Below are 111,243 nucleotides of genomic sequence, written 5' to 3' on the forward strand. Positions count from 1 at the left end.
CCGCACCCGCCCCACATGCACCGGGGCGGCTGCACGAACCGCCTGTCGCGAGCACCACGCGCAACGCGGTCGAGAAGAACCATCGAGGATCGAGGAAGAAATCCGTCCTCGCCGGAGCGTGGAATTGCGCAGCGAACGCAAGGTAGGTCTGCGCCTGGGCGCAGGCGGGGGGACATCAGCGGAGCAAGGCCAACGGTCGCCGCGAGCCCTCAGGTCGCCGCTCCATCCGGAAGCACCGCCCGAGGATTCATGACGAAGCCCGTCCTCGCGGCGGTCGGTGGGATTGCGCAGCGAACTCAAGGAGGAGGCCTGCGCCAAGGCGCAGGCCGGGGGACATTCGCGGAGCAATCCCGTCGGTCGCCGCGAGCCCCCAGATCGCCGCTCCATCCGGAAGCACCGCCCCGAGGATTCATGACGAAGCCCGTCCTCGCGGCGGCCGGTGGGATTGCGCAGCGAACTCAAGGAGGAGGCCTGCGCTACGGCGCAGGCCGGGGGACATTCGCGGAGCAATCCCGCCGGTTGCCGCGAACCCCCCGATCGCCACTCCATCCGGCGGCACCGACCCGAGAATTCACCACGAAGCCTGTACTTGCGGCGGCCGGTGGGATTGCGCAGCGAACTCAGGGAGGAGGCCTGCGCCAAGGCGCAGGCCGGGGGACATTCGCGGAGCAATCCCGCCGGTCGCCGCGAGCCTTTCAGGTCGCCACGCCATCCCGGCCCCGCTGGCACACCCGCACCAGTACGTCAGTCAATCGCCAAGCGCGCGCGCCAGCAGCGTATCGAACGGCGTTTCCGGCGGCAGCGTTCCATACGCGCCGCCACGCCCGCCGAGTCGGCTGCGGCAGAATACCGCCGCCACCGGGCTGCCCGCGCGCAACAGCACCGCCGCCTGCAGCAACTGCGCCATCGCCTCCACCAGTCGCCGTGCACCCGCTTCCGCAGGCGCGGCGGCGAGCATCTCCCGCAATCCCGCAAACGCAGCGTCGAAGTCACCGTCGCGACCCGATACCGATTCGAGTTCGGCCAGCAGCGCCGCGCCCGCCTCGGGCTCGCGCGACAGCGCACGCAGCACGTCCAGGCACTGGATGTTGCCGCTGCCTTCCCAGATCGAATTCAGCGGCGCCTGCCGGTACAGCCGCGGCAGCAGCGACTCCTCCACGTAGCCCGCGCCGCCCAGGCATTCCTGCGCCTCGTTGACGAACCCAGGCGCACGCTTGCAGACGTGGAACTTGCCGATCGCGGTCGCGATGCGCGCGAATGCGGCCTCGCGTGGATCCCGCGGCGCCGCGTCCACCGCGCGCGCCACCCGCATCGACACCGCCAGCGCGGCCTCCGCCTCGACCGCGAGATCGGCCAGCACGTTGCGCATCAGCGGCTGGTCGATCAGCGCCTTGCCGAACGCGCGGCGGTGGCGGCAATGATGCAGCGCCTGCGACAGCGCCATGCGCATCAGGCCCGCCGAACCGAGCATGCAGTCCAGCCGGGTGAGCATCACCATCTCCAGGATGGTGGCGATGCCGCGCCCCTCCGCGCCCACGCGCCACGCGTGCGCCTGGTCGAACTCCACTTCGGACGAGGCATTGCTCCAGTCGCCCAGCTTGTCCTTGAGCCGCATCAGGCGGAAGCCGTTGCGATCGCCGTCCGGCAGCCGCCGCGGCAGCAGGAAGCAGGTCAGCCCGCCCGGCGCCTGCGCCAGCACCAGGAAGCCGTCGCTCATGGGCGCGGAGAAGAACCACTTGTGGCCGCGCAGCAGATACCCGTCGCCGCCGGCCAGCGGCGTCGCGATGGTGGCGTTGGCGCGCACGTCGCTGCCGCCCTGCTTCTCGGTCATGCCCATGCCGAGGGTGACGCCATGCTTCTCCGCCATCGGCAGGTCGCGCGCGTCGTAGCGGCAGGCCGCCACCTTCCGCACCCATTCGTGCAACGCCGGCTCGCGCGCGAGCACTGGCACCGCGGCATGAGTCATGGTGAGCGGACAGCTGCTGCCCGGCTCGGCCTGGTAGTGCAGGTAGCTGAGCGCGGCGCGCGCGACATGCGCGCCCGGCACGGGCTCGGCCCAGGACAGGCCCGCGACGCCGTGCGCGATGGCCGCGTCCATGATCCGGTGGTAGTGCGGGTGGAACTCGACCGCGTCCAGGCGCTCGCCCGAGGGATCGTGCGTGCGCAGTCGGGGCCGGTCGCGGTGGGCATCGTGCGACAGCGCCAGCAGTTCGCCGCCGGCCAGGGCGCCGTAGGCAGCGATACGTGCCGCCGCGTGCGACGCGCCCTCGCGCGCCACCGCCTCGCGCAGCACGGCGTCGCCCTGCCACAGGTCGTGCGCGCCGAACGGGGGCGGCTGGTTGTCGACGAGATGGGTGGCGAATCCGGTCATGGCGCGCTCCTGGGTTCGGCACGGCGCCGCAGGCCATCGGCCAGCGCGTCGACGAAGGCGTCCTCGAGCGCGATCCGTCCGAACAGGCCCTGCTGGGTGCCGCTCAGCACCCGCAGCATATGCGTTCTGCCCGGCGGCAGCCGGCCCGCGGGCAGCAGGGCCAGGTCGCGCAGGCGGGCGACGAGGTCGCGCTCGGACTGGAACATCGGCGTCAGCCAGCGGCTCCACTGCTGGTAGATCGCGACGTGGCGGCGCCGCTCGCGCTGGAACCGCTCCAGCGCGGGCGCGATCGCATCGCCTGTGCGCAGCGCCTCGCACAGCGCCCACGCATCCATCAGGGCCATGTTCACGCCTTGTCCGAGCTGCGGACTCATCGCGTGCGCGGCGTCGCCGACGAGCACCGCGTGCCCGCGATGCCAGTGCGTCACCACGCTGTCGCGATAGCGCGCCCGCGCGAGCTGCGCCGGTTCGGTCACGTCCGCAAGCAGCGGCCCGAGCTCCGGCCACAGCGACAGCACCTCGCGTTTCCACGCCGGCAGGCCCGCGTCGTGCCAGGCGTCGAAGCCCGCGGTCGGCAGGCTCCAGAAGAAGCTCAGCCGCGCAGTGTCGTCGCCCGGGCGGGTGCCCACCGGCAACAGCCCGATCATCTTGCGGGCCGACACGTACCGCTGCCTCAGCTCGCCCAGGTGCGGCCACGCGCCCGCGGCCAGCAGGCACCACAGCGCGCCCCACGGGTACGGCTGGTCGAGCCGCACGCGACCGACCTGGCCGCGCAGCAGCGACGCCGCACCGTCCGCCACCACCACCAGGTCGAAGCCGCCGTGGCGCGTTCCCTCCGCGTCGACCAGCGTGCGCCCGTCGTCTTCCAGGCCGACGACGCTGGTGCCGGCACGCACGTCGGCGTGTCCGTCGTAGGCCGAGGCGAGGATGGAGAACAGCGCCCCGCGCTGCAGGCCGATGCCCGACAGGCGCCGGTCCAGCCCCGCGTAGCGCATGTCCATCACCGCGCGGCCGCAGGGCGTGTCGCCGAACAGCCGGCCGACCGGCGCACCGTGCCGCATCACGGCCTCGAGCAGGCCCATGCGCCACAGCACCTGCAGGCCGCTCGGCTGAAGCAGGAAGCCGGCCCCGATCGGGCCCGGCCGCGGTACGCGTTCGAACACCTCCACCGCATGTCCGTCGCGCGCGAGCAGCACCGCCGCGCACTGCCCGGCGCTGCCGTAGCCGACGATGGCGACGCGCCTGCGCCTCATGCCGGCCGGCGCCGCACAGAAAAAAGCCCCGCCAGGGCGGGGCCGGAAAATCTCGCCGTCGTCATCTCAGACGACCGGCTGCACCCCTGCCGCCTGCGCACCCTTGGGACCCTGGGTGACTTCGTACTGGACACGCTGGCCTTCCTGCAGGCTGCGGAAGCCCTTGGCGTCGATGGCCGAGTAATGGACGAACACATCGGCGCTGCCGTCTTCCGGCGCGATGAACCCGAACCCCTTGGCGTCGTTGAACCACTTCACTGTGCCGTATTGCATGACTCGTCGAACCTCGTGATGGCTGGTGGCGCCCGGGTGGCCGTGCAAGGCGCCAGGCCGGACAGGCCGAGTATGCAAAGCCGGCCGGACCGTTGCAATCACCCGTCCAGCAGCGCCGACACCAGCGCCGGGATCCCCGCCGACGCCGCGGCGACGTTGGCCAGCACGTCCTCGAGCGTGATCTGCTCGTCCGGATCGGGTCCGGCGCCGGCGGCCCAGTTGGCGACGATCGCCAGGCAGGCGTACTCCAGCCCGAGCTCGCGCGCGAGCCCGGCCTCCGGCATGCCGGTCATGCCGACCAGGTCGCAGCCGTCGCGGCGCATGCGCGCGATCTCGGCCTTCGTCTCCAGGCGCGGCCCCTGGGTCGCGCCGTAGACGCCGCCGTCGACCAGGTCGATGCCGCGCTTCGCCGCAGCCTCCAGCAGCTGCCTGCGCAGCGCCGGGGTGTACGGATCGCCGAAGTCCACGTGCAGCACCTCGGTGCCCGGTTCCTCGCACAGGGTGGAAATGCGGCCCCAGGTGTAGTCGATCAGCTGGTCCGGGCACGCGAGCACCCGCGGACCGAAGCGGGCGCCGATGCCGCCGACGGTATTGAGCGCCAGCACCCGGGTCGCGCCCAGCGCCTGCAGCGCGGCGAGGTTGGCGCGGTAGTTCACCTTGTGCGGCGGTACCGAGTGGCCCTCGCCATGGCGCGCTAGGAAGGCCACGCGCCGGCCGTCGAGCGTGCCGACGCGCACCGGCCCGGACGGCGCGCCATAGCGCGTGTCCGGCTGGTGGGACTGCACGTCCCGCAGTTCGGCGAGCGCGTACAGGCCGGTGCCGCCGATCACGGCGAGGTCGATGGAATCGGAAGTCATGCGGATCGCGGTCGACGGGACGTGGCCGCCAAGCATAGCGCCGCACGCGCCAGGGCCGCGCGGACGCTACTCGCCCAGCGCGTAGATGCCCGGCAGGTTGCGGCCCTGTTCGTGGAAATCCATGCCGTAGCCGAACACGTAGCGGTCGGGCACCGACACGCCGACATAGTCGGCGCAGATGCCCTCGACGCAGCGGTCGTGGTCCTTGGTCGCCAGCACCGCCACCCGCACGTCGATCGCGCCCTGGTCCTCGCACCAGTACTTCACGGCCTTGAGCGTGTGGCCCTCGTCGAGGATGTCGTCGGCCAGCAGTACCCGGCGGCCGCGCATCGGCGTGGCCGGGCGATGCAGCCACGCCAGGCCGGAGCCGGTGGTGTTGCCGCGGTAGCGGGTGGCGTGCAGGTAGTCGAACTCGAGATCGATGCCCCGCTCGCCCAGGGCGAACGCCAGCTGCGCCGCGAACGGCAGCCCGCCGTGCAGCACGGTGATGAACAGCGGCGGCCGCTCGTCGCCGGCGTAGTCGTCGCGGATCGCGTCGGCCATCTCCTCGATCGCATCCTCCAGCGTGTCGCGATCGTGGATCAGCTCGGCGCTGTCGAGCACGTCGGCCAGGCGGGGGGTGGTCATGCCGTCTGCCCCAGGCGCGCGGCCAGCCGGTCGCGGGTGCCTTCGTAGCGCGCGTCGGCCAGCAGCCCGTCCCAGCCGAGCCCGCCGCGACCGAGCAGCCCGACCAGGGCCATGGTGTTGAGCTTGCGGTGCTCTACCGCGGCCAGCGATTCCTCGACCAGTTCCGGATGGCAGACCAGCACCACGTCGCAGCCGGCGTCCAGGTGGGCGTCGACGCGCGCCTTGATGCCGCCTGCCGAGAACGCGGCGGCCATGCCGATGTCGTCGGAGAACACCACGCCGCGGAAGCCCAGTTCTCCGCGCAGGATGGTATTGATCCAGAACGGCGAATAGCCGGCCGGCTCGGGCGCGACCTGCGGATACACCACGTGCGCCAGCATCACCGCGTCGGCACCGGCTTCGATGCCGGCCACGAACGGCACCAGGTCGTGGGCGCGGATCGCCTCGAGCGGGCGGTCGTCGACCGCATTGTCGACATGCGTGTCCTCGCGCACCGTGCCGTGGCCGGGGAAGTGCTTGAGCGTGGCGGCCATGCCCACCGCGTGCATGCCGCGCACATAGGCGCGAGTGAAGTCGGCCACCACCTGGGGATCGTCCGAGAACGCGCGGTCGCCGATGGCGAGGTTGCCGTGGCCGACATCGACCACGGGCGCGAAACTCAGGTCCACGCCGGTGGCGCGGATCTCGCTGGCCATCAGCCAGGCGTGTGACTGGGCCAGTTCGAGCGCGGCCTCGCGGTCCTGCGCGTACAGCCGGCCGAACCCGTCCAGCGAGGGCAGCTCGGTGAAGCCGTCCTGGAAACGCTGCACCCGGCCGCCCTCCTGGTCCACGCAGATCAGCACCGGTCGCGGCGCGGCGGCACGGATCGCGGCGCACAGGTCCATCACCTGCGCGCGCGAAGCGAAGTTGCGCTTGAACAGGATCACGCCGGCGCAGGCGTCGTTCTGCAGCCACTCGCGCTCCTGCGCGGCAAGTTGTGTTCCGGCGATGCCGATCACCAACATCCGGGGGCTCCTGTACGCGCGGATGCGCGGCGGTCATTGTCGCAGAAGGGGCGGCGCGGGGGGCGCGATGGCCGTTGGGCCGTGTCGCGGGCCGCGCGGCCGTTCACGAATGTCGACCCGTGCGCATCCGGCCCCGGATCGGCTGCGGCCGTCACGGCCCGCGATGACGCCGCGCCACGCCCACCGCCGCGCTCAACCGCGCTCTTCCTGGCGCCACGCGGCGAACGGATGCGAGGCCAGCGCCAGGTTGTAGTAGCGCACGTCGTCGGTCACCTCGCGACCCGCCCACGGCGGCAGCGCGAACGATTCGTCGACATGGTCGAGCTCGATCTCCGCGACCACCAGCCCGGCGTTGTCGCCCAGGAACTCGTCCACCTCCCACAGCTTGCCGGCGTGGTGCACCAGGTGGCGGCGCTTGTCGATCACCCCGCCCACGCACAGCGCGAGCAGTGCGCGCGCATCCTCCACCGGGATCGGATAGTCGAACTCCTGCCGGCTGGCGCCGCGTTCGCGCGACTTCAGGTTGAGGAACGCGCGATCGCCCTGGATGCGCACGCGGACCGAGGCCTTCTGCCCGCCCGCATCCAGCGCGGCCAGGTCATTGAGGTATCCCTGCGCCATCGGCACCACCGCGTGCGCGGCCTCGCGCCAGGCGGTACCGGTCACCAGGAACTTGCGTTCGATCTCGATGGCCATCGCGGCAGGCTCGTCCGGCAGGAATGCGGATGGTAGCCGGAGGACGCGCCCGCGCGTTCGGCGAGGGTCGCCGCAGGCGCCGTGCGGATGCGCGTTGGCCGCGCGATCGCGCGCGTCCCTGCGCTACGCGCGCTCGAACAGCGCGATGCTCTCCACGTGCGCGGTCTGGGGGAACATGTCCATCACCCCCGCACTCGCCAGCCGCCATCCGCGCTCGTTGACCAGATAGCCCGCGTCGCGCGCCAGCGAGGCCGGATGGCAGCTGACGTAGACGATGCGGCCGAACACATCCAGCGGCAGCTGGCGCAACACGTCGATCGCGCCCGAGCGCGGCGGGTCGAGTAGCAGCTTGTCGAAGCCCTGCCGCATCCACGCCGTGCCGCGCTGGTCCTGGGTCAGGTCGGCGGCATGGAAGGTCGCGTTGGCCAGGTCGTTGCGCGCGGCGTTCTCCTTCGCCCGCGCCACCAGACCCGCATCGCCCTCCACCCCGACCACCGCGGCCACGCGGCGCGCCATCGGCAGGGTGAAGTTGCCCAGGCCGCAGAACAGGTCGAGCACGCGGTCGGCGGGCTGCAGATCGAGCAGCTCGAACGCGCGCGCGATCATCAGCGCGTTGATGGGCCCGTTGACCTGGATGAAATCGAGCGGCCGGAACGCCAGCGACACGTCCCACTCCGCGAGTCGGAACGACAGCGACGGGGCCTCCGGCCACAGCGGCCGCACCGTATCCACGCCACCCGGCTGCAGGTACATCGCCACCCGGTGCCGCTCTCCGAACGCGCGCAGCGCCGCCAGATCGCCCTCGCCCAGGGGCTGCAGGTGGCGGAAGACCAGCGCGAGCCCGTCGAACGTCCCGGTCGCGTCGCCGACGATGAACTCGATCTGCGGAATCGCGCGCCGCGCCTCCATCCCGTCCACGAGCTGCGACAGGGCCGGGATCAGCGTGCCGACCTGCGGCACCACGGTATGGCATTCGTGCAGCTCGGCGACGAAGCGCGGGTCGCGCTCGCGGAAGCCGACCAGGGTGCGGTCCTTCTTCTCCACCCGCCTCACCGAGAAGCGGCCTTTGCGCCGGTAGTACCAGGCCCCGCCGGTCAGCGGCGGCAGCACCGCTCCGGGCGAAACGTGGCCGATACGCTCGAAGTTTTCCAGCAGCACGCGCTGCTTGGCGAGGATCTGCACCGATTCGTCGAGATGCTGCAGCGCGCAGCCGCCGCAGGTCCCGAAGTGCGGGCAGCGCGGCGTCACCCGGTCCGGGGATGCGCGCAGCACGTCCAGCGCGACGGCCTCGTCGAAGTGGCGCGAGCGCGCAGTCTGCCGCGCGGTCACGCGTTCGCCCGGCAGCGCGCCGGCGACGAACACGGCCTTGCCGCCATCGCGGCGCGCGACGCCGCGGCCGTCGTGGCTCAGGTCGAGGATGTCGAGTTCGAACGGGGTCTGGTCGATCCGGGCCACGTGGAATCAGGCGGCATGCAGGGCCGCGCATTGTCGCAGACCCGGGTCCACGGTCGCGTACCCCGCGCGCCAGCCCCCCCGAGGTCGGCGGCGTCGGCTACGGTACGAGGCCGGAATGCCGTCCATCCTTCCCAAGTCCTGCGAAGCCCCGCGCATCACGAGCGGCGCACGATCGCGGCAGCAGCTGCGCGCGTGCCCAGGTGTGGGCGCCGTCGACGCAAGCCCGTGCGATCGGGCTGTCCCGCAGGACGACCGGATGCTCCCGGACGTCCGGCTGCCCTGCCGCAGGCAGGTCGCTCCGCGCCGCGAGTCGACCTACTTCTGCTTCCAGGTCCCGCCCTGCTGGTACCACCAGCCCGGGCGCGCGCTGGCGATCCACTGGCGCGCGAACACGTCGCGAATCTGCGACTCCCATTCGGGATGGCCGTTGGCGACCGCGATCTCGCGGTAGACGGCGTTGCGGTCGCGGTTGTCGTCGGCGACCGCGGCGTTGACCGCGACCCGGTCCTTGATCGCCAGCTTGGACGCGTCGCGCACCACGATCGTGCCGTCGCCGGCGAAGCCCAGCGCGCCTGAATCGAAGTGCGGGCGCAGGGCGCTGTTGAAGCGCGATTCCATGCGCGAACGGATCGCCTGGATCGCAGGCGTGCGGATGGTGATGTCGGGCGAGGATTGCGCCTGGGCGCTGCCGATGCCCACCAGCATCCAGGGATCGAAACGCGGCACGCGCAGCGCCATTCCGCCGCCGGGCGGCGGTGTGTCCGCCGGGGGCGGCGCGGCCTGGCCGTCGTCGCCGATCACGTTCTCGACGAACTCGCGCGCGGCTTCGCGCGCCTCGGCGGCGGGAAAGTAGACATTGATGGTGACGCACGCGCACAGCGCGAGCAGGATCGGCATTCCCAGCAGGCGACGCATGTCAGGCTCCCGTTGTTGGCAGTGCGGTCGCGGATCTGCGGCCGTCGTAACGCATGTGGTCAGTCCACCACCGGCGCGACATCGCCGGTGGCCACGGCGGCGAGGCGTTCCACCAGCGTCGGCCAGTCGACGTTGCGGTTGAACCCGACCACCTGCAGCTTGGGCACGCCCGCGCCTTCGACGATAGTAAAGCCATCGCCCGCTGAATGCAGGCCCGACATCCGGCACACCTCGTTCGCCAGCCGGCAGCCGATGCCGATGCGCCGGTAGCCGAAGTCGTCGAACAGCGCGATCAGGCGTCCCTGCAGGCTGCTAACGAGCGAGGCGTCGCCGACGCTGGAAATATCCTGCACCGCGCGCTGGCTGATGCGCTGACGCACGCCGCGCGCGGGTTCGGTGTGCAGCTCGGCATCGAACGCGGTGGCGGTCCAGTCGACCAGGCGCAGGCCGTCGATGCGTCCGTGCAGGCGCCCGGTGATGCTGCCGAAGTCGAACGCACCGGTGATGCCGAGCAGGTCGAGATCGTGCAGCGCGAGGTCGGCCGACAGCGTCGGCGCGACCCCGAACGGCCGCTCCATCGACAGCGCACCGACATCGACGCGGCCGCCGAACACCTGCACCGCCAGGCCACCGTCGAAGTCCAGGCGCTCGTCGGCGTAGCGCGCGCTCGGGATGCGCCCGGACAGCGTGCCGCCCAGCGCCGGCCAGCCCAGCGCCGAGGTCAGCTGGCCGAGTTCCAGCGCGTCGAGTTCCAGACCGAAGGCCAGCCGCACGCCGGTGTCGGCAGCGGGCGGCTGCAGCGCGAACGCCAGCAGCCGCACCTGCCCGCCGAGCATCGCCAGGGCCGCGGGTTCGCGCAGCCGCAGCCCGCCCTCGGCGCTGCGCATGGGAAGGCGGATCGCACCGAAGTCGAGTCCGTACAGGGCCCCGGACCGCCAGCGCAGTTCGCTGTCCACGCTCGCACCGGTCGCCACGCGCAGGTCCCCGGCGAGGCCGTCGATGCGGAAGCGGTCCGCCGCATCGGTCAGGTCGACGCCGTCGAGCGTCGCGTCGAGCCTGCGCAGCGCGCCCTGCGCGAGATCGACCCGGACCGTCGCCGCGCCCGACAGGGCCAGCTCGCCGAGCCCCGCCAGGCCGAGCCAGCCGGAGAGGTAGCGCGCCGGCAGCGCCTCCAGCGCCGTGCTGCGCGCCTCCAGCGCCAGCTCGCGCACCGCGCCGTCGGCACCGAGCGCGGCGCTGCCGTCGGCGGCCAGCGTGGCGCCGTCGCGCCACTGCAGGCGTGGGATCGCCCAGCCGCCGCCCGGTGCCTGGCGGGCGTCGAGCGCAAACTGCAGCGGTTTCCCGTCGAGCGCCAGATAGGTGTTGCCGAACAGGATCTCGCCATCGTGCAGTTCGGCGTCGACATCGACCCGCATCGCGCCGGCGTCGGGGATCCGCGCGTCGAATGCGATGCGGCCGTCGAGATCGCCGACGGCGACGCTGGCGTCGGCCGATTCCAGCGCCATTGCGCGGATCGCGAGCTCTCCCTCCACGCGCAGCGGCTTGCCGGTGGCCGTGTGCAGCGTCACCCGGCCATCGGCGGTGCCCGCCCCGAGGCGGCCGGCGGACCAGCCGCGGGCAAGCAGCGCCTGCGCCCATGCCAGCGGCACCCGCGCCAGGTCCAGGCGGGTGGCATCGGGCGCTGCAGCGGTGCGCGCGAGCGCGATGCGCGCATCGCCCCGCGTGAGCCGCGCATCGGTACGGGCGCTCGACAGGTCCACCGCGAGCCGCATGCGGCCCGCGCCCGCGGCGTTCAGCACGCCATCGCAGGTCCAGTCCGTGGGCCCCGTCGACGCCAGCGGGCAGGTCCACCCGACATCGCGGAACCGGTAGCCCAGCGCGTCCGCCTCGATGCGCGCCGCCTCCACCCGGAGTTCGCCTTGCGCCGCGCCCGCGGGCCACGACAGGCGCACGGTGACGCCGTGCAGCTCGGCGCCCGCGGCGCGCACGGTGTCGATACGCGCGGTCGCGGTGCGCGCCTGCGCCGTGCACGCGCAGAGCGCCAGCAGCAACAGCGTTAAGATGCGCGCAGGCATCGGCCGAGGATATCCGGTCGGCAAGGAGGCGACGATGAACCCGAGGATCCTGCTGGTCGAGGACGACCCCACCAGCCGCGCATTCCTGCTCGCGGCCACGCAGGCGCTGCCGGCCGAGGTGGACGCGGCGTGCGACATGGCGCAGGCGATCGCACTGGCTATCGTGCAGCCCCACTCGCTCTGGCTGTTCGACGCCAACCTGCCCGATGGCAGCGGCACCGCCCTGCTGCAGTCGCTGCGTACGCGCGGCCTCCGCACTCCTGCGGTGGCGCATACCGCCTCGCACGATCCCGACGAACACGCCGCGTTGCGGGCCGCAGGATTCGTGGCGACCCTCGCCAAACCGCTGTCAGCCCAGGCCTGGGCGGCCGCCCTGCGGCGGGTGCTGGACGATGGCGGCGATGCGAACGCCACCGCGGAGGCCGCTGCCGCGTATTCGATCGACGCGCAACCGCCGGTCTGGAACGACGCGAAGGCGCTGGCGGCGCTGGGCGGCAGCGCGGCCAACGTTGCAGCGCTGCGCGGCCTGTTCCTCGACGAACTGCCCGCGAGCCGCGATGCCGTCGCACAGGCGGCGCGCCGTGCCGACAGCGATGCGTTGCGTGCCGCTTTGCACCGCCTGCAGGCAAGCTGTGGCTTCGTCGGCGCCGAGCGGCTGCTGACAGCCGCGACCCGCCTGCACGCGCAACCGGGATCGGCCGCGGCGCTGGATGCGTTCGTCGACGCCGCTCAGGCGACGCTGTCGCCACCCTGATCCGCCCTGCGGGCCGACAGGCGGCCGAGGTCGGCCGCCAGCTGCCAGCTCTTCAGCCCGCGCTGGCCGACATGCTGGCCGATCACATCGCGCATCGCATGCCGCAGGCTCTCCAGGTCCGCGGCATCGGGGCGGATGTCGTCCCCCAGCGCCAGCAGCGCACGCCCGGTGGCGTAGCGCCCCCGCGATTCGCCGATGCGTTCGCCCAGGACCCGACGCGGCCCGTGCTCGGCCTCGAGGCGGTAGCGGGCGGCGGGATCGATGTCGACGCCGTCGCCGTCCACGCGCAGATCGAACCCGAAGCCAAGCGCCTCGAGCAGGTCGCGCTCGAAACGTCGCAACGTCCACGCCAGGCCGCTCGCGTCGCCCAGGCGCGCGCGCACCTGCCCGTAGAGGCCGTAGAGCTGCGAGTGCGGATCCTGCCGCGGCGCTAGCCGCAGCAGCAGTTCGTTGACGTAGAACGCCGCGAGGCTCGCGTGGCCACCGAGCGGTGGCGGTGCGTCGAGCGCCTCCACTGAAGAGAGGTAGGCCAGCTCCCCGCGCTGCACGGCCTCGATCCGGACGTGCTGCAGCGGCTGCAGCGCGGCGAACTGAGCCTGTCTGCGCGGGCCGCGCACGCCGCGCGCGATCAGCCCGAGGCGTCCCTGCGATTCGCTCAGCAGGTCGACCAGCAGGCCCGTCTCGCGCCAGGGACGCGCGTGGAGCACGTAACCGGCTTCCCCCGCGTAGCGCATTTCAGCCGGACGCGAAGGCGGCGATGACCTCGGCCTCGGTCATCTTCCGGGTCGGGTTGGCGAAGGCGTACCAGGCGGGCTTGCGGTCGATGAAGATCTCGCTCTCCAGGCGCAGCCCCTCCACCTCGCCGAACAGGCCTGCCGAGACGTAGTACGTGCCCTGCGCGCGCAGCCGGTAGAACAGGTGGCTGCCGCAGTGCGTGCAGAAACCGCGCTGTCCCCATTCGGAGGAATCGAACAGCGCGACCGCGTCCTCGCCGCGCTCGAACCGCAGCTGCGCGCCGCAGCCCAGCGACAGGAAGGGCCCGCCGCCCCAGCGCCGGCACATCCCGCAGTGGCAGGCGTCGGCGTGCAGCGCCTCCGGCTGCACCTGCAGCCGCACCTTGCCGCACAGGCAGTGGCCGTGCAGGGTCGTCCTGGCGTCTTCTTGCATGGTTGATGCTCCGGAATCGACGGGTCAGTCGCCATAGCCCAGCGTGCGCAGCGCCGACTCGTCGTCGGACCAGCCCTCGCGCACGCGGACCCAGGTCTGCAGGAAGACCTTGGCGTCGAACAGCTGCTCCATGCGCTCGCGCGCCCGCTTGCCGATGTCGCGCAGCCGGGTGCCGCCCTTGCCGATCACGATCGCCTTCTGACCTTCGCGCTCGACCCAGATCACCGCGCCGATGCGGTACATCACGCCGGCCTTTGGCGAAGGCTCCTCGGTGAAGGACTCGATCTCGACCGTCGTGGCGTACGGCAGTTCCGCGCCAAGCTGGCGCATGAGCTGTTCGCGCACCAGCTCGCCGGCGAGGAAGCGCTGGCTGCGATCGGTCAGCTCGTCCTCGCCGTACAGCGGCGGCTGTTCCGGCAGCAGCGCAAGCAGCGAGGCCACCAGCGGCTCCAGTCCCTGGCGCTTGAGCGCCGAGACCGGATGCACGGCCGCAAAGCTGCGGCCCTCGCTGGCGCGCTGCAGGTACGGCAGCAGGCTGGCCTTGTCGGCGATGCGGTCGACCTGGTTCACCACCAGCACCACCGGCAGCCCGCTCTCGCGCAGGGCCTCGTAGGCGAGCGTGTCCTCGTCGTCCCAGCGGCCCGCCTCCACCACCAACGCGGCCGCGTCCACGCCTTCCATCGCGCCGCGCGCGGCGCGGTTGAGCACGCGGTTGAGCGCGGTCGAGGCGCGCTTGCCGCCTTCGCGATGCAGCCCCGGCGTATCCACCAGCACCAGCTGCCCGCCGGGCACGGTGGCGATCCCGAGCAGCCGGTGGCGCGTGGTCTGCGGCCGGTTGGAGACGATGCTGAGCTTCGCGCCGACCAGTGCGTTGACCAGGGTGGACTTGCCGACATTGGGCCGGCCGATGACGGCCACGTGGCCTGCGTGGTGCGAAGAAGCGTTCATGGGCGGATTGTCCGCGTCCGGATGCGGCGGGGCAAATCCGCCCGGACTCAGGCGCCCGGCAGCTGTCCCAGCACGACCTCCGCGGCCAGCTGCTCGGCGGCGCGCCGGGAGCCGCCCTCGCCCTCGCCCGCGAGCGGCGGGTCGGACACGACGCAGCGGACCACGAACACCCGGGCGTGTTCCTCACCCGACTCCTGCTGCAGCACGTATTGCGGCAGCGGCTTCTGCCGCCCTTGCAGCCATTCCTGCAGGCGGGTCTTGGCATCCTTGCCGACCTTGCCCGCCGGCACCGCGGACACCGCCTCCTCGAACCAGGGCAGCACGACCCGGCGGCAGGCATCGAACCCGGCATCGAGGTAGATCGCGCCGATGATCGCCTCCAGCGCGTCGGACAGGATCGAGTCGCGCCGGTGCCCGCCGGACTTCATCTCGCCCGGGCCCAGCACCAGGCGAGGTCCGATCTCCAGCCGGCGCGCCACTCCCGCCAGCGACGACTCACGCACCAGCTCGGCGCGGGCGCGCGTCAGCGAGCCCTCGTCGGCCTTCGGCCAGCGCGCGTAGAGCGCCTCGGCCACGATCACGCCGAGCACCGCGTCGCCGAGGAATTCCAGCCGTTCGTTGTGCGGCGCCCCCGCACTGCGGTGGGTCAGCGCCTGCGCCAGCAGCGCCGGCGCGGCGAAGACGTGGCCGGCGAAGGCGGCCGTCGCCGGATCAGTCGGCGCTGGCACCGCTACCGGACAGCGTCTGGGTCGCATGGAAACGGCCGACTGCATCGAGGTTCGCTACCAGCGGTTCGCGCACCTCGTACGTCACTTCCATCTGCCAGGCTTCCCCCACGCGCTGGATCTTGACGTGTTCCTTCTTCACGTGGGAGGAGTAGCTGATGTTGAGCCGACGGAAGAACAGTTCCTGGATCCGGCCAGGCGAATAGCTGCCAACGCCGGGCTCGGCGGCCAGACCCTTGAGCGCGGACTTGACCGCGTAGTACTCGGAATACATCGGGAACAGCTTGATGCCGATGAAGACGAAGAAGCCGGCTACGCCTGCGACGATGATGAACCCCAACAGCGTGATGCCGCCCTGCTTGCGACGCGTGTTCATGCCTCGATTCCCCCGGTTGATGCCCTTGCCGCCGGTCGCGCCGGCGCCCCGTGTGCCGGCCTACGGAATGCTGCGGCCGATCCGGCTCCAGTCGACCCAGCCAGGCGCGCTCGAGTCGAGGTTCATCCAGACCAGGAACGCCTTGCCCCGCAGCTGGCTCTCCGGCAGCGTACCCCAAAACCGGCTGTCGTCGCTGCGGTCGCGGTTGTCGCCCATCACGAAATACTCGCCCTCGGGCACGCGCCATTCGCCCTCGCCGGGGTCGAACCCGCCCGGCCGCATGGTCTCCAGCACCAGGTGGCTTCCCCCCGGCATGGTTTCCTGCACCAGTTCGGCGCCAGTCATGTCGCTGCCGCGGCCCACGCCCTGGTAGCGTCGCGCCTGAGCGTACTCGAACGGCTCGCCGTTCACGTAGACGGTGTTGTCGCGGTAGGCGACCACGTCGCCGGGCAGGCCCACCACGCGCTTGATCCAGTCCTGGTCGGGATGGTGCGGCGGTCGGAACACCACCACGTCGCCGCGCCGGGGCTCGCCCAGTTCGATCACCTTGTGGTTGTTGATCGGCAGGCGGATGCCGTAGGTGAACTTGTTGACCAGGATGAAATCGCCGATCAGCAGGGTCGGCATCATCGAGCTGGAGGGAATGCGGAACGGTTCGGCGATGAAGCTGCGCAGGACCAGGACGAAGAACAGCACCGGGAAGAAGGCGCGCGCGTAGTCGACGACCACCGGCTCCTTCTCGTCGATCAGTCCGGCGCGCGCGGCGCGGCGCTTGGCGAACAGCATCCGGTCGAGCAGCCAGGTGATGCCCGTGGCGAAGGTCAGGACGACCAGCGCGACCTCGAACCATTTCATCATGTCACGCCATCCCCTACTTGTTGTCCACCTGCAGCACCGCCAGGAACGCTTCCTGCGGGATCTCCACCCGGCCCACCTGCTTCATCCGCTTCTTGCCTTCCTTCTGCTTCTCCAGGAGCTTCTTCTTGCGGCTGATGTCGCCGCCGTAGCACTTGGCGAGCACGTTCTTGCGCAGCGCCTTGACCGTGGTGCGGGCGATGACCTGGGAGCCGATCGCGGCCTGGATCGCAACGTCGAACTGCTGCCGCGGGATCAGTTCCTTCATCTTCTCGGTCAGCTCGCGACCGCGGCGATCGGCGTGGCTGCGGTGGACGATGATCGACAGCGCGTCGACCTTGTCGCCGTTGATCAGGGTGTCCACGCGAACGAACGGGCCGGCATCGAAGCGCAGGAACTGGTAGTCCAGCGACGCGTAGCCGCGGCTGACGGACTTGAGCTTGTCGAAGAAGTCCAGCACCACCTCGGCCATCGGCAGCTCGTAGCTGATCTGCACCTGGCTGGCGAGGTACTGGATGCCGATCTGCACGCCGCGCTTGTCCTCGCACAGCTTGATGATCGCGCCGATGTAGGCCTCGGGGGTGAGGATGTTGGCGCGGATGATCGGCTCGCGCACTTCCTGGATCTGGTTCACCGGCGGCAGCTTGGCCGGATTGTCGAGCGGCATCACCTCGCCGTCGGTGCGCAGCACCTCGTAGACCACGGTCGGCGCGGTGCTGATCAGGTCCAGGTCGTACTCGCGCTCGAGCCGCTCCTGCACGATCTCCATGTGCAGCATGCCGAGGAAGCCGCAGCGGAAGCCGAAGCCCATCGCCTCGGAACTCTCGGGCTCGAAGCGCAGCGCGGCGTCGTTGAGGCGCAGCTTGTCCAGCGCTTCGCGCAGGTCCGGGTAGTCCTCGGCATTGACCGGGAACAGGCCCGCGAACACGCGCGGCTGCATTTCCTGGAAGCCCGGCAGCGGCTTCGGCGCCGGATCGGCGGACAGGGTGAGCGTGTCGCCCACCGGGGCGCCGTGCACGTCCTTGATCGAGGCGGTGATCCAGCCCACTTCGCCCGCGCCGAGTTTGGCCAGCTCCTTGCGCTTGGGGGTGAACACGCCGACCTTGTCGACCTCGTGGGTGCGGCCGGTCGACATCACGAGGATCTTGCCCTTGGGCCGGATCTCGCCCTGCATCACGCGCACCAGCGAGACCACGCCCAGGTAGTTGTCGAACCACGAGTCGATGATCAGCGCCTGCAGCTTGTCGGTGTCGCGCGGCTGCGGCGGCGGGATGCGGTGCACGATCGCCTCCAGCACCTGCTCAACGTTGAGCCCGGTCTTGGCGCTCACGGCGATGGCGTCCTCGGCGTCGATGCCGATCACCGCCTCGATCTCGGCCTTGGCCTTGTCGATGTCGGCGGTCGGCAGGTCGATCTTGTTGAGCACCGGCACCACTTCCAGCCCCTGCTCGACCGCGGTGTAGCAGTTGGCGACCGACTGCGCCTCCACGCCCTGGGCGGCATCCACCACCAGCAGAGCGCCCTCGCACGCGGCCAGCGAGCGCGAGACCTCGTAGCTGAAGTCGACATGCCCGGGGGTGTCGATGAAGTTGAGCTGGTAGGTCTGGCCGTCGGCGGCCGTGTACGGCAGCGAGACCGACTGGGCCTTGATCGTGATCCCGCGCTCGCGCTCGATCGGATTCGAATCGAGCACCTGCGCCTCCATCTCGCGCGCCTGCAGCCCGCCGCAGAGCTGGATGATGCGATCGGCCAGCGTCGACTTGCCGTGGTCGACGTGGGCGATGATGGAGAAGTTGCGGATCAGCCGCATCGGGTCGGACATGGGGAGGCGGCGGCCGCGGAATCGTCGGGACAACGCGGGATTATCGCATAGGGTCGCGCCCGCCCGTGGTCCAGCGGGTGGCCGGTCCCGCCCACGGCGCCGCGCGCGTGGGCGATGCGAGGGACGGGGACGTACCCTGCCGCGTCCGACCGGTGCACGCGGCGGCCGGCACGCCGCCACGCAATGCGCGCGGCGGCGACGGACGCCGGCTATTCCTCGCCCGGCGTGATCGCGACGAAGCGGCTGCCGCCGGCGCGGCTGCGCACCAACAGCATCACCGTCTCGCCCAGCTCCACACTGCGCAGTTCGCGCTCGAGCGCGGCCGCGCTGCCCACCGGCGTGCGGCCGACGCGCAGGATCACGTCGCCCGGGGCCAGGCCGGCTTCGCGCGCCGCCAGGCCCTCGACCCGCGCGATGCCCACGCCTTCGCGCGCATCCAGCCCCAGCTGCCGCCGCTGCGCGTCGGTCAGGTCCTGGGTGGCCAGGCCGAGGACGTTGGCGCCCGTGCCGCCACCATTGGAGGGTGCACCCGGTCGCGGCGCCGGACCGCCGGCCACCGCGCTGTCGTCGAGCTCGCTCAGGGTCACGTCGAAGGTGCGTTCGCGGCCCTCGCGGAACACGCCGATCCGCATCTTCGTGCCCGGCACCTTGTTGCCGACGATCGGCGGCAGGTCGCTGGGCTGGCGGATGGCCACCCCGTCCGCGCTGCGGATCACGTCGCCCGGCTCGATCCCGGCCTTCTCCGCCGGGCTGCCCGGCACGACCTCGCTCACCAGCGCCCCGAGGGTGTCGGGCAGGCCGAAGCCGCGCGCCTGCTCGGAGGTGATGCCGGTGGCCTGGAACTGCACGCCGAGCTGTCCGCGCTGGACGCGACCAGTCTGCTTCAGCTGTTCCACCACGTTCATCGCCACGTCGATCGGGATCGCGAAGCTCACGCCCATGTAGCCGCCGGAGTTGCTGAAGATCTGCGAGTTGATCCCGATCACCTCGCCGGCGGTGTTGAGCAGCGGACCACCGGAATTGCCCTGGTTGATCGCGACGTCGGTCTGGATGAAGGGCACGTACTGCTGGTTGGCGTACGGGTTGCTGCGCCCGACCGCGCTGACGATGCCCGCGGTCACCGACTGCTCCAGGCCGAAGGGCGAGCCGATCGCCACCGCCCACTGCCCGGGCTTGACCGCCGAGCCGTTGGCCGTGCGCAGCACCGGCAGGCCCTTGCCGTCGATCTTGAGCAGGGCCACGTCGGACCGCTCGTCGCTGCCGACCACCTTGGCGGTGTACTCGCGCAGGTTGCTGAGCGTGACCTTGACCTCGTCGGCGCGGTCGATGACGTGGTGATTGGTCAATACGTAACCGTCTTCGGAAATGAGGAACCCGGTGCCCATCGCGCGTCCGCGCGGCGCCGGCCCCTGGCCGCCCGGACCGGGCATCTGGAAGCCGGGGCCGAAGAAGCGCCGGAAGATCTCGGGGATCTGTTCGTCGCCGGGGAAGGCGTCATCCGGCGACTGCGCGCCGCGCGCCGCGGAGCGCCCGCCCATCGTGGTGTCGATCTTGACCACCGCCGGCCCGACCTGCTCGACCAGGCGGGTGAAGTCCGGCAACCCGCTGACCAGCGGCTGCGCCGGCACCGCGGTCGCCTGGCCGGCAAGCGGCGCGGCGGCGACGCCGTCGGGCGAAGGCTGGGCGGTCGCGATCGGCAGCACCACCGCGGTCGTGGCGGCGGACGCGAGCAGGATCAGGACGAAGGCGGACACCGGCGTTTTCATCGGAACGGACTCTCGGTTCAATCAACGGGAATGCAGTCGGACACGTCGCCGGCGGCACGCATGCGCGCGCCCGGGGCCGTCGCCGCGCGCGATCAGGGCTGTGGTGCCGGATCCGGCGCCTGCGTGGCCGCTCCGGCCAGCGGCCACTGGGTGACGGTCTGGGCCGGCGCCGGCCGGAACGGCTCGAACGCGGGCTCGCGCGGCGCCAGGGCGCCGCCGGCCACGGTATAGGCGCCGGCCGCCGGCAACAGCGACCGGGGCCAGGGCCGCGCGGTGGCCGCCGGCGGCATCGCGAAGGGATCGCGATCCACCGCGACGGCCTCCGGCAGATCGATCAGCACCGGCGCGGCATTCGCGGCCAGGGCCGTCGGCGACCGCGAATCCGGCCTCTCCGCCTGGCGGCGGCGCGCCTGCTGCACGCGGGCCACGGCCTCGGGCTGGGAACGCGTCCGCCGCTCGGCGGACCGGCGCGGGGTTTCGGCGACCGCGAGCGCCGCGGCCGCAAGCGCGGTGGCGGCTTCGGGCGCGCCACCGCGCTCCTCCGCCTGCGCCAGGCGCGCCGCGTCGACCGCCGAGGGCGCGGGGACGGGAACGGCCGGCGCCGCAGGCACGGACCCGGCTTCCGCCACCAGCGGCGCGCGGTCGCCCGCGGGCACGCCACCCGGTTCGGGCAGCTGGCGGCTGGCGAATACGGCTAGCAGCGCGACCGATGCCGCGATCGCCGCGCCGCCGCCCCAGCGTGCGATGCGCGGGCGGCGTTCGCGCGCCGGAACCCCGGGATCGGCGACCAGCGTCGCGCCGCCGGCCAGCGACAGCGCCACGCGCTCGGCGAAGTCGCGGGGCAGCAGGTCGTTGCGCTGGCCGCGCAGCACGTCGCCGCACACCTGCCAGCGTTCCCAGCACGAGGCCAGGGTGGTGTCGTGCTGCAGGCGCCGCAGCATGAACCTGGCTTCGTCCGGAGACAGCTCGCCGTCGAGCATCGCCGACAGCTGCTGCCGGTGATACACGAACAGCTTGTCCGGGTCCGGTCCGATCTGCAGGAACTCGTTGTCGTCGACGTGGGTCATCGTGCCGCGCGCTCCGCTCGTGTGTCGCTGTCCAACAGGGGTTTCATCTCGTGGTCGATCGCCTCGCGCGCCCGGAAGATGCGCGAGCGCACCGTACCGATCGGGCAGTCCATGCGCTGGGCGATCTCTTCGTAGCTCAGGCCGTCGACCTCGCGCAGCGTGATCGCCAGCCGCAATTCCTCGGGCAGGGCTTCGACCGCGCGCATGACGGTTTGTTCCAGCTGCTGCCGCATCAGTTCACGTTCCGGGGTATCGCCGTCGCGCAGCCGGATGCCGGCGTCGAACTGTTCGGCGTCGTCGACATCGATATGCGCGCCCGGCGGGCGGCGGTTGCCGGCGACGAGGTGGTTCTTGGCGGTGTTCACGGCGATCCGGTGCAGCCAGGTGTAGAACTGGGCGTCGCCGCGGAAATTGCCGATCGCGCGATAGGCACGGATGAAGGTTTCCTGGGCGACGTCCTGCACCTCGCTCCAGTCGTGCACGTAGCGCCCGATCAGCGCCGCGATCCGGTGCTGGTACTTGCGCACCAGCAGGTCGAAGGCCGCGCTGTCGCCGCGCTGCACGCGCCTGACCAGTTCGAGGTCCAGTTGTTGGGTGTCGATCTCGGCCATGGGGCCTGGCGCTCCTGACTCGCCCGGCCTTGGCGACCGGCAGCTGTGACCTCGGGCAGGAGCGGAAGTTCCGCCCCCGTATCAGCCGGATCTGGGGATGCCCCCCGCCGCGCGCAAGCCGGGCGTCGCGCACCCGGCGGCACGCGCCCCGCGCCGCCGATTTGACTGCGGCGAAACATCCTCTGGATCATAAAGGGCTTCCCATACCCTAACGGATGGTCCCGCATGATCGCTGGCCTCGATGGACTGCGCTTCAGCCACTGGCAGGTCGAGCTGCGCCCGGACGGCGTCCTGGTGCTGTCGTTCGACCGCGAAGGCGAGTCGGTCAACACCTTCGGCCAGGACGTGCTGATCGAACTCGAGGCGCTGCTGGAGCGGCTGGCGCTGGATCCGCCCAGGGGGCTGGTGCTGCGCTCGGCCAAGCAGAAGGGCTTCATCGCCGGGGCCGACATCCGCGAATTCGCCGAGTTCGACCGCAAGGGCACCATCGGCGATTCGATCCGCCGGGGCCAGCAGGCGTTCCAGCGCCTGGCCGAGCTGCCCTGCCCCACGGTTTCCGCGATCCACGGCTTCTGCATGGGCGGCGGCACCGAGGTCTCGCTGGCCTGCGACTACCGCGTGGCCAGCAGTGACCCGTCCACGCGGATCGGCTTGCCCGAGGTGAAGCTGGGCATCTATCCGGGCTGGGGCGGCAGCGTGCGCCTGCCGCGCCTGGTCGGGGCGCCGGCGGCGATGGACGTGATGCTCACCGGACGCACGCTGTCGGCGGCGTCCGCGCGGGCGATCGGCCTGGTCGACAAGGTGGTCGAACCGGCGCTGCTGGTGGACGAGGCCGCGAAGCTCGCCCTCGAAGGCCGCGAACGGCCGTTCAAGCAGCGCTTCCTGGGCTGGATCACCAACACCTGGCCGGTGCGGCAGGCGCTGGCGCCGATGCTGGTCAAGCAGGTCGCGCGCAAGGCGCGCAAGGAACACTACCCCGCGCCCTACGCGCTGATCGAGACCTGGCGCCGCAGCGGCGGCGGCGTGCAGGCGCGGCTGGCGGCCGAGCGCAGGTCGGTGGTCAGGCTCGCCGGCACGCCGACCGCGCGCAACCTCACCCGGGTGTTCTTCCTGCAGGAACGGCTCAAGGGGCTGGGCGGGAAGACGCCGCACGGGATCGAGCGCGTGCACGTGGTCGGGGCCGGGGTGATGGGCGGCGACATCGCGGCCTGGTCGGCCTACAAGGGCTTCACCGTGACCCTGCAGGACCGCGAGCAGCCCTACATCGACAAGGCGATCGCGCGCGCGCAGGAACTGTTCGCGAAGAAGGTCAAGGACGAGGCGAAGCGGCCTGAAGTCGCCGCGCGCCTGCGCCCGGACCTCGCCGGCGAAGGCGTGGCCGCGGCCGACCTGGTGATCGAGGCGATCATCGAGGATGCCGAGGCCAAGCGCGAACTGTATGCCGGCGTCGAACCGCGCATGCCGCCCGGCGCCCTGCTGGCCACCAACACCTCCTCGATCCCGCTGGACGAGCTGCGCGGGCAGCTTGCGCGGCCGGCGCAGTTCGCCGGCCTGCACTACTTCAACCCGGTGGCGCTGATGCCGCTGGTGGAGATCGTGCGCCACGACGCAATGGACGCCTCGACCGAGCAGCGGCTGGCCGCCTTCTGCAAGGCGATCGACAAGCTGCCGGTGCCGGTCGCCGGGACGCCGGGTTTCCTGGTCAACCGCCTGCTGTTTCCGTACATGCTCGAGGCCGCGCTGGCGTACTCGGAAGGCATTCCCGGCGCGGCGATCGACAAAGCGGCGGTGAAGTACGGCATGCCGATGGGGCCGATCGAGCTGATCGACACCGTGGGCCTGGACGTCGCCTACGGCGTGGGCCAGGAGCTGGCCCCGTTCCTCGGCCTGCAGATCCCGCCGGCGCTGTCGCAGCCGCCGGAGGCCGGCAAGCGCGGCAAGAAGGACGGCCAGGGCCTGTACGCCTGGGAGGACGGCAAGGCCAAGAAGCCCGAGGTGCCGAAGGACTACGTCGCACCCGACGATCTCGAGGACCGCCTGGTCCTGCCGCTGCTCAATGAGGCCGTCGCCGCGCTGCACGATGGCGTGGTCGAGGACGCGGACCTGCTCGATGCCGGCGTGATCTTCGGCACCGGCTACGCGCCGTTCCGCGGCGGCCCGATCCAGACCATCCGCGAGACCGGTGCCGACGCGCTGCTCGAACGCCTGAAGGCGCTGCAGGCGCGCTACGGCGACCGCTTCGCGCCGCGCGCGGGCTGGGACAATCCGGCGCTGCGGCCGTCGGCCGCCGGCCCGGCGTGAACGCCGGCGGCGCGTCGGGCCCGGTGCCCGTCGCGCCGCGCGCGGGGCGCGCTACAGCCGCGACCCGGTCAACGTGACGTCGGCCTCGCGCCATGCCGCATCGAAGGCCCGGGACGCCTCCGCCGCCTCCGCCCGCTTGTCCTGCGCGTCCAGGCTGCGGGCGAGGCCGAACAGCGACCAGCCGTTGCCCGGATTGCGCTGCAGTTCCTCGCGATAGACGGTCTCCGCCTCGGCGGCGCGACCGGCGTCGAGCAGCACCGCGCCGAGCGTCTGCCGCACCGGCGCGTGCCAGCCCGGCGGCTCGTCGTAGGGGATGCCGTCCTCGATCGCGACCGCCTCGCGCAGCGCCGCCACCGCGGCGCCGGTGTCGCCGCGTGCGGCCGCCAGTTCGGCGGTGACGGTGCGCTCGGCGACGCGCGCGGCGAACGACAGCGGATAGCGGTCCCAGACCATCCGCCGCTGCATCGCCGGATCGGCGGCGAGCGGGCGCAGCGCGGCCAGGTGCGTGTCGGCCGCGTCCAGGCGGCCCCGGCGGACCGCCGCCATCGCCTGCGCGTAGTGCCAGATGGCGGTGACGTAGGGCAGGTCCGGCGCCGGGTTCTCCGCGCCCGCGATCTCGTCCCAGCGCCCGAACCGCACCCGGTCGAACCAGGGCGTCATCCAGTAATGCTGCAGTCCCTCGAAACCGGGGGTGCGCATCAGCTCGGGCAGGTCGGTGCGCTCGGCGGTGGCCAGCGCCGCCGCCCGCGCCACCGCGCCGCTGCCCTCCATGCTCGCGGCGAACCACAGGAAGTGGTGGTTGTGCGGCACGTAGCCCAGCGGATACACGCCCTGGGTGTTGCCGCGGCACAGCGCGAGGTAGGCGTCGTCGGCCTCGATCGCGCGCTGGTTGGCGATCACCGCGTCGTGCCAGCGCCCCACCCGCGCGTAGATGTGCGCCGGCATGTGCACCAGGTGCCCGGAGCCGGGCACCAGGGTGCGCAGGCGGTCCGCGGCCGCGACGCCGCGCTGCGGGTCGGCCGAGGCCTCGACGGCATGCACGTACAGGTGCAGGGCGCCGGCGTGGTCGGGATCGCGCGCCATCACCGATTCCAGCGTGCGCACCACCTCGGCGGTGTGGCCCTTGGGCTGGCGCTGCGCGTCGTAGTAGTCCCACGGCTGCAGGTCCATCAGGGCTTCGGCCATCAGCACCGCGGCGTCCAGGTCGTCGGGGCGCTGGCGTACCAGCGCGCGCATGGCGGCGGCGTAGGCCTCGTCCAGCGGGCGGCGATCGTCCGGCGGCTGCGCGGCATAGCGCGCCGCCAGCGCCTCGATGAAGGCCCGCTCGCGCGCACCGGCGCCGGCGGCGAGTTCGCGCGCGCGCTGCAGCCGGCGCCAGGCGTCGGCGTTGTCGGCCGGGTCCATTGCTGCGTTCACGTGCGGGCCCAGCACCAGCGCCGCGCCCCACCAGCACATGGCGCAGTCGGGGTCGAGCTCGGTGGCCTTGAGGAACGAGCGCTCGGCGGCGTCGTGGTTGAAGCCGTAGGTCAGCATCAGGCCCTGGTCGAACCAGCGCTGGACCTCGGGATGGGCGCTGGTGACTTCGAAATGGTGGTCGCCGAGTCCTTCGAGCAGGTGCGCGCCGACCATCGCCAGCTCGGGCGGCGACACCGGCCGGGGCGGCTCGACGGATGCGGAGGCGCTGCGGCGCTCGCAGGCGGTGAGCGCGAGCGCGGCGAGCGCGCCGGTGAGGATCAGGGAACGCAGGTGCATGGGAACCTCCACTGCGGTGCATGCGCACGTGGCGGCGTCGCCACCCGACCCGTGCTGCGCCTGATCGTGTCCCACGCGGGCCGGCGGCACGGGAACCGCCGGCTCGGGATGAGATCGGGCCGCTGCGCGCGCCGGCGGTCACCGGCCCCGGGTTCGGTCTCCCGGGTGGGTCTCGGCAGGTCCACCCGGAATGGCCGCTGTCGCCTGCGCCCGCGCGCGTCGGATCCGACTTCCTTCAGGACGCGGGATCGCGCCCGGAGCGGACAGCCAGCGGCGGTGCACCCCTCATAGTCATCAGGCGGGGCCCGGCGCCCCGGGCAGCTCCCGACAGGTCGGCAGGTTCAGTGCGCCAGCCCGACGTCGCGCAGCGCCGCCTCCAGCGCGTCGCGCTGGGCCTCCAGGGTGTCCGGGCCGTCGTACGGGACCACGGTCCAGGTCTCGCCCGCGCGCATCGTTTCGCCGGGGGCCAGGGTGCGCATCGGGGCATGCACCTCGAGTTCCATCAGCCCCGCGTTGGGGTCGCCGGCGTGCCACTGTTGGTACAGCTCGACCTGCCCGTGCTCGGGATCGATCGCCGTGTCCGGCTGCCGCTCGAACCGGATCAGCAGCAGCTGGCCGGCGCTGAAACCGGCGATCCAGCCGGCTGCGGGCGCGATGAAGACCTTGCCGCGGCGCCCGGCCTTGCCGGCTGGCGGCGGATCGGCCTGCAGCGAATACAGCCCGTCCTCCCCCCACGCCACCAGCCCGGCAAAGGTGGCGTCCTCGTCGGCGCGCAGGCGCGCGTCGGCCGGCCGCGCGACCGGGACGAACACGCGGCTGCCGGCCGGCAGGCGGGTGTTGAACCAGAGGTCGCGCCGCACCCCGCGGTCGCGGACGTTCACCGCCTCCGCGCCCAGCTCGAGCGTGGCCGGCGCCCGGCCGGACAGCCGGAACGACTGGTTCGCGCGCAGCCCGCTCACCGGGCTGTCCACGCCTTCGAGCACCAGGGCCTGCGACGACCGCTCGACGATCCGGTTGCGACCGTAGGCCAGGAACGGATCGGGGGGCCACACCGCGGCCGCCGCGCGCCGCTCCGGGTTCACGTCCTGGTCGAGCCACCAGCGCGACTGCGCGCCGGTCCACAGCTCGTGGCCCATGTAGGGAATGTTCTCGCCCTGGGCCGTGGGCACCGGCGGTGCCACGTTCGCGACCGCCTCGCCCACCTTCAGCAGGTTGGGCCTGCCGGGCAGCGAGAGATGGACGATGCGTCCGCCCAGCGCGGGCGCGATGTCGACCTGCAGGTGGCCGTCGTCCAGGCGCACGCGCTCGGTGGCGTGCACCGCCGGCAGCGCCAGCAGCGCGAGCGCGGACAGCGCACACAGCCGGCCGAGGCGGCGCACGAGGCGGTCCATCACATCGTGTTCGTGGGCTTCTCGGCGGTCAGCGAACCGGCGAGCAGGGTCTCGATCCGGTTCTTCACCGTCTCGCCCTCCGGCGTGTCGGCGAACTGCACGCCCACCCCCGCCACGCGCGCGCCCTGGGCGCCGGTGGGCGTCACCCAGACCACCTTGCCGGCCACCGGCAGGCGGTCACTGGACTCGGGCAGGGTCAGCAGCAGGAACACCTCGTCGCCGAGGAAGTAGCGCTTGGGCGTGGGCACGAAGATGCCGCCGTACTTCAGGTACGGCATGTACGCGCCGTAGAGCGTCGCCTTGTCCTTCAGTGCCAGCGACAAGATGCCCTGTCGTGCGCCGCCCGCGGTGCTGCTCATCGGTGAGTCCTCGATCCTGTCCCGGTGCGCGGCGCGTCTGCGCCGCGCCATGCCAGCAGCAGTTCCGCGACCGCGAGGTCCGCGCGCACGGTGGTGCGCAGCAGGTCGCGGGTGCGGTTGGCCGCGTCGAACCACCGCGCCAGCTTCCGGATTCGCGCCGGATCGGTCAAGCCGGCGGCCTCGGCCACGGCGAGGTCGGCGGCATGGCTCAGGCGCAGCGTCCCGTGTTCGTCGGCGACCCAGCGCTGCGCGGTCTCGATCGGTGCCGCGTCGCCACGCGCCAGCCGCGCGAGGTCGTCGGCCACCTCGCGCCGCAGCTGCAGCCCGCCGTCGCGCAGCCAGGCATCGGCGAGGCCGGGATGTCCGCGCGCGGCAGCGAGTGCCTCGTGCGCGGTGGACGCATCGTGGCCCTGCGCGCGCAACCACGCCAGCGCTTCGTCTCGCGGCGGCAGCCGCAGCTCCAGCCGCTGGCAGCGGCTGCGGATGGTCGCCGGCAGCCGCGCGGGGTTGGAGGCCAGCAGCCACAGGTAGCGCCCGGGCTGCGGCTCCTCGAGCGTCTTGAGCAGCGCGTTGGCCGCCGAGACGTTGATCGCGTCGGCCGGATCGACGATCGCCACCTGCGCCGCGCCGTACTGCGGCGTGAGCGAGAGCTTCTCCGACAGCGCGCGGATCTGTTCGATCACGATCTCGGTGCGCAGGCGCGTGCCGTCGCGGTTCGGCTCCAGGGTGACGAGATGGAAGTCCGGGTGGGTACCCGCCTCGATCAGGTGCGCCGCGCGGGCTTCGTGCGCGCCCAGCAGGTGCGTGGCGAGGCGCCCGGCGACCGCGCGCTTGCCCAGCTTCGCGGGCCCGCACACCAGCAGTGCGTGGCCGAGACGGCCGTCGGCAAGGTTGGCCACTGCCTGGTCGAAGGCGCGCTGCTGCCAGGGGGCGAGCGGCGCGTTCATCCGTCCGCCCGCCACGCGCGCAGCAGTTGCACCGCCTCGGCCGCGACCGCGTCGGCGGAACGCGAGGCATCGATCAGGCGGACGCGTCCGGGATCGGCATCCGCCCGCGCGCGGTAGGCGGCGCGCACGCGTTCGAAGAACTCGTCGCGTTCGGCCTCGATGCGGTCCGGCACCAGGTCGCGGCCGCGGGTGCGCTCGCGGCCACGGGCGACGTCCAAGTCGAGCAGCAGCGTCAGCCCCGGACGCAATCCGACCACGCGGTGCTCGAGCGCGGCGATCCACGTCGCGTCGATCCCGCGTCCGCCGCCCTGGTAGGCGTAGCTGGAATCGGTGAAGCGGTCGCACAGCACCCAGGCGCCGCGGGCCAGGGCCGGGCGGATGGTCTCGTGCACGTGTTGCGCGCGCGCGGCGAACATCAGCAGCAGCTCGGCCTCCGCGCAGGGCGACTCGTGCGAGGGATCGAGCAGCAGCGCGCGGATGCGTTCGGCCAGCGGCGTGCCTCCGGGTTCGCGCGTGGCCACCACCTCGTCGCCGCCTTCGCGCAGTGCCTCGCGCAGCGCGTTGAGCACCGTGGTCTTGCCGGCGCCCTCCCCGCCTTCCAGGGTGACGAAGCGTGAGTGCGTCGGGATCCCGGCCGACGGCCCGCAGGCCGTCGCCGAAGGACCGGACGCCTCCGGCAACCACGCGTCCACTGGCGCCGCACCCCGAATCGCCGGCCGGGCGGCGCCGTCCGCGGACGGAGTCGTGCGCGACCCGTTCATCGCGGCGCGAACTGCTCGCGGTAGCGACGCACGTATTCGCGCACCGCGGCGTTGTGTTCGTCGAGCGTGCGCGAGAACACGTGGCGCCCGCTGCCGTCGCCCACGGCGACAAAGTACAGCGTGTCGCCGTCGGCCGGATTGGTCGCCGCGCGGATCGCCTCGACCCCGGCCATCGCGATCGGGGTCGGCGGCAGGCCGTCGCGGGTATAGGTGTTGTAGGGCGTATCGGCCAGCAGGTCGGCGCGGCGGATGTTGCCGTCGTAGGTGCTGCCGAGGCCGTAGATCACGGTGGGGTCGGTCTGCAGGCGCATCCCGGCCCGGAGCCGCCGTGTGAACACGCCGCCGATCTGCGCGCGCTCGGAGGCGATCCCGGTTTCCTTCTCGATGATCGAGGCCAGCACCAGCGCCTGGTCGGCGTCCTCGAGCGGCAGGTCGGGCGCACGCGCCTCCCACGCCGACTGCAGCGCCTGCTCCAGCGCGCGGTTGGCGCGGCGCAACAGGGCGACGTCGGTGTCGCCGCGGGTGTAGACGTAGGTTTCCGGCAGGAACCGGCCCTCGGGATGCACGCCGGGCCGGTCGAGCGCGGCCATCAGCGCCGCGTCGTCCAGCTCGCCGATCGTCTGCACCAGCGGCGTGGCCCGGGCCAGGCCCGCGCGCAGTTCGCGGATGTTCCAGCCTTCGACGATGGTGAAGCGGTAGGACACCACCTTGCCGTCGCGCATCTGTTCGAGCAGGCCGCGCGGCGTGGTCGCCGGGTCGAGCGCGTATTCACCGACCTGGATGCGGGCGTCGGCGCCCAGCTGGCGCGCCAGCAGGCGCCATTCCAGGTCGTGCCCCGTGTCGATCCCGGCCTCGCGCAGCCGCGCCAGCACGCGCACGAACGAATCGCCGCGCTCCACGCGCAGCGTCTGCCCCTGCTCGATGCCCGGCAGCGGCGCGTCGGCGAAGCCGGTGTAGTGGTCGTACAGCCACACGGCAGCGGCGCCGGCCAGCAATGCCGAGATCACGAACAGCAGGCCGAGCCCGCGCCGGCCTTCAGCGGCCATGCGGGCGCGTCCGTCGGGAAGAGGAGGTCGTCATCGGCTCAGGATACCTTGGCCCGCGTACGCTCACGGCGACAGCGCGCGCAGCATGCCGCGCGCCTTGGCCCGGGTTTCGTCCAGTTCACGCGCCGGAACGGAGTCGGCGACGATCCCGGCGCCGGTCCGGAACCGCGCCAGGGTGCCCTCCAGCTCGGCGCTGCGGATCAGGATGTTGAGGTCGAGGTCGCCGTCGCGGTTGAGCCAGCCCATGGCGCCGGTGTAGGCGCCGCGGCCGCTGCGCTCGAGCTCCGCGATCACCTGCATGCAGCGCACCTTGGGGCAGCCGGTGATGGTGCCGCCGGGGAACGTGGCCGCGATCACCGCGCCGGGCGTGTTGCCTGCACGCAGCCGGCCGCGCACGTTGCTGACGATGTGGTGCACGTGGGCGTAGCTCTCGATCGTCATCAGCTCGTCCACCTCCACGCTGCCGGGCACGCAGACGCGGCCCAGGTCGTTGCGCTCCAGGTCGACCAGCATCACGTGTTCGGCGCGCTCCTTGGGGTGGCCGGCGAGTTCGCGCATGCGGGCCGCGTCGTCGTCGCCGGGCGTGCGCGGGCGGGTGCCCGCGATCGGGCGGGTCTCGACCACGTCGCCGCGCACGGTCACCAGGCGTTCGGGCGATGCGCTCACCACCGCCCAGCCGGCGCCCGCGAACAGGCCTGCGAACGGCGCCGGGTTGGCCTCGCGCAGGCGCGCGTACAGCGCGGCGGGCTCGGGCGCGGCGTCGAAGTGCGCGCGCCAGCCGCGCGACAGGTTGGCCTGGAACACGTCGCCGGCCGCGAGGTAAGCCAGGATGCGCTCGACACCATCGAGGAACGCCTGCGGCGGATCCTCGTCCAGCCGCGCGGGCGGCCGCCACGAAGGCGGTGCGGACAGGGTCGGCGCCGCGGCGAGATCGCCTTCGATGGCGTCCAGCAGCGGCTCGGCGCCGGTCTCGGCGATCGCCACGCATTCGCCGCTTGCGTGATCGCGCAGCACCGCGGCCGGACAGCGCAGCGCCTGGGCTACCGGCAGGCCCCCTGCCGCCGGGGGCAGGCGCAGCACCGGTTCGACCTGCGCCGCCAGCTCGTAGCCCAGCAGCAGCGCCCAGCCGCCGCGGAACGGCCAGCGCGGTTCCTCGCGCGGCTGGCGTGCCGCGCGCCAGGCCGCGTCCAGGGCGTCGAGGAAGGAGCCATCCAGGGGCGTCCCGGCCTGGTCGCGGGTGACGCCGTCCCCGCCCAGGGTCAGCGACCCGCCCTCGGTCGCCAGCAGCAGGTCCCAGCGGGATTGCGCGGTGCCGTGCGCCACCGACTGCAGCAGCACCGGATAGCGCGCGGGATCGACGCGATGCAGCGCGAGCAGGTCGGTGTCCGGAGGAAGCGGCCGGGTGATTAGCACGACAGGGTGCTCCGAAGGGCCCGCTGCGCCGGGCGTGCGGCCGCGGGCCGGCACCGGCCGCACTTATCCCATGCGTCCGTGCGCCCGCCGCGGCAGTCCGCGCTCCGGGGCTTCGACGCGTTCATGCCGCGGCCCGATTCCGCGCCGCCGCGCTCAGACGCGACGGAACACCAGGGTGCCGTTGGTACCGCCGAACCCGAACGAGTTCGACAGCGCGATCTCCACCTGCGCCTCGCGCGCGGTGTGCGCGACGTAGTCCAGGTCGCAGCCCTCGGAGGGATTGTCCAGGTTGATCGTCGGCGGGATCACGCCCGTATGCAGGGCCATGGCCGAGAACACCGCCTCCACGCCGCCGGCCGCGCCGAGCAGGTGTCCGGTCATCGATTTGGTGGAACTCACCATCAGCTTCGCCGCATGCGCGCCGAACACGCTCTTGATGCCCATCGTCTCGGCCAGGTCGCCCTGCGGGGTCGAGGTGCCGTGGGCGTTGATGTAGCCGACCGCGGACGGGTCGATGCCGGCATCGCGCAGCGCGGCGACCATGCAGCGCGCGCCACCCTCGCCGTTCTCGCTGGGGGCGGTCATGTGGTGGGCGTCGCCGCTCATCCCGAACCCGGCGAGCTCGGCGTAGATGCGCGCGCCGCGCGCCCTGGCGCGTTCGTACTCCTCCAGCACCAGCACGCCCGCGCCGTCGCCCATGACGAAGCCGTCGCGCTCGCGGTCCCACGGCCGCGACGCCCTCTGCGGCTCGTCGTTGCGGGTGGACAGCGCCTTCATCGAGCAGAAGCCGCCGACCGACGTCGGCGTGGTGGCGAACTCGGCGCCGCCGGCGATCATCGCGTCGGCGTCGCCGTACTGGATCATCCGCGCGGCCAGGCCGATGTTGTGGGTGGCCGTGGTGCAGGCGGTGACCACCGCGATGTTCGGGCCCTTGGCGCCGGTCATGATCGAGACCTGGCCCGAGATCATGTTGATGATCGTGCTGGGCACGTAGAACGGCGAGATCTTGCGCGGGCCGCCCTCGTGGTACTTGATCGAGGTTTCCTCGATGCCCTTGAGGCCGCCGATTCCCGCGCCGATGGCCACGCCGATGCGCTCGGCCGCCTCGCCGGAGATCTCCAGCCCGGCATCGCGGATCGACATCAGCGCCGCGGCGACGCCGTAGTGCACGAAGGGATCCATCTTCTTGATGTCCTTCGCCGGGATCCACTGCGCGGCGTCGAACCCCTTCACTTCGCCGGCGATCCGGGTGGCGAAGGCGGCGGGATCGAAATGCGTGATCGGGCCGATGCCCGAGCGGCCGTTGACGATGCCGTCCCAGCTCGACGCCAGGTCGTTGCCGAGCGGCGACAGGATGCCGATGCCGGTGATGGCGACGCGACGCTTGGACATGGTCGGCTCTCTCCTTGACTGCGGTGCGCCGCGCGCGCCGGCGTGGCGCGCCGCAAAACGCACGAGGCCGCAAAGCGGCCCCGGGGTTTGTGTTCAACCCGGCCGGATCGCGGCCAGGGGAATCGGATCGCCTGCACGCGCCACGCCCGGCGTCAGGCCAGGCGTGGCGCCGAGGTGCATCACGCCTTGACGTGGGCCTTGATGTAGTCGATCGCCTGCTGCACCGAGGTGATCTTCTCGGCTTCCTCGTCCGGGATCTCGCACTCGAACTCTTCCTCGAGCGCCATCACCAGCTCGACGGTGTCGAGCGAATCCGCGCCGAGGTCGTCGACGAAGGAAGCGCTCGCGCTGACTTCCTCTTCCTTCACGCCCAGTTGTTCGACCACGATCTTCTTGACGCGTTCTTCGATGCTGCTCATTGGCTGTTGGCTCCGCGAAAGGCTGTTACGGTGGCAAGTGTAAGGGCTGGACCGGGGCGAGGATAGCGCGTTGCCGCGGCGCTGCCCCGGGTCGGACGCGCGGGCCGGGAGACCGGGCCGCGCAATCCTTTTCAAATCGGCAACTTAGGAACCCGCGCGGCGATGCCGTGCAGGCCCCCGAACGGCGTCCTCACGGCATGTACATGCCGCCGTTGACGTGCAGGGTCTCGCCGGTGATGTAGCCCGCGCCGGGTCCCGCGAGGAAGGCCACGGCGTTGGCGATGTCGGCGGCCTGGCCGAGGCGACCGAGCGCGATCTGCCCGAGCAGCGCGGTGCGCGCATCCTCCGGCAGGGCCGCGGTCATGTCGGTCTCGATGAAGCCGGGCGCGACCACGTTCACGGTCACTCCGCGCGACCCGATCTCCTTCGCCAGCGACTTGCTGAAGGCGATGATGCCGGCCTTGGCCGCTGCGTAGTTGGTCTGCCCGGCGTTGCCGGTGACCCCGATCACCGAGGCGATGTTGATGATGCGGCCCTTGCGCGCCTTCATCATCCCGCGCATCACCGCCTTCGAGCTGCGGTAGACGCTGGTGAGGTTGGTGTCGAGGATGGCCTGCCACTCCTCGTCCTTCATCCGCATCAGCAGGTTGTCGCGGGTGATGCCGGCGTTGTTGACCAGGATCGAGATCGCGCCGAGATCCTTGCCGATCGCATCGACCAGCGCTTCGATCTGTCCCGGCTGCGCCACGTCCAGCACGCGTCCGTGCCCGCCGTGGGCCGCGAGCCGCGCGCCGATCGCGGCGGCGCCGGACTCCGACGTGGCCGTGCCCACCACGGTCGCGCCCTGCGCGGCCAGCAGGTCGGCGATGGCGGCGCCGATGCCGCGGCTGGCACCGGTGACCAGGGCGATCTCGCCGTCGAGGGGTCGGGTCATGTCGTCTCCCAGCAGTTCACAGGATGATCCGCGCCGGGCGGTCTCAGGCGACCCAGTCGGCGCGCGCGGATTCGAAGTCGCCGACGGCGCCGATTGCGCGCGCGTCCAGGCCCTTGTCGATGCGCCTGGCCAGGCCGGCGAGCACCTTGCCGGGGCCGCATTCGGCGATGCGCGTGGCGCCGGCGGCGGCCAGCGCCTGCATGCAGCCGGTCCAGCGCACGGGCAGGTACAGCTGGCGCACCAGCGCGTCGCGGATCGCGTGCACGCCCGCATGCACTTCCGCATCGACGTTCTGCACCACCGGCAGCGCGGGTTCGCGCCAGGCCAGGCCGGCCATCGTCTCGGACAGGCGGTTCGCCGCCTCGCGCATCAGCGGCGTGTGCGAGGGCACGCTCACCGCCAGCTTCACCGCCTTGCGCACGCCCTGTTCCTGCAGCAGCGCAAGCGCGCGGTCGACCGCGGCGGCATCGCCGCCGATCACAATCTGCCCGGGCGAGTTGTAGTTCGCCGGCACCACTACGTCGCTGTGCGAGGCCTCGCGGCAGACCGCTTCGACCAGCGCGTCGTCGGCGCCGATCACCGCGGCCATCGCGCCGGTGCCGGCGGGCGCGGCGTCCTGCATCAGCTGCCCGCGGATGCGCACCAGGTGCGCGCCGTCCCTGAGCGACAGCGCGCCGGCGGCCACCAGCGCGGCGTATTCGCCCAGGCTGTGGCCGGCGAGCCGCGCAGGCTGCGCCCCGCCCGCGGCCTGCCAGGCGCGCCATACGGCGACGCCGGCCGCGAGCAGCGCGGGCTGGGTGTATTCGGTGCGGTTGAGCTGTTCTTCCGGGCCGCCCTGCGACAGGGCCCACAGGTCGACGCCGGCGCCTTCGGACGCTTCGTCGAAGGTCGCGCGGATCTGCGGATGCAGTTCGGACAGTTCCGCGAGCATGCCCACCGACTGCGAGCCCTGCCCGGGGAACACGAACGCGAGTTGCGGGTCGGTCACGCGGTATTCCGTGGGAAAAACAGGGCGCGATGATACGGGCAAACGGCGGGACGCGTCTGTACCGGGGCGTATGCGCGCATGCGCGCGCGATCCTCACCCGCGCCTGCGGCGATGGCTCAGTAGCGCAGCAGCGCCGAGCCCCAGGTGAAGCCGCCGCCGAAGGCCTCCAGCAGCAGCAGCTGGCCGCGCTGCACGCGGCCCGAGCGCACCGCCTCGTCCAGCGCCAGCGGCACCGAGCCGGAGGACGTGTTGCCGTGCTTGTCGACGGTGACGACCACGCGTTCCATCGGCATGTCCAGCCGCTTCGCCGTCGCCTCGATGATGCGCAGGTTCGCCTGGTGCGGGATCAGCCAGTCGATGTCGTGGCGATCCAGGCCGTTGGCCTCAAGCGTTTCCTCCACCACCGAGTCCAGCGCCTTGACCGCGTACTTGAACACGTCGCTGCCGGTCATGCGGATGCGCACGCCGGCGTTCTTCGCGTGCTCGTCGAAGCCGACCGAGACGCCGACCGGATTCCAGAGCAGTTCCTTCTTGGCGCCGTCGGCGTGGAGGTGGGTGCTGAGGATGCCGGTTTCGGCATCGGCCTTGAGCACCACCGCGCCGGCCCCGTCGCCGAACAGCACGCAGGTTTCGCGCTCGGTCCAGTCGACCATGCGGGTCAGCGTCTCGGAGCCGACCACCAGCACGGTCTTCGCATCGCCGCAGCGGATGAACTTGTCCGCGACCGAGAGCGCGTACAGGAAGCCCGAGCACGCGGCGTTGACGTCGAACGCGCCGCAGCCGGCGATGCCCAGCCGCTGCTGCAGCAGGCAGGCCGAAGACGGGAAGATCAGGTCGGGCGTGGTGGTGCCGAAGACGATCAGGTCGATCTCGTCGGCGGAAACGTCGGCCGCTTCGAGCGCACGCTGCGACGCGTGGGTCGCCAGGTCCACCGTGGTCTCGCCCTCGGCCGCGATGTGGCGCTCGCGGATCCCGGTGCGCGAAGCGATCCATTCGTCGCTGGTGTCGACGATCTTCGACAGGTCGTCGTTGGTCAGCACCTTCGAGGGCAGGTAGCTGCCGGTACCGGCAATGCGGGAATAGATGCGCTCGTTGCTCATCGCGGGGAATCGCCCTCGGGTCGGTGCGGGCGACGTGCGCGCCGCGGAAGCGCCGCGGCGCGATGCGCCGTCGGCGTGCCGGTGGTCGCCGGGTCCGCGCGGACCCGGGACGGGTCAGTCTTCCTCGACGACCTTCACCTTGGGCTGGATCACCTGCTTGCCGCGGTAGTAGCCGTCGGCGGTGAGGTGGTGGCGCAGGTGGGTCTCGCCCGACGTCGGGTCGGTGGCGAGCTGCTTCGCCGTCAGCGCGTCGTGCGAACGACGCTGGCCACGACGGGACGGGGTGACGCGGGACTTCTGCACAGCCATGGGATTGCTCCGGGAACGATTCGGTTGTTGCGATGACTCGGGAAAACGCCATGACGGCGCGGGACACTAAACCTTCAATTCTGCTTCTTCAGCGCGGCCAGCCCGGCGAAGGGATTGGCGCGGACCTCTTCCTCCGCCGACACCGGCCAGTCGCGCTCGACCGATTCGGAGCCCGGCTTCACCGGAACCACCGGCAGGGCGAGGATCAACTCGTCCTCCACCAGATCCAGCAGCCGCAGCATGCCGTCCTCCGGCACCAGCAACGGCTCGTAGCCCGGCGGCAGCCCGGCCTCGTCCGCTTCGTCGCGGATCAGGCCCAGCCGCTGCACGGTGTGCACCGGGAAGCCGAACCGCTGCAGGGTGCGCTGGCATTGCAGCGGCAGCTCCGCATCGAGCTTGAGTTCCAGGTACGGGACCCGCAGGGCGTCGCGATCGAACCCGAGCGCGAACGCCACCTCGCCCTCGGCGCCGGCCAGCGCGTCCCGCAAGCGGGGCAGCGCGGCCAACGCGACCCGGCCTTCGAACTCCCGCCGCGCGGTGACCATGCGCCAGGCGTCCAGGATGTCGGGCAATTCCGCGGACATAAGCGGCGGAATATTAAGGATGCGACGCCCCCGTGTCAAACCGCGCCGTAAGGGGCAACTGCCTGTCCGGGCAGGGAATTTGCCCGTGGCGGCGGCCCCGGTCAGACTGGCGCCCCGCCCCGGGAGCGCCATTGTGACCGTGTTCGCCCTTTGCCTGCTGTTGGTGGCCGCCGCGTACGCGCTGTCGCTCTGGTGGCGCCGCCGTGGCGAACGCCGCCACCGGGCGATGGCGCGACTGCTGGATTCGGCCGACGCGCTGGAGGACCGGCTGCGCACGGCGCGCTCGGAAATCGAGGCGATCGCGGGCGACGAGCACAATCCGGTGCGCGAGGCGATGCAGGAGATGCTGCGCCAGCGCCTGTGGCTGCAGGAGCACGGCCAAGCGGCGTCGCTGGAACAGCTCGATACCGTGCGCGCTTCGATCGACGCCGCCCGCGGCAACATCGAGCGCCAGCTGCTCCAGATCGAGCGCGCGCGGGCCTCGCTGCATTGAGCGCCGGCCCCGCCATGCCGCGGCTGGTCCTGGCCTCGACCTCGCGCTACCGCGCCGAGCTGCTGTCGCGGCTGCGGCTGCCGTTCGAGACCGTGCGGCCGGACGTGGACGAGGCGCCTGCCGCCGGGGAATCGCCTGCGTCGCTCGCGCTTCGGCTGGCGACGGCCAAGGCCGCCGCGGTGGCGGCCACGCGCCCCGAGGCGCTGGTGATCGGCTCGGACCAGGTGGCCAGCTGCGATGGGCGGATCCTCGGCAAGCCGGGCACGCGCGCGACCGCGATCGCGCAGCTGCAGGCGATGTCCGGGCGCGAGGTGGTGTTCCTGACCGCGGTCGCGATCGCCTCGGCCGGCGCGCCCGGCGAGCAGGCGCTCGACACCACCACGGTCCGCTTCCGCCAGCTGCCCGACGACGAGATCGCGCGCTACGTGGACGCCGAGTCCCCGCTCGACTGCGCGGGCAGCTTCAAGTGCGAAGGCCTCGGGATCGCGCTGTTCGAGTCGATCGAATCGCGCGATCCCACCGCCCTGGTCGGGCTGCCGCTGATCGCCACGGCGCGCCTGCTGCGCGCGCGCGGCGTGGTCATTCCCTGACGGCCGCCGGCGGCGCCGCGGGCGCGACGCGGATCGGGGTTTCGATCCAGTCCTCCACGCTGCCGTCGCGTCCGTGCAGGCGCAGCCCCAGCCAGCGACGGCCCGGCGCGAGGGCCGCGGCATCGACCTGCGCGCGGAAACCGACGTCCGGATGCCCCGGATCGGTGGAGATGCGCCAGAACTGCGCCGTGCCCGGGCTCGGCAGCCCGTAGCGCGCCTCGCCCACCACGCGCCCGTCGACGAGGATCTCGACCCGCGACAGGCCGACGCCGTCCTTGAAGGCCCAGCCGGCGACGTCGAGTTCCCCCTCCACGCGCGCACCGGCCACGGGGGTGTCGACCCAGGCCATCGCCGGAGCACGGCAGGGCGCCTCGTCCGAGGCGGCCACCAGCCCTTGCGGCCATGCGAACAGCAGGAAGCGCTGGCGCCCGTGATCGATGTTGAGCACGCGCGGCGCCGGCAGCGGACCCAGCCGCTCGCACAGCGCGTGGTAGCGCTGCAGCAGGTCGCGGTAGGCGACGTCGCTGGCGCCGACCACCAGCAGCAGCGGCGTCCCCGAAAGCGCATCGCGCGAGACCACCTCCAGCCCCCACAGCTTCAGCTGCGGCGCGCGACCGTGCGACCGGTTGAGCGGATGGTCGAGCACGGGGATATCGGTCTCGCCCAGCGCGAACCCGAGTTCCGCGCCGATCTTGAAATTGTCGGCCACCAGCCGGGTATCGGGCGGCAGGGTGGCGCGCAGCTCCGCGACCTCGGCGGCCAGTTCGTCCCAGCCGGCGAAGTTGGACGGATACCACTTGAACTCGGCCATCTGCGCGCGCGCCTGCGGCGTGGACACGGCGACGTAGTAGCCGAGCACCGCCACCAGTCCGCACCCGGCCAGCGCCCAGGTCGCGACCCTGAGCCAGCGCGTCCATCCCGCGAGCACCGCCGGCAGCAGCGGCAGCAAGGCGACGTAACCCGGCAGCGGCCAGTGGAAGCTCACCCGCTCGGTGTCGGCGAAGAAGCCGAGCACGAAGAAGCCCGCGATCACGATGCCGCCGCTGAGCGCCAGCAGCCGCAGCGCGGGGTTGTCGTGCCGCCGGAACCGCCAGGCCGCGGCCAGCAGCGCCGCGAACAGCAGCGGCGTCACCAGCACCGCCTGGATGCCGAGGAAGGTGATGCCTTCCAGGTGCAGCGACCACGGATGGCGGTCGACCAGCTGGAACCGCAACCCGGCCTCGGCATTCTCGACATTCCACGCCAGCAGCGGCATCCAGGCCGCGGCGCCGAAGGCGAGCGCGATGATGACGCGTGGATCGCGCAGGACCGCTCGCCCCTGCGGCATCAGCAGCAGGGCGAGGAAACCGGCGCCGAGCGCGGCGATGAAGCGGTAGTGGCTCAGCGCGCCGATCGCCAGCGCCAGCGCCAGCTGCGCCGCGTCGCCGTAGGAGATGCCGCGCAGCATCTTGGCCAGCGCATCCAGCGCCAGCAGGGTCGCCAGCGCCAGCAGCACGTCCGGCAGCGCCATCACGCCCAGCATCGCGAACAGCGGCAGCACCAGTGCGCCGCAGCCGGCGACCCAGCCCGCGTGCGGGTCCACTTCGCGCCGCGTCATCGCCACCACGATCCACGGCAGCAGCGCCGAGACCAGCAGGAACAGCGCGCGCACGGCGAACACGCCGTCGCCGAACAGTTCCCCGCCGAGGCGGATGGTCCACGCGGTCAGGCCCGGCAGGTCGGAGTACGCCCACGCCAGGTGGCGACCCTCCTGCCAGTAGAAGGCTTCGTCGACGAACAGCGGCAGGCGCGCGGCCACGACCAGCTTGACCAGTACGATCGCGGTCCAGAGCGTGACGAACGCCGCACGCGCCCGATTGTGTTCCCGCATTGCGCCGCGACCCCGCTACACTCGATGACGATTCGATCAGGAGAGCGCCGTGTCCGTCGCCACCCAGGAACCGGCCATGCTAACCGAGCGCGATCAAGACGCGTTGACAGCGGCCCAGGCGCAGGTGAACCGGCTGGTGCTGGGCAAGGCGCACGAGGTGCGGCTGGCGTTCGCGGCGTTGCTGTCTGACGGGCACCTGCTGATCGAGGACCTCCCCGGCCTGGGCAAGACCACGCTCGCGCACGCACTGGCGGCCACGCTGGGGCTCGGCTTCCAGCGCGTGCAGTTCACCTCGGACCTGCTGCCGACGGACATCGTCGGCGTCTCCATCTTCGACGCGCAGGCCCGGCGCTTCGAGTTCCACCCGGGGCCCGTGTTCGCGAACGTGCTGCTGGCCGACGAGATCAACCGCGCCCCGCCGCGCACGCAGAGCGCACTGCTCGAGGCGATGGCCGAGCACCAGGTCACCGTCGACGGCACCACCCACCGCCTGCCCGAGCCGTTCTTCGTGATCGCCACCCAGAACCCGGTCGACCTGTCGGGCACCTACCCGCTGCCCGATTCTCAGCTCGACCGGTTCCTGCTGCGGCTGACCCTGGGCTACCCGCACGAGGACGCCGAACGCGCCCTGCTCGCAGGGGAAGACCGTCGCGATCTCATCGCGCAGGCGATGCCGGCGCTGGGCGCGGAGGACGTGCAACGGCTGCGGCGCGCCGTGTCGGGAATCCATGCCGGCGAACCGCTGGTGGCCTACGTGCAGGCGCTGCTCACCCGCAGCCGGCATGCGCCCGGCGTGCGCGTGGGACTGTCGCCGCGCGCCGGCATCGCACTGCTGCGGGCCTCCCGGGCCTGGGCGATGCTGCAGGGCCGCGACCACGTGCTGCCCGACGACGTGCAGGCGCTGTTCGCGCCGGTCGCCGCGCACCGCCTGGTTCCCGAGCACGATGCCGGCGACGCCGGCGCGCTCGCGGGTGCGATCCTGCGCGCGGTTCCCGTCGACTAGGTCGGCGGGCGATGCCGCCACGCTCCGCCACGATGCCGTGCAGCGGGCACGCAGCCGGGATGGCCCGCATCGTGGCAGCCGCTTCGCGACCACCCCCGGCACACGCACCGGCGCGATGACACCGACCCGACTGCGCCAACGGGTGGATGCCCGCTTCGAACGCTGGGTGCGTCGCCGCTCGCCGGTGTCGCTCCCGATCCGGTTCGACCGCCACCGGATCTACGTGCTGCCCACGGCCTTCGGTGCGTTTTTCGCCGTCCTCCTGCTCACCATGGGCGTGGGCGCGCTGAACTACAACAACAACCCGGCCCTGCTGCTGTGCCTGATGCTGGCCGGCGCCGGCGTGGCCAGCCTGCTGCAGGCGCAGCTCCAGCTGAGCGGCCTGGAGGTGCATGCCATCGGTGCCGAACCGGTGCCCGCGGGCATGCCGCTGCAGCTGCGCGTGCATGTGCGCGCCGCGCCCGGCCGCGCCCGGCGCGGGCTGCGCGTGGAATGCGCGGGCGCCGCGGCCGTTCTCTCGCTGCAGGACGGTGCGGGCGAGGCGGTGTTGGCCCTCCCGACCACGCGACGCGGCTGGATGGACCCAGGCCGCATCCGGGTCTCGACCACCCGGCTGCTCGGGCTCGCGCGCGCCTGGGGCTATGTGTGGGCCGATGCGCCGCTGCTGGTGTATCCCGCGCCGGAAGCGGCCGGGCCGCCGCTGCCGCAGGGCGTGGGCGACAGCCCCCAGTCGCGCCTGCATCCGGCCGGCGACGACGTCCACCACCTGCGCGACTGGCGCCGCGGCGACAGCCGGCGCGCGGTCGCGTGGAAAGCCTCCGCGCGGCGGGACGCGCTGCTGGTGCGCGAGTTCGAGCAGCCGCTCGGCGCAGCGATCGTGCTCGACTGGCGCGCGCTGGCCGCCCTGCGGAACGAGGAGCGCATCCGGCGACTGGCGCGCTGGGTGGACGAGGCCGAACGCGAGTCGCGCCGCTACAGCCTGTGGCTGCCGGGCCAACCGATGATCGGCCCGGGTGCCGGCGCGGTGCATCGCCACACGTGCCTGCGCGCACTGGCGCTGCTCCCGGGGAACGACGATGGCCCGCGCTGACGCTCCGCCCCTCTCGAAAGCCGGCCGCACGTGGACGCTCGCCGCGGGCGCGACGTGCCTGCTGCCGCTGCTGCCGCAGCTGCCGCCCGGCATCTCGGCCACCGCCGTCGCCGTTGCGGTCGTGGTCGGCGCGCTGTCGCGTCGCCGGCCGCTGCCGAACTGGCTGCGCGTCCTGCTGGCGATCGCCCTGGTCGGCGGCGTTCTGGCGACGTTCCGCTTCGCCCTGGGACGCGACGTCGCCTGCGCCCTGCTGGCGATGATGCTGGCGCTCAAGCCCGGCGAACTCGCCAGCGTGCGCGATGCACGCAGCCTGATCGGATTCGCCCTGTTCGCGCCGTTCTCCACCTTCCTGCTCGACCAGGGTCCACTGTCGCTGCTGCTCGGCCTGGCCGGTGCCACCTGCGCGCTGGTCGCGCTGCTGCAGCTGTCGGCGGACGAATCGGGCGACCATTCGACCTCGACGGCCCGGCAGCGGATGACCACCGTCGCCCGCCTGGTCGCGATCGGACTGCCGCTCGCGCTGGCGGCGTTCTGGCTGTTCCCGCGCATGGGGTCTCCGCTGTGGGGCGTGCCGGACCGGGTCCTGTCGCGGCCGGGGCTGTCGGACGAGATGGCGCCCGGCGAATGGCTGGACATGATGAACGACGACCGCCCGGCCTTGCGCGTCACGTTCCAGGGCACGACGCCGCCGACCTCGCAGATGTACTGGCGCGGGCCGGTGCTGCTGGATTTCGACGGCCGCACGTGGCGTCGCGCGCGCGACATGGAACGCCGCGCGGTACCGGAGGCGACGGCGGGACCGACGGTCTGGCGCTACCTGATGGAGGTGGAACCGACCGAGCGCGATACGCTGGTGGCACTGGAACTCGTCCGCGAGACACCTCCGGGTGTCCGCCAGACCTCGGAATACGTCCTGCGCAGCGACCGGGCCCTGACCTCGGTGACGCGCTGGCGGATGTCGGCCGCCGCGCCGCTCCGGTTCGATGCGGAACTGGCACCGGACACGCGGTCGCGTGCGCTCGCGCTACCCGACGGGTTCAATCCGCGCACGCTCGCGTTGGCCAGCCAGTGGCGAAGCGAGCACGGGCCGGCGGGCGACATCGCGATCGTCAACCGCGCGCTGCAGATGGTGCGCGACGAATTCGGCTACACATTGTCCACCCCACTGCCCGGGCGTCATGCGGCCGATGAATTCCTGTTCGACTGGAAGCAGGGGTTCTGCGAACACTTCAGCTCGGCCTTCGTCGTGCTGATGCGTGCCGCCGGCATCCCGTCCCGCGTGGTGACGGGCTATGCGGGCGGGCGACGCAACCCGATCGGAAACTACTGGATCGTCCGCAACGAGGACGCGCACGCCTGGGCGGAGGTCTGGCTGCAGGGCCGCGGCTGGGTCCGCGTGGACCCGACCGCCGCGGTGGCGCCGGAGCGGATCTACGACACGATCGACGATCGCGCCGGCGGCGGCGGTTTCGGGGGGTTGCCGGGGGTGACCCCGATGCTCGACCTGGGCGACTGGCTGCGCCGTGGCTGGAACGACCTCGTGCTCGGCTTCGACGCCGCGCGGCAGCTCGCCATCCTGCGGCCGGTCGGGCTGGAGAACACCGGCACCCGCGGCCTGGTGGCGCTGTTCGCGGCCTGCGCGGGACTCGCGCTGGCGTGGATGCTGTGGCTCACCGCACGTGCCGAACGCAGTGGCGATCCGGTGCTGCGCGCCTGGCACCGGCTCGGCCGCCGTTATGCGCACTTGGGGCTCGCGCGCGAACCGCACGAGCCGGCCATGGCCTGGGCCGCGCGGGTGGCGGCTGCGTACCCGGACGGTGCCGGGACACTGCGCGCACTCGCTGCGCGATTCACGCGTTGGCGTTACGCTCCCGGTGCCGGGGCGGGCGATCCGCGCCCGCTGATCCGGGATCTGCGCGGCCACCGCCCCGCCCGTCCCGCCCGACCGGATACCCCGCCATGATCCGCTGCCCCCTCGCATTCGTCGCCGCCGCGCTGCTGCTCACCGCCTGCGCCTCTCAGCCCAGGCCGCTGCAGGGCAGCTTCGTCGAGACGCCGCCGCATGCGGTGCTCGAGTCCGACGCGACCGGCACACCCGTGCGCTGGGGCGGGCGCATCGTGCAGGTCGAGCCGCGCGCGGACGAGACCTGCTTCGAGATGATCTCCACCCGACTGACCGCCACCGGCCGCCCGTACTGGGCGAGCGACGACAGCAACGGCCGCTTCATCGCCTGCCGCACCGGCTTCTACGATCCGTCCGTGTTCGAAATCAATCGCGAGGTCACCTTCACCGGCCACATCGCCGGCTACGAGACCCGGCGCATCGGCGGGTACGACTACCGCTTCCCGCGCATCGACGCCGACGTGGTGTACCTGTGGCCGCGACGCGAGACGAACGCGATCACCCGGCCCGCGCCGTGGCCGTGGTGGGGCTGGTGGTGAGCACGCGTCCGCCGCGGCGGGTCAGCCCGCACTCACCCCGAAGCGGCCGAGCGGCGCGCCGGCCAACAGGTGCAGGTGCAGCTGGAACACGGTCTGGCCGCCGTCGCCGTTGCAGTTCATGACGATCCGGTAGCCGTCCTCGGCGAAGCCCTGCTCGCGCGCGTAGCGCGCGGCCGCGACCGCGAGGCGCCCGACGATCTCGGGCCGGTCCGCGGGCACGTCGTCGAGCGTCGCGTAGGTGTCCTTGGGCACGAACAGCACGTGCACCGGCGCCTGCGGCGCGATGTCGCGGAACGCGATGACGTGTTCGTCCTCGAACACGATCTCGGCGGGGATCTCGCGGCGGATGATCTTGTGGAAGATGGTGGGCATGGCGTGGCGGTCCTGGTTCGCGTCAAGCATACCGCCCGCGTGCGTGCAGGCGCCGGTCACGCGCCCGTATCACGGACGTCGAGTCAGCGAGCGACGCGTTCGCCGGCCGATGCGCGCGGCCGGCCGGTGTCGACGGCCGCCGCCGTCCGCGCGCAATTCCCGGCCGCGGCGGCGGCGATGCTGCGCGGGACAGGGCGCCGCTGCGGTCTCGCGTGAGCCGCAGCGCGATCCACCTGCCGGCGCGCCTAGGCCATCTCGCTGCGCGACCCGAAGGCGTGCGAGAGCGTGCCGCGATCGACATACTCCAGCTCGCCGCCGAGGGGAACGCCGTGGGCGAGGCGGCTCGGCCGGGCGCCGTGCTGGCGCGCGATCTGGGCGAGATAGTGCGCGGTCGCCTCGCCCTCGACGGTGGGATTGGTGGCGATGATCAGTTCCTGCACCTCGCCCTCCGCCAGCCGTTCGGCCAGCCGGTCGAGGCCGATTTCCCGCGGGCCGATGCCGTCGAGCGGACTCAGCCTTCCCTGCAGCACGTAGTACAGGCCCCGGTAGCCGGTGGCCTGCTCGATCGCGAGGCGGTCGGCCGGAGACTCCACCACGCACAGCTGGTGCGCGTCGCGCGCCGCGCTGGCGCAGGTGGCGCAGACCACGGTTTCGCTGAAATCGCGGCAGCGGGTGCAGTGGCCGACGCGCTCCACCGCCTCGGCCAGTGCCGCGGCCAGGCGCCGCCCGCCCTCGCGCTCGCGTTCAAGCACGTGGTAGGCCATGCGTTGCGCGGTCTTCTGCCCCACCCCGGGCAGGATGCGGAAGGCTTCGATCAGTTGTTCGAGCAGGGATGACATCGGCAGGCAGGGCGTGCACGGGTGGAGGAACGTCCGTCCGGCGACACGATCCCGGAGGCGGTCACGGGCCGTCGAGCCACCGGCGCGGCGCTCAGAACGGCAGCTTCACGCCCGGCGGCAGCGGCATGCCGGCAGTGGCGCCGGCCATCTTTTCGCGCGAGGCGGCGTCGATCCGGTTGGACGCGTCGTTGAACGCGGCCGCGATCAGGTCCTCGGCCATTTCCGGGTCCGACAGCACGCTCGGATCGATCCGCACCTTACGGCACTCCTTGCTGCCCGACAGGGTCACGTTCACCATGCCGCCACCGGCGCTGCCGGTGACTTCCATCGCGGCGATCTCCTGCTGCACGCGCTGCATGTTTTCCTGCATCTTCTGCGCCTGCTGCATCAGCTGGCCAATGTTTCCACGCATGTTCGTCTAGCCTTCGTCGTAGGGTCGGATGGAATCGGGCACCAGCCGGGCGCCCTGCTGCCGCATCAGCCGCTGCACCTGCGGGTCGGACAGGAAGGCCTGCTCGGCCGCGGTCTGGCGCGCGTCACGCTCGCGGGCATGGCGCGCATGCAGGGTCTCGCCGGCGGACGCGACGGCTTCCTCGAAGCGGATCTGCGGCGCGTCGCCCAGCGCCGGCGCCAGCGCCTGGGCGAGCTGCGAGACCAGGAACGGCGCCTTGAGGTGATCGTCGCTGGCCGGCAGCGACAGCCGCAGCACGCCCTCGCGCCAGTCCACGAACGCCGCATGCGCGGCGAGTTCGCGCACCGGCCCGCGCAGGACCAGGCCGCCGACCAGGTCCAGCCAGGCGGACGCATCGAGCCCCGCGCCGGGCGCGGGTGCGGGCCTGCCTGACGCCGGCGCGGAAGCGGGTGCACGGGACGCTGACGCATCGCCGGCCGGTGCCGCGGCAGGCGCGCGGGTCTGCGGCGGTGGCGTGGCGGGGCGCGGCGCGACGGCGGGAGCGGCGGCCGGCTTGCGCGCGGCCGGCTCGACGGTCGGGGCGCGGCGCGCCGGCGCGGCCACGTCGGCCTCCAGCGCAGCGCGCGCGGCGGCGGCCGCGCCACGCCCGCCCGACGACGACATCGCCGCGGGTGCCGCCGCTTCGCTGCCGCCGCCCTGCGCGGCGCCATCCACCGGCCGGAACGCCAGCATCCGTAGCAGGCTCATCTCGAAGCCGGCGCGCGGACTGGGCGCCAGCGGCAGGTCGCGACGGCCGCCGAGCGCCATCTGGTACCAGAGCTGCACCAGTTCGGGACGCAGCGCGTCGGCCAGGGGCGCGACATCCATCGCATCGTCCGCCCCGGCGATGCCCGGCACCAGCTGCCGCAGCTGGATCCGGTGCAGGGCCGCGGCCAGCGCGTCGAGCACGCCCGACCAGTCGGGCGAGACCTCGGCCAGCGCCTCGATCTCGGCCATCAGCCGCGCGCCGTCGCCGGCCGCCAGCGCCTCGAGCAGCGCGCCAATGCGGGTCCGGTCGACCGTTCCCAGCATCCGCGCCACCGCCTCGTCCGCCAGCGTGCCCGCCCCGGCGGCCGCGCCGGTGTAGGCGATCGCCTGGTCGAGCAGCGACAGGCCGTCGCGCAGGCTGCCGTCCGCGGCTTTCGCCAGCTGCGTGATCGCGCCGGGTTCGGCGGCGATGCCTTCCGCCGCCAGGATCTTCGTGATCTGGCCCCCGATCTGCGCCTCGTCCAGGCGCTTGAGGTTGAACTGCAGGCAGCGCGACAGCACCGTCACCAGCAGTTTCTCCGGATCGGTGGTCGCGAACAGGAACTTCACGTGCTCGGGCGGTTCCTCCAGCGTCTTGAGCAGCGCGTTGAACGCCGGCTTGGACAGCATGTGGACTTCGTCGATCAGGTAGACCTTGTAGCGGCCGCGCGAGGGCATGTACTGCGCGTTGTCGATCAGGTCGCGCACGTTGTCGACGCCGGTGTTGGACGCCGCGTCGATTTCCAGCAGGTCGATGTAGCGGCCGGCGTCGATCGCCTGGCAGGTCTCGCAGATCCCGCAGGGATCGGCGCCGGTGCCCTGCTCGCAGTTCAGGCTCTTGGCGAAGATGCGCGCGATGGTGGTCTTGCCCACCCCGCGGGTGCCGGTGAACAGGTAGGCGTGGTGGACGCGGCCCGAGTCCAGCGCGTTGGACAGCGCCCGGACCACGTGCTCCTGGCCCACCAGCTCGGCGAACCGCTTCGGGCGCCACTTGCGGGCGAGGACGAGATACGACATCGGTCCATTGTGCCGCGCCGCGCCCGGTTTTGCCCGCCCGGCGGATGCTCCACACGGCGCATCGCCGTTCCCGGCCCCCACCCGTTCGGTTGTGGTAAAGGCCGGCCGCCGCTAGACTTTGCGCCCCTGCGTGCGGCCGGACGCCGCCTGCCGGGACCTGCGGAGAGGTGTCCGAGTGGTTGAAGGAGCACGCCTGGAAAGTGTGTAAGCGTCTAAACCGCGCTTCGGGGGTTCGAATCCCCCTCTCTCCGCCAGATCCTTGAAGCGCCCCGGGAGGGGCGTTTCATCTGTTCATCTGCAAGTCTCCATGGTGGCCCCGTCGGCCCCTCGCGACGCTAGGTCGAAAACTCCGCCAGGGCCGGAAGGCAGCAACGGTATCGATCGACGCGGGTGCCGAGGCAAGCTGGCGGGGCCATCGCCATGTCAGGCGACGCCACTTCACTCGCCGGGCCCGTGGCGACGGTGTGAGCAGATCACGACCGACGGCGACGCGCGGCGCGGCAAGCTGGCGGGGCCATCTCCATGTCAGGTAACGCCACTTCGCTCGCCGGGCCCGTGGCGACGGTGTGAGCAGATCGCCTCCGACGGCGACGCGCGGCGCGGTGAACGAACGGCGCGCCGCTGCGCGTCAGTGGCTACCCGACTCCGCGCCCGAGGTCCGTTCCACGCTCGGCTTGCCGTCCTGCTGGCTGAAGAAGAACGCGTACGACAGGCGTAGCGCCACCGGCGTGTCGATGGCGTCGGGTTCGGCGCAGGCATCCTCCACCGCGCGGCCGTCGGACGTGCGGCAGACCAGCGCAGGATCGTACGTCCACAGGCGCACCGCCTGCTCCCCCGCCCCGGCGAACCGCGCCGCGTGCGGACCATCCGCCCCGGCACAGGCCGCATCGCGGCGACGGGTGACCGCGCCGACGCGCCCGTCGGCACCGATGTCCACCTCGACGCACACCTCGACCGGTGCCAGTCGCAGCGCCAGCAGTTCGGGCGGATACGCCGGCAGCGGCGATTCCAGCAGTTGCGGGAACACGAACGCCTGGCTGGAATCGAGCTGCAGGTGGGTGGCCCCCGCGGGCGGCGGCACCAGGGCCGTGTCCACGCTCGGCACGGGCTCGGGCGGCGGGGCCGGTGGCGCCGTCCGGCAGCCGCCCATGCCGGCAGTCGCCAGGCACACGATCAGCCCAACGCGCATGCGTGTCTCCATCCCTGGGGACGGGCCAGCCTACTCGGGAACGATGGCCAGCGCATCGGGCTGGCGACCCGTGGCCCACATGTCCAGCACGCGCCACTCGACCGCGTCGATCACGGCGATCCGGTCGGCCCCGCTGATCGCCACATAGACGCGCGGCCGCGCCGGGTCGGCGACCACGCCGATGGGCATCGCGCCCCGGCCCAGCAGCGTCTCGCCCGCTTCCGATCCCTCGGGACGCAGCGCCACCGTCGCCACCCGGCGATGGCTGGCGGCATCGAACACCGCGAGGGTCCCGGCCTTCGCGTTGGTCACCAACGCGTGGCGGCCGTCGGGCGTGAACGCGACCCGGATCGGGAAGCCTTCGCTCGACAGGGTGGCGAGCGTGTCCAGGGTGTCGGGATCGTGCACGGTGAGCGTGTCGTCCTCGCGGTTGGTCACCCAGACCCGGCCGTCGGGCGCCACCTCGATGCCTTCCGCGCCCTTGCCCGCCGGCGCCTCGCGAGTCTTGCGCCCGCTCGCGAGGTCGATCCGCGACACGGTGCCGGCGGCGATCTTGCTGACGTAGGCCGTGGCCCCGTCGCGCGAGACCGCGACCATGTGGCCCACGCCCGCGCCGACGTCGATCGCCTGCGCCACCGTCCCGGCACCCGGGTCCACGCGCAGCAGGGCGTCGCTCGCTTCGGTGGTCACCAGCGCGTCGCCACCGGGCAGCAGGCGGATGCCGTGCGGCCGGCCGTGTCCGCCGAGGTCGATCGTGCGCAGGGGGTCACCCGACGTCGCATCGAGCACGCTCAGCGAGGCGCCGGGCTGCTGGTGGCCGTAGTCGGTCACGATCGCCTGCCGGCCATCGGCCGACACCGCGATCTCGTGCGGCCCGGCGCCGGTGGGACTCTCGCCGAGGCGGCGGCCGTCCTCCAGCGACAGCCGCCACACCGTGTCGTCGCTCTTGTTGCCGACCAGCAGCGTGCCCTGGGCGGAGGCGGCAGCGTTGGCGAGGCACAGAAGGGGTCCGAGCAGCCATGCAGCGAAGCGGATCACGGCGATCTCCTTGCGAGGCGTCCGCGAGGGCGGAACGCATTGAAGCCCTGGCGCCTCGAGCGGGCGGCCCGGCGCAGACGCCCGTGGCGACAGCGTCAGGTTCCGGGAGCGGTGGATCCCGTCGGGCGCGGATGCAGCCAGCCCGCGTCGCCGTCGGCGTAGTGTTCGTGTTTCCAGATCGGCACGCGGGCCTTCACTTCGTCGATGATCCAGCGGCAGGCGTCGAACGCGGCGGCGCGGTGCGCGGCGCTGACGCCGACCCACACCGCCAGCTCGCCGATCGCCAGTTCGCCCACGCGATGCACGCAGCAGGCATCCAGCGCGCCGAAGCGATCCAGTGCCTCGCACACGATGCGGCGGCCTTCGGCCTCGGCCAGCTCGACATAGGCCTCGTAGCGCAGGCCGCGCACCGCGCGCCCGTCGTTGTGGTCGCGCACCCAGCCCTCGAACGCGGCGTACGCGCCGGCGCGATCGTTCAGCAGCCGCGTGCGCAGCGGCGCGATGTCGAACGGCCGGGATGCGATCGCGAACAGTCGCGCATCGCCCTCGCCCGGCCCCGGTACCGGCGCGTCGATCATCCGCCCGACACCGGCGGGATGAACGCGATCTCGCTGCCCTCGCGCGGCGGCTCGTCCCAGCGCGCGAAGGCCCCGTCGACCGCGACCCGCATCCGCTCGCGCGGCAGCGCGAACCCGTGCCGCGCACGCGCCTGCTCGTACAGCGCGGCGCAGTCGGGCGCATCGGTGTCCAGCGCTTCCGACCCCGTGCCCGCGGCATCGCGCAGACTGGCGAAATACAGCAGGGTCACCCGCGCCATCAGCCGACCGCTCCCACGTCCCGCCTGCCACCGCGCTTGCCGACCAGCTTCGCCGGACCGATCACGATCGCGTGCGAGAGCGCCTTGCACATGTCGTACACGGTCAGTGCGGCGACGGTGGCGCCGGTCAGCGCCTCCATCTCCACTCCGGTGCGGTGCACGGTCTTCACCCCGCATTCGATCCGCAGTTCGCGCTCGCCGTGCCAGTCGATGGCGATGCGCACGCCGTCGATCGGCAGCGGGTGGCAGAAGGGAATCAACTCATGCGTGCGCTTGACCGCCATCGTGCCGGCGATCACCGCGGTGTCGACGATGCCACCCTTGGCGCTGCGCAGGCCCGCGGCGCGCAACTGCGCCGCGACCGCGGCCGGGAAGCGCACCCTGCATTCGGCCAGGGCCTGGCGCGCGCTCACCGCCTTCCCGGACACGTCGACCATCGCCGGGCGCCCGTCGGCATCGAGGTGGGTGAGCGTCTTCGCCGGCGTCATGCGTCCATGGTACCGATGCCGGTGTCCGGCGTCCCCTGGTGGAAGACCATCCGCCAGCGCCCGCCAGACTCGCGACGCCACCAGGAGCTGCGCAACGACCGGCGCACGTCGGCGCCCTGCGTGCGGGTCGCGGCGTAGGTCACGCAGGCGACGTCGTGCGTGATCGCACGCGTGCGCATCGATCTCGCCTCGAAGGCCACGCCGCCGCGTTCGGCCGGAACCGCGTCCAGCGCCGCCTGCTTGCCGAAGACCGCGCCGGAGGCGCCGATCTCCATGAAATCGTCGGCCAGGAGCGCCTCGACGCGAGCGCGGTCGGCGCGCACAACGGGGTCGAGCAGTGCGCGCTCCAGCGACTCGACGTGGCGGCAGTCCTCTTCCGTCAGCACGCGGGCAGGCTCATCCGCCGATCAGGAACATCTCGACGTGGCGTCGCGGCGCATCCGCGCTGCCCCGGACCTCGCTGTAGCGGTCGGCGCGCGCGCGCCACAGCCCGGCCAGGCGTTCGGCGACGGCCAGCTCGCCCTGGGCGAGGGTCGGCCGCAGGTCGATGCCTTCGGCGGAGAACAGGCAGGTGTAGAGCCGGCCGTCGGCCGACACCCGCGCGCGGTGGCAGTCTCCGCAGAACGGCGCCGTCACCGAGCTGACGAAGCCCACTTCGCCGCCACCGTCGATGAACGCGTGGCGCTCGGCCACCTCGCCGCGATACTGGGCATCGAGCGCGCGCAGCGGCCAGCGTGCATGGATGCGCGCGCGCAGTTCGGCCGAGGGCACCACGCGGTCGCGCCGCCAGCCGTTGCAGGTGCCCACGTCCATGTACTCGATGAAGCGCACCACGTGGCCGCTGCCGCGGAAGCGCTCGACCAGTGCGAGCGCCTGGTCGTCGTTGACGCCGCGCTGGACGACGCAGTTGATCTTGAGCGCATCGAAGCCGGCGGCTTCGGCGGCCGCGATTCCCGCCAGCACGTCGGCCACCTCGCCGCGGCCACCGGACAGCGACCGGAACAGGGCCGGCTCCAGCGCGTCCAGGCTTACCGTCAGCCGGCGCAGGCCCGCCTCGCGCAGCGCGCGCGCGTGCGGCGCCAGCAGCGTGCCATTGGTGGTCATGGCCAGGTCGTCGATGCCGTCGATGCGCGCCAGCCGCGCGACCAGCGCCGGCAGTCCCTTGCGCAGCAGCGGCTCGCCGCCGGTGATCCGCAGCTTGGACACCCCCAGCCGCGCCGCGCCGCGCACCAGGGCCTCGATCTCGTCGAACGACAGCCGTCCCGCCGCGTCCAGCCCGTAGTCGTCGGGCACCCGATCGGCGGGCATGCAGTAGCCGCAGCGGAAGTTGCAGGCCTCGATCACCGACAGGCGCAGGTCGCGCAGCGGACGGCCGAGCCGGTCCAGCGGCGCGAGCAGCGGATGCGGCTGCGCGCTCATCCGACGTCGACCTGCATCGCATGCGGCGAGGCGAGCGCGAAGGCCTCGCCCGGACGCGCGACGCGATGCCCACGCGCCGCGAGCGCGTAGCCGTCGGCGGTCGAGGCATAGTGGTACAGCACGCAACGCGACAGCAGCTCCGGTGGATACTCGCGTTCGAGGTCGTCGACCCCGCTGTGCGAGGGATTGCCGTGCAGGCCGCAGTCGTGTGCGACCAGCTCGCCCGCGTCCGCACGCAGGCGCAGCTGTTCCGGGATCGGGCGGGTGTCGCCGGTGAACACCAGGCTGCCGCGCAGGCGCAGGCCGAAGGCGGTGTCGGGCCAGTGGTGGCGCACCGGGAACACCTCCAGGCGCACGCCGTCGTGCCAGAACGCTTCGCCCACCGGCACCACCCGGAACGCATCCCAGAAGTTGGCGCCGCCCTCGGCCAGCACGTTGGGATAGTCGCCCACCCGCCGGTGCAGCAGCGGCACGAGCGGGGCCGGCACGTACAGCGGCATCCGTCCGCGGCGCGCGGCGTCGAAATATTCCGATACGAACAGCCGCTCCAGCCCGCCGACGTGGTCGAGATGGGTATGGGTGACGAACAGCGCGCGCGGCGGCGTGCCGTATTGCGCCAGGCAGGCGGTGAGGCCTTCGCTGCCGCAGTCGATGGTCAGCCACGGCGCGCCGTCGCGCTCGATGGTGGCCATCGGCGACCCGAGTTCGGTGGCCGAGGCGTTGCCCACGCCGTGGAAGCGCAGCGTCCAGCTCATCGCGGCGTGCCCGCCGCGGTGGCTTCGGGGGCACAGATCGGGCGGATGGGCACGGCCACGGCCTAGTTGCCCTTCGCCCAGCGCGCGTCGTAGGCCGCGCGCAGGCGGCCGAAGCCGGCCTCCACCGCCTCGCGGCGCGCATCGCCGGCCACCTTGTGCAGCGAGCGCAGCAGCCGCTGCAGGTTGGCCTCGCGCCAGGCGGTGGCGGGAATGTGCATGCGGCTGCGGTCGAAATCGATCATCCAGCCCTTGCCGGCCTCGTCGAACAGCACGTTGTGGGCATTGAGGTCGGCGTGGTCGAGGCCTTCGCGATGGAAGCGCGCGACCAGCCGCCCGGTCGCCTCCCACGGCGCCTCGTCCGCCTCGAGCAGGGACGCCAGCGAGCGCACGCCCGCCAGGCGTTCGACGATGATCCACGCCCGGTAGCTGAAGCGCCCGCGCAGATAGCACGCCGCCACCGGCTGCGGCACCGGGCACTTGCGCCGCAGCAGTTCGCGCAGCAGGCGGAACTCGGCGAAGCTCCGGGTGCGGTTGGCGCCGCGCCACACGTAGCGATCGCGGCTGAGCTTCGCGGCGAACCCGCCGCGCAGGTACTGGCGCAGCACCAGCGGGCCGTGGCTGGCATCGATGAACCAGGCGCCGCCGCGGCCGCTGCCGTCGACCTGCTGCGCACGCGATCCCCACTCGTGCGGATCGAACCAGCGCGGGTCGACTTGCCGCAGCTGCGTCATGTCGAACAGAATCGCGCCATATTCCCCGCTGCCACGATCGTCGTGGAAGGGCGTCAAGCTCTCAGTGGCGTCGAACGCGGCCATCCAGCGAGTCTATCAAGCCGTGACGCCCGTCCCCGTCGTTCCCCGCTCGATCTGCCTGCTGCGCCTGTCGGCGCTGGGCGACGTGACCCACGTGCTGCCGCTGGTGCACACCCTGCGCGACGCCTGGCCGGAGGTCGCGCTGACCTGGGTGATCGGCAAGGGCGAGCAGCGCCTGCTCGATGGACTGCCCGGGGTGGAGTTCATCGTCTACGACAAGGCCAGCGGCCTGGCCGGCATGCGCGCGCTGCGACGGGGACTTTCCGGGCGCCGGTTCGACGCCCTGCTGCAGATGCAGGTGGCCGCGCGCGCGAACCTGCTGTCGGCCTTCCTGCCGGCGCGGAGGCGGGTCGGCTACGACCGCGCACGGTCGAAGGACCTGCACGGCCTGTTCGTGAACGAGCGCATCCCCGATCGCCCCGGGATCCACGTGCTCGACGCCATCGGCAGCTTCTGCGAGCCGCTCGGGCTGCGCCAGGACTCGGCGCGCTGGGACCTGCCGGTACCGGAGGATGCGCGCGACTGGGCCCGGGCGCAGTGGCCCGACGACGGCGCGCCGACGCTGGTGATCTCGCCATGCTCCAGCCACGTGCGCCGCAACTGGTTCCCCGACCGCCACGCCGCGCTGGCCGACCACGCCGCCAGCCAGGGCTGGCGCGTGGTGCTGTGCGGCGGACGCAGCGCGCTCGAGCGCGAGACCGCCGACGCCATCCAGGCGGCCATGCACGCGCCCGCGCTCGACCTGGTCGGCAAGGACACGCTCAAGCAGCTGCCGGCGCTGCTCGAACGCGCGACGCTGGTGGTCACCCCGGACTCGGGTCCGATGCACATCGCCAACGCGATGGGGACGAAGGTGCTGGGCCTGCATGCCGCCAGCAACCCCGCGCGCAGCGGTCCGTATTCCGACCGGCGCTACTGCGTGGACCGCTACGACGACGCGGCCCGCAGGTACCTCGGCAAGCCGGCCGCGGACCTCGCATGGGGCACCAAGATCGAGGCCGACGGGGTGATGGACCTGGTCACCGTGGACGACGCGATCGCGGCGTTCGAGCGCTACCGCGCCGACCACGGCTGAGGCGGTGCGGGCAGCCGGCCTGTCGCTTCCGGCAGGGGCGCTTCCGGCACATCCATGGCCGGGCGACCGGACGTACATTGGCCCCGACGGTCGTTCCGGGACCCCACCCATGCACATGCAACCGACCCTGCCCCACCCCGCCCTGCGCCGCGCCATCCGGATCGCGGCCCAGCCGCTGCTGCTCGGCGGCGCGCTGGCGCTCTGGATCGCGCTCGACCTGGACGAAGGCACGGCCGCGCTCGTGGCGCTGGTGGCCGCGCAAGGGCTGCTGGCGCTGCTCGAACGGCTGGCCCCGGCCATGCCGCAGTGGCGCCACCGTGCCGCTGAGAAGGCGGTGCTCGCCGCACTCTACCTGCTGACGCTGGTGCTGCTGCAGCTGATGCTGTCGGTGTACGCGCTGGTCCTGGTCCCGTCGCTGGCCGCGGCGCGCGAGGCGCTGGGACTGGCGCTGTGGCCGCAGGGCTGGCCGCTGCTGGCGCAGGTGCTGCTGCTGTTCCTGGCCGCGGACTTCATCTACTACTGGATCCACCGCGCCCTGCACCGCTGGGCGCTGCTGTGGCGCGCCAGCGGCCATGGCTTCCACCACGCCTTCCACAACCTGCACGCGATCAACACCGGCACGTCGCACCCGTTCGAGGTCATGCTGCTGGCGCTGCCGGTGGTGCTGGTGGCGGCGCTGTTCGGCGCCGGCGCGGAGGCGGTGGCCGGCGCGACCGTGCTCGCCGTGGTCAACACCTCGATCGCGCACGCCAACCTCGACATCGACACGCCGCTGCTGCGCTGGGTGTTCACCACCAGCAACCAGCACCGGCGCCACCATTCGGCCGTGTTCGAGGCGAGCAACAGCAACTACGCCTGCAACGCGATCCTGTGGGACCGGCTGTTCGGCACCTACTCGGAGGGCGAGGTGGCGCAGACCGGCATCGGGCCGCGCGAACCGACCCTGCTGCAGAAGCTGCTGCTGCCATGGCGCGAACCCGAGGATGTCGACACCGCCGCCTCGCGCCGCGACGCGCGCGCGTGACGCGCGGCCGTCAGGCGCCCGCGCCGGCGCCGTAGTCCTGGTAGGACTTCTCCTCGACGTAGGACGAGCCCAGGGCGAGGTTGATGTCCTTCTTGATGCGGGCGCGGGTGTCGTTCTCGAAATACACGGCGCGCGCCAGGCGCACGAACTCCGCGTCGAAGGCCTGCGCCTTCTCCTTGAGCCGGATGTCGTCCTCGATCACCCACAGCCGCTCGTTGACCGCCTTCAGGTCGGCGCGCAGGCGGGCGATGTCGTGGCCGGCGGCCGGATGCGCCATCCAGGTGCACTCGAGCGCGTCGAGCTCGTTGCGGACGTTGGCCAGCTTGGCTTCGTCGGTCATGCGCTCGGACTTGATCTGCAGGATCGCGATCTTGTCGAGCAGTTCGCCGAACGACACGGGCACGGAGATCTCGGACATCGGGCCTTCCGCCGGAAATAAGGCCCGACAGTCTAGCCCTGCGCCTTGTTCGCGGGCACCCCGCCCCGTATGATTGCGCCCCCGGCGTTCAGCGCCGGGACCGCGCGACACCCGCGAATTCCGGGGAGGTGGCAGAGCGGTTGAATGTACCTGACTCGAAATCAGGCAGGCGTTTATAGCGCCTCGGGGGTTCGAATCCCCCCCTCCCCGCCAGCATCGGCGAAAGGCCCCCATCGGGGGCTTTTTGCCGTGATGCGGCCTATTCCTGGGTCGAGGCCGGCGCAGCAGGCGGCGGCGCCGCCTGCCCGGCATCATCGGCCGCCGGATCCGTCTCCGCCGGAGCCTCGCCCGCGGCGGGCACCGGTGTCGCGGCCGCGCCGCCCACCCGGCTCACCCGCCAGACGGTGTTCGACAGGTCGTCGGCGACGATCAGCGCGCCGCGCGGGTCCACCGTCACGCCAACCGGACGGCCGCGTGTGGTGCCGTCGGCGTCGCGGAAGCCGGTGACGAAGTCGACCGGATCGCCCGCCGGGCGGCCGTTGCGGAACGGCACGAACACCACCTTGTAGCCCACCGGGTCGGAACGGTTCCAGCTGCCGTGCATGCCGACGAACGCGCCGTCGGCGAACTGCGGCCCCATCACCGGACTGGAGAAATCCACGCCCAGTGCGGCCACGTGCGCGCCCAGGCTGTAATCCGGCGTGATCGAGGCCGCGACCTTCTCGGGGTTCTCCGGCTTCACGCGGGTGTCGACGTGCTGGCCCCAGTACGCCCAGGGCCAGCCGTAGAAGCCGCCCTCGCGCACCGAGGTCAGGTAGTCGGGCACCAGGTCCGGGCCGATCTCGTCGCGCTCGTTCACCACCGCCCACAGCTGGCCGCTGCCTGGCTGGATCGCCAGCGCGGTCGGGTTGCGCAGGCCGGTGGCGTACGGGCGGTGCATCCCGCTGGCGACGTCGATCTCCCATACCATCGCGCGGTCCTGCTCGGCCATCATGCCGCGCTCGGTGATGTTGCTGTTCGAGCCGATGCCCACGTACAGGAAGCGGCCGTCGGCGCTGGCCGTCATCGCCTTGGTCCAGTGGTGGTTGATCTCCGAGGGCAGCTCGGTGAGCGTCTCCGGCGTCGCCGCGCGCGCCTGGGTCTGGCCGGGATGGTAGTCGAAGCGCACCACAGCATCCTGATTGGCCACATACAGGTCGTTGCCGACCAGGGCCAGGCCGTAGGGCGCGTTGAGGTTCGCGGCGAAGACCGTCTGCACCTCGTAGTCGCCGTCGCCGTCGGCATCGCGCAGCAGGGTCAGGCGGTTGCCGCTTTCCACCTGGGTGGTGCCGGCAGCCTTGATCGGCCCGGCGATCACGTCCTTGGGCTTGAGCGGCGGCGCGCTGCCGCCGCGGCCTTCCGCGACCAGGATGTCGCCGTTGGGCAGCACCAGGGTCTGGCGCGGGATCAGCAGGTCGGTGGCGATGGCGCGCACCTCGAAGCCCTCCGGCACCATCGGCAGGCGATCGCCCCACCCGGCCGGGTCGGCGATCTTCATCTCCGGCAGCAGGCCGCGGCGGGGTTCGGGCAGGTCCGGCCGGGCGCCGTACTGCGGCGGCTCGGGCGCGGGATTGCAGGCGGCGAGGGTCAGGGCCAGCGCGATCGCGCCGGGCAGGCGGAGACGGCTCATGCGAACGCTCCCGGCCGCACGGCGCGGCACGCGAACCAGATGGAGACGGCCAGCAACACCGCCGCCAGTCCCGACAGCACCAGGCTGACCGGCATGGCGTCCCAGGCGTCGCGGGCGTGGGTCAGGGCGGCCAGCAGGGCGGCGATCCACGCCGCGAACAGCAGGGCCGCGTGCAGCAGGCTGGCGCGCGTGCGCCGCGACGGCGCCAGGCCGAACAGCGCGCAGACGAAGGCGGCGCTCGACAGCACCAGCCCGCCCACGTTCAGCCATGCGGCGAAGTTGATCCACTGGACCTCGTAGCTGCGTGCATAGGCGATGTCGCCGAGCAACGCCCCGAGCAGCAGCGCGAGCGCGCCGCCGAGCAGCAGCAGGTGGACGGGATGGAACACATGAGCGCGCGGACGCTCCAGGGTCGCTGACATGGACGTTTCTCCGGGACGGCACGGCCGGGGGCGGTGCCCGGGTCGATCCACGAGGCTAGTCGAGCGTGGTTGACGGGAATGTGCACGTGGAGGTGCCGCCGGCCCGCACGCGCGTCCCCGCGCGGCACAGCGGAAGCGCAGGGCGCGCGCCGGACGCGCAAGGATGTGACGCGGCGCCCGCGCGCGGATGGCCCCGTTGCGTCACTTCCGGGCGGCCGGAATGCGCACTGCATCGCGATTCGGCCGGGCACGCTTTCTGCTTGTCACCAGCGTGGCCCGCGGGGACAGGCGGGCCGAACCGGCACCCATCGACATGCGCGTATCCGACTTCCACCTCCGCAAGCTGGGCGAACAGGCCGGCATCGCGTTGCTGCGCGCGGCCCTGCTGCTGGCCGTGGCGTTCGCGCTGATGGACTCCATCCGCACCTGAGCACTCCACCGCCGGACCACGGCCCGGCGAGCCTGCGGCGCCGACACCCGCCACGCCCGCCCGCGGCGCGGCGGCCGCGGACGGTCACGAAGCACCGCTACTTCCGCGACAGCGCGTCCTGGGCGGCGTGCACCAGGTAGATGTAGCTGGCGCCGAGGTTGATCACGTACTCGTTCTGGCCCCAGAAGAACGGCCAGTCTTCCTTGTTCTCCGGGAAATCGGGCTTGAGCACCAGCACGCCGGGGACGATGCCGCCAGCGATGAAGCTGAAATCCGCCCGGTTCATGCCGTAGGCCACCTGCTTGGACTTCGCCCCGACGGCGGAGACGAACGAGATGTTCGAGTCCGGATGGGTGCCGTAGAGGTAGTTCAGCCCCTGCAGCGTCGGCTCGATGTCGAACAGGTCGGGGTACGCCTGGTGCAGGCGGTAGTTGGTCGTTGCCATGCCGATGACCGCGCCGTTGCCGGCCCAGCCGCCGCGGGTGATCAGCACCCCGTACGGGTTCTCGGACACCATCTGCGCGCGTTCGGCCTTGAACGCTTCGGCGCGAGCGCGCATGCGCGACTGGAAGGCCGGGTCCATGCGGTCGAGCACCGGCAGCACGACGGCGGCATTGAAGCCGAAGCGTTCGTCGATCGCCGGCCACAGCTCGGCGATGCGCGCGGCATAGGCCGCGTCCCCGGTGGTCAGCAGCAGCTGCGCGGCCGCGCGCAGTTCCTCGTCCTGCGGATCGCCGCCGGTGGTGTTGCCGACCCGGAACAGGTTGGGCTCGCGCCCGTGCTCGAACGCCCACACCTTCTTCGCCGTGGCCAGGCATTCCTCGGCCAGGGCCTCGTTGTGGCCGCGCAGCGCGCGGCTGGCGGCGGCGAGCGCCGCGGCGGAGCCGTAGTTGAGCGCGGTGGTGTTGGTGGTGAACGCGAGGCGGTCGTCGTTGAGCGAATCGGGATCGTCCGGATCGTCGACCTTGCCGTCGGTCTTGCTGGCCGCGTCGCCCAGGTGGGTGTACTGGCCGAGGTCCGGCTCGACGATGCCGGGGATCGCGTGCCCGAACACGCGATGCTGGGCGATCAGCGCCAGGGTGCCGTGCTCGATCTGCTGCAGCAGGTCGGGCACGCCGTCGGGGCGGTGCAGTTCGACATGCTGCCTGTCCTGGTCGATGGTGGTCTCGTCGCGCCCCGGACGGAACTGCTCCCAGGTGTCGACCAGCGACATCACCGTGGCGTAGTGGGTCTGGGTACGGATGTCGAAGTCGCCCGCATCGAACCAGCCGCCGTAGTCCAGGCCCGGGATGTGTTCGCCGGGCTGGAACGGGGAATCCAGGTCCGGGCCCTGCCCGAACAGGTCGAAGTGCTCCTTGTTCGGTTCCACCTGGCGCGCGTCGTCCATGTGCGAGCGCCCATGCCACACCCGGTAGGCCTCGTTGACGAACATGTGGTCCATCTGCACGGGGAAGAAAACGTCCAGGGTCGGGTGCCAGGCGGTGGCGTAGGCGTCTTCGGCGATGCGGAACGCGTTGCTGCGCTGGCCGGCGGCCTCGATCACGTACAGGCCCGGCTCACGCACGTCGGAAAAATCGAAGGTGTAGTACTCGTAGCGCAGGTACGGGCCCCAGTGCGCCGCCTGCGCCGCGTGCGCCTGCTGTTCGCGCCCGTCCGCGCCGATGCGCAGCAGGCGGGCCCGGCCCGGCGCCGCGGCGTTGCGGTCGGTCTCGAGTACCGCGACCTTGCGCTGCGCCGGGTGGTAGCCGACCTGCGAATGACCGATCACGGTCTCGCGCGTCCAGTCCGGCACGGTATTGCCCTCGAGGGTCCACTCGAGCACGGTCCCGGTGCGGCCCGCCGGCAGCAGGCTGCGCACCACGTACCAGCCGTTCTGGGCCTGGTTGCGGCCATCGAACAGCGCCAGCTCGCCCTCGCGCGCCCGCAGGGTGACGCGCCGCTGCGGATCCTCCGGCGCCAGCGTCAGGCTGCGCCCGCGCGCCATCGGCTGCCGGACCGGCTTGCCCTGCGCGTCGCGCGTGGTCGGGCCGGCCGGGTACAGCGGCAGCTGGCCGCCGCCCTGCTCGGTCATCCAGCTCTTGCCCCAGTAGGCCGAGGGCAGGAACTCGAGGTTGAACCCGGCCTGGCCTTCGAGCGCGGCCGGCAATGGCTGGTCGAACACCACCTCTACCTTGACGCCCTCGCCCGCGGGCGAGACCCGGATGTCGTATTCGAACCCGTGGGCGGCATAGCCCAGCCGGGTGGTGACGGTGCTCGTGGCCGGGTCGACCTTGCGGTCGACCATCAGCGCCACCGGGTCCCACTGCTCCGGCGTGGGGCTCAGGCGCACGTCGCCATTGGTCGCGGTGCGCACGCCGTGGTGGATCAGTTCCACGCCCGCATGCTTGGCGTCGCTGAACAGGCCGTCGTAGTAGTTGCTGAAGGCCAGCACGTCGAGGCCGCGCTTGTGGAAGTACTCCAGCTCGTTGAGCTCGGGCGGTGCCGACCACGCGGCCAGCGGCGAGGCCAGCGTCGCGGCCAGGACGCAGGCGAGCAGGCGGCGCGGCACGCGCGCGGCGGGACGGCGGTTCGGATCGGTCATGGTGTTCCCCCGGAATAGAATGTTAACGCTAACATCCGCCGCCCGCCGTGACTTGCGGCGCTGCAGCAAGCGCTCCAGGCTCATGTGCGTTGCAGCCGTCGGGCGCATTCCGCTGGGGCAGTGCGTGCCTGGCCGAAAAGCCGCAGCCCGCACCTGACCCGGGCAGGCACCACCAGGCCCGACGGCGCCGGCGCCCCACGGTACCGGCGACCCGACGGATGGCAGGGTCAGCCGCGGGGATGGTGGGTCGCGTGCAGCTGCCGCAGCTTCTCCCGCGCCACCAGGGTGTAGATCTGGGTGGTCGACAGCGAGCTGTGCCCCAGCAGCATCTGCAGCGCGCGCAGGTCGGCGCCGTGGTTGAGCAGATGGGTGGCGAAGCTGTGGCGCAGGCCGTGCGGGCTGATCCGGGCTGGATCGATGCCGGCCACGGCGGCGCAGCGCTTCACCGTCGCCCAGAACTGCTGCCGGCTGGGGGGCTCGCCCGCGGCGGTCAGGAACAGGGCCGGGACCGTGCGTTTCCCCGCCAGCAGCGGGCGCGCCTGGTCCAGGTAGCGTTCCAGCCAGTGCTGCGCCTCCTCGCCCAGCGGCACCAGCCGGTCGCGGCCGCCCTTGCCGGTCACCCGCAGCACGCCCTGGCGCAGGTTCACCGCGGTGGCCGGCAGCTGCACCAGTTCGCTCACGCGCAGGCCGCAGGCGTACATGAGTTCCAGCATGGCCCGATCCCGCAGGCCCTCCGGCGTATCCACCTCCGGCGCGGCCAGCAGGGCCGCCACCTGGGCCTCGCCCAGCGCCTTGGGCAACGAGCGCGGCAGGCGTGGTGGTTCGACCAGCGCCACCGGATCGTCCTCGCGCAACCCGCGCCGTCGCAGGTGGGCGAAGAACGATCGCAGCGCGCTGAGCAGGCGCGCGTTGCTGCGCGCCGAGTAGCCCTCCCGGGCGCGCAGCGAGAGGTAGTCGAACAGTGCCCCGCGATCGAGCGCCGCCAGACCGCCGCCCGCGCCGTCGCGCCAGCGCGCGACCCCCTCCAGGTCGCGCCGGTAGCCGTCGAGGGTGTTGCGCGCGGCGCCGGTCTCGGCCCACAGGGCGTCGAGGAAGCGGTGGATGGCGTCCGCGTCGGACTCGCGCAACGGCGGCAGCGCATGCATGCGCTGGCGGCGTTCGGCGGGCGTGGCGCTGGTCATCGATCCAGCTTAGCCGAGCGCGGCAGCCGGTATCCTGTGCGCATGCCCTCCACGCCCGTCGAACACGCCGCCACACGCGGATCCGCCCTGGTCGGACGACGGCTGCTGTCGCTGCTGTACGACCTGCTGCCCGTGCTTGCGCTGTGGTTCCTGCTCTCGGCCCTGTTCACCGCCGGATACACCTACCTCGGCGGCCACGACCCGCACGAGAACATCGCCCCCCTGAGCGCGCTGCAATGGCTGCTGTGGCTGGCCTGCTGGGGCATCAGCGGCGTGTACGCGACCGCCAGCTGGCGACGCGGCGGGCAGACGCTGGGCATGCGCCCCTGGCGGATCCGGGTGGTGGCAATGGACGACGCGGAGCCGACCCGCGCTGCGCTGTGGACGCGCTATGCGGCGGGGACGGTGTCTCTGCTCGCGGCGGGACTGGGCTTCTGGTGGGCGTGGCTCGACCGCGATCGGCTCGCCTGGCACGACCGGATGAGCCGGACGCGGGTGGTGCGGATCGATGGCACGGCCGCGCGGTAGCCGCGCGGCCAGGCATGCGTGTTCCGCATCCGGTGGCCGCTGCAGGAGCCATGGCGGAAGCGACCGTGGTCGCGAAGGGCGGATCGCCATATGCCGCCGCGCGCAGGCGATCGGCCGGCCCGTGGGGAAGTACCGCGCGAGGCAGTGCCTCGCGATGTCGGCCTGCTCAGCCGGACCTGTGCAGCGCGCCTGGCGTTCGGCTGGCCTGCGCGGCAATGCCGCGCAAGCAGGCCAGCCTCACCCACTCCGTTTCCGGAAGAGGAGCCAGGAGACGGTGAGCATGATCAGCGGCGGGACGAGGTAGGCGATGCGGTAGTCGAAGCTGTAGACCGCGGCCAGTTTCACCACTTGGGTCTGCAGCAGCCAGAAGCCGAGCGCGAACACCACGCCGATGAACAGGCGCCGGCCGAGGCCGCCGCTGCGCAGGCTGCCGAAGGCGAACGGGATCGCCGCCAGGCACAGCGCCAGCACGTTGAGCGGGTAGAACCAGTGGCCCCAGTAGTACTCCTCGAACTCGCTGGCATCGAGCTGGTTGCGCTTGCGATAGTCGATGCCTTCCTTCAGCTCGGCCGAGGACATGTAGCGCGGGCGCCAGATGTTGCTGGCGTTGGCCGCCAGCGCCGCGGCGTCGAGGCTGGAGTCCCAGCGCTCCTCGTCGACGTCCGCCTGGGCGACCGCGCGCTCGTCGAAATAGGTGCGGCGCACGCCGCGCAGCAGCCAGCCGCTGGTGCGGTGCTCGGCGATCTTCGCGTGCGCCACCGACGCCAGGCGGCCGTCGGCGTCGAACTCGAACAGGCGCACGTCGTTGAGTTCGAGCCAGGTGTCGCCGCCTTCGCTGCGTTCGCGCCCGGCCTGGGCGTTGAGGAAGGTCTCGCCCTCGCGCGCCCACAGTCCCGAATACTGGGCGACGATCATGTCGTTCGAGCGCGCGGCCGACTTCATCATGTCGGCGCTGCGCTGCGCCCACGGGCCGAGGGTCTCGGCATTGACCATCATCAGTCCGGTCAGCACCAGGAGCGGCAGCGCCACCGACACGCTCAGCCGCTTGCGCGACACGCCCAGCGCGCGCAGGGCGGTCAGCTCGGAACTCGCGGCGAGCTGGCCCAGGCCCATCAGCGAACCGATCACCGCCGCGGTGGGGAACATCATGTACGCGCGCCGCGGGAGGGTGTGGGCCACGTAGGTCACGGCGTCGAACACGCGGTAGCTGCCCTGCCCCACGCTGCGCAGCTCGTCGACCATCGCCAGCACCATGTCGAGCCCGGTGAGCACCGCCCACGTCAGCAGCACCGTGCCCACGACCACGCGCGCGACCAGCAGGTCGTGCAGCTTCGGGAACGGCCTCATGCCACGGCCCGCCGCGAGGCGCGCATGCGGCCGTCGCTGAAGTACATCCACAGCCCCAGCGCCAGCAGCGGCAGCAGCAGCCACCACAGGCCCAGCGCCGACGGCAGCCGTCCGGCGGCGAGGCCGTTGGTGCCGACCAGCATCAGGTTGACGCCGAACACGTACGCCAGCAGGCCGAGGATGATCCGGCCCCAGCGCGCCTGCCGCGGCGGACTGCGCGCCAGCGGCACCGCCAGCAGCGCGAAGGCCAGCGCCAGCAGCGGCGGCGCGATGCGGAAGTGCAGCTGCGCGCGCGCCTCGACGCGCTCGTCGGGCAACAGCGCCAGCGTGGACATCAGTTCGGGGTCGTCGTCGATGTCGCGCGATTCCGCGTCCGGCAAGCGCACCTCGTTGGCGGCGTAGCGCATCAGCCGGAAATCCCTGCCGCCGTCCATCGGGCCCTCGACGCGAAACCCCTCGTCCAGGGTCAGGTAACGGGTGTTGCCCTCCACCGACAGGGTGCCGGTGCGGGCCGAGGTCACGTCCATCCGGCCTTCGTCCTGGCGGTAGATGAAGACGCGGCCGAGCCGGGTGCCGTCGTTCGACATCGCGTTCGCGTACACCACGCCGCCGCCACCCGGCAGTTCCACGAAGCGCCCGGCTTCCAGTCCCGCGACCAGCAGGCTGCGCTGGCCGACTTCGATCATCTGCTGCGAATACTGCCGCGCCCACGGGCCCAGCCACAGCGAGCACGCGCCGATCATCAGCACGAACGGCACCACCAGCATCATCAGCGGGCGCAGCATGCGCCGCGGACCCACGCCGACCGAAGTCAGCACCGGCATCTCGCTGTCGCGGTACAGCCGTCCCACCGACAGCAGCAGGCCGAGCATCAGGCCCAGCGGCAGGATCAGCGGCAGGTAGTTGAGGACCTGCAGGCCGAGCTGGGCCAGCATCATGCCCGCCGGCACGCGCCCGCGCACGATGTCGCCGAGCACGTCGGCGAACACCGCGCCGAGGCTCACGATCATCAGCACCACCAGGGCCGCGAACGTGGTCTGCGCGAATTCGCGGAACAGGTAGCTGTCGAGCTTCGGCATCGGGCGGGGGCTTGGATTAGACTAGGGCGTTGCGTCCGGCTGCAGCGGCGCCCGCGAACATGCCGCGGCGATGCGGCTCCACGGCCCGCAGGCCGCGTCCGGGCGCCGATTGTACGGAAGTCACCTGGAATCTGATCGATGACCCTCGAATTCACCCTGAACCGCGCCGCCCCCGCCACCGCCGCCACCGACTGCATCGTGGTAGGGGCGTTTTCCGACGGCACGCTCACGCCCGCCGCGCAGGCGCTCGACGGCGAAGGCCGCCTGGCGGCGCTGGCGGCGCGCGGCGACGTCTCCGGGGCCACCGGCCGCAGCCTGCTGCTGCACGACCTGCCCGGCCTCGCCGCGCCGCGGGTGCTGGTGATCGGCCTGGGCGATCGCGCCAAGTTCGGCGTGCCGCAGTACCTCAAGTCGGTGGCCGACGCGGTGCGCGCGCTGCGCACCGGTCCGGTGAAGCAGGCGCTGTTCACGCTGTCCGAACTCGAGGTCGCCGGTCGCGACGCGGCGTGGGCCATCCGCCAGGCGGTGGTCGCGGCCGACCACGCCGCCTACCGCTACCTCGCCACGCTGGGCCCGAAGAACAAGAAGCGCAACGACAGCGGACTGGCGACGTTCGCGCTCCAGGGCGACGACGAACAGGCCCTCGCGCAGGGCAAGGCGATCGCGGCCGGCGTGAAGTTCGCGCGCGAGCTGGGCAACCTGCCGCCCAACATCTGCAACCCGGCCTACGTCGCCGAGCAGGCGCAGGCCTTCGCCGCGCGCTTCGACGGTGCCGAGGCCGAGATCCTCGACGAGACGCAGATGGAGGCGCTCGGCATGGGCGCGCTGCTGGCGGTGGCGCGCGGGTCGGCCAACCGCCCGCGGCTGGTGGTGCTGAAGTGGAACGGCGGCGGCGACGCGCGCCCGTTCGTGCTGGTCGGCAAGGGCATCACCTTCGACACCGGCGGCGTGAACCTCAAGACCCAGGGCGGCATCGAGGAGATGAAGTTCGACATGTGCGGCGCGGCCGCCGTGCTCGGGACCTTCGTGTCCGCGGTCGGGCTGCAGCTGCCGATCAACCTCGTCGCGATCGTGCCGGCGGTGGAGAACGCGATCGACGGCAACGCCTACCGCCCGTCCGACGTGATCACCAGCATGTCCGGCCGCACGATCGAGGTCGGCAACACCGATGCCGAAGGGCGGCTGATCCTGTGCGACGCGCTCACCTACGCCGAGCGCTTCCAGCCGCAGGCGCTGGTGGACGTGGCCACGCTCACCGGCGCGTGCATGGTGGCGCTGGGCCGCTTCGCCTCGGGCCTGATGAGCAAGCACGACGACCTGGCCGACGAACTGCTCGCCGCCGGCGAGGACGTGTTCGACCGCGCCTGGCGCCTGCCGCTGTGGGATGAATACCAGACGCTGCTGGAATCGAACTTCGCCGACGTCTACAACATCGGCGGCCGCTGGGGCGGCGCGATCACCGCAGGCTGCTTCCTCGCCCGCTTCACCGAGGGCCAGCGCTGGGCGCACCTGGACATCGCCGGCAGCGCCAGCGGCGACGGCAAGATGGGCATGGCCACCGGCCGCCCGGTCGGCCTGCTGAGCCAGTGGCTGATGGATCGCGCCGCGGGCGCGCCCGCGGCCTGATTGCGGGAAGGCGGCGGTCGCCCTCGCGGCCGCCGCGGTCCAGCGCCCCTCCCGATGCCCCGCGCCGATTTCTACCTGATCGCCAAGCCGCGCTTCCGCGCGCAGCCGCTGCGGCTGGCCTGCGAACTGGTGCGCAAGGCCTACGAGGCCGAGCTGTGGACGCTGGTGCTGGCACGGGACACCGCCCAGGCCGAGGAGCTCGACGACCTGCTGTGGGACATGGGCGAGGACGCCTACATCCCGCACCAGATCGCCGGCCGCGACGATGAGGACGAGCTCACGCCCGTGCTGATCGCCGATCCCCAGACCGACGCGCCGATGCGGCCGCTGGTGGTGAACCTGCGCGACGCGCCGGTCGCGGGCGGCTTCGAACGCGTGCTGGAAGTGGTGCCGGCCGACGAATCCGCGCGTGGCCCGCTGCGCGAGCGCTGGACGCACTACAAGGCGCTCGGTTTCGAGGTCAACAAGTACGACATGTGACCGCGCTGCCTGCGCGGACCTGCTTTTTCCTTCCTCCGCCTGCGGCGGAAGGTGCCCGAAGGGCGGATGGGGGCGCACCGGCCGATGCCCCGATCCCAGCCCTCCCCGCGGGGAGGGGGCCGAACCAGCCTGCTGCAAGACCGACCATGACCGACACCCTCGCCCCGTCCTACGATCCCGGCAGTTTCGAATCCCGCCTCTACGCCGAGTGGGAAGCGGCCGGCGTGTTCGCGCCGCGCGGCGACGGCCCGGCCTATACCATCCTGCTGCCGCCGCCGAACGTCACCGGCACGCTGCACATGGGCCATGCGTTCCAGCACACGCTGCAGGACGCGCTGGTGCGCTACCACCGCATGCTCGGCCACCGCACGCTGTGGCAGATGGGCAGCGACCACGCCGGCATCGCGACCGAGATGGTGGTCGGCCGCAACCTGGCGCTGGAAGGCAAGGGCGAGACCCGCGACTCGCTCGGCCGCGAGGGCTTCATCGCCAAGGTCTGGGAGTGGAAGCAGCGCTCGGGCGACACGATCGAGCGGCAGATGCGCCGCCTCGGCACCTCGGGCGACTGGTCGCGCAGCGTGTTCACGATGGACCCGATGCCGTCGAAGGCGGTGGTCGAGGCGTTCGTGCGCCTGCACGAGCAGGGCTTGATCTACCGCGGCAAGCGGCTGGTGAACTGGGATCCGGCGCTGAACACCGCGATCTCCGACCTCGAGGTCGAGAACCGCGAGGTGCCCGGCCACATGTGGCACTTCAAGTATCCGCTGGCCGGCGGCGAGATCTACGAATACGTCGAGCGCGACAGCGAGGGCAACGTCACCCTGCGCGAGACCCGCGACTACATCTCGATCGCCACCACCCGCCCGGAAACCATGCTCGGCGACGGCGCGGTGGCGGTGCACCCGGACGACGCGCGCTACGCGCCCATCGTCGGCAAGCTGTGCGAGATCCCGGTGGGGCCGAAGCAGCACCGGCGCCTGGTGCCGATCATCACCGACGAATACCCCGACCCCGATTTCGGCTCCGGCGCGGTCAAGATCACCGGCGCGCACGACTTCAACGACTACGCCGTGGCCGCCCGCAACGGCATCCCGCTGTATGCGCTGATGGACGCGCACGCGCGCATGCGCAGCGACGGCCTGTCCTACGAGGAGAGCGCACGGATCGCCGGCGAGATCGCGCGCGGCGAACGCGCGCCGCACGACGTCGGCGCGGTGAACCTGGTGCCCGACGAGCTGCGCGGCCTGGACCGCTACGAGGCGCGCGCGCGCGTGGTCGAGGCGATCACCGCCGAAGGCCTGGCCGTCACCGGGCCGGACGGAGCGCCGCTGGTCGAGTCCAAGCCGATCATGCAGCCCTTCGGCGACCGTTCCGGTTCGGTGATCGAGCCGTACCTGACCGACCAGTGGTTCGTGCGCATGGACACCATGGGCCGGCGCGGGATGGAGCTGGTCGAGAACGGCAGCGTGAAGTTCGTGCCGCCGAACTGGATCAGCACCTACCGGCACTGGATGGAGAACATCCAGGACTGGACCATCAGTCGCCAGCTCTGGTGGGGCCACCGCATCCCGGCGTGGTTCGACGCCGCCGGCAACGCCTACGTGGGCCGCGACGAGGCCGACGCGCGCGCCCGCGCCGGCATCGGCAGCGAGGTCGCCCTGCGCCAGGACGAGGACGTGCTGGAAACCTGGTTCTCCTCGGCGCTGTGGCCGTTCAGCACGCTCGGCTGGCCCGATGCGGACGCGATGCGCGAGCGCGGCTTCGACACGTTCCTCCCGACCAGCGTGCTGGTCACCGGCTTCGACATCATCTTCTTCTGGGTCGCGCGCATGGTCATGATGACCGACGCGCTGACCGGAAAGGTCGCGTTCGACGACGTCTACATCACCGGCCTGGTGCGCGACAAGGACGGCCAGAAGATGTCGAAGTCGAAGGGCAACATCCTCGACCCGCTCGACATCATCGACGGCATCAGCGCGGACGCGCTGGTCGCCAAGCGCACCACCGGGCTGATGAAGCCGACCGACGCGCCGAAGATCGAGAAGGCCACGCGCAGGGAATTCCCCGACGGCATCGCCGCGCATGGCGCCGACCCGCTGCGCTTCACCATGGCCGCGCTCGCCGGCCCCGGTCGCGACATCAAGTTCGACCTCGGCCGCGCCGAAGGCTACAAGAACTTCTGCAACAAGCTGTGGAACGCCACCCGCTTCGTGCTGATGAACACGGACACGCTGTCGCTTCCCCCGCACTCGGGGGACGGTGCCCGCAGGGCGGTTGGTGGCGACAGTGCATCGCCCGTCACCGACGCCGAGAAGTGGATCCTGTCGCGCCTGGCCAGGGTCTCCGCGGAAGCGCAGGCCCACTTCGCCGCCTACCGCTTCGACCTGCTGGCGCAGGCGCTGTACGAGTTCGCCTGGAACGAGTTCTGCGACTGGTTCGTCGAGCTGGCCAAGCCGGCGCTCAACGGCGATGACCGCGCCGCCGCCGACAGCACGCGTCGCACCCTGCTCACGGTGCTGGAAGCGTTGCTGCGCCTGCTGCACCCGCTGGTGCCGTTCGTCACCGAGGAACTGTGGCGCCAGGTCGCGCCGCGGCTGGGCATCGAAGGCGACACCATCTCGCTGCAGCGGTATCCGCAGGCCGGCGACGTGGCCGGTGACGATTTCGCCCGCGCCGAGGCCGATATCGAATGGCTCAAGCAGATGGTCACCGCGCTGCGGCGCATCCGCAGCGAGCTGGGCGTCTCGCCGATGAAGCAGGTGCCGCTGCTGGTGCAGGCAGGGTCCGCGGACGACCGCGCGCGCCTGGCGCGCTTCGCCGCGCAGCTGCGCTTCCTCAACCGGCTGTCGGCGATCGACGCGGTCGAGGGCGAACCGCCGGCGTCCGCCGCGGGGCTGGTCGGCGAGCTGCGCCTGTTCGTGCCGCTCGAAGGCCTGGTCGACCTGGACGCCGAACGCGCGCGCTTGGACAAGGAACTCGCGCGCGTGTCCGCGGAGAAGGACAAGAGCCAGGCCAAGCTGGCGAAGTTCAGCGACAAGGTGCCCGCGGCGGTGGTCGAGCAGGAGCGCCAGCGCCTGGCCGACTGGACCGCGCAGCACGAAGCGCTGTCGGCACAGCGCGCAAGGCTGGCGTAGCGCGGCGGCGCGTTGCGTCGCGCGCCCGTCGTCGCGGCCGGCTGATCGAACCGGCATGCAGTCACGTGCGCGGGTGCGGTCGCGACGCGGTCGAGTCCCCGCCACCGCCGCGGCAGGCGCCCGCTACGCCCAGCCGTCGACCATCAGTTCCTTCGCCATCACGATCGCGTCCTCGCGCCCCTGGTGCGCGGGGTAGTAGCGCGGCCGGCGGCCGATCTCGTTGAAGCCCTCGTCGTGGTAGAGCGCGATCGCGGCCGGATTGGACGGGCGCACCTCGAGGAACACGCGCTGCGCACCCTGCCCGCGCGCGGCGCGCTCGAGCCCGCGCAGCAGTCGCCGGCCGTGCCCGCGCCCCTGCTCCGCCGGCTCGATGCACACGTTGAGCAGGTGCGCCTCGCCGACGGCCACGCTCAGCACGCCGTAGCCGATGATCCGCGCCTCCGACTGCAGCACCCAGGACGGATAACCGGCGCGCAGGCAGTCGCGGAAGATCCCGACCGTCCACGGGAACGGGTAGGCGCGCACCTCGATCGCCATGACCGCATCGAGGTCGTCTTCGCGCATCGGCCGCAGCGCCGCCTGCGGCACGCCGGCCGCCACCGCGCCCGCCGCGCTCATCGCGCGGGCCGCGCCCGCAGTGCGCGCAGGCGCGGCCACAGTGCGCGCCGCGTGCGCGCATCGCGCAGGCCACCGGGCGGAAGCAGGCCACGGCACAGGGCGAGCGCCTCGACGTCGTGCGTGTCGCGACCCGCGGCCCGCAGCAGGGCGCGCAGCAGCGCATCGGGGCCGGGGCCGGCCTCCTCGGGGGGCGGCGTCGCGGCGGCCGGGAGGTGTGCCGCCGCGCCCGCGTCGGCGTCGCCGGACTGCACCCGGTACACGGTGTAGCCCATTTCGGCCAGGATCTCGCGCTGCAGGCGATCGAAGCTCACGCCGCCTCCGGGCGCGCGCCCTCGCGCCGGCGCCAGAACCACAGCACCGGGCCGGACAGCGCATACAGCGACGCCGCCGCCAGCAGCGTCTTGGGCGGGTCCACCCACAGCGCGATCAGGATCCCGAGCGCGATCAGCAGCGCCACGAACGGCACGCGTTCGGCCCGTGGCCCGGTGCCGCTGCCCTTGAAGCTGTTGTAGCGCAGCCGGCTGACCATCAGCAGCGCCGCCACCACGGTCACCGCCAGCGCCGCGTAGCGCAGGTCCTCGCCGGCCAGCCCCAGTTCGTGGCAGGTCCAGACGAAGCTCGCCATCAGCCCCGCGGCGGCGGGGCTCGCCAGGCCGATGAACCAGCGCTTGTCCACCGTGCCCACCTGGCTGTTGAAGCGCGCCAGCCGCAGCGCCGCGCAGGCCGCGTACAGGAACGCGGCCAGCCAGCCGATCCTGCCCTGGGTCATGCCGTCGAGCTTCATCGACATCAGGGCCCAGTGGTACATCACCAGCGCCGGGGCCATGCCGAAGCTGATCAGGTCGGCCAGGGAGTCGTACTGGACGCCGAACTCGCTCTGGGTGTTGGTCAGCCGCGCCACGCGACCGTCGATGCCGTCGAGGATGCCGGCCACGAAGATCGCGATGCAGGCCGCCCCGTAGCGGCCCTGCGACGCCGCGATGATCGCGAAGAATCCCGCGAACAATCCGCCCGTGGTGAACAGGTTGGGCAGCAGGTAGATGCCGCGGCCGCGCGGCGGCGCTGGGGTCTGGGGCTCCATCGCGGCAGTGTAGCGCCTGCCGGCGGGTGACCGGCGGCACCGGGTCGCGGGCGCGCGGGCACGCAGGGCGGTCACGTTTCCGCGCCGCATCGCTTGCGTCGCGCCCGTGGCGATGCTGGAATCGCGCCACGCCCCCGCTCCCGCAGGAGTTCCGCGATGTCCCGCCTTGCCCTTCTGGCGCTCGTCGCCGGCCTGTCCGCCGCGTCCGTCGCATCCGCCGCCGAGGTCTACCAGTGGAAGGACGCCAACGGCGTCACCCACTATTCGCAGACCCCGCCGCCCAAGGGCAGCTACCAGCAGCGCCAGATCACCAGCAGCGGCGCCGGCACCGCGCAGGCGACCGCGCCGCAGGCCGCGGCCGCGGGCGAGAACCCCAACTGCGCCACCGCGCGCGCGAACGTGGCCGCCCTGAGCGGCGAACGGCCGGTGCACGAAGCGGGCGAGGACGGCCAGCCGGGCCGCGCCCTGAACGACGCCGAGCGCGCCAGCCAGCTCGAACTGGCGAACGCCGCGGTCAAGGCCTACTGCGACAGCCCGGCCGGCTGATCCGGCGATGCGCCTGGCCTGGGCGATCGTGGCGGGGGCCCTGGGCGCCGGCGCGCTCGCCTGGTGGCTGACGCGCGAAGCCGCGCCCGCCGCGTCGCCCGCGTCCGCGGCGATGCCGGCCGCCTCCGCTGCTGCCGGCGCACCACCGGCGTCCGACGGGCCCGCCCTGTACCGCTGGCGCGACGACGCCGGCGTCGTGCAGGTGACCGACATCCCGCCGCGTGGACGCGACTACACCCTCGTCGACGTGGCCGCGCTGGAACGGCGCAACACCATCCAGGCCAGCCCGACGGTCGAAGCCGCGCGCTGAGCGCCCCCGCCGGGTCCGCGCGGGGCGCATGGCAGAATGCGCGTCCCGCCGCCCCGAGCCCGCCGATGCGCCTGTCGCAGTTTCACCTCCGCACCGAAAAGGAAACGCCCGCCGAGGCCGAGATCGCCAGCCACAAGCTGATGCTCAAGGCCGGCATGGTCCGCAAGCTCGCGGCCGGGCTCTACACCTGGTCGCCGCTGGGACTGCGGGTGCTGCGCAAGGTGGAAGCGGTGGTGCGCGAGGAAATGGATTCCGCCGGCGCGATCGAGATGGCGATGCCGTCGGTGCAGCCGCGCGAACTGTGGGAGGAAACCGGGCGCTGGCAGAAGTTCGGCCCGCAGCTGCTCAAGATCCGTGACCGGAAAGAGCAGGAATACTGCTTCACCCCCACCGCCGAGGAAGCGGTGACCGACTTCTTCCGCCACGAGTGCGCGAGCTACCGGCAGCTGCCGGTCAACTTCTACCAGGTCACCACCAAGTTCCGCGACGAGATCCGGCCGCGCTTCGGCGTCATGCGCGCGCGCGAGTTCGTGATGAAGGACGCCTACTCCTTCCACGTCAGCGACGAGGACCTGATCGAGCGCGGCTACAACGTGATGTACGCCGCCTACGAGCGCATCTTCACCCGCCTGGGCCTGGCCTACCGCGCCGTAGCCGCGGATACCGGCGCGATCGGCGGCAGCGCCTCGCACGAATTCCATGTGCTGGCCGAGTCGGGCGAGGACGCGCTGGCGTTTTCGGAAGGCTCCGGGTACGCCGCCAACGTCGAACTGGCCGAGGCGGTCTCGCCGGGCGAACGCCCTGCGCCGTCGGAGACGCTGCGCACGGTCGACACGCCGGTGCAGAAGACCTGCGAGGACGTGGCCGCCCTGCTCGGCATTCCGCTCGCGCGCACGGTGAAGTCGGTCGCGGCCATGGGCGCGGACGGGTTCGTGCTGGCGCTGGTGCGCGGCGACCACGTGGTCAACGAGATCAAGCTCTCCAAGCTCCCGGGCATGGCCGAGTACCGGCTGGCGACCGAGGCCGAGATCGTCGACCACCTCGGCTGCGAGCCCGGCTTCCTCGGGCCCCGCGGGCCCCGCAAGGCGATCCGCGTGGTGGCCGACCGCAGCGTCGCGGCGATGGCCGATTTCGTCATCGGCGCCAACGCGCCCGGCGCGCACCTGGCCGGCGTCAACTGGGGCCGCGACCTGCCCGAACCGGACGTGGTCGCCGACATCCGCAACGTGGTCGCCGGCGATCCCTCGCCCGATGGCCAGGGTGTGCTCGGACTGGCGCGCGGGATCGAGGTCGGCCATGTGTTCGCGCTGGGTCGCCGCTACTCCGAGGCGATGGGCTGCACCGTGCTCGACGAGCACGGCAAGGCGGTGCATCCGGCGATGGGTTGCTACGGCATCGGCGTCTCGCGCATCGTGGCCGCGGCGATCGAGCAGAACCACGACGCCGCCGGCATCCGCTGGCCCGAGGCGATGGCACCGTGGCGCGCGGTGGTGTGCGTGATCAATCCCAAGGGCAATGCCGAGGTCGCCGCGGCGGCGGACGCGCTCTATCGCGAGTTGACGTCCGCCGGCGTGGACACCGCGCTCGACGACCGCGGCCTGCGCCCGGGTTCGATGTTCGCCGATATCGAGCTGATCGGCATCCCGCACAGGGTCGTGGTCTCCGAGCGCGGACTGGCGGCGGGCACGTTCGAATATCGCGCGCGCACCGCCACCGAATCCGAGCAGCTCGACCGCGCCACCCTGCTGGCGCGACTGTCGGGCGGTTGATAATCCCGGCGCGATAATCGCGGCGATAATCCGCCCGCGCGGCCTGCGCGACGCGTCCTCACGCGTATTCGATTATCATGCGCCGGTGCCATGGACGGGACATCCTTTCCAGATCCGGAGTTTGTTTGCATGGCAATCGATTTGAACGCACTGTCGCCGAAACAGCTCGACGCCCTGATTTCAGAGGCCAAGGCCCGCAAGACCGCGCTGAGGAAGCGCAAGCCGATCGCCGCGATCCGCAAGCGGATCGTCGATTTCGCCGCGGCCGAGGGCTACACGATCCAGGAACTGTTCGGCGGCCGCGCGGGCGCGACGGCCAAGGCACCGGCCGCGAAGCGGGCCACGAAGCAGGCCGCCGGGCGCAAGCTGGGCAAGGTGCCGCCGAAGTACCGCAACCCCGCCGCACCGACGGAGACCTGGACCGGTCGCGGCAAGCAGCCCCGCTGGTTGGCGGCGCTGGTCAAGAAGGGCCGCAAGCCCGAGGAATTCCTGATCAAGAAATGATTCCCCGTCTCGCGGGACGCAATCGTGCACACGCCGGCCTCGCGCCGGCGTTTTTTGTTTGCGTGAGATCGCCCCGCGCTGGGTTCGCTGCAGGCGGGCCACGCGCGCGCCGGATCGCCCGGCCGTGCGCCAGCCGCCGCCGCGCGCCTTCGACACGATGCCGCGTCCGCGTCCGCTACAGGTTGCGCCTCGCCGGCAGCAGCAGGTTGCCGATCAGCAGCCCCGCGATCAGCGCCAGCAGCACGTTGAGCACGGTGATCGCGGCCGCCTGTCCGGCGGCGACGTCCTGCTGCTGCACCGCCACCAGCAGGCTGCGCAGGCTGGTGCTGCCCGGCACCAGCATGATGATGCCCGGCACCCGGATCAGCGCGCCCGGGCGCCGCATCCAGCGCGCGTAGCCGTTGCCGGCCACGGTGATCACCAGCGCCGAGAGGAACACGCCGATCGGGCTTCCGAGCCACTGCCCGACCAGGCGCGAGATCGCATAGCCGGCGATCGCGGCCGCCATCACCAGGGCGATGTCGCGGCGCGCGGCGCGGAACAGCGCGGCGAACGCCCAGGCCGCAGTCACCACCGCGCCCCATTCGACCCACCCCGGCTGCGGCCGCCAGGCACGCACCTGCGGCTCCAGGCCCGCCAGTTGCACCACGGTCAGCGCGATCATCGTGCCCACGGTGAGTTTGAGCAGCGTGGTCAAGGCACCGAAGAAGCGCGCGGTCCCGGACATCAGGTGCTGGCTGGTGAGTTCGCTGAAGGCGTTGGTCAGCGCCATGCCGGGCATCAGCACGATCATCGAGGCGATGACCACGGTGTTGAGGTTGAGCGGCGCGACAAAACTCGCCACCAGGGCGGAGAGGCTGCCGGCGACGATGCCGGCGATCGCATCGTCGGCCTCCTTCATCTGCGGGCGGTTGCGGCTGGCCAGACCGAGCAGGCCGACCAGGGTGCCGATCACCCCGGCGGTGGCGATGTCGAGCCAGGGCAGGCGCAGCATGCCAGCCACGCTGGCGGCCGCCAGGCCGAAACCGGCGACCTGCTGGACGAGGCCGCGCCAGTCCGCGCCGCGGTCCAGCGCGCGCAGCGCGGCATGGCCCTCGCTGATGTCCAGACGCCCGGCCATCACCTCTTCGGCGATCCGGTCCGCTTCGCACAGCTTGTACAGGTTGGTCTCGCCAGGCGGCAGCCGGATCACCCGCGTGGTGTCGCTCTCGCCCGGGGGCCGCTGCGGATCGCTGAAGCTCAGGATCAGCCCGGTCGGATTGCTCCAGGGCTCGCAGTCGAGCCCGAGCTGGCGCGCGACCGCGACGATCGCGCCCTCCAGGCGCTGCGAGGTGGTGCCGTAGCCGTGCAGGTGCCCGGCCAGCTCGACGATGAACGCGATGCGCGTGGCGTAGGCGGCAGCGGTAGCCGGCGTGGGCATCGTCGTCGGTGACATCGGCACAGGATCGCACGGGCGACCCGCGCAAGGCATGCGCGGCATGCTGCTGCGTGCACGGGGTTGCCTGTATCCTCGCCTGCGATGACGGCCGCCACCCACCCGCCCCCGACCGCAGACACCGATCCGGCCGACCCGACGGTGCTGCGTCTGGCGGGAGGCTGGACGCTGGACCACGCGCGCCTGATCGGAAGCGTGCTGCGCGAGGCTCCCGATTCGGTGGACGCGATCGATGCTTCGGCCGTCGACCGGCTCGATTCGGTGGGCGTGCTGCAGCTGCTGCGCTTCGCCGAGCGCCGCCAGCTGGACTACGGCCGTTTCCGCTTTCGCGACGACCATCGCACCCTGGTGGCGGCGATCGAGGACGTGCACGACGACCGCCCCAAGCGCAAGCGCGAATACGGCTTCGCCGCGGCCCTCGCACGCCTGGGGTACGCGGTCCAGGACAACACCCGGGAAGTGGTGGCACTGGTCAGCTTCCTCGGCGAGACCCTGGTCAAGCTCGGCCGCTGCGTGCTCGAGCCGCGCCGGTTCCGGCTGACCTCGACCGTGCACCACATGGAACAGGTCGGCCTGGACGCGGTGCCGCTGGTCGCCCTGCTCTCGTTCCTGGTCGGCGCGGTGATCGCGTTCCTGGGCGCGCAGATCCTGGCCGACTTCGGCGCCACGATCTTCGTGGTCGAACTGGTCTCGGTGGCGTTCCTGCGCGAGTTCGGCGTGCTGCTGACCGCGATCCTGCTCGCCGGGCGCACCGCCAGCGCCTTCACCGCCCAGATCGGCGCGATGGTCAGCCGCGAGGAGGTCGACGCCATCCGCACCCTGGGGCTGGACCCGATCGACCTGCTGGTGATCCCGCGCGTGGTCGCGCTGCTGGTGATGCTGCCGCTGCTGACCTTCATCGCCGTGGTCGCGGGCCTGCTCGGCGGCCTGTCGGTGGGCGCGTTCAGCCTCGACATCCCGCCGCCGGCCTACCTGGCGCGCATGCAGGAGCAGATGGAACTGCGCCACTTCCTGATCGGAATGTCGAAAGCGCCGCTGTTCGCCCTGGTGATCGGCCTGATCGGGTGTCTGGAGGGCCTGCAGGTGCAGGGCACCGCGCAGTCGGTCGGCGAGCGCACCACCTCGAGCGTGGTGCAGACCATCTCGCTGGTGATCGTGTTCGACGCGATGGCGGCGATCTGGTTCATGTACATGGACTGGTAGGAGACGATCGGGTGGCGAACCGGTGAACGGTGAATCAAAGGAGCAGGCGCGTGCAGGCCTCCCCGTGACGGAGGGAGATGGCGCCGTGTCCGATCGCGGATCGCCGGCGACGGATCGCAGCGGCACCGCGGCGTCCCCCATCATCCGCGTGCGCGGACTGGTCAACCGCTTCGGCGCGCAGACCGTGCACGAGGACCTCGACCTGGACGTGCGCCGGGGCGAGATCATCGGCGTGGTCGGCGGCTCGGGGTCGGGCAAGTCGGTGCTGATGCGGTCCCTGATCGGCCTGCGCCGGCCCGACGACGGCGAGATTGAGGTGCTCGGCGTCGATCCGCGCTCGGACGATCCCGCCGACCGCCTGCACCTGGAGCGCAGCACCGGGGTACTGTTCCAGGACGGCGCGCTGTTCTCCTCGCTGACGGTCGGCGAGAACGTGCAGGTGCCGCTGAAGGAGCACCATCCCGACTTGCCCGAATCGCTGCGCTATGAACTGGCGCTGCTCAAGGTGCGCCTGGCGGGGCTGCCGGCCGACGCGCTGGACAAGCTGCCCTCGCAGCTGTCGGGCGGCATGCGCAAGCGCGCCGCGCTGGCCCGCGCGCTGGCGCTCGACCCGCCGCTGCTGTTCCTCGACGAACCCACCGCGGGCCTGGATCCGATCGGCGCGGCCGCATTCGACCGCCTGATCCGCACCCTGCAGGAAGCGCTGGGCCTGACCGTGTTCCTGATCACCCACGACCTCGACACGCTGTACGCGATCTGCGACCGTGTCGCCGTGCTGGCCGACCGCAAGGTGGTCGCCGCGGCGCCGCTGGACGAGATCGAACGGCTCGACCACCCCTGGATCCGCGACTATTTCCACGGCCCGCGCGGACGCGCCGCGCACGCGGCCGCGGCCACCGCTGAGGACACCTGACGCATGGAAACCAAGGCCAACTACGTGCTGATCGGCGCGTTCACCATCGCGGTGACGCTGTTCCTGCTGCTGTTCGCGCTGTGGGCGGCGAAGTATTCCTCCGAGCGGGACTGGCAGGAGTACCGCGTGGTGTTCCGCGAGCCGGTGACCGGCCTGACCGAAGGCAGCAGCGTGCAGTACAACGGCATCGCGGTGGGCACGGTGGACGACCTGATGCTGGCCCCCGACGACCCGCGCCAGGTGATCGCCCTGCTGCGGCTGCAGGCCAATGCGCCGGTGAAGGTGGACACGCGCGCGAAGCTGTCGATGACCAGCCTCACCGGACCGCCGATCATCCAGCTCACCGGCGGCAGCCCCGGCGCGCCGACGCTGGAGCCCGGCCCCGATGGACGCCCGCCGGTGATCGAGACCTCCGCCTCGGCGCTGCAGAACATCGCCGACACCGCCAACCGGCTGGTCGAGCGGCTCGACCAGGTGATGAGCGAGGAGAACGTCGCGCGCATCACCGCCACGCTCGACAACATCGAGACCATGACCGGCGCGATCGCCGAGCAGCGCGAGGACATGCGCCAGATCCTGGTCAACGCGCGCACCGCGAGCGAACAGCTGACCGTGACCATGTCCTCGGCCAACCGCACGCTCGACACCGTCGACCGCGAGCTGGTGCAGAACCTGCCGCGCCTGATCGAGAAGATCGACGGCACCCTGGTCAAGCTCGATTCGGCCGCGCGCGGCGCGGACACGATCCTCAACGAGAACCGCGCCGCGATCAACAGCTTCGCCAACGACGGCCTGTCGCAGCTCGGCCCGACCCTGGGCGAACTGCGCAGCCTGATCCGCGACCTGCGCCGGATCAGCGACCGCCTCGACGCCAACCCGACCCGCTACCTGCTGGGACGCGACGCCCCCAAGGAGTTCGAACCGTGAGCCGATCCGTCGTGACCCCCTCCGGCACCCGCGCCGCCGCGCGCCGGCTGGCGCCGCTGCTGTTGGTCGCGCTCGCCGGCTGCTCGATCCTGGGCGGCGGCGAGCGGGAACGCGCGACGATCTATGCGCCGGATCCGCGGGTGGAGATCGATCCGGCCGCGCCCGCGGCGGACTGGCAGCTGTCGCTCAGCCCGCCCTCGGGCGCGCGCGCGATCGACAGTTTCCGCATCGCGGTGCGTCCCGCGCCCGACGAACTGCAGGTGTACAGCGGTGCGTCCTGGGCCAAGACCCCCACCGACATGCTCCAGGACGCGCTGCTGCGCGCGCTGGAGGATTCCGGCAAGCTGCCGTCGGTCGCGCGCCAGGGCGCGGGCATCGCCGCCGACTACAAGCTGGCGATCGACCTGCGCCGCTTCGAGGCCGACTACGCCGGCAACGCCGTACCCGCGGCCACGATCGAGATCAATGCCAAGCTGATCCACACCGTCGACCAGGGCATCGTCGGCGCGCGCACTTTCCGGGCCGCCGTTCCGGCATCGGGCACCGACGTGGCGCTGGTGGTGGACGCCTTCTCGCGCAGCCTGGGCCAGGTCACCGGTGAGCTGGCGCACTGGCTGCTCACGACCGGCGACCAGCACGAGCGGCAGGATCACCCCGCGACCGGACGCTGATCCCGCCGCAACCCGTAGCCCGGATAAGCGAAGCGCATCCGGGGCCAGGATCCGTGCCTGTCCCCCGGCCAAGCCACGCGCACCCCGGGCAGTCCCGTCGCCGGCCCTCGCGCATTCGGGGTCACGGCGTCCCCAGGATCCGGGGCCCGGGCAGGCCCATCCGCCTCAACCCCGCACGATGATCTCGCGGAACGTCAGGTTGATCCGCGGCCCGACGGCCCGCGCCGTCCGCGGCAGCGCATGCCGCCAGTCGCGCTGGGTGTCCCCACGCATCACCAGCAGGCTGCCGTGCGGCAGCTCGAACACCGCCTGGCGTGCGGGCTCGCGCCGGTGCTTGAGCACGAAGCGCCGGGTGGCGCCCAGGCTGAGCGAGGCGATCACCGGCTGCGGGCCCAGTTCGGGTTCGTCGTCGCTGTGCCAGCCCATGCAGTCGCGCCCGTCGCGGTACAGGTTGGCGAGCACGCTGTTGAATGGGGTCCCGGCCGCGTGCGCAAGGCGCTCGCGGACCGCGGCCAGCGCCGCCGGCCAGGGCTCGGGCTCGTGGGTCGTCCCCGAATAGCGGTACCGGGCGGCGGGATCGCCGATCCAGCAGCTCAGGCGCGGCGCATCGATGTCGCGCCCGAACATCCGCACCCGGTGCGAGCGCCAGGGCAGCGAGTGGCGCAGGTCCTCGAACAGGGTGTCCGCCGCCGCGGGCTCGAGCCACCGTTCCGTGAGCTCCACGTCGGGCCACGCGGCGTCCTCGCCGGCCATGGTCCGGGCACCCGCGAGACCGGCAGCGATCGGCGCGCTCAGCGGACCTCCGCGACCTCCACCCCGTCCAGCCCCTGCGACAGGGTGCGCGCGTCGCCGCCCTGGGCGAGCTTGATCTTCAGGCGCACCTCGTTCTGCGAGTCGGCGTAGCGCAGCGCGTCCTCGTAGGAGATCTCGCCGGCCTGGTACAGCTCGAACAGCGCCTGGTCGAAGGTCTTCATGCCGAGGTTGGTGGATTCCTTCATCACCTCTTTGAGCTTGTGGATCTCGCCGTCGCGGATGTAGTCCTGCACCAGCGGCGTGCCGAGCAGGATCTCCATCGCCACCCGGCGGGCCTTGCCGTCGGGCGTGGGGATCAGCTGCTGCGCGACCACGCCCTTGAGGTTGAGCGAGAGGTCCATCAGCAGCTGGTTGCGGCGGTCCTCGGGGAAGAAGTTGATGATGCGGTCCATCGCCTGGTTGGCGTTGTTCGCATGCAGCGTGCACAGCACCAGGTGGCCGGTCTCGGCGAAAGCGATGGCGTGGTCCATGCCTTCGCGGGTGCGCACCTCGCCGATCATGATCACGTCCGGCGCCTGGCGCAGGGTGTTCTTGAGCGCGTTGTCCCAGCTGTCGGTGTCGATGCCGACCTCGCGCTGGGTGATGATGCAGCCCTCGTGCTTGTGCACGAACTCGATCGGGTCCTCGATCGTGATGATGTGCCCGGTCGAGTTCTGGTTGCGGTAGCCGATCATCGCCGCCAGCGAGGTCGACTTGCCGGTGCCGGTGGCGCCGACGAAGATGATGATGCCGCGCTTGGTCATCGCCAGCGTCTTGATGATCGGCGGCAGGTTCAGCTCTTCGACCGTCGGGATCTTGGTCTCGATCCGGCGCAGCACCATGCCCACCTGGTTGCGCTGGTAGAAGCAGCTCACGCGGAAGCGGCCCACGCCCGACACGCCGATGGCGAAGTTGCACTCGTGGGTCTTCTCGAACTCCTCGCGCTGCGGCGGCGACATCACGTTGAGCACCAAGTCGCGCGACTGCTGCGGCGTGAGCGGGTTCTGGGTGATCGGCGAGATCTTGCCGTGCACCTTCATCGACGGCGGCATGCCCGCGGTGATGAACAGGTCCGACGCCTTCTGGTGCGCCATCAGCTTGAGGAACGAGGTGAAATCGATGCTGCTCATTTGAGGCTCCTTCGGAGCCGTGATTCGCGACGGGCCGTCGGCAGTGCGGAGGGGCGGATCGCCCTCGCACCTGACCTGCTCACGTCGAACCCCGGCTTTTGCGAATCACGAATCACGAACCGCCGTCCACGCGCCTGTACGATCATTCGAACAGGCGCTTCTCCTTCGCGTATTCCTTGGCCTGCTGGCGCGTGATCATGCCGCGCTTGACCAGGTCCTGCAGGTGCTGGTCAAGCGTCATCATGCCGTGCTGCTGGCCGGTCTGGATCGCCGAGTACATCTGCGCCACCTTGTCCTCGCGGATCAGGTTGCGGATCGCCGGGATGCCGACCATGATTTCCCAAGCCGCCGTACGCCCACCGCCCACCTTCTTCAGCAGCGCCTGCGAGATCACCGCGCGCAGCGATTCGGACAGCATCGAACGCACCATCGGCTTCTCGCCGGCGGGGAACACGTCGATGATGCGGTCGATGGTCTTGGCCGCCGAGCTGGTGTGCAGCGTGCCGAACACGAGGTGGCCGGTTTCCGCGGCGGTCAGCGCCAGGCGGATGGTCTCCAGGTCGCGCAACTCGCCCACCAGGATGATGTCCGGATCCTCGCGCAGCGCCGAGCGCAGCGCCTCGCTGAAGCCGTGGGTGTCGCGGTGCACCTCGCGCTGGTTGATCAGGCACTTCTGCGAGGTGTGCACGAACTCGATCGGATCCTCGACCGAGAGGATGTGCGCGTACTCGCTCTTGTTGATGTGGTCGAGCATCGCCGCGAGCGTGGTCGACTTGCCCGATCCGGTCGGCCCGGTCACCAGGATCAGGCCCTGCGGCTGCTGGATGAGCTCGCGGAAGATCGGCGGGCAGCCCAGGTCCTCCAGCGTCAGCACCTCGGAGGGAATCGTGCGGAACACGGCGCCGGCGCCGCGGTTCTGGTTGAACGCGTTGACGCGGAAGCGCGCGAGGCCGGGGATCTCGAACGAGAAGTCGGTCTCGAGGAATTCCTCGAAGTCGCGCCGCTGCTTGTCCGACATGATGTCGTAGACCAGCGCGTGCACCTGCTTGTGCTCCAGCGCCGGGATGTTGATCCGCCGCACGTCGCCATCGACCCGGATCATCGGCGGCAGGCCGGCCGAGAGATGGAGGTCGGAGGCCTTGTTCTTGACCGAGAACGCCAACAGTTCGGCGATATCCATGCATGCTCCCCTGGCACTGCAATCTGACGTGATGCGGCCGCGCGCCCCGGACCGCTGGCGGCAAGCCTATCCCCGACCGGCAGTATAGCCCTGTACGCGGATCACAATTCCAGCGGTTCCGCCTGCCTGTTCAAGCGGATATCCGGACTTGCGCGACCACCGTGTGCAGGCATTCGCGCAAGGGATTGAAACGTGGAACGGCACGCGGTCGGGCCATGCCCCGCCTCTTCCCGTCGCGGCGCCCCGCCCCCGTCCGACCCGTCGATGCACTGGGTGGTGGACGGGTGTCCGCCCGGCGGCGCGGGGCGCTGGCCCGCCTGGTTGGCGGGCGCACCCGCCGACGCGTTAGGGTGGCGGCCCGCCTTCGTCCGGACCCGACGCCATGCCCGCAGATCCACCCCGATCGCCCGACGCTGCCCCGATCGCCTTCATCGGCGGCGGCAACATGGCCCGCAGCCTGGTCGGCGGGCTGGTCACGGGCGGCCGCGCGCCGGACACGATCCGCGTCGCTGAGCCCGTCGCCGCCGTCCGCGAATCGCTGGCCGCGGACCTGGGCGTGCGGGTGTTCGCGACCGCGGCCGAGGCGGTCGACGGTGCCGGCACCTGGGTGTTCGCAGTCAAGCCGCAGGTCATGCGCGAGGTCTGCGCCGGGCTGGCGGACGCCGCGCAGGCGACCCGGCCGCTGGTGGTCTCGATCGCCGCCGGGATCACCATCGCCCAGCTCGAACGCTGGCTCGGCGGCGCCGCGGGGGTGGTGCGCGCGATGCCCAACACCCCGGCCCTGCTCGGCGCCGGCGTGACCGGGCTGCACGCGAACGCCCGGGTCGATGCCGACGGGCGTGCTGCCGCGCAGGCCCTGCTCGCGAGCGCCGGGAAGACGGTCTGGATCGACGACGAGGCGCTGATGGACGCGGTCACCGGCACCTCCGGCAGCGGCCCGGCCTACGTGTTCCTGCTGGCCGAAGCGATGGAAGACGCGGCGGTGGCGGAAGGCCTGCCCCCGGAGGCGGCGCGCACGCTTGCGCTGCAGACCATCCTGGGCGCGGCGCGCATGCTCACCGAATCGGGCGAGGCGCCCGCCGAACTGCGCCGGCGCGTCACCTCGCCCAACGGCACCACCCAGGCCGCGATCGAGACCTTCGAGGCCGGCGGCTTCCGCACCCTGGTGGCGCAGGCGATCGCCGCCGCGACCCGGCGCGGCGGCGAGCTGTCGCGGGCCCATGACTGAGCGCCGGCATCGCGGCGGACGGATCGCCTGGACCTGCCTGGCCGCGCTGGCGGTCGCCGCCTGCGGGGGCGAACCCGCGTCGCGCGCCGACCTGTCCGCGCAGGCCGAGGCCGCCCGCCTGCCGGCGGAACTGCAGCACGGCGACCTGCGCATTCACGCCAGCCTCGCGCCCACGGCGGGCCTGAACGACGCGATCGCCGCGCGCTACGGGGTCACGCCGGGGCGGAACGTGCACCTGCTGCTGGTCGGCGTGCGCCGCGGCGCGGCGGCCGACGAGACCTCGGTGCCCGCGCGCGTCCGGGCCCGCGCCCGCGACCTGCGCGGCGTGTGGCAGGACATTGCGCTGCATGAGGTGCGCAGCGACGGCTTCATCGACTATGTCGGCAGCCTGCGCATGGCGCCGCCCGATACGCTCGCATTCGAGATCACCGTGCACGCGGACGGCGCGCCGGGACCGGCGATCCTGCGCTTCAGCCGCGACGTGTTTCCGCCCAGCGGCGGATGATCGCGGCGATCGCCTGCACGCCGTCGGTCACCGCCGCGGGGCCGGGCTGCAGGATCAGCGGCGAACGGATCTCGTGCAGTTCGCGCTCGCGCACCGCCGGGATCGCGTCCCAGCCGGGACGCGCAGCGACCGCGTCGGGACGGAACTTCTTCCCGCACCACGAGCCGAGGATGATGTCGGGCGCGCGCGCGATCACCGGGCCGCCGTCGGCCAGGATGCGCGCCTTCGCCAGCGGTTCGGCGGACAGTTCCGGAAAGATGTCGTCGCCGCCGGCGATGCGCACCAGTTCGGCCACCCAGGCGATGCCGGTGATCAGCGGCTCGTCCCATTCCTCGAAGTACACGCGCGGGCGCGCGGGCAGCGCCGCGGACTCGCGCTCGATCGCCTCCAGCCCGCGCGCGAGTTCGCCCGCCCAGGCGTCGGCGCGCGCGGCCGCGCCGACCAGCGCGCCGAGCCGGCGTATGTAGTCGAGGATGCCGTCGACGCTGCGGTGGTTGGCGATCCACACTTCCACGCCGTGCCGCACCAGGGTGGCGGCGATATCCGCCTGGATGTCGGAGAACCCCACCACGAAGTCCGGGCGCAGGTCGAGGATGCGGTCGATCTTCGCGCTGGTGAACGCGCTGACCTTCGGTTTCTCGCGCCGGGCACGCGCCGGACGCACGGTGAAGCCGCTGATGCCGACGATGCGGTCCTGCTCGCCCAGCCCGTACAGGACTTCGGTCGGCTCCTCGGTGAGGCAGACGATGCGGCGCGGACCGCGGGTCACGGCGCGAGTCGCTTGAGGAAGTACACCACGCGCTCGGTTTCCACGAACCCGCAGCCCAGGTGCGCGGCGTGCGCCGGGATGTTCCTGAGCAGGGCGTCGGATGCAAGTTCGCTGCAGCCCCGCCCGCGCGCCCAGGCTTCGACGCCGGCGACGAGCATCCGCCCCACGCCGCGGCCGCGCCATGCCGGCGCGACATACCAGGCCTCCAGAAACCCGACCGGCGAGGTGGAGGCGCCGTTGACGTAGTCCCGCCGCAGGCGCGCCTCGACCAGGCCGATGGGCGTCGCATCCGGATCGATCGCCAGCAGCACGCAGGTGTCGTCGGCGGGCTCCAGGGCTTCGGCCAGATCGTCCGCGCCATCGACGCCCGCCTCGTCCGGCCACAGCGCCGCGCGCAGCGCTCCCCAAGGCGCCGCATCGCGCCCGGGATCGACGGCGCGGATGCGTACGCCCGGCGTGCTCACGGATACAGCATCCGCTTGCGGCACTGGCCGGTGACATCGAATTCGTACAGCCAGCGCTCGTGCAGGCGGAACTGCGCGCCGTACCAGAACTCGATCCGGTCCGCGCGCACGCGCAGGCCGGTCCAGCGCGGCGGCCGCGGCACCTCGCGCCCCTCGAACTCGCGCTCGAGTTCGGCGACGCGCTGGTCGAAGGCCTCGCGCGATTCCAGCGTCTCCGACTGCCTGGACGCCCAGGCGCCAAGCTGGCTGCCGCGCGGGCGCGAGGCGAAATACGCGTCGGCCTCGTCGTCGGGCACGGTGGCCACTTCGCCCTCGATCCGCACCTGCACCCCGCTGCGCACGCGCGGCCAGTGGAACAGCAGCGCGGCGTGCGGATTGGCCTGCAGCTCGAGCCCCTTGCGCCCGTCCAGGTGGGTGTAGAAGACGAAGCCGCGCGCGTCGTGGTGCTTGAGCAGCACGGTGCGCGCCGATGGCCGCCCCTCGCGCGAGGCGGTGGCCACGGTCATCGCCGTGCGGTCGGGTTCGCCGGCGGCCAGCGCCTCGGCGAACAAGGTGTCGAACGTGGCCAGGGCTTCGGCCTGGAGGTCTGCGCAGTCCATTGGGCTATTGTGGCGCGATGGCTCCTGCCGCGCATCCCGCCCCGGCCGCCGGCTTCCCCGCGCCGTTCGTGTCCGCAGTACTGGACGACGCGCTCGCCGCGCGCGCCCGCGTCTACGGCATCTCCGGCCTGCAGGGCACCGGCAAGTCGACGCTGGCGGCGCAACTGGTGGACGCGGCCGCGACGCGTGGCCTGCGCGCGGCGGCCCTGTCGCTGGACGACTTCTATCTGGATCGGCCCGAACGCGAGCGGCTGGCGCGCGCGGTGCACCCGCTGCTGGGCACGCGCGGTCCGCCGGGCACGCACGATCTGACGCTCGCGCTCGATACGCTCGACGCCCTGCGCGCGGGCAGCGCCACCCGCCTTCCGGCCTTCGACAAGCGCACGGACCGGCGCCTGCCGCGCGAAGCGTGGGCGCCCGCCGAGCGCATGGATTTGGTGGTGTTCGAAGGCTGGTGCCTGGGTGCCACGCCCCAGGACGAGCGCTCGCTCGGGGCGCCACTCAATGCCCTGGAACGCAACGAGGACCGCGACGGACGCTGGCGCCGCTACTGCAACACCGCCCTGGCGCAGGCGTATCCGACGCTGTGGCAGCGCATCGATCGCCTGCTGTTCCTGCAGCCGCCCGGCTTCGAGGTGGTGCCCGGCTGGCGCTGGGAACAGGAATGCGCGCCGGCGGGCGTGCCCCCGACGGCGCCGGGCATGACGCGGCCGACACTCGAACGCTTCGTGCAGCATTTCGAGCGCGTCAGCCGGGAGCTGCTGCGGACCCTGCCTGAGCGCGCTGATGCGATCGTCGCGCTCGATGGTGCGCGGGTGCCGACGGGCGCGCTGATCACGCGCCAGGGCCGGCACCCGCGCAGCCGCGCGCGACCCGAATCCGACGTCACTCGACGACGAACGTGATCCGCATGTTGACGCGCCATTCGGTGATGTTGCCGTCCGGGTCGGTGACCACCTTGGTTTCGTTGAGCCATGCGCCCTGGATGTTCTTGACCGTCTCCGACGCCTTCTTCAGGCCGGTGCGCACGGCCTCCTCGACGCTGGTTTTCGAGGAGGAGTTGAGTTCGATGATCTTGGCCACGGCCATCAGCCTGCTCCGGTTGCGCGACGAAACAGTCGCGGTTGAAACAGACTGCGCGCAGCGCTGTTAACGCAGCGGCCACGCCGCGTTCGCTGCTACGATCCGCGGGATGAATCCCGCCCCCAACCTGGTGCTGGTCGGCCCGATGGGCGCCGGCAAGTCGTCGATCGGCCGGCGCCTGGCCGGACGCTTCGGGCTGGATTTCGTCGACGCCGATCGCGAGATCGAAGCGCGCACCGGCGCGTCCATCCCCACCATCTTCGAGTGCGAAGGCGAGGCCGGATTCCGCGCCCGCGAGGCCGCCACCCTCGCCGACCTGCTGCAGCGCGAGGGCGTGGTGATCGCCACCGGCGGCGGCGCGGTGCTCGATGCCGGCAACCGCGGCCGCATGCGCGAGCGCGGGTTCGTGGTCCACCTGCAGGTGAGCCTGGCGCGGCAGCTCGACCGGCTGGCGCGCGACCGCAGCCGCCCGCTGCTGGCCGGCGACGACCGCGAACAGGTGCTGCGCCGGCTGACGGAGCAGCGCGCCCCGCTGTACGCCGAAGTCGCCGACCTGTGCTTTGACACCGACACGCTGTTCCCGCCGCAGGCGGCGGCCCAGCTCACCCGACTGCTCGAGGCCCAGTGGACGCGTCCGCCACGGGCCGGCCTCCAGGAACGCATCGCATGATCCAGCCCCGCAGCGTCGCCGTCGGCGGCGCCCATCCCTACACCATCAGCATCGGTCCGGGCCTGCTCGACGACACGGCGCTGCTGGCCGGCACCTTGCGCGGCGACGCGTTCGTCATCAGCGACGACCAGGTCGCGCCGCTGTACCTGCAGCGCGTGGTCGAGGCGCTGTCGCGCGCGCGCCCCGGCGGACGCATCGGCCACTGGGTGCTGCCCGCAGGCGAGGCGTCCAAGACCCTGGCGCGGTTCGGCGAGGCGATCGCCGCGATCGCCGAAGCCGGGCTGCGCCGCGACGCCACCGTCTACGCGCTAGGCGGTGGGGTGGTGGGCGACCTCGCCGGATTCGCGGCCGCCGCGTGGATGCGCGGCATCGACTGCGTGCAGCTGCCGACCACGCTGCTGGCGATGGTCGACTCCTCGGTCGGCGGCAAGACCGCGGTCGACCTGCCGCAGGGCAAGAACCTGGTCGGCGCGTTCCACCCGCCGCGCGCGGTGCTGGCCGATACCGGCGCGCTGCGCACGCTGCCGCCACGCGAGCTGCGCGCGGGCCTGGCCGAGGTGGTCAAGTACGGCGCGATCGTCGATGCGCCCTTCCTCGACTGGCTGGAGGCCAATGCCGACGCGCTGCTGGCCGGCGACGACGCAGCACTGGCCGAGGCCATCGCGCGCAGTTGCGCGCACAAGGCGGCGATCGTCGAGCGGGATCCGTACGAACACGGCGACCGCGCCCTGCTCAACTTCGGCCACACCTTCGGCCACGCGATCGAGACCGGACAGGGCTACGGCGGGCTCAACCACGGCGAGGCGGTCGCGGTGGGCATGGTCCAGGCCGCGCGCCTGTCCGAGCGCCTGGGGCTGGCCCCGGCCGCGGACACCGCGCGCCTGCGTGCCCTGCTCCAGCGCTTCGGCCTGCCGGTGTCGCCACCGCCCGGGCTCGATGCCGACGCCCTGCTGGCGCACATGCGCCTGGACAAGAAGGCCCAGTCCGGCGGCCTGCGCTTCATCGTGTGGGACGGTGCCGGGCGTGCGCGCGTGCTGGCCGGCGTGCCCGAAGCGACGGTCCGCGCGGTGCTCGCCGGAGACTGATGCGGCCGGACGGCGGACGGACCGTGGCGCGCGGCCCGCACCGTACAATGCACGCCCCATGCGCCTGCTCCTGCAACAACGCCCCGATGGCCGCGAAGCCCCGCGCTTCGTGCAGCTGACCCTGCAGCCCGACCTGCTCGGCGGCTGGACGCTGCTGCGCGAAAGCGGGCAGACAGGGGGGCGCAGCAGTCTGCGGCGCGAGCAGTTCCTCGACCAGGCCAGCGCGCTGGCCGCGCTCGAACATGCGCGGGACGCGCAGCTCAAGCGCGGCTTCCAGCTGATGTACGCCGAAGGCATGGGCGCGCCGAAGTGAACGTGGCCGCCGTTGCCGCCGGCCCGGGGCGGACGCCCGCCTGGGCCGCGAACGCCACGCTGACGCCCGGCCCGACTCATCCGCGTGCGAATCGCCGCGTGCTCGGCCGATCTTCCCACCCGCTTCGCTTTGCCGGCCCGCAGGCCGGATCCGGATCCCCATGACCGCTCCGCTCCAGAACGACCGCTTCCTCCGCGCCCTGCGCCGCGAACCCGTGGACCGCACGCCCGTGTGGCTGATGCGCCAGGCCGGGCGCTACCTGCCCGAATACCGCGCCACCCGCAAGCAGGCCGGCAGCTTCCTGGCCATGGCCAAGAATCCCGACCTGGCCTGCGAGGTGACGCTGCAGCCGCTGCGCCGCTTCGACCTGGACGCGGCGATCCTGTTCTCCGACATCCTCACCATCCCCGACGCGATGGGCCTGGGCCTGTACTTCGTGGAGGGCGAAGGCCCGAAGTTCGAGCGCACCGTGCGCAGCGCCGAGGATGCCGCGCGGCTGTCGGTGCCCGACATGGAGACCGAGCTGCGCTACGTGATGGATGCGGTGCGCGTCATCCGCCGCGAGCTGGACGGCAAGGTGCCGCTGATCGGGTTCTCCGGCAGCCCGTGGACGCTGGCCTGCTACATGGTCGAAGGCGGCGGCAGCAAGGACTTCGCGCGCATCAAGGCGATGGCGCTCAACGATCCGGACACCCTGCACCGCCTGCTGTCGGTCAACGCCGACGCGGTGGTGGCCTACCTGTCGGCGCAGCGCGACGCCGGCGCGCAGGCGCTGCAGGTGTTCGACACCTGGGGCGGCGTGCTGTCGCCGGCCATGTACCGCGAGTTCTCGCTGCCCTACCTGCAGCGCATCGCCGATGCGCTCGGGCGCGACGCGGCGACGGCCGCGGGCGCCGACGCCGGACGCGTGCCGCTGATCCTGTTCGGCAAGGGCACCGCCGCCTACCTCGAAGCGCTGGCCGCCACCGGGGCCGACGCCATCGGCGTGGACTGGCTGGTCGAACTGGGCGAGGCGGTGCGCCGCACGCAGGGCCGGGTGGCGCTGCAGGGCAACCTCGATCCCGCGACCCTGTACGGCGAGCCCGAGGCGATCGTCCGCGAGGTGCGGCGTGCGCTCGACAGCTACCGCGACGGCAACGGCGGCTCGCGCGAGGGCCACGTGTTCAACCTCGGCCACGGCATGTCCCCCGACATGAACCCCGACCACGTCGCCGTGCTGGTCGACGAGGTGCACGCGTACAGCGCGCGCTAGGCAGCGCCATCTCACGGGGGACGCGGGCCGTGGGTGCCGGGGTTGCGTTCGCTCGCGATCCCTTGGAGCAGTTGCCGTTCCGGGCCGCAACTCCTATGGAATGCGCACGCCCGCGGTCTGCAGCAATTGCCTCACCGACGCGGTGGTCCGTCCTTTCGGCCACCCCTCCAGCCGGGCGATGACTTCACCATCCTTCAGAACGTAGAAGTTCGGCGTGGCCCACGAGTCGATGGAGCCGAAGTCGTCTCGCCGATAAGCAATCCGCACCGGTAGATCGGCGTTGCCGAGTGCCCAGCGTGAATACACCCGAAGATCGCCGGTCAGGTCCTGGGGTGCCAACAGCACGCCATGCGCCGCCACCCATTGGCTGAGCGCCCCGTCCTGACGGATCGCGGCCAACACGCGTCGACTGAAGCCGCATCCGGGATGCGCGGTCATCAGGAGTGCGAGACCCCGATCCTGCCAAGGTTCCACAACCGCCGTCTCTTCCGACGTGAACCGGATGATGCGTGGCCCCTCCGCAGCGTCCATCCGGACCACCATCGGCGGGAGGTCGTCCCCGGTTCCGAACTCCTGAGCCAGGGCGTTCGCCCGATCGAGGCGCCTGCCCCCCACCAGCGCACCATGAAAGTGGCGCACATCCTCGGTCGTGACGCGGTCCATCGATCGCAGTTGATCGAACGGGGTTTCCAGATCCGCCAGGACCTCATCCGACAGCGTATAGAAGTAGGCCGCGTAGACCGTGCCAAACATCCGCTGCATTGCGCTCTCGCTCAAGCGTGGCCCGTTCGCGACGAGGGGCTGGACGAGGGTCCGGTACGCCAGGAGCACTTGGCGCGCCCGTTCTACATCGGTCGCCACATCCGGCGCATGGGCGATCACCGCCTCGAACCGGTCGAGCGACCGGGCCGGCATGTGCTGCCCTGCGGTGGATGCCGCGCAGGAAACGGCCAGCGTCACTGCGAGCAGGATTCCCGGGATGCGGATTGCGCGCGTCGCCACGGTGCGGATCATTCCCGGTGTCCCACGACCTGCAGGAGCACGTCCGCCAGCATCGCCCCGGTGACCGGCTTGCGCAGGAACGCGTCGAAGCCGGCCTGCTCGGTGGCGGCCTCGGCCTCGCCGTCGGCGCGCGCGGTGACCGCCACCAGGGGCGCGGCGAAGCCCTGGTCGCGCATCAGCTGGGCCAGGGTCAGGCCGTCGATGCCGGGCAGGTCGAGATCGAGCAGCGCGGCATCGAAGGACCGGGTGGCGATCTCCGAGAGCGCGGCCAGGCCGTGCGCCACCCGCGACACGCGATGTCCCTGGCCTTCCAGCAGGCCGGTGATCACCTGGGCGATGGTGGCGTCGTCCTCGACCAGCAGCAGCGACAGTTCGCGCGCCAGGTCCGGGGCTGCGGACGCGTCCTCCGCGTCCGCGCCGGCGGGCGCGCCGGTGGCCTGCAGCGGCAGCTCCACCAGGAAGCTGGTGCCGCTGCCGGGCGTGCTGTCGATGTCGATGCGTCCGCCCATCGCCGCGGCCAGTTCCTGCGAGATCGCCAGGCCCAGCCCGCTGCCGCCGTAGCGCGCCGTGGTGCGCGCACCCTCGGCCTGTTCGAAGCGGCGGAACAGGCGCTGCTTCTGTTCGTCGTTGAGGCCGGGGCCGGTGTCGCGCACGGTCAGGCACACGCCCGCGGGACGCCGCGCCTGCGCGGTCAGGGTTACGCTGCCGCGCTCGGTGAACTTCACCGCGTTGCCGAGCAGGTTGAGCAGGATCTGGCGCACGCGCCCGGCATCGCCCAGCACCCAGCGCGGGACGTCGTCGTCGATCGTGCCGTGGAGCGCGAGCCCGCGCTGCTGCGCCAGCGGCGCGTTGAAGGCGACGGTGTCCCGGATCAGCGCGTGCAGGTCGAACGGCTGCAGGTCGAGCTCGAGCCGGTCGGCCTCGATCCGGGCCAGGTCGAGGGCGTCATTGACCAGGCGCAGCAGGTGCTCGCCGGCGCGGCGGATCGATTCCACATGCCCGCGCTGGCGCGCATCGAGATCGGTGCTGGCGAGCAGCTCGCTCATGCCCAGCACGCCGGTCATGGGCGTGCGCACCTCGTGGCCCAGGGTGGCCAGGAACCGCGTCTTCGCCAGCGAGGCCTGCTCGGCAAGGTCGCGCTTCTGCTCGGCCAGCAACCAGGCGTGCCGGCGCTTGAGCCGCGCGCGGTATTGCGCGGCCAGCAGCGCGAGCAGCAGCAGCGCGCCCACGATCCAGCCCACCTTCGCCCAGGGGGTGCGCCACCACGGCTCCTGCATCCGGAAGCGCAGCGTGAGCGACGGCGTCCAGTCGTCGTCGGCGGTCCTGGCCTGCACGTCCAGCACGTAGGCGCCGTGGCGCAGGCTCGGGAAGATGCGCTCGCCGGCCGCGTCCACCTCGACCCAGTCCGGATCGTAATCGGCCAGCCGGAACCGGTAGCGGTGCGCATGCGCGTCGGTGAACGAGAGCAGGCGCGCGGCCACGCGCAGGTCACGGTCGTCGTGCCGCAGCACGTTGGCGTCGGTGGTCGACAGCTCCACCCGCTCCTCGCCGCGGCGCACGCTGACCGATTCGATCGCCAGGGTCGGCGCGCGTTCGCCCACGCCCACCTGCACGTGGCGGGGATGGAACAGCAGCAGTCCGTCGGCCGTGCCGGCGCCAATGTAGCCGCGCGCGGAAGGCTGGAACTGGAAGTCGCTGAACTGCTGGCTGGGCAGGCCGTCGAGCACGCTGTACAGGCGCAGCCGGTCGCGCTGGGGGTCGTAGCGCACCAACCCACGCGGCGTGGTCATCCACACCACGCCGGTCTCGTCGGGAATCAGCGCGCCGGGCGCCACCGCAGGCAGCCCCTGTCGCGCGTCGACCGTACGCTCGGCCACCAGTTCCACGCCGGTCCAGCGGTAGGACATCAGCACGCCGTTGCCAGCCACCCAGACCGTGTCGTCGGGCGCGAAGCCGAACGCGAACACCTGCCAGTCGGGGCCGCCCGGCACCGGCTGGAAACGGCGCTCGCCGGCGTTCCACATCAGCAGGCCGCCGCTGGTCGCCAGCCAGAGCGCGCCGTCGGGCCCGTGCGACATCTGCTGCAGCGCATTGTTGATCGGGAAGCCTTCGGGGCCGCCGGCCCGCACCACCCGGCGCAGGCGACCGTCGGGCGCGCGCAGCTGCAGCACGTCGGTGGAGCCCAGCCAGACCGACCCATCCGGTTCTTCGGCCAGTTCGGTGACCGTCAGCGCGGTGGTGGGATCGACGGCATCCCCGTGCCGCCAGCGCCGGATCTCGCCGGTCGCGGGCACGTAGCGGGTGAGCGAGGCCGGGCAGCCGATCCAGACGCTGCGGTCGCGCATCTCCCGCACCACGTACGGCAGCAGATCGCCGCACACGCCCGACAGCCGGTGCTCGACCCGGGCGCTCTCGGGGTCGAGCCAGTCGAGTACGCCGCCGGTGCCCACCAGCCACAGGCCCCCATCCAGGGCCGGCGAGGCGCTGTAGACGAACGCGTTGCCGGGCGATGCGGGATCGTCGAGGTCGCGCCTCAGCACGGTGAAGTTGCGCCAGTTGGCCGGCAGGTGCCACAGGCCGGTCTCCGAACTGGCGAACCACAGACCGCCCTCGCGGTCCTCCAGCGCCGCCGACCACGATGGCCGCACCAGCCCACGGCTGGTATTGCTGTACAGCGGCACGTCCTGGACCACACCATCGCGCTCGATCGCCAGGCCGCTGCGTGTATCGAGCCAGTGCGCGCCCTGGCGGTCCTGCACCAGCATGGCCAGCGCAGGCTGGCCCTGGACCGGATCCCGCCAGGGCGCAGGGTCGATGCGGCCGGTGGCGGCGCGATGGACGTAGGCCGCGCCGGAGGTCGCGATCCACAGGTCGCCGGCGTCGTCGAACACCAGGCCATTGACCGCGGGGCTCGGACGCACGTCCTGCAGCATCCGCTCGAAACCGTCGCCGTCCCAGCGCGCCACGCCCTGGAAGGTGCCGACCCACAGGCGGCCGTCGCCATCGACCCGCAGCCAGGTGACCGCGGGCGACGGCAGGCTGCGCGGATCGGCGTCGTCGGGCGCGAAGCGGGTGACGGTGCCGGCCTCGTCGAGCCGGTGCAGGCCGCCGTCGGAGGTACCGAACCAGATCGCGCCGTCGCGCGTCTGCGCCAGCGACCAGACGTCGTTGCTGGCGATCTGCGGATGCGAGGCCCGGTCGTAGTGGGTGAACCCGCGCCGCTGTGCGTCGAGCATCGACAGGCCCGCGTTCTGGGTGCCGACCCAGACCCGGTCGCGGTCGTCCACGAACACGGTCCAGACGTGGTTGTCGCGCAGTCCGTCGCCGACCCGCCAGACGCGAAAGCCCACGCCGTCGTAGCGCGCCAGGCCGTCGCGGGTCGCGATCCACAGGTAGCCCTGGCGGTCCTCGGCCAGCGCGTTGATGCGGTTGGACGGCAGCCCGTCGTAGACGCTGAGCTGGCGCGGCATCGGCAGCTGCGGCGCGGCGAGCGTCGTGACGGCGCCCGCGCCTGCCGCGGGCGCTCGCGCGTGCACCGCCAACGCCGCGAGCAGGCACCACGCCCATGCTGTCCAGACGATCGCCCGCACCCGGCCTCCCCGGTTCCGTCGTGCCCCTGTCCCTGGCGTCCCCGGCACGTGCCCGGGCATCCTCGCAACGCAACGTTGCCGGCGCAAGCCCGGCCCGCCTGCGCCATGCAGCCTAGAATGCGACGCTGATGGACCCGTCCGCCACGGCCACGCCCATGCCCCGCCCGTGCCCCCTGCCGTCCATGCTGCCGTGGCTGCTGCTCGCGCTGTCCGCGCTGTCCACGCCCGCTCGCGCCGAGCCCGATACCTATGCGATCGATCCAGTCCACACCCGGGTGCTGGTCGCGGTCGACCACGCCGGGTTCTCCACCGCGCTGGGCACGCTCTCGGGCGCGCAGGGCACGCTGTGGTTCGATCCGGACGCCGACGACTGGCGCGGCGCCCGGGTGGAGGTCGACCTTCCGCTCGAGTGCCTGGACTTCGGCGACGAGGCCTGGAACCGCGCCACGCTCGCGCGCGGACTGCTCGATGCCGAGGCGCATCCGGTGGCGCGGTTCGTCTCGACCCGGGTGGAACCGCTCGACGCGCAGCGCGCGCGCATCTTCGGCCAGCTCCGCCTGCGCGGCGTCGAGCGCGAGGTGGCGATGGAGGTGCGGCTGAACGCGGCCAGGCGCCATCCGCTGCCGCCGTTCCGGCGCACGGTCGGCTTTTCGGCGACCGCGATCCTGAGCCGCGCCGATTTCGGCATCGACGCCTGGCAGTCGATGATCGGCGACGCGGTGGAACTGCGGATCGAGGCCGAGGCGACGCGGACGCGCAACGTCGCGCGCGCCGACGCCGATGCCGACGCCAACGCCGATTCCGAACCCGGTGCCGACGCGGCGTCCGACGACGCCACCAGTGGCGCGGATGCGCCCACCGACCTGTTCGACGCCGCCGACGCCGCCGCGCGCGAGGCCGCGGAGAACCCCGACCCGCCGGCCGACGCGTCACCGCCACCGGCCCCGCCCCGCCCCTCCGATCCGGAGCCCGTGCCGTGAGCCTGAAAAACACCCGCGACCGCTGGGGCGCCGTCAGCCAGTCCTTCCACTGGCTGATCGTGCTGCTGATCCTGGGCCTGGCGATCGTCGGCCTGACCATGGACGAACTGCCGCGCACGCCGAAGTATTTCTGGGTCTACACCGCGCACAAGTCGATGGGGGTCACGGTGCTCGCGCTGATGCTGCTGCGCCTGGCCTGGCGGCTGTACGCGGGCGCGCCGGCACCGGTGCCCGGCACGCCGCGCTGGCAGGCGGCGATCGCCTCGGGCACGCACTGGGCGCTGTACGCGCTGGCGCTGGCGATGCCGCTGTCGGGCTGGCTGTACGACTCGGCCAGCGGGCTGCGCCCGTTCCGCTATTTCGGCCTGTTCGACGTGCCCAAGCTCACCGGCCCGGATGAACGGCTGGCCGACCGCGCGCACGACGCGCACGAACTCCTGTTCCTGGTGCTGGTCGCACTGGTGGCGCTGCACGCCGGCGCCGCCCTGTACCACCACCTGTTCCGCCGCGACGACACCCTCGCGCGCATGCTGCCCGCGCGCCGTGCGCGTTCCCTCCCCCGCCAGGATCCCGACCATGTCGCCTAAGCTGACCTCCCCCGCCGCCGTCGCCGCCATGCTGGTGGCGGTGATGGGTGCGCCCACCGCCGCCACCGCCGCCGACTACGTGCAGGCGCCGGGCTCATCGCTGGTGTTCGCCACCAAGTACGACGGCGAGGTGTTCACCGGCCGCTTCGGCGATTTCGCCACCCGGCTCAGCTTCGATCCCGAGGACCTCGACGCCGCGCGCCTGGACGTGACCATCCAGCTGGCCGGCACCGCCACCGGCAACGCCGACCGCGACTCGACCCTGTCGGGCAGCGACTTCTTCGACGTGGCGAAGTTCGCCCAGGCGCGCTACGTGGCCGAGCGCTTCCGCGCGCTCGGCGGCGACCGCTACGCCGCCGACGGCACCCTCACCCTGCGCGGGGTGAGCAAGCCGGTCACGCTCACCTTCACCTGGACGCCGGGGTCGCCGGCGACGCTGGCCGGCCGGGCCACCGTGCAGCGGCTGGCGTTCGGCGTGGGCGGCGGCGACTGGGCCGACACCGGCACGATTCCTGACGAAGTGGCGATCAGCACCCGCGTGTTCCTGCAACCGGCGCGCTGAGCGTCGGCGCCGCGGCGCGCGCCCGGTGGCTCAGTCGCCGGCCGGCGCGTCGGGGTCCGCCGCCGGATCCGCGACAACGCCTTCCGTCCGCGGCGCGAGGTCGAAGCAGCCGCGCGCGCCGTCGTCCGCCAGCAGGCAGGCGCGCCCTTCGCCCTGGCCCGCGCCGATCTCGAGTTCGACCACGCCACCGGCGCGCATCAGCAGCAGCGCGTGCCAGGTGCCGTCGCGCACGCGCCACGGAGCGAAGGCCTCCTCGCGCGGCTGCAGCGGGCTGGCGGCGTGGCGGTCGAGCATGCGGCGCACGTTGCGCAGATCGAGCCCGGCGGGTGCGCTGGTGGCGGCGCGCAGCAGGATCACCCGCTCGACCTGCGATGCCTCCACCGCCTCGCCCACGGTCAGGCCCGCCCAGCGGCCCGGGTCGCGCCCCGGCTTGGCCAGGTTCACGTCATTCGCGATCACCTCGTCCGCCATGGCGCCTCCCGCCAGCATCATCCAGGCCGCCAGCGCCGCCATCCTCATCGCGACTGCGCCTGCAGCGCGACCGGATCGAATGGCCAGTCCAGTTCCCTCCCGGTGTCGACCCACCGCAGCACCGGCACCCGCGCCCCGTAGCGCGCCTCCAGCGCCGGGTCGCCGTCGATGAACACGCTCTCGGGCTCGGGCATCCGCGCCCGTGCGAGCAGGTCGATGGCCTGGTCGCACAGGTGGCAGTCGTCGCGCTGGTAGAGAATCGTGCGGGCCATCGGCGGTCCGGGATCGGGGCGCAGGCACGATAACCGCTGGCGGCCAGCACGCGGCGCGTCACGTCGGTTTCGGGCGCAACCAATACAATAGCCGCACTTCGTCTCTCGTCACGCCCCGCCCGCGGGCGCACCGCATGGCCGTCAGCACCTTCGACCTCTACAAGATCGGGATCGGACCCAGCTCGTCGCATACCGTCGGCCCGATGCGCGCGGCCGCGCGATTCGTCGAGCGCTGGCTGGACGCGCCCGGCCGCCTGGCCGACGTGGCGCGCATCCGCGCCGAGGTGTTCGGCTCGCTCGCGCTCACCGGCCGCGGGCACGGCACCGACAAGGCGCTGCTGATGGGCCTGGAGGGCCACTACCCGAACGCCATCGACCCGGACATCATCCCGCCCGCGCTCGAACGCATCCGCTCGGAGCGGCGCATCCGCCTGCAGGGCACGCACGCGATCGCGTTCGACGAGAAGCGCGACCTGGTGATGAACAAGCGCCAGAAGCTGCCGCACCACACCAACGGCATGCGCTTCACCGCATTCGATCGCGACGGCCAGGAGATCGCCAGCCGCGACTACTACTCCGTCGGCGGCGGCTTCGTGGTCAACGCCGACGAGGCCGCGGAGGACCGCATCGTCGCCGACACCACGCCGGTGCCGCATCCGTTCGCCAGCGGCGACGAACTGCTGCGGCGCGCGCGCGAGGCCGGCATCTCGATCGCGCAGCTGATGCTGGAGAACGAGACCAGCTGGCGCAGCGAGCAGGCCATCTTCTCCGGCCTGCGCGAGCTGTGGGACGCGATGCAGGCCTGCGTGGCCCGCGGCATCCGCGAGGAAGGCACCCTGCCCGGCGGCCTGCACGTCTCGCGCCGCGCGCCCTCGCTGTACAAGGAACTGAGCACGCGCCCGGAGGCGGCGATGCGCGATCCGCTCACCGTGCTCGACTGGGTGAACCTGTACGCACTGGCGGTGAACGAGGAGAACGCGGCCGGCGGACGCGTGGTCACCGCGCCCACCAACGGCGCCGCCGGCATCCTGCCCGCGGTACTGCACTACTACGATCGCTTCTGCCCGGGTGCGAGCGAGCGCGGGGTGTTCGACTTCCTGCTCACCGCCGCCGCGGTCGGCATCCTCTACAAGGAGAACGCGTCGATCAGCGGCGCCGAGGTCGGCTGCCAGGGCGAAGTGGGCGTGGCGTGTTCGATGGCCGCCGCCGGCCTGACCGCCGCGCTGGGCGGTACGCCCAGCCAGGTCGAGAACGCCGCCGAGATCGGCATGGAACACAACCTCGGCCTGACCTGCGACCCGATCGGCGGGCTGGTGCAGATTCCCTGCATCGAGCGCAACGCGATGGGCGCGGTGAAGGCGATCAACGCCAGCCGCATGGCGCTGCGCGGCGACGGCAAGCACAAGGTGTCGCTGGACAAGGTCATCAAGACGATGCGCGACACCGGCCGCGACATGCAGGACAAGTACAAGGAAACCTCGCGCGGCGGCCTGGCGGTGAACGTCATCGAGTGCTGAGCGCACGACGCATCACCATGCCGGCGGCGTCCGCGCGCCCCGGTTCGTGACGACTCGCGGTCGACGATCCGCGCCAGCGTCGACCGCCGGAACGTTAGGTCCGTCCCCAGACGCATCCACCACGCTCGGCGGTTGCACCAGTCCATCCTGCCCTGACGCTGGCGCACGCACGTCGTCTTGTTGGCGGGCGCCGCGACATCTGCCGACACGTGCGGCGCGACGCTCGAGCCACCCGGCCAGCCCGTCGCCGCCTTCCCGTCGCCACGCCGGGACACGCGGCGGACATCGATCGATCGCGAATGATGCGGCCGGTCATCGGTGTCATGGTCATTGTGATTCGACCCTGCAAATCCGGCAGGAATGCGTTGACATCGCCGGTGGCGAGGCGTCCTTTGGGGCCCGCGCCGGCGCACTGCGACCGCGCCACGACGCGCCCCACCGCGCCAACCCCCGGCCCAGGCGCCGGCCGTTACTTCACGACCGCACAGGATCGCAGGTTCCCACGCAGCCACAGTTGAACAACGCAGACCGGACGGGTCGACGCACGTCGCCCGCCATCGTCCAACACACGGAGGAGTGAAGTCCATGCATCGCAGGATTGCCGTTGCCGCCTTGCTGCTGTCGTCCACGTTCGCGCCGGCCACCCCCGCACTGGCGCAAAGCGCCACCTGCGCGGGCGTACCGGCGTGGAACGCGTCGACCGTCTACAACCCGGGCGACCGCCTGGTGTACGCCAACCGCCTGTACCAGGCGAACGTGCCGATCTGGAACGCGCCGCCGACGCATTGCCCGTCGTGCGGCTGGTACACCGACCTGGGCGCCTGCGGGACCGGCACCAACCAGCCACCGAGCGTGTCGTTGACCGCGCCCGCGAACGGCGCCAGCTTCAACGCCGGCGCCGCGATCAGCCTCGCGGCGAACGCTTCCGATGCCGACGGCACCATCCAGCGCGTGCAGTTCTTCGCGGGTTCGACCTCGCTGGGCACCGACACCACGGCGCCCTATACCGCCACCTGGAACAACGCGCCGGTCGGTACCCACGCGCTGACCGCGGTGGCCACCGACAACGCCAACGCCACGCGGACCTCCGCGACGGTGTCGGTCACCGTCCGGCAGAACGCCGACGTCACCGCGCCGTCGGTCCCGACCGGCCTGGCGGCACCCACGCGCGGACCGCGCAGCATCCAGCTGGCATGGGCCGCGTCGACCGACAACCCCGGCGGCAGCGGCCTCGCCGGCTACGACGTGTATCGCAACGGCACCCTGGTGGGCTCACCGACCGGCAACGGATTCACCGATACCGCGCTGGTGCCCAATACGCAGTACCGCTACCGCGTGCGTGCGCGCGACAACGCCGGCAACGCCTCCGCGCAATCGGCCGAGTTCACCACCAGCACCACCGCCGACACCGGCGGCGGCGGGGGCGACAACGTCGTCGGCTACTTCGTGCAGTGGGGCATCTACGGCCGTGGCTACCGGGTGAAGAACATCGAAACCAGCGGTTCGGCCGCGAAGCTGACCCACATCAACTACGCCTTCGGCAACGTCCGCAACAACCGCTGCGAAGTCGGCGTGACCCAGCCGGCCGATCCCAACACCGGCGCGGGCGGCGACGCGTTCGCCGACTACACCAAGGCGTTCTCCGCGGCCGAGAGCGTCAGCGGCGCGGCCGACACCTGGGACCAGCCGCTGCGCGGCAACTGGAACCAGCTCAGGCAGCTCAAGGCGCGCCACCCCGGATTGAAGGTGCTGATCTCGCTCGGCGGCTGGACCTGGTCGCGCGGCTTCTCCGACGCGGCGCGGCCGGAGAACCGGCAGGCGTTCGTCGCCTCGTGCATCGATGCGTACATCCGCGGCAACCTCCCGGTCACCGACGGCGCCGGCGGCGCGGGCGCGGCGGCCGGCGTGTTCGACGGCATCGACATCGACTGGGAGTATCCGGTCGCCTGCGGGCTGGCGTGCGGGCGCCCCGAGGACAACGCCAACTTCACCGCGCTGCTGGCCGAGTTCCGCCGCCAGCTCGACGCGGTGCGGCCGGGGCTGCTGCTCACGGTCGCGGTCGGCGCGGGCATCGACAAGATCCGCGTCACCGAGCCCGGCCGGTACCACCAGTACCTGGACTTCATCAACGTGATGACCTACGACTTCCACGGCGCGTGGGATCCGCGGACCAACCATCACAGCGCGCTGTTCGCCTCGCCCAACGACCCGTCCACCGGGGACCAGGCGTTCTACAACAGCGACGACGCCATCCAGGCCTTCCTCGATCGCGGCGTGCCGGCGTCGAAGCTGCACCTGGGCATCGGCTTCTACGGCCGCGGCTGGACCGGCGTGGCGAGCGCCGGCAATGGCCTGTACCAGGCCGGTTCCGCGGCGCCGGGCACCTACGAATCCGGGATCGAGGACTTCAAGGTGCTCAAGAACCGCGCCGGCACGATCCGCACCGACGCGGCCGCGCGCGCCACCTGGAAGTACGACGGCAACACCTTCTGGAGCTACGACACGCCGGAGATGGTCAACGAGAAGATGCAGTACGTGAAGGCACGGGGCCTTGGCGGGGCGTTCTTCTGGGAATTCAGCGGCGACGACGCCAGCGGCACCCTGGTCGACGCGATCAGCGACGGACTCGACTGACGCCGCCACGGGGTGAGGGAGGACGACGGCCGCGCAGGCGGCCGTCGTTCCATCCGCCCGCCGGGCCGCGGGCCATTGGCGTGGCAACGTCAGGGACGCGGGAGACCGGCGTCCAGGCAGACGCCGGGACCCCGAGCCGCCCTGTCAGCGCGCGGACGCGTCGATCCGCAGCACGTCGTCCAGCAGCGCGGCGGCGGTGACCTGTGCGCCGGCGCCCGGGCCCTGGATCACCAGCGGGCGGTCGGGGTAGCGGTCGCTGAAGATCGCGGCGCGGTTCTCGGTGCCGTGGCCGCTGGCGAGGGGGTGCGACAGCGGCAGCGCGCGCAGGCCCACGCTGGCGCCGCGTTCGGCGTCGAAGCGGCCGACGAAGCACAGCCGCGCGTCGCTGCGGTAGGCGGTGACGAAGCGTTCGCGCAGCGGCTTGTCGAGGGTGTTGAGCTGCGCGTCCACCGCGTCGGGCGCGGCGTCGCGCAGCGCATCGGGCACCAGCGAGGACACGCGGATGTCGCGTGCCTCCAGCGGCAGGCCGGCCGCGCGCGCCAGGATCAGCAGCTTGCGGCGCACGTCTTCGCCGGACAGGTCCTGGCGCGGGTCGGGCTCGGCGTAGCCGGCATCGCGCGCTTCGCGCACCAGGTCGGAGAACGGGCGGGTGTCGTCGAACCGCGACAGCAGCCACGCCAGCGAACCCGACAGCACGCCTTCCACGGCGTGGATGCGGTCGCCGCCGGCGACCAGCTCGCGGATCAGGCGCAGCGCCGGCAGCCCGGCCCCGACCGTGGCCGAATCGCCGTAGCGCGCGCCCTCGCGCTGCGCGTCGACGATCGCCTGCGCGCGCGCCAGGTCGCCGCCGTTGCCGAGCTTGTTGGCGGTGACGACGTGGATGCCGCGCTGCAGCCACTCGGCGTGCCAGTCGGCCACCGTGTCGCTGGCGGTGGCGTCGATGACGATGTCGCCGCGCGCGAGCGCCTCGCCCTCGGCCCAGGGCGGCACCGCACCGGACTGGCGCGGCGCCGCATGCGCGCGTGCGATGGCCTCGTCGAGCGAGCCATCGTTGGCGACCTGGGCGCGCGAGTTGCTCAGCCAGGCGAACGGCGGCAGCGGCACGCCCCGCTCGACCAGCTGCCGGTAGCGGGCGACCACCGCGCTGCCGACCACGCCGGTGCCCAGCAGGGCGATGCGTCCGCCGCGCGCGCCGCCGGTCGCGCTGCGGATCCGGGTCACCGAGCTCATGCGTCCACCCGCTTCAGGTCCGCGCCGGCGGCCTCGATCACGCGCAATGTGCGTTCGAGCGCCGCGGCCAGGTCGGCCTGCAGGTCCGCCTGCGCCTCGATGCCGACCGACAGCCGCAGCAGCCCGTCCGGAATGCCCGCCGCCGCCCGCGCCTCCGGCGTCATCGCCGCGTGGGTCATCGAGGCCGGGTGCGCCACCAGGCTCTCCACCCCGCCCAGCGACTCGGCCAGGGTGAAGTCCTGCAGCCCGTCGAGGAATGCGCGCACGGCCTCCACGCCGCCCTCGAGCTCCAGCGACAGCATCGCGCCGAAGCCCGATTGCTGGCGCGCGGCCAGGGCATGGCCCGGATGCGAGGCCAGGCCCGGGTAGTGCACCTTCGCCACCGCCGGATGCGCCTCGAGCTGCTGCGCGATCGCCTGCGCGTTTTCCTGGTGCACGCGCAGGCGCGCATCCAGCGTGCGCAGGCCGCGCAGGGTGAGGAAGGCGTCGAACGGCGCGCCGGTGATCCCCAGCGCGTTCGCCCACCACGCCAGGCGCTCGTGCAGTTCGGGCGTCGCCGCCACCACCGCGCCGCCGACCACGTCGCTGTGGCCGTTGATGTACTTGGTGGTCGAGTGCACCACCACGTCGGCGCCGAACGCGATCGGCGTCTGCAGCGCGGGCGAGAGGAAGGTGTTGTCGACCACGGTGAGCGCGCCGGCACGGTGCGCGGCCTCGATCACGAAGCGCAGGTCGGTCACCCGCAGCAGGGGGTTCGAGGGGGTTTCGATCAGCACCAGCTTCGGCGACTGCGCGAGCGCGTCGGCCAGCGAACGCGGATCGGTCAGGTCGGCGGTGACCAGGTTGAAGTGGCCCTTGGCGGCGAGCGCGTTGAACAGGCGCCAGCTGCCGCCGTAGGCATCGTGCGGCACCACCAGGGTGTCGCCGGTCTCCAGCAGCGCGTTGAGCACCAGGGTGATCGCGCCCATGCCGGTGGCCGTGACCACGCCGCCGGCGCCGCCCTCGAGTTCGGCCAGCGCCTCGCCGAGCAGGTCGCGGGTGGGATTGCCGCTGCGGGTGTAGTCGTAGGCGCGCTTGTTGCCGAAGCCGTCGAAGCTGAAGTTGCTCGACAGCACGATCGGCGGCGTGACCGCGCCGAACGCGGCGTCGCGGTCGATGCCGGCGCGCACGGCGCGGGTGGCCGGACGGCGACGGTCGCCGTCGCCGGCGGTGGCGTGGGTGGGGCTGGCGGTCATGCAGAGTCTCCGGGTTGGCGCAGCACGCCGGCGAGGATGCCGTCGATGCGATCGGTTTCTTTCAGGAAGGCGTCGTGGCCGTAGGGCGAGCGCAGCACGCGCAGCTGGCCGAGGGCGCCGAGGCCCTCGACCAGGGCCACCGAATCGGACAGCGGCACCAGGCGGTCGCCCTCGACCGCGACCACCAGCGTGGGCACGGCCACCTGGGCGGGGTCGATCCGGTGCAGGTCGATCGATTCGGACAGCCGCAGCCAGGCATTGACCGGCGTGCGCGCGACGAAGCGCGCGCCGGCGGCGTCGAGGTAGTCCTCGGCGGCCACGCGCACGCGGCCGTTGCTGACCTCGGGCGGCGCGTCGAAGCGTTCCTCGAACTCTTCCGGCGTGCGATAGCTGAGCATGGCGAACTGGCGCGCCAGCGACAGCCCCTGCACGTCGGCGCACTGCAGCTGGCCGAGCGCGACCGCCTTGCGCTGCAGCGCGCGCCAGGCGGCGGCGTAGGGATGGGCGCGGTGCGCGCCGCTGACCGCGACCAGCTGCGAGACGCGCGCGGGATGGCGGACCGCGAGCTGCAGGCCCACCAGCGCGCCGTAGGAATAGCCGACGAAGGCCCGCAGCCGCGCGATCCCGAGCACGTCCAGCAGCGCGGCGACGGCATCGGCCTGGTCGGCGGTGTCGATCGGCACGTCGACGCGGCCGTCGGCGCCGACGTAGTCGAGCCCCAGCACGCGGGTGCGGGAAGGATCGAGCGCGCGTGCGTTGCCGACCAGGTTGCCGGCCCAGCCGACCTCCGGACACGCCGCGTTCGCGGCCACGTGCCGGTGCGCGGAAATGCCGCCGGCCACCAGCACCACCGGCGCGCCGGCCGGCCCCACCAGTTCCCAGGCGATCCGCACCGTCTGCGGGCCGCCGTGGCGCAGCGTCAGCGCGGCCTCGAATTCGCCGCGACGCACCTCGGTCGCGCCGGACGCCGCGACATGCGCCGGCGCCACGACGACGGCGGCGTCGTGCGGCGGCAGGTGGCGGGCGGGCAGGTCGGCGAAGCTCATGGCGCGTTCCGGGTCGGGGACGGCCATCGAGCGCATGCGGGGATCGGAAGTGCCGGGGTCGCCGGCCAGATGCACGTCCACCAACCGCGGCGTCGCGCAACCATCTTCCGGTGGACGCTCAGGTCCCCGCAGGACTTGGCACCGCGACGGGCCCGGCCTTGCGGTCGGTCCCATCAGGTTGCCCCGGCGTCTTCGGGCCTGTCCCTCAGCCGGTCTCGATGGATGCCGGACAGCTTGCCCACAGGATCCGGGTTTGTCAATCGCTCTATGCCGATGAAGCGATATGAGCTCGCCGACGGTCTGCGCGGAGGCGTTCCGGGGATAATGGCCGCATGCGCCTTGCCCTCCCCCTCCTGGCCGCCCTGTGCCTGGCTGCCTGCGCGACGCCGCGCGTCGAATCCCCCGCCTCCGGCGCCGTCCACGGGTCCGTGGCGCCGGTGGGGACCGTCACCGTCCTGGAGCGCTACGTCACGCCCGAGAACCCGGACGACGAGCTCGATTCGCTCGCCACCTGGCCCACCGAGGACGGCGCCACCTGGCTGATCGCCACCGCCAAGAACACCCACGAACTGGTGGTGTTCGATGCCGACAGCGGCGAGCAGCTGCGCAGCATCGGCCGCCGCGGCGCCGGCCCGGGCGAGTTCCTGCGCCCCAACGGCGTGTTCGTGCACGGCGACGTGCTGTTCGTGTCCGAGCGCGACAACCGGCGCGTGCAGATGCTGCATCTGCCGGATTTCGCGCCCCTGGGCGCGTTCGGCCAGGACGTCCTGCGCAGCCCCTACGGCCTGTGGGTGCACGAGCGGGCCCCGGACGACCTGGAGGTGTTCGTCACCGACAGCTTCATGGACGGCGACCGCTTCGACGTGGTGCCGCCGCTGGCCACGCTCGAGCGGCGCCTGCGACGCTTCCAGGTGCGCTTCGATCCGGCGGGCCGGCCGCAGGTGGGGGCGGGCGTCGCCCTCGGCGACACCGGCGATGCGCTGGCCCTGCGCATGGTCGAATCGCTGGTCGGCGATCCGGCCTTCGACCGGCTGCTGGTCGCCGACGAGCACCGCGACCGCCGCGCGTTGCGCGAGTACACGCTGGACGGCCGGGCCACCGCCGGCGGCGTGGCTCCGGGCGTGTTCCAGGCGGAACCCGAAGGCCTGGCGCTGTGGGCCTGCACCGCGGACAGCGGCTACTGGATCGCGGCCGACCAGTTGCTGCCGCTGACGGTGTTCCGGGTGTTCGACCGGGCGACGCTCGCGCCGCGCGGCACGTTCTCGGGCCAGGTCACCGCCTGGACCGATGGCGTGGCGCTGCATGCCAGCCCCACGCCCCGCTTCCCCGCGGGCGTCCTGTTCGCGGTCCACCACGACCGCGCCGTGGCCGCGTTCGACCTCGGCGACGTCGCCCGGGCGCTGGGGCTCGACCAGGCCTGCGCGCGGTGAAGCGCGGCCGCCGGCCGCTGTTGGCGATGCTGGCGCTGCTGGCACTGCTGGCGGCCACCACGGCGCAGGCCTCGCAGGTCTACCGCTGGACCGATGCGCAGGGTCGCGCGCACTACGCCGACCGGATCGAGGGCGCCGCCGCCGCCGACGCGGACCGGATCGTGCTGCCGGCCGGACCGACGGTGGTGGCCAGGCTGCGCGTGGAGCCCGACGCACAGGGCGCACAGGCCTGGGTCGACAACCTGCTTGCCGGCCCGATCGAGGTGATGCTGCACGCCGACGGCGGCGCGGTGGCGAGCGATCCGCCGCTGCCCGCGCGCGGCACCGTGCCGGCGCTGTCCGGCGGCCTGCTGGCGCGCATCGGCCCGGGCACCCCGCGCCTGCGCGTCACCGCCGTGCCCGGCACGCCGAACGCCCGCCCGCGCGACGTCGAGTACGCCTGGCCGCTGCAGACGGCGAACGTGCGCATCCAGCAGGCCTGGGGCGGCGCCTTCAGCCATGGCGACGAGGAGAACCGGCATGCGGTCGACTTCGCCGTGCCTTCCGGCACCGCCGTGCTGGCCGCGCGCGACGGCGTGGTGATGCAGGCCGAGGCCGGGTTTCCCGAGGCGTCCCCGGGCGAGGACGAGGACGAACTGGTGGCGCGCGCCAACTTCATCCGCATCCTGCACGACGACGGCACCATGGCGCTCTACGCCCACCTGCAGACCGGCGGCGTCCTGGTGCGGCTGGGGCAGCACGTGCGCCGCGGCCAGGTGATCGGCCTGTCCGGGAACACCGGCCGCAGCACGGCGCCGCACCTGCACTTCGTGGTCCAGGCCAACCGCGGCATGCGCCTGGCGTCGGTGCCGTTCCGGATGTTCGGGCCGCAGGGCGTGCTCCGCTTCGGTGCGGCGCAGGCGGGCGGCGGCTGAAGGCCCGGCGGCAGGCGCGCCGGCCGCTATAATCCCCGCCCTCCCCGAACCGACCGCAGCGCACGTCCGTGCGCGCCTCGCCATGTCCGACGTTCCAACCGAAGCCGCCCGGCGCCGCACCTTCGCGATCATCTCGCACCCCGACGCGGGCAAGACCACCCTGACCGAGAAGCTGCTGCTGTTCGGAGGCGCGATCCAGATGGCGGGCAGCGTCAAGGGCCGCAAGGCCGCGCGCCACGCGACCTCGGACTGGATGGCGCTGGAGAAGGAGCGCGGCATCTCGGTCACGTCCTCGGTGATGCAGTTCCCCTACGAGGGCCGCATCGTCAACCTGCTCGACACCCCGGGCCACGCCGACTTCGGCGAGGACACCTATCGCGTGCTCACCGCGGTGGACAGCGCGCTGATGGTGATCGACGTGGCCAAGGGCGTGGAGGAGCGCACCATCAAGCTGATGGAGGTGTGCCGCATGCGCGCCACGCCGATCATGACCTTCATCAACAAGCTCGACCGCGAGGGCAAGGATCCGATCGACCTGCTCGACGAGGTCGAGAGCGTGCTCGGCATCCAGTGCGCGCCAGTCACCTGGCCGATCGGCATGGGCCAGCGCCTCAAGGGCGTGGTGCACCTGGTGACCGGCGAGGTGCACCTGTACGAGCCGGGCCGCAATTTCACCCGCCAGGATTCGACCATCTTCCCGTCGCTCGACGCGCCGGGGCTGGAGGCGAAGATCGGCGCCGACATGCTGGCCCAGCTGCGCGAGGAGCTCGAACTGGTGCAGGGCGCCAGCCATCCCTTCGACAAGCAGGCGTATCTGGAGGGCCGGCAGACGCCGGTGTTCTTCGGCTCGGGCGTCAACAACTTCGGCGTGCAGCCGCTGCTCGACTTCTTCGTCGCGCATGCGCCGGCGCCGCGGCCGCGCGAAACCACCACCCGCGACGTGCGGCCGGACGAAGACAGGCTCACCGGCTTCGTGTTCAAGATCCA

109 protein-coding genes, 2 tRNA genes, 1 other RNA gene, 1 pseudogene and 1 riboswitch (1 of these 114 running past the window's edge) are annotated in these 111,243 nt (G+C 72.1%); of the genes and pseudogenes, 40 read left to right on the forward strand and 73 right to left on the reverse strand.

What is annotated here, in order from left to right:
• Nucleotides 1-748 precede the first annotated feature (748 nt).
• The 10 genes from QFW80_RS06850 to QFW80_RS06895 form a co-directional block, all read right to left on the reverse strand.
• Nucleotides 749-2,371 carry an isovaleryl-CoA dehydrogenase gene (locus QFW80_RS06850; RefSeq protein ID WP_280600811.1) on the reverse strand — a complete coding sequence of 541 codons (1,623 nt, stop codon included), beginning with the start codon at nt 2,369-2,371 and terminating at the stop codon, nt 749-751.
• Complete coding sequence (locus QFW80_RS06855; protein WP_280600812.1) at nt 2,368-3,624, reverse strand: FAD-dependent oxidoreductase; 1,257 nt, start codon at nt 3,622-3,624, stop codon at nt 2,368-2,370. The genes QFW80_RS06850 and QFW80_RS06855 overlap by 4 nt, the downstream gene beginning before the upstream one ends.
• Before the next feature lie 66 nt (nt 3,625-3,690).
• On the reverse strand, nt 3,691-3,897 hold the full coding sequence (locus QFW80_RS06860; RefSeq protein ID WP_280579239.1) for a cold-shock protein: 207 nt from the start codon (nt 3,895-3,897) through the stop codon (nt 3,691-3,693).
• A gap of 98 nt (nt 3,898-3,995) precedes the next feature.
• The gene (locus tag QFW80_RS06865) at nt 3,996-4,754 is read right to left on the reverse strand and encodes an S-methyl-5'-thioinosine phosphorylase (RefSeq protein ID WP_280600814.1); all 759 of its coding nucleotides are present in this window, start codon (nt 4,752-4,754) and stop codon (nt 3,996-3,998) included.
• Between the two features lie 66 nt (nt 4,755-4,820).
• Complete coding sequence (locus QFW80_RS06870) at nt 4,821-5,381, reverse strand: hypoxanthine-guanine phosphoribosyltransferase (RefSeq protein WP_280600816.1); 561 nt, start codon at nt 5,379-5,381, stop codon at nt 4,821-4,823.
• Nucleotides 5,378-6,385, reverse strand: coding sequence for a beta-N-acetylhexosaminidase (gene nagZ, locus QFW80_RS06875; RefSeq protein ID WP_280600818.1), 1,008 nt, complete (start codon nt 6,383-6,385; stop codon nt 5,378-5,380). The genes QFW80_RS06870 and nagZ overlap by 4 nt, the downstream gene beginning before the upstream one ends.
• Before the next feature lie 192 nt (nt 6,386-6,577).
• The gene (locus tag QFW80_RS06880) at nt 6,578-7,081 is read right to left on the reverse strand and encodes a CYTH domain-containing protein (RefSeq protein WP_280600819.1); all 504 of its coding nucleotides are present in this window, start codon (nt 7,079-7,081) and stop codon (nt 6,578-6,580) included.
• Nucleotides 7,082-7,204: 123 nt separating this feature from the next.
• On the reverse strand, nt 7,205-8,536 hold the full coding sequence (gene rlmD, locus QFW80_RS06885; RefSeq protein ID WP_280600821.1) for a 23S rRNA (uracil(1939)-C(5))-methyltransferase RlmD: 1,332 nt from the start codon (nt 8,534-8,536) through the stop codon (nt 7,205-7,207).
• 315 nt (nt 8,537-8,851) lie between these two features.
• Nucleotides 8,852-9,451, reverse strand: coding sequence for a YdbL family probable chaperone protein (locus QFW80_RS06890; protein WP_280600823.1), 600 nt, complete (start codon nt 9,449-9,451; stop codon nt 8,852-8,854).
• Between the two features lie 59 nt (nt 9,452-9,510).
• Complete coding sequence (locus tag QFW80_RS06895; protein ID WP_280600824.1) at nt 9,511-11,526, reverse strand: hypothetical protein; 2,016 nt, start codon at nt 11,524-11,526, stop codon at nt 9,511-9,513.
• 34 nt (nt 11,527-11,560) lie between these two features.
• Between QFW80_RS06895 and QFW80_RS06900 the strand changes: the two genes are divergently transcribed.
• A complete protein-coding gene (locus tag QFW80_RS06900) occupies nt 11,561-12,280 on the forward strand; it encodes an Hpt domain-containing response regulator (protein ID WP_280600826.1) in 720 nt (239 codons plus the stop codon).
• Here the strand turns inward: QFW80_RS06900 and recO are convergent.
• The 10 genes from recO to rpoE form a co-directional block, all read right to left on the reverse strand.
• On the reverse strand, nt 12,256-13,014 hold the full coding sequence (gene recO, locus QFW80_RS06905; protein WP_280600828.1) for a DNA repair protein RecO: 759 nt from the start codon (nt 13,012-13,014) through the stop codon (nt 12,256-12,258). The genes QFW80_RS06900 and recO overlap by 25 nt on opposite strands.
• A gap of 1 nt (nt 13,015) precedes the next feature.
• Nucleotides 13,016-13,447 carry a GFA family protein gene (locus QFW80_RS06910; RefSeq protein WP_280600830.1) on the reverse strand — a complete coding sequence of 144 codons (432 nt, stop codon included), beginning with the start codon at nt 13,445-13,447 and terminating at the stop codon, nt 13,016-13,018.
• Nucleotides 13,448-13,471: 24 nt separating this feature from the next.
• The gene (gene era / locus QFW80_RS06915) at nt 13,472-14,395 is read right to left on the reverse strand and encodes a GTPase Era (protein WP_280600832.1); all 924 of its coding nucleotides are present in this window, start codon (nt 14,393-14,395) and stop codon (nt 13,472-13,474) included.
• Nucleotides 14,396-14,442: 47 nt separating this feature from the next.
• Nucleotides 14,443-15,123 carry a ribonuclease III gene (rnc, locus tag QFW80_RS06920; RefSeq protein ID WP_280600833.1) on the reverse strand — a complete coding sequence of 227 codons (681 nt, stop codon included), beginning with the start codon at nt 15,121-15,123 and terminating at the stop codon, nt 14,443-14,445.
• Entirely contained in the window at nt 15,107-15,496 is a 390-nt protein-coding gene (locus tag QFW80_RS06925; protein WP_280600834.1) for a DUF4845 domain-containing protein, read from the reverse strand. Before QFW80_RS06925 ends, rnc begins: the two co-directional genes overlap by 17 nt.
• Before the next feature lie 60 nt (nt 15,497-15,556).
• Nucleotides 15,557-16,351: a signal peptidase I gene (lepB, locus tag QFW80_RS06930; RefSeq protein WP_280601367.1), complete on the reverse strand. Its 795-nt coding sequence runs from the start codon at nt 16,349-16,351 to the stop codon at nt 15,557-15,559.
• A 16-nt stretch (nt 16,352-16,367) separates the two neighbouring features.
• Complete coding sequence (gene lepA, locus QFW80_RS06935; RefSeq protein ID WP_280601368.1) at nt 16,368-18,161, reverse strand: translation elongation factor 4; 1,794 nt, start codon at nt 18,159-18,161, stop codon at nt 16,368-16,370.
• A gap of 221 nt (nt 18,162-18,382) precedes the next feature.
• Nucleotides 18,383-19,927, reverse strand: coding sequence for a Do family serine endopeptidase (locus tag QFW80_RS06940; RefSeq protein ID WP_425603514.1), 1,545 nt, complete (start codon nt 19,925-19,927; stop codon nt 18,383-18,385).
• A 104-nt stretch (nt 19,928-20,031) separates the two neighbouring features.
• Nucleotides 20,032-21,006: a sigma-E factor negative regulatory protein gene (locus tag QFW80_RS06945; RefSeq protein ID WP_280600835.1), complete on the reverse strand. Its 975-nt coding sequence runs from the start codon at nt 21,004-21,006 to the stop codon at nt 20,032-20,034.
• Nucleotides 21,003-21,617: an RNA polymerase sigma factor RpoE gene (gene rpoE, locus QFW80_RS06950; protein WP_280600837.1), complete on the reverse strand. Its 615-nt coding sequence runs from the start codon at nt 21,615-21,617 to the stop codon at nt 21,003-21,005. Before rpoE ends, QFW80_RS06945 begins: the two co-directional genes overlap by 4 nt.
• 225 nt (nt 21,618-21,842) lie before the next feature.
• On the opposite strand from rpoE, the gene QFW80_RS06955 reads away from it, so the two are divergent.
• On the forward strand, nt 21,843-23,918 hold the full coding sequence (locus QFW80_RS06955) for a 3-hydroxyacyl-CoA dehydrogenase NAD-binding domain-containing protein (protein WP_280600839.1): 2,076 nt from the start codon (nt 21,843-21,845) through the stop codon (nt 23,916-23,918).
• A 51-nt stretch (nt 23,919-23,969) separates the two neighbouring features.
• Here QFW80_RS06955 and QFW80_RS06960 read toward each other — a convergent pair whose 3' ends face one another.
• From QFW80_RS06960 to QFW80_RS07025, 14 genes are all read right to left on the reverse strand, one after another.
• Complete coding sequence (locus QFW80_RS06960; protein WP_280600840.1) at nt 23,970-25,670, reverse strand: tetratricopeptide repeat protein; 1,701 nt, start codon at nt 25,668-25,670, stop codon at nt 23,970-23,972.
• A 341-nt stretch (nt 25,671-26,011) separates the two neighbouring features.
• The gene (locus QFW80_RS06965; RefSeq protein ID WP_280600841.1) at nt 26,012-27,061 is read right to left on the reverse strand and encodes a DUF4380 domain-containing protein; all 1,050 of its coding nucleotides are present in this window, start codon (nt 27,059-27,061) and stop codon (nt 26,012-26,014) included.
• Nucleotides 27,061-27,420: a PilZ domain-containing protein gene (locus QFW80_RS06970; protein WP_280600842.1), complete on the reverse strand. Its 360-nt coding sequence runs from the start codon at nt 27,418-27,420 to the stop codon at nt 27,061-27,063. Before QFW80_RS06970 ends, QFW80_RS06965 begins: the two co-directional genes overlap by 1 nt.
• Nucleotides 27,417-28,367: a DNA polymerase III subunit delta' gene (locus QFW80_RS06975; RefSeq protein ID WP_280600844.1), complete on the reverse strand. Its 951-nt coding sequence runs from the start codon at nt 28,365-28,367 to the stop codon at nt 27,417-27,419. Before QFW80_RS06975 ends, QFW80_RS06970 begins: the two co-directional genes overlap by 4 nt.
• Nucleotides 28,364-29,059, reverse strand: coding sequence for a dTMP kinase (tmk, locus tag QFW80_RS06980; protein WP_425603515.1), 696 nt, complete (start codon nt 29,057-29,059; stop codon nt 28,364-28,366). The genes QFW80_RS06975 and tmk overlap by 4 nt, the downstream gene beginning before the upstream one ends.
• 65 nt (nt 29,060-29,124) lie before the next feature.
• Nucleotides 29,125-30,174: an endolytic transglycosylase MltG gene (mltG, locus tag QFW80_RS06985; RefSeq protein ID WP_280600845.1), complete on the reverse strand. Its 1,050-nt coding sequence runs from the start codon at nt 30,172-30,174 to the stop codon at nt 29,125-29,127.
• Nucleotides 30,175-30,237: 63 nt separating this feature from the next.
• The gene (locus QFW80_RS06990; protein ID WP_280600847.1) at nt 30,238-31,587 is read right to left on the reverse strand and encodes an aminodeoxychorismate synthase component I; all 1,350 of its coding nucleotides are present in this window, start codon (nt 31,585-31,587) and stop codon (nt 30,238-30,240) included.
• A 153-nt stretch (nt 31,588-31,740) separates the two neighbouring features.
• Entirely contained in the window at nt 31,741-32,979 is a 1,239-nt protein-coding gene (gene fabF / locus QFW80_RS06995) for a beta-ketoacyl-ACP synthase II (RefSeq protein WP_280600848.1), read from the reverse strand.
• Between the two features lie 179 nt (nt 32,980-33,158).
• Nucleotides 33,159-33,398 carry an acyl carrier protein gene (acpP, locus tag QFW80_RS07000; RefSeq protein ID WP_146387575.1) on the reverse strand — a complete coding sequence of 80 codons (240 nt, stop codon included), beginning with the start codon at nt 33,396-33,398 and terminating at the stop codon, nt 33,159-33,161.
• Nucleotides 33,399-33,588: 190 nt separating this feature from the next.
• Nucleotides 33,589-34,332, reverse strand: a complete 744-nt coding sequence (fabG, locus tag QFW80_RS07005; protein WP_280600850.1) for a 3-oxoacyl-ACP reductase FabG — start codon at nt 34,330-34,332, stop codon at nt 33,589-33,591.
• A 43-nt stretch (nt 34,333-34,375) separates the two neighbouring features.
• Entirely contained in the window at nt 34,376-35,320 is a 945-nt protein-coding gene (gene fabD, locus QFW80_RS07010) for an ACP S-malonyltransferase (protein ID WP_280600852.1), read from the reverse strand.
• Between the two features lie 116 nt (nt 35,321-35,436).
• On the reverse strand, nt 35,437-36,420 hold the full coding sequence (locus QFW80_RS07015) for a beta-ketoacyl-ACP synthase III (RefSeq protein WP_280600854.1): 984 nt from the start codon (nt 36,418-36,420) through the stop codon (nt 35,437-35,439).
• Nucleotides 36,421-36,534: 114 nt separating this feature from the next.
• Nucleotides 36,535-36,729 (reverse strand): 50S ribosomal protein L32, encoded by a 195-nt coding sequence (gene rpmF / locus QFW80_RS07020; protein ID WP_280600855.1) that lies wholly within the window; start codon nt 36,727-36,729, stop codon nt 36,535-36,537.
• Between the two features lie 74 nt (nt 36,730-36,803).
• Entirely contained in the window at nt 36,804-37,313 is a 510-nt protein-coding gene (locus QFW80_RS07025) for a YceD family protein (RefSeq protein WP_280600856.1), read from the reverse strand.
• Between the two features lie 133 nt (nt 37,314-37,446).
• On the opposite strand from QFW80_RS07025, the gene QFW80_RS07030 reads away from it, so the two are divergent.
• Complete coding sequence (locus QFW80_RS07030; protein WP_280600857.1) at nt 37,447-37,806, forward strand: hypothetical protein; 360 nt, start codon at nt 37,447-37,449, stop codon at nt 37,804-37,806.
• A 14-nt stretch (nt 37,807-37,820) separates the two neighbouring features.
• The gene (locus tag QFW80_RS07035) at nt 37,821-38,396 is read left to right on the forward strand and encodes a Maf family protein (RefSeq protein WP_280600858.1); all 576 of its coding nucleotides are present in this window, start codon (nt 37,821-37,823) and stop codon (nt 38,394-38,396) included.
• On the opposite strand, the gene QFW80_RS07040 is transcribed toward QFW80_RS07035, so the two are convergent.
• Nucleotides 38,386-40,266: a glycosyltransferase family 39 protein gene (locus QFW80_RS07040; protein WP_280600860.1), complete on the reverse strand. Its 1,881-nt coding sequence runs from the start codon at nt 40,264-40,266 to the stop codon at nt 38,386-38,388. The two genes, QFW80_RS07035 and QFW80_RS07040, sit on opposite strands and share 11 nt — an antisense overlap.
• A 49-nt stretch (nt 40,267-40,315) precedes the next feature.
• Between QFW80_RS07040 and QFW80_RS07045 the strand changes: the two genes are divergently transcribed.
• The 4 genes from QFW80_RS07045 to QFW80_RS07060 all read left to right on the forward strand — a co-directional run bounded on the left by QFW80_RS07045 (nt 40,316) and on the right by QFW80_RS07060 (nt 44,801).
• The gene (locus QFW80_RS07045) at nt 40,316-41,269 is read left to right on the forward strand and encodes an AAA family ATPase (protein WP_425603516.1); all 954 of its coding nucleotides are present in this window, start codon (nt 40,316-40,318) and stop codon (nt 41,267-41,269) included.
• A 115-nt stretch (nt 41,270-41,384) separates the two neighbouring features.
• Nucleotides 41,385-42,359 carry a DUF58 domain-containing protein gene (locus tag QFW80_RS07050; protein ID WP_280600864.1) on the forward strand — a complete coding sequence of 325 codons (975 nt, stop codon included), beginning with the start codon at nt 41,385-41,387 and terminating at the stop codon, nt 42,357-42,359.
• Nucleotides 42,346-44,322: a transglutaminase TgpA family protein gene (locus QFW80_RS07055; protein ID WP_280600866.1), complete on the forward strand. Its 1,977-nt coding sequence runs from the start codon at nt 42,346-42,348 to the stop codon at nt 44,320-44,322. The genes QFW80_RS07050 and QFW80_RS07055 overlap by 14 nt, the downstream gene beginning before the upstream one ends.
• Nucleotides 44,319-44,801, forward strand: coding sequence for a Slp family lipoprotein (locus tag QFW80_RS07060; RefSeq protein ID WP_280600868.1), 483 nt, complete (start codon nt 44,319-44,321; stop codon nt 44,799-44,801). Before QFW80_RS07055 ends, QFW80_RS07060 begins: the two co-directional genes overlap by 4 nt.
• A 21-nt stretch (nt 44,802-44,822) precedes the next feature.
• On the opposite strand, the gene QFW80_RS07065 is transcribed toward QFW80_RS07060, so the two are convergent.
• From QFW80_RS07065 to dnaX, 4 genes are all read right to left on the reverse strand, one after another.
• Nucleotides 44,823-45,173, reverse strand: coding sequence for a histidine triad nucleotide-binding protein (locus QFW80_RS07065; protein ID WP_280600869.1), 351 nt, complete (start codon nt 45,171-45,173; stop codon nt 44,823-44,825).
• Between the two features lie 245 nt (nt 45,174-45,418).
• The gene (gene recR, locus QFW80_RS07070; protein WP_280600870.1) at nt 45,419-46,012 is read right to left on the reverse strand and encodes a recombination mediator RecR; all 594 of its coding nucleotides are present in this window, start codon (nt 46,010-46,012) and stop codon (nt 45,419-45,421) included.
• Between the two features lie 91 nt (nt 46,013-46,103).
• Nucleotides 46,104-46,424, reverse strand: coding sequence for a YbaB/EbfC family nucleoid-associated protein (locus QFW80_RS07075; protein WP_280600871.1), 321 nt, complete (start codon nt 46,422-46,424; stop codon nt 46,104-46,106).
• A 6-nt stretch (nt 46,425-46,430) separates the two neighbouring features.
• Nucleotides 46,431-48,227 carry a DNA polymerase III subunit gamma/tau gene (gene dnaX / locus QFW80_RS07080; protein ID WP_280600872.1) on the reverse strand — a complete coding sequence of 599 codons (1,797 nt, stop codon included), beginning with the start codon at nt 48,225-48,227 and terminating at the stop codon, nt 46,431-46,433.
• A 161-nt stretch (nt 48,228-48,388) separates the two neighbouring features.
• Between dnaX and QFW80_RS07085 the strand changes: the two genes are divergently transcribed.
• A tRNA-Ser gene (locus tag QFW80_RS07085) sits at nt 48,389-48,481 on the forward strand.
• A 62-nt stretch (nt 48,482-48,543) separates the two neighbouring features.
• Nucleotides 48,544-48,640, forward strand: an RNA gene (ffs, locus tag QFW80_RS07090) — signal recognition particle sRNA small type.
• A 215-nt stretch (nt 48,641-48,855) separates the two neighbouring features.
• Here ffs and QFW80_RS07095 read toward each other — a convergent pair.
• The 9 genes from QFW80_RS07095 to QFW80_RS07135 all read right to left on the reverse strand — a co-directional run bounded on the left by QFW80_RS07095 (nt 48,856) and on the right by QFW80_RS07135 (nt 54,748).
• The gene (locus QFW80_RS07095; protein ID WP_280600873.1) at nt 48,856-49,416 is read right to left on the reverse strand and encodes an energy transducer TonB; all 561 of its coding nucleotides are present in this window, start codon (nt 49,414-49,416) and stop codon (nt 48,856-48,858) included.
• Between the two features lie 30 nt (nt 49,417-49,446).
• Nucleotides 49,447-50,454, reverse strand: a complete 1,008-nt coding sequence (locus QFW80_RS07100) for a Vgb family protein (protein ID WP_280600874.1) — start codon at nt 50,452-50,454, stop codon at nt 49,447-49,449.
• Between the two features lie 95 nt (nt 50,455-50,549).
• On the reverse strand, nt 50,550-51,032 hold the full coding sequence (locus QFW80_RS07105) for a molybdenum cofactor biosynthesis protein MoaE (RefSeq protein WP_280600875.1): 483 nt from the start codon (nt 51,030-51,032) through the stop codon (nt 50,550-50,552).
• The gene (locus tag QFW80_RS07110) at nt 51,029-51,274 is read right to left on the reverse strand and encodes a MoaD/ThiS family protein (protein ID WP_280601371.1); all 246 of its coding nucleotides are present in this window, start codon (nt 51,272-51,274) and stop codon (nt 51,029-51,031) included. Before QFW80_RS07110 ends, QFW80_RS07105 begins: the two co-directional genes overlap by 4 nt.
• Entirely contained in the window at nt 51,271-51,759 is a 489-nt protein-coding gene (gene moaC, locus QFW80_RS07115) for a cyclic pyranopterin monophosphate synthase MoaC (RefSeq protein ID WP_280600877.1), read from the reverse strand. Before moaC ends, QFW80_RS07110 begins: the two co-directional genes overlap by 4 nt.
• Complete coding sequence (locus QFW80_RS07120) at nt 51,756-52,145, reverse strand: nuclear transport factor 2 family protein (RefSeq protein ID WP_280600878.1); 390 nt, start codon at nt 52,143-52,145, stop codon at nt 51,756-51,758. Before QFW80_RS07120 ends, moaC begins: the two co-directional genes overlap by 4 nt.
• A 10-nt stretch (nt 52,146-52,155) precedes the next feature.
• Complete coding sequence (gene moaA, locus QFW80_RS07125; protein ID WP_280600880.1) at nt 52,156-53,178, reverse strand: GTP 3',8-cyclase MoaA; 1,023 nt, start codon at nt 53,176-53,178, stop codon at nt 52,156-52,158.
• Nucleotides 53,175-53,933, reverse strand: coding sequence for an MBL fold metallo-hydrolase (locus QFW80_RS07130; RefSeq protein WP_280600881.1), 759 nt, complete (start codon nt 53,931-53,933; stop codon nt 53,175-53,177). Before QFW80_RS07130 ends, moaA begins: the two co-directional genes overlap by 4 nt.
• Before the next feature lie 62 nt (nt 53,934-53,995).
• The gene (locus tag QFW80_RS07135; protein WP_280600883.1) at nt 53,996-54,748 is read right to left on the reverse strand and encodes a 3-deoxy-D-manno-octulosonic acid kinase; all 753 of its coding nucleotides are present in this window, start codon (nt 54,746-54,748) and stop codon (nt 53,996-53,998) included.
• A 19-nt stretch (nt 54,749-54,767) separates the two neighbouring features.
• Here QFW80_RS07135 and QFW80_RS07140 point away from each other — a divergent pair, with 19 nt between their 5' ends.
• A complete protein-coding gene (locus tag QFW80_RS07140; protein ID WP_280600885.1) occupies nt 54,768-55,820 on the forward strand; it encodes a glycosyltransferase family 9 protein in 1,053 nt (350 codons plus the stop codon).
• A gap of 109 nt (nt 55,821-55,929) precedes the next feature.
• Nucleotides 55,930-56,844, forward strand: coding sequence for a sterol desaturase family protein (locus QFW80_RS07145; protein WP_280600887.1), 915 nt, complete (start codon nt 55,930-55,932; stop codon nt 56,842-56,844).
• Nucleotides 56,845-56,854: 10 nt separating this feature from the next.
• Here QFW80_RS07145 and QFW80_RS07150 read toward each other — a convergent pair whose 3' ends face one another.
• On the reverse strand, nt 56,855-57,262 hold the full coding sequence (locus tag QFW80_RS07150) for a DUF6165 family protein (RefSeq protein ID WP_280600889.1): 408 nt from the start codon (nt 57,260-57,262) through the stop codon (nt 56,855-56,857).
• A 122-nt stretch (nt 57,263-57,384) separates the two neighbouring features.
• Between QFW80_RS07150 and QFW80_RS07155 the strand changes: the two genes are divergently transcribed.
• Nucleotides 57,385-57,475 (forward strand) — tRNA-Ser (locus QFW80_RS07155).
• 46 nt (nt 57,476-57,521) lie between these two features.
• Here QFW80_RS07155 and QFW80_RS07160 read toward each other — a convergent pair.
• From QFW80_RS07160 to xerD, 4 genes are all read right to left on the reverse strand, one after another.
• Nucleotides 57,522-58,931, reverse strand: coding sequence for a PQQ-dependent sugar dehydrogenase (locus QFW80_RS07160; protein ID WP_280600891.1), 1,410 nt, complete (start codon nt 58,929-58,931; stop codon nt 57,522-57,524).
• Nucleotides 58,928-59,353, reverse strand: coding sequence for a DUF2231 domain-containing protein (locus QFW80_RS07165; RefSeq protein ID WP_280600892.1), 426 nt, complete (start codon nt 59,351-59,353; stop codon nt 58,928-58,930). Before QFW80_RS07165 ends, QFW80_RS07160 begins: the two co-directional genes overlap by 4 nt.
• 527 nt (nt 59,354-59,880) lie before the next feature.
• Nucleotides 59,881-62,364: a glycoside hydrolase family 9 protein gene (locus QFW80_RS07170; RefSeq protein ID WP_280600894.1), complete on the reverse strand. Its 2,484-nt coding sequence runs from the start codon at nt 62,362-62,364 to the stop codon at nt 59,881-59,883.
• Nucleotides 62,365-62,591: 227 nt separating this feature from the next.
• The gene (gene xerD / locus QFW80_RS07175; protein WP_280600896.1) at nt 62,592-63,545 is read right to left on the reverse strand and encodes a site-specific tyrosine recombinase XerD; all 954 of its coding nucleotides are present in this window, start codon (nt 63,543-63,545) and stop codon (nt 62,592-62,594) included.
• Between the two features lie 42 nt (nt 63,546-63,587).
• On the opposite strand from xerD, the gene QFW80_RS07180 reads away from it, so the two are divergent.
• Nucleotides 63,588-64,073: an RDD family protein gene (locus tag QFW80_RS07180; RefSeq protein WP_280600898.1), complete on the forward strand. Its 486-nt coding sequence runs from the start codon at nt 63,588-63,590 to the stop codon at nt 64,071-64,073.
• Nucleotides 64,074-64,310: 237 nt separating this feature from the next.
• Here the strand turns inward: QFW80_RS07180 and lptG are convergent, their stop codons facing one another.
• Together lptG and lptF are read right to left on the reverse strand one after the other, a co-directional pair.
• The gene (gene lptG / locus QFW80_RS07185) at nt 64,311-65,420 is read right to left on the reverse strand and encodes an LPS export ABC transporter permease LptG (RefSeq protein WP_280600899.1); all 1,110 of its coding nucleotides are present in this window, start codon (nt 65,418-65,420) and stop codon (nt 64,311-64,313) included.
• Entirely contained in the window at nt 65,417-66,499 is a 1,083-nt protein-coding gene (gene lptF / locus QFW80_RS07190; protein ID WP_280600900.1) for an LPS export ABC transporter permease LptF, read from the reverse strand. Before lptF ends, lptG begins: the two co-directional genes overlap by 4 nt.
• A 138-nt stretch (nt 66,500-66,637) precedes the next feature.
• Between lptF and QFW80_RS07195 the strand changes: the two genes are divergently transcribed.
• From QFW80_RS07195 to QFW80_RS07205, 3 genes are all read left to right on the forward strand, one after another.
• Entirely contained in the window at nt 66,638-68,125 is a 1,488-nt protein-coding gene (locus QFW80_RS07195) for a leucyl aminopeptidase (RefSeq protein ID WP_280600901.1), read from the forward strand.
• A 54-nt stretch (nt 68,126-68,179) separates the two neighbouring features.
• Complete coding sequence (locus QFW80_RS07200) at nt 68,180-68,605, forward strand: DNA polymerase III subunit chi (protein ID WP_280600903.1); 426 nt, start codon at nt 68,180-68,182, stop codon at nt 68,603-68,605.
• Nucleotides 68,606-68,751: 146 nt separating this feature from the next.
• Entirely contained in the window at nt 68,752-71,739 is a 2,988-nt protein-coding gene (locus tag QFW80_RS07205; RefSeq protein ID WP_280600905.1) for a valine--tRNA ligase, read from the forward strand.
• 123 nt (nt 71,740-71,862) lie between these two features.
• On the opposite strand, the gene rimI is transcribed toward QFW80_RS07205, so the two are convergent.
• The 3 genes from rimI to pssA are packed head-to-tail and all read right to left on the reverse strand — an operon-like array spanning nt 71,863 to nt 73,438.
• A complete protein-coding gene (rimI, locus tag QFW80_RS07210) occupies nt 71,863-72,357 on the reverse strand; it encodes a ribosomal protein S18-alanine N-acetyltransferase (protein ID WP_280600907.1) in 495 nt (164 codons plus the stop codon).
• Nucleotides 72,354-72,668 (reverse strand): hypothetical protein, encoded by a 315-nt coding sequence (locus QFW80_RS07215; RefSeq protein ID WP_280600909.1) that lies wholly within the window; start codon nt 72,666-72,668, stop codon nt 72,354-72,356. Before QFW80_RS07215 ends, rimI begins: the two co-directional genes overlap by 4 nt.
• Complete coding sequence (gene pssA / locus QFW80_RS07220; protein ID WP_280600911.1) at nt 72,665-73,438, reverse strand: CDP-diacylglycerol--serine O-phosphatidyltransferase; 774 nt, start codon at nt 73,436-73,438, stop codon at nt 72,665-72,667. The genes QFW80_RS07215 and pssA overlap by 4 nt, the downstream gene beginning before the upstream one ends.
• 156 nt (nt 73,439-73,594) lie before the next feature.
• On the opposite strand from pssA, the gene QFW80_RS07225 reads away from it, so the two are divergent.
• The 4 genes from QFW80_RS07225 (at nt 73,595) to QFW80_RS07240 (ending at nt 76,567) form a co-directional block, all read left to right on the forward strand.
• On the forward strand, nt 73,595-73,984 hold the full coding sequence (locus QFW80_RS07225) for a DUF4124 domain-containing protein (RefSeq protein WP_280600913.1): 390 nt from the start codon (nt 73,595-73,597) through the stop codon (nt 73,982-73,984).
• 7 nt (nt 73,985-73,991) lie between these two features.
• Nucleotides 73,992-74,294: a hypothetical protein gene (locus tag QFW80_RS07230; RefSeq protein ID WP_280600915.1), complete on the forward strand. Its 303-nt coding sequence runs from the start codon at nt 73,992-73,994 to the stop codon at nt 74,292-74,294.
• A 65-nt stretch (nt 74,295-74,359) separates the two neighbouring features.
• A complete protein-coding gene (locus tag QFW80_RS07235; RefSeq protein ID WP_280600917.1) occupies nt 74,360-76,063 on the forward strand; it encodes a proline--tRNA ligase in 1,704 nt (567 codons plus the stop codon).
• Between the two features lie 129 nt (nt 76,064-76,192).
• A complete protein-coding gene (locus QFW80_RS07240; RefSeq protein ID WP_331488494.1) occupies nt 76,193-76,567 on the forward strand; it encodes an H-NS histone family protein in 375 nt (124 codons plus the stop codon).
• Between the two features lie 175 nt (nt 76,568-76,742).
• On the opposite strand, the gene QFW80_RS07245 is transcribed toward QFW80_RS07240, so the two are convergent.
• Complete coding sequence (locus QFW80_RS07245; RefSeq protein ID WP_280600920.1) at nt 76,743-78,002, reverse strand: threonine/serine exporter family protein; 1,260 nt, start codon at nt 78,000-78,002, stop codon at nt 76,743-76,745.
• An 84-nt stretch (nt 78,003-78,086) separates the two neighbouring features.
• Here QFW80_RS07245 and QFW80_RS07250 point away from each other — a divergent pair, with 84 nt between their 5' ends.
• The 4 genes from QFW80_RS07250 to QFW80_RS07265 all read left to right on the forward strand — a co-directional run bounded on the left by QFW80_RS07250 (nt 78,087) and on the right by QFW80_RS07265 (nt 81,716).
• A complete protein-coding gene (locus QFW80_RS07250) occupies nt 78,087-79,205 on the forward strand; it encodes an MlaE family ABC transporter permease (RefSeq protein WP_280600921.1) in 1,119 nt (372 codons plus the stop codon).
• Nucleotides 79,206-79,290: 85 nt separating this feature from the next.
• Entirely contained in the window at nt 79,291-80,118 is an 828-nt protein-coding gene (locus tag QFW80_RS07255) for an ABC transporter ATP-binding protein (protein ID WP_425603517.1), read from the forward strand.
• Nucleotides 80,119-80,121: 3 nt separating this feature from the next.
• Nucleotides 80,122-81,045 (forward strand): MlaD family protein, encoded by a 924-nt coding sequence (locus QFW80_RS07260; RefSeq protein ID WP_280600922.1) that lies wholly within the window; start codon nt 80,122-80,124, stop codon nt 81,043-81,045.
• The gene (locus QFW80_RS07265) at nt 81,042-81,716 is read left to right on the forward strand and encodes an ABC-type transport auxiliary lipoprotein family protein (protein ID WP_280600924.1); all 675 of its coding nucleotides are present in this window, start codon (nt 81,042-81,044) and stop codon (nt 81,714-81,716) included. The genes QFW80_RS07260 and QFW80_RS07265 overlap by 4 nt, the downstream gene beginning before the upstream one ends.
• Nucleotides 81,717-81,881: 165 nt before the next feature.
• Here the strand turns inward: QFW80_RS07265 and QFW80_RS07270 are convergent, their stop codons facing one another.
• From QFW80_RS07270 to QFW80_RS07280, 3 genes are all read right to left on the reverse strand, one after another.
• Nucleotides 81,882-82,469 (reverse strand): alpha-ketoglutarate-dependent dioxygenase AlkB family protein, encoded by a 588-nt coding sequence (locus tag QFW80_RS07270; RefSeq protein ID WP_280600925.1) that lies wholly within the window; start codon nt 82,467-82,469, stop codon nt 81,882-81,884.
• 38 nt (nt 82,470-82,507) lie between these two features.
• Nucleotides 82,508-83,638: a PilT/PilU family type 4a pilus ATPase gene (locus tag QFW80_RS07275; RefSeq protein ID WP_280579127.1), complete on the reverse strand. Its 1,131-nt coding sequence runs from the start codon at nt 83,636-83,638 to the stop codon at nt 82,508-82,510.
• Between the two features lie 142 nt (nt 83,639-83,780).
• Nucleotides 83,781-84,818: a type IV pilus twitching motility protein PilT gene (locus QFW80_RS07280; protein WP_280600927.1), complete on the reverse strand. Its 1,038-nt coding sequence runs from the start codon at nt 84,816-84,818 to the stop codon at nt 83,781-83,783.
• Nucleotides 84,819-85,200: 382 nt separating this feature from the next.
• Here QFW80_RS07280 and proC point away from each other — a divergent pair, with 382 nt between their 5' ends.
• Both proC and QFW80_RS07290 read left to right on the forward strand, forming a co-directional pair.
• Nucleotides 85,201-86,046 carry a pyrroline-5-carboxylate reductase gene (gene proC, locus QFW80_RS07285; protein WP_280600928.1) on the forward strand — a complete coding sequence of 282 codons (846 nt, stop codon included), beginning with the start codon at nt 85,201-85,203 and terminating at the stop codon, nt 86,044-86,046.
• Complete coding sequence (locus tag QFW80_RS07290) at nt 86,039-86,551, forward strand: DUF4426 domain-containing protein (protein ID WP_280600929.1); 513 nt, start codon at nt 86,039-86,041, stop codon at nt 86,549-86,551. Before proC ends, QFW80_RS07290 begins: the two co-directional genes overlap by 8 nt.
• Here the strand turns inward: QFW80_RS07290 and QFW80_RS07295 are convergent.
• From QFW80_RS07295 to pdxH, 3 genes are read right to left on the reverse strand one after another with little or no spacing between them, the layout of a single operon-like run.
• A complete protein-coding gene (locus QFW80_RS07295) occupies nt 86,517-87,320 on the reverse strand; it encodes an ABC transporter substrate-binding protein (protein WP_280600931.1) in 804 nt (267 codons plus the stop codon). The two genes, QFW80_RS07290 and QFW80_RS07295, sit on opposite strands and share 35 nt — an antisense overlap.
• Nucleotides 87,317-87,763, reverse strand: a complete 447-nt coding sequence (gene aac(6'), locus QFW80_RS07300) for an aminoglycoside 6'-N-acetyltransferase (RefSeq protein ID WP_425603526.1) — start codon at nt 87,761-87,763, stop codon at nt 87,317-87,319. The genes QFW80_RS07295 and aac(6') overlap by 4 nt, the downstream gene beginning before the upstream one ends.
• Before the next feature lie 17 nt (nt 87,764-87,780).
• On the reverse strand, nt 87,781-88,383 hold the full coding sequence (pdxH, locus tag QFW80_RS07305) for a pyridoxamine 5'-phosphate oxidase (protein WP_280600935.1): 603 nt from the start codon (nt 88,381-88,383) through the stop codon (nt 87,781-87,783).
• A 17-nt stretch (nt 88,384-88,400) separates the two neighbouring features.
• Here pdxH and QFW80_RS07310 point away from each other — a divergent pair, with 17 nt between their 5' ends.
• On the forward strand, nt 88,401-89,288 hold the full coding sequence (locus QFW80_RS07310) for a kinase (protein WP_280600936.1): 888 nt from the start codon (nt 88,401-88,403) through the stop codon (nt 89,286-89,288).
• On the opposite strand, the gene QFW80_RS07315 is transcribed toward QFW80_RS07310, so the two are convergent.
• On the reverse strand, nt 89,269-89,472 hold the full coding sequence (locus tag QFW80_RS07315; protein WP_280600937.1) for a dodecin family protein: 204 nt from the start codon (nt 89,470-89,472) through the stop codon (nt 89,269-89,271). The genes QFW80_RS07310 and QFW80_RS07315 overlap by 20 nt on opposite strands.
• Nucleotides 89,473-89,575: 103 nt before the next feature.
• Here QFW80_RS07315 and QFW80_RS07320 point away from each other — a divergent pair, with 103 nt between their 5' ends.
• The 4 genes from QFW80_RS07320 (at nt 89,576) to hemE (ending at nt 92,786) form a co-directional block, all read left to right on the forward strand.
• Entirely contained in the window at nt 89,576-90,136 is a 561-nt protein-coding gene (locus QFW80_RS07320) for a shikimate kinase (protein ID WP_280600938.1), read from the forward strand.
• On the forward strand, nt 90,133-91,221 hold the full coding sequence (aroB, locus tag QFW80_RS07325; RefSeq protein ID WP_280600939.1) for a 3-dehydroquinate synthase: 1,089 nt from the start codon (nt 90,133-90,135) through the stop codon (nt 91,219-91,221). The genes QFW80_RS07320 and aroB overlap by 4 nt, the downstream gene beginning before the upstream one ends.
• 58 nt (nt 91,222-91,279) lie before the next feature.
• Complete coding sequence (locus QFW80_RS07330) at nt 91,280-91,534, forward strand: WGR domain-containing protein (RefSeq protein ID WP_280600940.1); 255 nt, start codon at nt 91,280-91,282, stop codon at nt 91,532-91,534.
• A 160-nt stretch (nt 91,535-91,694) separates the two neighbouring features.
• Complete coding sequence (gene hemE, locus QFW80_RS07335; protein ID WP_280600941.1) at nt 91,695-92,786, forward strand: uroporphyrinogen decarboxylase; 1,092 nt, start codon at nt 91,695-91,697, stop codon at nt 92,784-92,786.
• A gap of 93 nt (nt 92,787-92,879) precedes the next feature.
• On the opposite strand, the gene QFW80_RS07340 is transcribed toward hemE, so the two are convergent.
• Together QFW80_RS07340 and QFW80_RS07345 are read right to left on the reverse strand one after the other, a co-directional pair.
• Nucleotides 92,880-93,800, reverse strand: coding sequence for a hypothetical protein (locus QFW80_RS07340; protein ID WP_280600942.1), 921 nt, complete (start codon nt 93,798-93,800; stop codon nt 92,880-92,882).
• Nucleotides 93,797-97,378 (reverse strand): sensor histidine kinase, encoded by a 3,582-nt coding sequence (locus QFW80_RS07345; protein WP_280600944.1) that lies wholly within the window; start codon nt 97,376-97,378, stop codon nt 93,797-93,799. The genes QFW80_RS07340 and QFW80_RS07345 overlap by 4 nt, the downstream gene beginning before the upstream one ends.
• A gap of 182 nt (nt 97,379-97,560) precedes the next feature.
• Between QFW80_RS07345 and QFW80_RS07350 the strand changes: the two are divergent.
• The 3 genes and pseudogenes from QFW80_RS07350 to QFW80_RS07360 form a co-directional block, all read left to right on the forward strand.
• A pseudogene (locus tag QFW80_RS07350) lies at nt 97,561-98,217 on the forward strand (YceI family protein); the annotation flags it as partial.
• Between the two features lie 137 nt (nt 98,218-98,354).
• On the forward strand, nt 98,355-98,945 hold the full coding sequence (locus tag QFW80_RS07355; protein WP_280600945.1) for a cytochrome b: 591 nt from the start codon (nt 98,355-98,357) through the stop codon (nt 98,943-98,945).
• Nucleotides 98,935-99,507: a YceI family protein gene (locus QFW80_RS07360; protein WP_280600946.1), complete on the forward strand. Its 573-nt coding sequence runs from the start codon at nt 98,935-98,937 to the stop codon at nt 99,505-99,507. The genes QFW80_RS07355 and QFW80_RS07360 overlap by 11 nt, the downstream gene beginning before the upstream one ends.
• Nucleotides 99,508-99,537: 30 nt before the next feature.
• On the opposite strand, the gene QFW80_RS07365 is transcribed toward QFW80_RS07360, so the two are convergent.
• Nucleotides 99,538-100,026, reverse strand: coding sequence for a hypothetical protein (locus QFW80_RS07365; protein ID WP_280600947.1), 489 nt, complete (start codon nt 100,024-100,026; stop codon nt 99,538-99,540).
• Nucleotides 100,023-100,250 (reverse strand): glutaredoxin family protein, encoded by a 228-nt coding sequence (locus QFW80_RS07370; RefSeq protein ID WP_280600949.1) that lies wholly within the window; start codon nt 100,248-100,250, stop codon nt 100,023-100,025. The genes QFW80_RS07365 and QFW80_RS07370 overlap by 4 nt, the downstream gene beginning before the upstream one ends.
• Nucleotides 100,251-100,384: 134 nt before the next feature.
• Between QFW80_RS07370 and QFW80_RS07375 the strand changes: the two genes are divergently transcribed.
• Both QFW80_RS07375 and QFW80_RS17535 read left to right on the forward strand, forming a co-directional pair.
• Complete coding sequence (locus QFW80_RS07375) at nt 100,385-101,767, forward strand: L-serine ammonia-lyase (RefSeq protein ID WP_280600950.1); 1,383 nt, start codon at nt 100,385-100,387, stop codon at nt 101,765-101,767.
• Between the two features lie 585 nt (nt 101,768-102,352).
• Nucleotides 102,353-104,401 carry a glycosyl hydrolase family 18 protein gene (locus tag QFW80_RS17535; RefSeq protein WP_331488488.1) on the forward strand — a complete coding sequence of 683 codons (2,049 nt, stop codon included), beginning with the start codon at nt 102,353-102,355 and terminating at the stop codon, nt 104,399-104,401.
• 144 nt (nt 104,402-104,545) lie between these two features.
• On the opposite strand, the gene QFW80_RS07390 is transcribed toward QFW80_RS17535, so the two are convergent.
• From QFW80_RS07390 to metX, 3 genes are read right to left on the reverse strand one after another with little or no spacing between them, the layout of a single operon-like run.
• Nucleotides 104,546-105,631, reverse strand: a complete 1,086-nt coding sequence (locus QFW80_RS07390) for a homoserine dehydrogenase (RefSeq protein WP_280600951.1) — start codon at nt 105,629-105,631, stop codon at nt 104,546-104,548.
• Nucleotides 105,628-106,866, reverse strand: a complete 1,239-nt coding sequence (locus QFW80_RS07395) for an O-succinylhomoserine (thiol)-lyase (protein ID WP_280600952.1) — start codon at nt 106,864-106,866, stop codon at nt 105,628-105,630. The genes QFW80_RS07390 and QFW80_RS07395 overlap by 4 nt, the downstream gene beginning before the upstream one ends.
• The gene (metX, locus tag QFW80_RS07400; RefSeq protein WP_280600953.1) at nt 106,863-107,912 is read right to left on the reverse strand and encodes a homoserine O-succinyltransferase MetX; all 1,050 of its coding nucleotides are present in this window, start codon (nt 107,910-107,912) and stop codon (nt 106,863-106,865) included. Before metX ends, QFW80_RS07395 begins: the two co-directional genes overlap by 4 nt.
• 97 nt (nt 107,913-108,009) lie before the next feature.
• A riboswitch (SAM riboswitch) is annotated at nt 108,010-108,137 on the reverse strand.
• Nucleotides 108,138-108,244: 107 nt separating this feature from the next.
• On the opposite strand from metX, the gene QFW80_RS07405 reads away from it, so the two are divergent.
• From QFW80_RS07405 to QFW80_RS07415, 3 genes are all read left to right on the forward strand, one after another.
• Nucleotides 108,245-109,342, forward strand: a complete 1,098-nt coding sequence (locus QFW80_RS07405) for a 6-bladed beta-propeller (RefSeq protein ID WP_280600955.1) — start codon at nt 108,245-108,247, stop codon at nt 109,340-109,342.
• Nucleotides 109,339-110,256 (forward strand): peptidoglycan DD-metalloendopeptidase family protein, encoded by a 918-nt coding sequence (locus QFW80_RS07410; protein ID WP_280600957.1) that lies wholly within the window; start codon nt 109,339-109,341, stop codon nt 110,254-110,256. The genes QFW80_RS07405 and QFW80_RS07410 overlap by 4 nt, the downstream gene beginning before the upstream one ends.
• A gap of 82 nt (nt 110,257-110,338) precedes the next feature.
• Nucleotides 110,339-111,243, forward strand: partial view of a peptide chain release factor 3 gene (locus QFW80_RS07415; protein WP_280600959.1) — the 5' portion only. The gene runs 700 nt beyond the window's last position; 905 of the gene's 1,605 nt are visible here — the first part of the coding sequence; it begins with the start codon at nt 110,339-110,341; its stop codon lies off the right edge, out of view.

It is taken from the genome of Luteimonas rhizosphaericola (assembly GCF_029888045.1).
Classification (GTDB): domain Bacteria; phylum Pseudomonadota; class Gammaproteobacteria; order Xanthomonadales; family Xanthomonadaceae; genus Luteimonas; species Luteimonas rhizosphaericola.

Coding starts and splice junctions, on each gene's coding strand:
- QFW80_RS06850 (WP_280600811.1), bottom strand. CDS start 2,371: ATGACCGGATTCGCCACCCATCTCGTCGACAACCAGCCGCCCCCGTTC.
- QFW80_RS06855 (WP_280600812.1), bottom strand. CDS start 3,624: ATGAGGCGCAGGCGCGTCGCCATCGTCGGCTACGGCAGCGCCGGGCAG.
- QFW80_RS06860 (WP_280579239.1), bottom strand. CDS start 3,897: ATGCAATACGGCACAGTGAAGTGGTTCAACGACGCCAAGGGGTTCGGG.
- QFW80_RS06865 (WP_280600814.1), bottom strand. CDS start 4,754: ATGACTTCCGATTCCATCGACCTCGCCGTGATCGGCGGCACCGGCCTG.
- QFW80_RS06870 (WP_280600816.1), bottom strand. CDS start 5,381: ATGACCACCCCCCGCCTGGCCGACGTGCTCGACAGCGCCGAGCTGATC.
- nagZ (WP_280600818.1), bottom strand. CDS start 6,385: ATGTTGGTGATCGGCATCGCCGGAACACAACTTGCCGCGCAGGAGCGC.
- QFW80_RS06880 (WP_280600819.1), bottom strand. CDS start 7,081: ATGGCCATCGAGATCGAACGCAAGTTCCTGGTGACCGGTACCGCCTGG.
- QFW80_RS06890 (WP_280600823.1), bottom strand. CDS start 9,451: ATGCGTCGCCTGCTGGGAATGCCGATCCTGCTCGCGCTGTGCGCGTGC.
- QFW80_RS06895 (WP_280600824.1), bottom strand. CDS start 11,526: ATGCCTGCGCGCATCTTAACGCTGTTGCTGCTGGCGCTCTGCGCGTGC.
- QFW80_RS06900 (WP_280600826.1), top strand. CDS start 11,561: ATGAACCCGAGGATCCTGCTGGTCGAGGACGACCCCACCAGCCGCGCA.
- recO (WP_280600828.1), bottom strand. CDS start 13,014: ATGCGCTACGCGGGGGAAGCCGGTTACGTGCTCCACGCGCGTCCCTGG.
- QFW80_RS06910 (WP_280600830.1), bottom strand. CDS start 13,447: ATGCAAGAAGACGCCAGGACGACCCTGCACGGCCACTGCCTGTGCGGC.
- era (WP_280600832.1), bottom strand. CDS start 14,395: ATGAACGCTTCTTCGCACCACGCAGGCCACGTGGCCGTCATCGGCCGG.
- QFW80_RS06925 (WP_280600834.1), bottom strand. CDS start 15,496: ATGAACACGCGTCGCAAGCAGGGCGGCATCACGCTGTTGGGGTTCATC.
- lepB (WP_280601367.1), bottom strand. CDS start 16,351: ATGAAATGGTTCGAGGTCGCGCTGGTCGTCCTGACCTTCGCCACGGGC.
- lepA (WP_280601368.1), bottom strand. CDS start 18,161: ATGCGGCTGATCCGCAACTTCTCCATCATCGCCCACGTCGACCACGGC.
- QFW80_RS06945 (WP_280600835.1), bottom strand. CDS start 21,006: ATGACCCACGTCGACGACAACGAGTTCCTGCAGATCGGACCGGACCCG.
- rpoE (WP_280600837.1), bottom strand. CDS start 21,617: ATGGCCGAGATCGACACCCAACAACTGGACCTCGAACTGGTCAGGCGC.
- QFW80_RS06955 (WP_280600839.1), top strand. CDS start 21,843: ATGATCGCTGGCCTCGATGGACTGCGCTTCAGCCACTGGCAGGTCGAG.
- QFW80_RS06960 (WP_280600840.1), bottom strand. CDS start 25,670: ATGCACCTGCGTTCCCTGATCCTCACCGGCGCGCTCGCCGCGCTCGCG.
- QFW80_RS06965 (WP_280600841.1), bottom strand. CDS start 27,061: ATGGACCGCCTCGTGCGCCGCCTCGGCCGGCTGTGTGCGCTGTCCGCG.
- QFW80_RS06970 (WP_280600842.1), bottom strand. CDS start 27,420: ATGAGCAGCACCGCGGGCGGCGCACGACAGGGCATCTTGTCGCTGGCA.
- QFW80_RS06975 (WP_280600844.1), bottom strand. CDS start 28,367: ATGAACGCGCCGCTCGCCCCCTGGCAGCAGCGCGCCTTCGACCAGGCA.
- mltG (WP_280600845.1), bottom strand. CDS start 30,174: ATGGCCGCTGAAGGCCGGCGCGGGCTCGGCCTGCTGTTCGTGATCTCG.
- fabF (WP_280600848.1), bottom strand. CDS start 32,979: ATGTCCAAGCGTCGCGTCGCCATCACCGGCATCGGCATCCTGTCGCCG.
- acpP (WP_146387575.1), bottom strand. CDS start 33,398: ATGAGCAGCATCGAAGAACGCGTCAAGAAGATCGTGGTCGAACAACTG.
- fabG (WP_280600850.1), bottom strand. CDS start 34,332: ATGACCCGACCCCTCGACGGCGAGATCGCCCTGGTCACCGGTGCCAGC.
- QFW80_RS07015 (WP_280600854.1), bottom strand. CDS start 36,420: ATGAGCAACGAGCGCATCTATTCCCGCATTGCCGGTACCGGCAGCTAC.
- rpmF (WP_280600855.1), bottom strand. CDS start 36,729: ATGGCTGTGCAGAAGTCCCGCGTCACCCCGTCCCGTCGTGGCCAGCGT.
- QFW80_RS07025 (WP_280600856.1), bottom strand. CDS start 37,313: ATGTCCGCGGAATTGCCCGACATCCTGGACGCCTGGCGCATGGTCACC.
- QFW80_RS07035 (WP_280600858.1), top strand. CDS start 37,821: ATGCCGCGGCTGGTCCTGGCCTCGACCTCGCGCTACCGCGCCGAGCTG.
- QFW80_RS07040 (WP_280600860.1), bottom strand. CDS start 40,266: ATGCGGGAACACAATCGGGCGCGTGCGGCGTTCGTCACGCTCTGGACC.
- QFW80_RS07050 (WP_280600864.1), top strand. CDS start 41,385: ATGACACCGACCCGACTGCGCCAACGGGTGGATGCCCGCTTCGAACGC.
- QFW80_RS07055 (WP_280600866.1), top strand. CDS start 42,346: ATGGCCCGCGCTGACGCTCCGCCCCTCTCGAAAGCCGGCCGCACGTGG.
- QFW80_RS07060 (WP_280600868.1), top strand. CDS start 44,319: ATGATCCGCTGCCCCCTCGCATTCGTCGCCGCCGCGCTGCTGCTCACC.
- QFW80_RS07065 (WP_280600869.1), bottom strand. CDS start 45,173: ATGCCCACCATCTTCCACAAGATCATCCGCCGCGAGATCCCCGCCGAG.
- recR (WP_280600870.1), bottom strand. CDS start 46,012: ATGTCATCCCTGCTCGAACAACTGATCGAAGCCTTCCGCATCCTGCCC.
- QFW80_RS07075 (WP_280600871.1), bottom strand. CDS start 46,424: ATGCGTGGAAACATTGGCCAGCTGATGCAGCAGGCGCAGAAGATGCAG.
- dnaX (WP_280600872.1), bottom strand. CDS start 48,227: ATGTCGTATCTCGTCCTCGCCCGCAAGTGGCGCCCGAAGCGGTTCGCC.
- QFW80_RS07095 (WP_280600873.1), bottom strand. CDS start 49,416: ATGCGCGTTGGGCTGATCGTGTGCCTGGCGACTGCCGGCATGGGCGGC.
- QFW80_RS07105 (WP_280600875.1), bottom strand. CDS start 51,032: ATGATCGACGCGCCGGTACCGGGGCCGGGCGAGGGCGATGCGCGACTG.
- moaC (WP_280600877.1), bottom strand. CDS start 51,759: ATGACGCCGGCGAAGACGCTCACCCACCTCGATGCCGACGGGCGCCCG.
- moaA (WP_280600880.1), bottom strand. CDS start 53,178: ATGAGCGCGCAGCCGCATCCGCTGCTCGCGCCGCTGGACCGGCTCGGC.
- QFW80_RS07130 (WP_280600881.1), bottom strand. CDS start 53,933: ATGAGCTGGACGCTGCGCTTCCACGGCGTGGGCAACGCCTCGGCCACC.
- QFW80_RS07135 (WP_280600883.1), bottom strand. CDS start 54,748: ATGGCCGCGTTCGACGCCACTGAGAGCTTGACGCCCTTCCACGACGAT.
- QFW80_RS07145 (WP_280600887.1), top strand. CDS start 55,930: ATGCACATGCAACCGACCCTGCCCCACCCCGCCCTGCGCCGCGCCATC.
- QFW80_RS07150 (WP_280600889.1), bottom strand. CDS start 57,262: ATGTCCGAGATCTCCGTGCCCGTGTCGTTCGGCGAACTGCTCGACAAG.
- QFW80_RS07160 (WP_280600891.1), bottom strand. CDS start 58,931: ATGAGCCGTCTCCGCCTGCCCGGCGCGATCGCGCTGGCCCTGACCCTC.
- QFW80_RS07165 (WP_280600892.1), bottom strand. CDS start 59,353: ATGTCAGCGACCCTGGAGCGTCCGCGCGCTCATGTGTTCCATCCCGTC.
- QFW80_RS07170 (WP_280600894.1), bottom strand. CDS start 62,364: ATGACCGATCCGAACCGCCGTCCCGCCGCGCGCGTGCCGCGCCGCCTG.
- xerD (WP_280600896.1), bottom strand. CDS start 63,545: ATGACCAGCGCCACGCCCGCCGAACGCCGCCAGCGCATGCATGCGCTG.
- QFW80_RS07180 (WP_280600898.1), top strand. CDS start 63,588: ATGCCCTCCACGCCCGTCGAACACGCCGCCACACGCGGATCCGCCCTG.
- lptG (WP_280600899.1), bottom strand. CDS start 65,420: ATGAGGCCGTTCCCGAAGCTGCACGACCTGCTGGTCGCGCGCGTGGTC.
- lptF (WP_280600900.1), bottom strand. CDS start 66,499: ATGCCGAAGCTCGACAGCTACCTGTTCCGCGAATTCGCGCAGACCACG.
- QFW80_RS07195 (WP_280600901.1), top strand. CDS start 66,638: ATGACCCTCGAATTCACCCTGAACCGCGCCGCCCCCGCCACCGCCGCC.
- QFW80_RS07200 (WP_280600903.1), top strand. CDS start 68,180: ATGCCCCGCGCCGATTTCTACCTGATCGCCAAGCCGCGCTTCCGCGCG.
- QFW80_RS07205 (WP_280600905.1), top strand. CDS start 68,752: ATGACCGACACCCTCGCCCCGTCCTACGATCCCGGCAGTTTCGAATCC.
- rimI (WP_280600907.1), bottom strand. CDS start 72,357: ATGAGCGCGGCGGGCGCGGTGGCGGCCGGCGTGCCGCAGGCGGCGCTG.
- pssA (WP_280600911.1), bottom strand. CDS start 73,438: ATGGAGCCCCAGACCCCAGCGCCGCCGCGCGGCCGCGGCATCTACCTG.
- QFW80_RS07225 (WP_280600913.1), top strand. CDS start 73,595: ATGTCCCGCCTTGCCCTTCTGGCGCTCGTCGCCGGCCTGTCCGCCGCG.
- QFW80_RS07230 (WP_280600915.1), top strand. CDS start 73,992: ATGCGCCTGGCCTGGGCGATCGTGGCGGGGGCCCTGGGCGCCGGCGCG.
- QFW80_RS07235 (WP_280600917.1), top strand. CDS start 74,360: ATGCGCCTGTCGCAGTTTCACCTCCGCACCGAAAAGGAAACGCCCGCC.
- QFW80_RS07240 (WP_331488494.1), top strand. CDS start 76,193: ATGGCAATCGATTTGAACGCACTGTCGCCGAAACAGCTCGACGCCCTG.
- QFW80_RS07245 (WP_280600920.1), bottom strand. CDS start 78,002: ATGTCACCGACGACGATGCCCACGCCGGCTACCGCTGCCGCCTACGCC.
- QFW80_RS07250 (WP_280600921.1), top strand. CDS start 78,087: ATGACGGCCGCCACCCACCCGCCCCCGACCGCAGACACCGATCCGGCC.
- QFW80_RS07260 (WP_280600922.1), top strand. CDS start 80,122: ATGGAAACCAAGGCCAACTACGTGCTGATCGGCGCGTTCACCATCGCG.
- QFW80_RS07270 (WP_280600925.1), bottom strand. CDS start 82,469: ATGGCCGGCGAGGACGCCGCGTGGCCCGACGTGGAGCTCACGGAACGG.
- QFW80_RS07275 (WP_280579127.1), bottom strand. CDS start 83,638: ATGAGCAGCATCGATTTCACCTCGTTCCTCAAGCTGATGGCGCACCAG.
- QFW80_RS07280 (WP_280600927.1), bottom strand. CDS start 84,818: ATGGATATCGCCGAACTGTTGGCGTTCTCGGTCAAGAACAAGGCCTCC.
- proC (WP_280600928.1), top strand. CDS start 85,201: ATGCCCGCAGATCCACCCCGATCGCCCGACGCTGCCCCGATCGCCTTC.
- QFW80_RS07290 (WP_280600929.1), top strand. CDS start 86,039: ATGACTGAGCGCCGGCATCGCGGCGGACGGATCGCCTGGACCTGCCTG.
- pdxH (WP_280600935.1), bottom strand. CDS start 88,383: ATGGACTGCGCAGACCTCCAGGCCGAAGCCCTGGCCACGTTCGACACC.
- QFW80_RS07310 (WP_280600936.1), top strand. CDS start 88,401: ATGGCTCCTGCCGCGCATCCCGCCCCGGCCGCCGGCTTCCCCGCGCCG.
- QFW80_RS07315 (WP_280600937.1), bottom strand. CDS start 89,472: ATGGCCGTGGCCAAGATCATCGAACTCAACTCCTCCTCGAAAACCAGC.
- QFW80_RS07320 (WP_280600938.1), top strand. CDS start 89,576: ATGAATCCCGCCCCCAACCTGGTGCTGGTCGGCCCGATGGGCGCCGGC.
- aroB (WP_280600939.1), top strand. CDS start 90,133: ATGATCCAGCCCCGCAGCGTCGCCGTCGGCGGCGCCCATCCCTACACC.
- QFW80_RS07330 (WP_280600940.1), top strand. CDS start 91,280: ATGCGCCTGCTCCTGCAACAACGCCCCGATGGCCGCGAAGCCCCGCGC.
- hemE (WP_280600941.1), top strand. CDS start 91,695: ATGACCGCTCCGCTCCAGAACGACCGCTTCCTCCGCGCCCTGCGCCGC.
- QFW80_RS07340 (WP_280600942.1), bottom strand. CDS start 93,800: ATGATCCGCACCGTGGCGACGCGCGCAATCCGCATCCCGGGAATCCTG.
- QFW80_RS07360 (WP_280600946.1), top strand. CDS start 98,935: ATGTCGCCTAAGCTGACCTCCCCCGCCGCCGTCGCCGCCATGCTGGTG.
- QFW80_RS07365 (WP_280600947.1), bottom strand. CDS start 100,026: ATGAGGATGGCGGCGCTGGCGGCCTGGATGATGCTGGCGGGAGGCGCC.
- QFW80_RS07370 (WP_280600949.1), bottom strand. CDS start 100,250: ATGGCCCGCACGATTCTCTACCAGCGCGACGACTGCCACCTGTGCGAC.
- QFW80_RS07375 (WP_280600950.1), top strand. CDS start 100,385: ATGGCCGTCAGCACCTTCGACCTCTACAAGATCGGGATCGGACCCAGC.
- QFW80_RS17535 (WP_331488488.1), top strand. CDS start 102,353: ATGCATCGCAGGATTGCCGTTGCCGCCTTGCTGCTGTCGTCCACGTTC.
- QFW80_RS07390 (WP_280600951.1), bottom strand. CDS start 105,631: ATGAGCTCGGTGACCCGGATCCGCAGCGCGACCGGCGGCGCGCGCGGC.
- QFW80_RS07395 (WP_280600952.1), bottom strand. CDS start 106,866: ATGACCGCCAGCCCCACCCACGCCACCGCCGGCGACGGCGACCGTCGC.
- metX (WP_280600953.1), bottom strand. CDS start 107,912: ATGAGCTTCGCCGACCTGCCCGCCCGCCACCTGCCGCCGCACGACGCC.
- QFW80_RS07405 (WP_280600955.1), top strand. CDS start 108,245: ATGCGCCTTGCCCTCCCCCTCCTGGCCGCCCTGTGCCTGGCTGCCTGC.